This window comes from Pseudomonas sp. S9, from assembly GCF_000222125.1.
Lineage (GTDB): Bacteria > Pseudomonadota > Gammaproteobacteria > Pseudomonadales > Pseudomonadaceae > Aquipseudomonas > Aquipseudomonas segetis.
The window spans coordinates 115,344-206,905 of record NZ_AFFX01000008.1; the positions used below are offsets into that span (position 1 = coordinate 115,344).

Annotated in this window: 90 protein-coding genes, 2 tRNA genes and 1 pseudogene (1 of these 93 only partly in view); 56 read left to right on the plus strand and 37 right to left on the minus strand. The window is 55.6% G+C overall.

The genetic code is table 11. The annotated features are described in order from the left end of the window. The 9 genes from argS to PSES9_RS0115800 all read left to right on the plus strand — a co-directional run. Nucleotides 1-396: the final stretch of an arginine--tRNA ligase gene (gene argS / locus PSES9_RS0115760; RefSeq protein WP_010488529.1), read on the plus strand. Its footprint begins 1,344 nt before the window's first position; the window shows 396 of its 1,740 coding nt (coding positions 1,345-1,740); the start codon falls outside the window, past its left edge; it ends in the stop codon at nt 394-396. Continuing rightward, nucleotides 397-1,065, plus strand: a complete 669-nt coding sequence (locus PSES9_RS0115765; protein ID WP_010488531.1) for an SPOR domain-containing protein — start codon at nt 397-399, stop codon at nt 1,063-1,065. 173 nt (nt 1,066-1,238) lie between these two features. Further along, a complete protein-coding gene (gene hslV, locus PSES9_RS0115770) occupies nt 1,239-1,772 on the plus strand; it encodes an ATP-dependent protease subunit HslV (protein ID WP_010488533.1) in 534 nt (177 codons plus the stop codon). 32 nt (nt 1,773-1,804) lie between these two features. Further along, nucleotides 1,805-3,145 (plus strand): ATP-dependent protease ATPase subunit HslU, encoded by a 1,341-nt coding sequence (hslU, locus tag PSES9_RS0115775; protein WP_010488535.1) that lies wholly within the window; start codon nt 1,805-1,807, stop codon nt 3,143-3,145. Nucleotides 3,146-3,340: 195 nt separating this feature from the next. Continuing rightward, nucleotides 3,341-3,715 carry a gamma-butyrobetaine hydroxylase-like domain-containing protein gene (locus PSES9_RS0115780; protein ID WP_010488537.1) on the plus strand — a complete coding sequence of 125 codons (375 nt, stop codon included), beginning with the start codon at nt 3,341-3,343 and terminating at the stop codon, nt 3,713-3,715. A gap of 316 nt (nt 3,716-4,031) precedes the next feature. Continuing rightward, nucleotides 4,032-5,711, plus strand: coding sequence for a class II poly(R)-hydroxyalkanoic acid synthase (phaC, locus tag PSES9_RS0115785; protein ID WP_010488539.1), 1,680 nt, complete (start codon nt 4,032-4,034; stop codon nt 5,709-5,711). Between the two features lie 255 nt (nt 5,712-5,966). Continuing rightward, a complete protein-coding gene (gene phaZ / locus PSES9_RS0115790; RefSeq protein ID WP_010488540.1) occupies nt 5,967-6,824 on the plus strand; it encodes a poly(3-hydroxyalkanoate) depolymerase in 858 nt (285 codons plus the stop codon). Between the two features lie 326 nt (nt 6,825-7,150). After that, nucleotides 7,151-8,785, plus strand: coding sequence for a class II poly(R)-hydroxyalkanoic acid synthase (gene phaC, locus PSES9_RS0115795; protein WP_010488543.1), 1,635 nt, complete (start codon nt 7,151-7,153; stop codon nt 8,783-8,785). Nucleotides 8,786-8,912: 127 nt separating this feature from the next. Beyond that, nucleotides 8,913-9,527 carry a TetR/AcrR family transcriptional regulator gene (locus PSES9_RS0115800; protein WP_010488544.1) on the plus strand — a complete coding sequence of 205 codons (615 nt, stop codon included), beginning with the start codon at nt 8,913-8,915 and terminating at the stop codon, nt 9,525-9,527. Nucleotides 9,528-9,586: 59 nt separating this feature from the next. Here the strand turns inward: PSES9_RS0115800 and PSES9_RS0115805 are convergent, their stop codons facing one another. The 3 genes from PSES9_RS0115805 to PSES9_RS0115815 form a co-directional block, all read right to left on the minus strand. Continuing rightward, nucleotides 9,587-10,441, minus strand: a complete 855-nt coding sequence (locus PSES9_RS0115805; protein ID WP_010488545.1) for a phasin family protein — start codon at nt 10,439-10,441, stop codon at nt 9,587-9,589. Between the two features lie 10 nt (nt 10,442-10,451). Next, nucleotides 10,452-10,892, minus strand: a complete 441-nt coding sequence (locus tag PSES9_RS0115810; RefSeq protein WP_010488546.1) for a phasin family protein — start codon at nt 10,890-10,892, stop codon at nt 10,452-10,454. Between the two features lie 174 nt (nt 10,893-11,066). After that, nucleotides 11,067-11,345, minus strand: coding sequence for a polyhydroxyalkanoic acid system family protein (locus PSES9_RS0115815; protein WP_010488547.1), 279 nt, complete (start codon nt 11,343-11,345; stop codon nt 11,067-11,069). Nucleotides 11,346-11,489: 144 nt separating this feature from the next. Between PSES9_RS0115815 and ubiE the strand changes: the two genes are divergently transcribed. The 9 genes from ubiE (at nt 11,490) to PSES9_RS0115860 (ending at nt 17,584) form a co-directional block, all read left to right on the plus strand. Beyond that, nucleotides 11,490-12,260 carry a bifunctional demethylmenaquinone methyltransferase/2-methoxy-6-polyprenyl-1,4-benzoquinol methylase UbiE gene (ubiE, locus tag PSES9_RS0115820; protein WP_010488548.1) on the plus strand — a complete coding sequence of 257 codons (771 nt, stop codon included), beginning with the start codon at nt 11,490-11,492 and terminating at the stop codon, nt 12,258-12,260. Next, nucleotides 12,260-12,877, plus strand: coding sequence for a ubiquinone biosynthesis accessory factor UbiJ (locus tag PSES9_RS0115825; protein ID WP_010488549.1), 618 nt, complete (start codon nt 12,260-12,262; stop codon nt 12,875-12,877). Before ubiE ends, PSES9_RS0115825 begins: the two co-directional genes overlap by 1 nt. Next, nucleotides 12,874-14,463 carry a ubiquinone biosynthesis regulatory protein kinase UbiB gene (ubiB, locus tag PSES9_RS0115830; RefSeq protein ID WP_010488550.1) on the plus strand — a complete coding sequence of 530 codons (1,590 nt, stop codon included), beginning with the start codon at nt 12,874-12,876 and terminating at the stop codon, nt 14,461-14,463. Before PSES9_RS0115825 ends, ubiB begins: the two co-directional genes overlap by 4 nt. A 62-nt stretch (nt 14,464-14,525) precedes the next feature. Beyond that, nucleotides 14,526-14,927: a phosphoribosyl-AMP cyclohydrolase gene (gene hisI, locus PSES9_RS0115835; protein ID WP_010488551.1), complete on the plus strand. Its 402-nt coding sequence runs from the start codon at nt 14,526-14,528 to the stop codon at nt 14,925-14,927. After that, nucleotides 14,920-15,252 (plus strand): phosphoribosyl-ATP diphosphatase, encoded by a 333-nt coding sequence (locus PSES9_RS0115840; RefSeq protein ID WP_010488552.1) that lies wholly within the window; start codon nt 14,920-14,922, stop codon nt 15,250-15,252. Before hisI ends, PSES9_RS0115840 begins: the two co-directional genes overlap by 8 nt. A gap of 26 nt (nt 15,253-15,278) precedes the next feature. Continuing rightward, on the plus strand, nt 15,279-15,512 hold the full coding sequence (gene tatA / locus PSES9_RS0115845; protein WP_010488553.1) for a twin-arginine translocase TatA/TatE family subunit: 234 nt from the start codon (nt 15,279-15,281) through the stop codon (nt 15,510-15,512). Nucleotides 15,513-15,639: 127 nt separating this feature from the next. Beyond that, nucleotides 15,640-16,086, plus strand: coding sequence for a Sec-independent protein translocase protein TatB (tatB, locus tag PSES9_RS0115850; protein WP_010488555.1), 447 nt, complete (start codon nt 15,640-15,642; stop codon nt 16,084-16,086). Then, nucleotides 16,083-16,880 carry a twin-arginine translocase subunit TatC gene (gene tatC / locus PSES9_RS0115855; RefSeq protein WP_010488558.1) on the plus strand — a complete coding sequence of 266 codons (798 nt, stop codon included), beginning with the start codon at nt 16,083-16,085 and terminating at the stop codon, nt 16,878-16,880. The genes tatB and tatC overlap by 4 nt, the downstream gene beginning before the upstream one ends. After that, on the plus strand, nt 16,877-17,584 hold the full coding sequence (locus tag PSES9_RS0115860) for a 16S rRNA (uracil(1498)-N(3))-methyltransferase (RefSeq protein ID WP_010488560.1): 708 nt from the start codon (nt 16,877-16,879) through the stop codon (nt 17,582-17,584). Before tatC ends, PSES9_RS0115860 begins: the two co-directional genes overlap by 4 nt. Before the next feature lie 6 nt (nt 17,585-17,590). Here PSES9_RS0115860 and PSES9_RS0115865 read toward each other — a convergent pair whose 3' ends face one another. Further along, a complete protein-coding gene (locus tag PSES9_RS0115865; protein ID WP_010488561.1) occupies nt 17,591-18,088 on the minus strand; it encodes a winged helix-turn-helix transcriptional regulator in 498 nt (165 codons plus the stop codon). Between the two features lie 103 nt (nt 18,089-18,191). Between PSES9_RS0115865 and PSES9_RS0115870 the strand changes: the two genes are divergently transcribed. After that, entirely contained in the window at nt 18,192-18,923 is a 732-nt protein-coding gene (locus tag PSES9_RS0115870) for an SDR family oxidoreductase (protein WP_010488562.1), read from the plus strand. Between the two features lie 32 nt (nt 18,924-18,955). Further along, on the plus strand, nt 18,956-19,543 hold the full coding sequence (locus PSES9_RS0115875) for a 2-hydroxychromene-2-carboxylate isomerase (RefSeq protein WP_010488563.1): 588 nt from the start codon (nt 18,956-18,958) through the stop codon (nt 19,541-19,543). Between the two features lie 118 nt (nt 19,544-19,661). On the opposite strand, the gene dtd is transcribed toward PSES9_RS0115875, so the two are convergent. Together dtd and pip are read right to left on the minus strand one after the other, a co-directional pair. Then, nucleotides 19,662-20,099: a D-aminoacyl-tRNA deacylase gene (dtd, locus tag PSES9_RS0115880; protein WP_010488564.1), complete on the minus strand. Its 438-nt coding sequence runs from the start codon at nt 20,097-20,099 to the stop codon at nt 19,662-19,664. After that, nucleotides 20,096-21,067 carry a prolyl aminopeptidase gene (gene pip, locus PSES9_RS0115885; protein ID WP_010488565.1) on the minus strand — a complete coding sequence of 324 codons (972 nt, stop codon included), beginning with the start codon at nt 21,065-21,067 and terminating at the stop codon, nt 20,096-20,098. Before pip ends, dtd begins: the two co-directional genes overlap by 4 nt. 69 nt (nt 21,068-21,136) lie before the next feature. On the opposite strand from pip, the gene PSES9_RS0115890 reads away from it, so the two are divergent. Continuing rightward, a complete protein-coding gene (locus tag PSES9_RS0115890; RefSeq protein ID WP_010488566.1) occupies nt 21,137-21,571 on the plus strand; it encodes a hypothetical protein in 435 nt (144 codons plus the stop codon). Nucleotides 21,572-21,608: 37 nt separating this feature from the next. Here PSES9_RS0115890 and PSES9_RS0115895 read toward each other — a convergent pair whose 3' ends face one another. The 6 genes from PSES9_RS0115895 to PSES9_RS0115920 all read right to left on the minus strand — a co-directional run bounded on the left by PSES9_RS0115895 (nt 21,609) and on the right by PSES9_RS0115920 (nt 28,019). Continuing rightward, nucleotides 21,609-22,172, minus strand: coding sequence for a lipocalin family protein (locus PSES9_RS0115895; RefSeq protein ID WP_029529590.1), 564 nt, complete (start codon nt 22,170-22,172; stop codon nt 21,609-21,611). Between the two features lie 7 nt (nt 22,173-22,179). Continuing rightward, on the minus strand, nt 22,180-22,434 hold the full coding sequence (bamE, locus tag PSES9_RS0115900; RefSeq protein ID WP_010488568.1) for an outer membrane protein assembly factor BamE domain-containing protein: 255 nt from the start codon (nt 22,432-22,434) through the stop codon (nt 22,180-22,182). A 65-nt stretch (nt 22,435-22,499) separates the two neighbouring features. After that, a complete protein-coding gene (locus PSES9_RS23770; protein ID WP_036988294.1) occupies nt 22,500-23,093 on the minus strand; it encodes a DUF924 family protein in 594 nt (197 codons plus the stop codon). A 159-nt stretch (nt 23,094-23,252) separates the two neighbouring features. Next, a complete protein-coding gene (locus tag PSES9_RS0115910; protein ID WP_010488572.1) occupies nt 23,253-24,260 on the minus strand; it encodes a class 1 fructose-bisphosphatase in 1,008 nt (335 codons plus the stop codon). A gap of 80 nt (nt 24,261-24,340) precedes the next feature. After that, nucleotides 24,341-26,242 (minus strand): esterase EstP, encoded by a 1,902-nt coding sequence (estP, locus tag PSES9_RS0115915; protein WP_036988282.1) that lies wholly within the window; start codon nt 26,240-26,242, stop codon nt 24,341-24,343. Between the two features lie 121 nt (nt 26,243-26,363). Beyond that, complete coding sequence (locus PSES9_RS0115920; RefSeq protein WP_010488576.1) at nt 26,364-28,019, minus strand: histidine kinase N-terminal 7TM domain-containing diguanylate cyclase; 1,656 nt, start codon at nt 28,017-28,019, stop codon at nt 26,364-26,366. A gap of 347 nt (nt 28,020-28,366) precedes the next feature. Here PSES9_RS0115920 and PSES9_RS0115925 point away from each other — a divergent pair, with 347 nt between their 5' ends. Beyond that, complete coding sequence (locus tag PSES9_RS0115925) at nt 28,367-28,768, plus strand: YkgJ family cysteine cluster protein (RefSeq protein WP_010488578.1); 402 nt, start codon at nt 28,367-28,369, stop codon at nt 28,766-28,768. Nucleotides 28,769-28,837: 69 nt separating this feature from the next. On the opposite strand, the gene cptA is transcribed toward PSES9_RS0115925, so the two are convergent. The 3 genes from cptA to thiI form a co-directional block, all read right to left on the minus strand. Next, nucleotides 28,838-30,583 carry a phosphoethanolamine transferase CptA gene (cptA, locus tag PSES9_RS0115930; RefSeq protein ID WP_010488581.1) on the minus strand — a complete coding sequence of 582 codons (1,746 nt, stop codon included), beginning with the start codon at nt 30,581-30,583 and terminating at the stop codon, nt 28,838-28,840. Between the two features lie 221 nt (nt 30,584-30,804). Continuing rightward, nucleotides 30,805-32,616, minus strand: a complete 1,812-nt coding sequence (gene typA, locus PSES9_RS0115935; protein ID WP_010488582.1) for a translational GTPase TypA — start codon at nt 32,614-32,616, stop codon at nt 30,805-30,807. 171 nt (nt 32,617-32,787) lie between these two features. Further along, complete coding sequence (thiI, locus tag PSES9_RS0115940; RefSeq protein ID WP_010488584.1) at nt 32,788-34,242, minus strand: tRNA uracil 4-sulfurtransferase ThiI; 1,455 nt, start codon at nt 34,240-34,242, stop codon at nt 32,788-32,790. 327 nt (nt 34,243-34,569) lie between these two features. Between thiI and glnA the strand changes: the two genes are divergently transcribed. The 6 genes and pseudogenes from glnA to PSES9_RS0115970 all read left to right on the plus strand — a co-directional run bounded on the left by glnA (nt 34,570) and on the right by PSES9_RS0115970 (nt 40,630). Further along, a complete protein-coding gene (gene glnA, locus PSES9_RS0115945) occupies nt 34,570-35,976 on the plus strand; it encodes a glutamate--ammonia ligase (protein ID WP_010488586.1) in 1,407 nt (468 codons plus the stop codon). A gap of 165 nt (nt 35,977-36,141) precedes the next feature. After that, nucleotides 36,142-36,714: a DUF4124 domain-containing protein gene (locus tag PSES9_RS0115950; protein WP_010488588.1), complete on the plus strand. Its 573-nt coding sequence runs from the start codon at nt 36,142-36,144 to the stop codon at nt 36,712-36,714. Continuing rightward, nucleotides 36,714-37,328 (plus strand): DUF4124 domain-containing protein, encoded by a 615-nt coding sequence (locus PSES9_RS0115955; RefSeq protein WP_010488590.1) that lies wholly within the window; start codon nt 36,714-36,716, stop codon nt 37,326-37,328. The genes PSES9_RS0115950 and PSES9_RS0115955 overlap by 1 nt, the downstream gene beginning before the upstream one ends. A gap of 186 nt (nt 37,329-37,514) precedes the next feature. Then, a pseudogene (gene glnL, locus PSES9_RS23775) lies at nt 37,515-38,600 on the plus strand (nitrogen regulation protein NR(II)). Then, entirely contained in the window at nt 38,597-40,033 is a 1,437-nt protein-coding gene (ntrC, locus tag PSES9_RS0115965; protein WP_010488592.1) for a nitrogen regulation protein NR(I), read from the plus strand. Before glnL ends, ntrC begins: the two are co-directional and overlap by 4 nt. A gap of 138 nt (nt 40,034-40,171) precedes the next feature. Beyond that, complete coding sequence (locus tag PSES9_RS0115970) at nt 40,172-40,630, plus strand: SRPBCC family protein (protein ID WP_010488594.1); 459 nt, start codon at nt 40,172-40,174, stop codon at nt 40,628-40,630. An 87-nt stretch (nt 40,631-40,717) separates the two neighbouring features. Here PSES9_RS0115970 and PSES9_RS23780 read toward each other — a convergent pair whose 3' ends face one another. After that, complete coding sequence (locus PSES9_RS23780) at nt 40,718-41,353, minus strand: hypothetical protein (protein WP_010488596.1); 636 nt, start codon at nt 41,351-41,353, stop codon at nt 40,718-40,720. On the opposite strand from PSES9_RS23780, the gene trmL reads away from it, so the two are divergent. Next, nucleotides 41,352-41,825, plus strand: coding sequence for a tRNA (uridine(34)/cytosine(34)/5-carboxymethylaminomethyluridine(34)-2'-O)-methyltransferase TrmL (gene trmL, locus PSES9_RS0115980; RefSeq protein WP_010488598.1), 474 nt, complete (start codon nt 41,352-41,354; stop codon nt 41,823-41,825). The two genes, PSES9_RS23780 and trmL, sit on opposite strands and share 2 nt — an antisense overlap. An 81-nt stretch (nt 41,826-41,906) precedes the next feature. Here the strand turns inward: trmL and secB are convergent, their stop codons facing one another. The 3 genes from secB to PSES9_RS0115995 all read right to left on the minus strand — a co-directional run bounded on the left by secB (nt 41,907) and on the right by PSES9_RS0115995 (nt 43,173). Beyond that, nucleotides 41,907-42,395 (minus strand): protein-export chaperone SecB, encoded by a 489-nt coding sequence (secB, locus tag PSES9_RS0115985; RefSeq protein WP_010488600.1) that lies wholly within the window; start codon nt 42,393-42,395, stop codon nt 41,907-41,909. A 111-nt stretch (nt 42,396-42,506) separates the two neighbouring features. After that, nucleotides 42,507-42,758: a glutaredoxin 3 gene (gene grxC / locus PSES9_RS0115990; RefSeq protein ID WP_010488602.1), complete on the minus strand. Its 252-nt coding sequence runs from the start codon at nt 42,756-42,758 to the stop codon at nt 42,507-42,509. A 1-nt stretch (nt 42,759) separates the two neighbouring features. After that, nucleotides 42,760-43,173, minus strand: a complete 414-nt coding sequence (locus PSES9_RS0115995; protein ID WP_010488603.1) for a rhodanese-like domain-containing protein — start codon at nt 43,171-43,173, stop codon at nt 42,760-42,762. Nucleotides 43,174-43,313: 140 nt separating this feature from the next. Between PSES9_RS0115995 and gpmI the strand changes: the two genes are divergently transcribed. From gpmI to PSES9_RS0116010, 3 genes are all read left to right on the plus strand, one after another. After that, on the plus strand, nt 43,314-44,852 hold the full coding sequence (gpmI, locus tag PSES9_RS0116000) for a 2,3-bisphosphoglycerate-independent phosphoglycerate mutase (protein ID WP_010488605.1): 1,539 nt from the start codon (nt 43,314-43,316) through the stop codon (nt 44,850-44,852). 112 nt (nt 44,853-44,964) lie between these two features. Beyond that, the gene (locus tag PSES9_RS0116005) at nt 44,965-46,212 is read left to right on the plus strand and encodes a murein hydrolase activator EnvC family protein (protein ID WP_010488608.1); all 1,248 of its coding nucleotides are present in this window, start codon (nt 44,965-44,967) and stop codon (nt 46,210-46,212) included. Nucleotides 46,213-46,307: 95 nt separating this feature from the next. After that, nucleotides 46,308-47,561, plus strand: coding sequence for a S41 family peptidase (locus tag PSES9_RS0116010; RefSeq protein WP_425439598.1), 1,254 nt, complete (start codon nt 46,308-46,310; stop codon nt 47,559-47,561). A 110-nt stretch (nt 47,562-47,671) separates the two neighbouring features. Here PSES9_RS0116010 and PSES9_RS0116015 read toward each other — a convergent pair whose 3' ends face one another. The 7 genes from PSES9_RS0116015 to hisB all read right to left on the minus strand — a co-directional run bounded on the left by PSES9_RS0116015 (nt 47,672) and on the right by hisB (nt 52,583). After that, entirely contained in the window at nt 47,672-48,427 is a 756-nt protein-coding gene (locus tag PSES9_RS0116015; RefSeq protein WP_010488612.1) for a substrate-binding periplasmic protein, read from the minus strand. A 122-nt stretch (nt 48,428-48,549) separates the two neighbouring features. Then, entirely contained in the window at nt 48,550-49,302 is a 753-nt protein-coding gene (locus tag PSES9_RS0116020) for a substrate-binding periplasmic protein (RefSeq protein ID WP_029529592.1), read from the minus strand. 138 nt (nt 49,303-49,440) lie between these two features. Further along, complete coding sequence (hisF, locus tag PSES9_RS0116025; protein WP_010488616.1) at nt 49,441-50,211, minus strand: imidazole glycerol phosphate synthase subunit HisF; 771 nt, start codon at nt 50,209-50,211, stop codon at nt 49,441-49,443. Nucleotides 50,212-50,270: 59 nt separating this feature from the next. After that, a complete protein-coding gene (gene hisA, locus PSES9_RS0116030) occupies nt 50,271-51,008 on the minus strand; it encodes a 1-(5-phosphoribosyl)-5-[(5-phosphoribosylamino)methylideneamino]imidazole-4-carboxamide isomerase (RefSeq protein WP_010488618.1) in 738 nt (245 codons plus the stop codon). A gap of 82 nt (nt 51,009-51,090) precedes the next feature. After that, nucleotides 51,091-51,351, minus strand: a complete 261-nt coding sequence (locus PSES9_RS0116035; protein WP_010488619.1) for a DUF2164 domain-containing protein — start codon at nt 51,349-51,351, stop codon at nt 51,091-51,093. Next, nucleotides 51,352-51,990 (minus strand): imidazole glycerol phosphate synthase subunit HisH, encoded by a 639-nt coding sequence (hisH, locus tag PSES9_RS0116040; RefSeq protein WP_010488621.1) that lies wholly within the window; start codon nt 51,988-51,990, stop codon nt 51,352-51,354. It abuts the gene before it with no gap. Further along, on the minus strand, nt 51,990-52,583 hold the full coding sequence (gene hisB / locus PSES9_RS0116045; RefSeq protein ID WP_010488624.1) for an imidazoleglycerol-phosphate dehydratase HisB: 594 nt from the start codon (nt 52,581-52,583) through the stop codon (nt 51,990-51,992). The genes hisH and hisB overlap by 1 nt, the downstream gene beginning before the upstream one ends. Before the next feature lie 266 nt (nt 52,584-52,849). On the opposite strand from hisB, the gene PSES9_RS0116050 reads away from it, so the two are divergent. From PSES9_RS0116050 to PSES9_RS0116105, 12 genes are all read left to right on the plus strand, one after another. Continuing rightward, nucleotides 52,850-53,959: an NAD(P)/FAD-dependent oxidoreductase gene (locus PSES9_RS0116050; protein ID WP_010488625.1), complete on the plus strand. Its 1,110-nt coding sequence runs from the start codon at nt 52,850-52,852 to the stop codon at nt 53,957-53,959. 59 nt (nt 53,960-54,018) lie between these two features. Next, nucleotides 54,019-56,232 carry an AsmA family protein gene (locus tag PSES9_RS0116055; protein ID WP_010488628.1) on the plus strand — a complete coding sequence of 738 codons (2,214 nt, stop codon included), beginning with the start codon at nt 54,019-54,021 and terminating at the stop codon, nt 56,230-56,232. Next, complete coding sequence (mutY, locus tag PSES9_RS0116060; protein WP_010488630.1) at nt 56,229-57,296, plus strand: A/G-specific adenine glycosylase; 1,068 nt, start codon at nt 56,229-56,231, stop codon at nt 57,294-57,296. The genes PSES9_RS0116055 and mutY overlap by 4 nt, the downstream gene beginning before the upstream one ends. Beyond that, nucleotides 57,293-57,565, plus strand: coding sequence for an oxidative damage protection protein (locus PSES9_RS0116065; RefSeq protein WP_010488632.1), 273 nt, complete (start codon nt 57,293-57,295; stop codon nt 57,563-57,565). Before mutY ends, PSES9_RS0116065 begins: the two co-directional genes overlap by 4 nt. A gap of 133 nt (nt 57,566-57,698) precedes the next feature. After that, a tRNA-Phe gene (locus tag PSES9_RS0116070) sits at nt 57,699-57,774 on the plus strand. Between the two features lie 340 nt (nt 57,775-58,114). Further along, entirely contained in the window at nt 58,115-59,269 is a 1,155-nt protein-coding gene (locus PSES9_RS0116075) for a Fic family protein (RefSeq protein ID WP_010488634.1), read from the plus strand. Nucleotides 59,270-59,653: 384 nt separating this feature from the next. Continuing rightward, nucleotides 59,654-60,427, plus strand: a complete 774-nt coding sequence (locus PSES9_RS0116080; protein ID WP_010488637.1) for an ABC transporter ATP-binding protein — start codon at nt 59,654-59,656, stop codon at nt 60,425-60,427. 16 nt (nt 60,428-60,443) lie between these two features. After that, the gene (locus PSES9_RS0116085) at nt 60,444-61,196 is read left to right on the plus strand and encodes an ABC transporter substrate-binding protein (RefSeq protein ID WP_010488638.1); all 753 of its coding nucleotides are present in this window, start codon (nt 60,444-60,446) and stop codon (nt 61,194-61,196) included. A gap of 52 nt (nt 61,197-61,248) precedes the next feature. Beyond that, entirely contained in the window at nt 61,249-61,944 is a 696-nt protein-coding gene (locus tag PSES9_RS0116090) for an ABC transporter permease (RefSeq protein ID WP_010488641.1), read from the plus strand. Continuing rightward, nucleotides 61,941-62,630 carry an ABC transporter permease gene (locus tag PSES9_RS0116095; protein ID WP_010488643.1) on the plus strand — a complete coding sequence of 230 codons (690 nt, stop codon included), beginning with the start codon at nt 61,941-61,943 and terminating at the stop codon, nt 62,628-62,630. The genes PSES9_RS0116090 and PSES9_RS0116095 overlap by 4 nt, the downstream gene beginning before the upstream one ends. Before the next feature lie 45 nt (nt 62,631-62,675). Further along, nucleotides 62,676-63,890 carry a methyltransferase gene (locus PSES9_RS0116100; protein WP_010488645.1) on the plus strand — a complete coding sequence of 405 codons (1,215 nt, stop codon included), beginning with the start codon at nt 62,676-62,678 and terminating at the stop codon, nt 63,888-63,890. Between the two features lie 278 nt (nt 63,891-64,168). Then, nucleotides 64,169-64,244 (plus strand) — tRNA-Thr (locus tag PSES9_RS0116105). Nucleotides 64,245-64,786: 542 nt separating this feature from the next. Here PSES9_RS0116105 and PSES9_RS0116115 read toward each other — a convergent pair. Together PSES9_RS0116115 and PSES9_RS0116120 are read right to left on the minus strand one after the other, a co-directional pair. Next, nucleotides 64,787-66,055 carry a tannase/feruloyl esterase family alpha/beta hydrolase gene (locus PSES9_RS0116115; RefSeq protein ID WP_083840283.1) on the minus strand — a complete coding sequence of 423 codons (1,269 nt, stop codon included), beginning with the start codon at nt 66,053-66,055 and terminating at the stop codon, nt 64,787-64,789. An 804-nt stretch (nt 66,056-66,859) separates the two neighbouring features. After that, entirely contained in the window at nt 66,860-67,537 is a 678-nt protein-coding gene (locus PSES9_RS0116120) for a nitroreductase (protein WP_029529593.1), read from the minus strand. 202 nt (nt 67,538-67,739) lie between these two features. Between PSES9_RS0116120 and PSES9_RS0116125 the strand changes: the two genes are divergently transcribed. Beyond that, a complete protein-coding gene (locus tag PSES9_RS0116125) occupies nt 67,740-68,609 on the plus strand; it encodes a LysR family transcriptional regulator (protein WP_010488655.1) in 870 nt (289 codons plus the stop codon). 212 nt (nt 68,610-68,821) lie between these two features. On the opposite strand, the gene PSES9_RS0116130 is transcribed toward PSES9_RS0116125, so the two are convergent. From PSES9_RS0116130 to PSES9_RS0116140, 3 genes are all read right to left on the minus strand, one after another. After that, a complete protein-coding gene (locus tag PSES9_RS0116130) occupies nt 68,822-70,252 on the minus strand; it encodes an amidase (RefSeq protein WP_010488657.1) in 1,431 nt (476 codons plus the stop codon). Between the two features lie 224 nt (nt 70,253-70,476). Continuing rightward, the gene (locus PSES9_RS0116135) at nt 70,477-71,655 is read right to left on the minus strand and encodes an MFS transporter (protein ID WP_010488660.1); all 1,179 of its coding nucleotides are present in this window, start codon (nt 71,653-71,655) and stop codon (nt 70,477-70,479) included. Between the two features lie 41 nt (nt 71,656-71,696). After that, nucleotides 71,697-73,031, minus strand: a complete 1,335-nt coding sequence (locus PSES9_RS0116140) for an alginate export family protein (RefSeq protein ID WP_010488662.1) — start codon at nt 73,029-73,031, stop codon at nt 71,697-71,699. 278 nt (nt 73,032-73,309) lie between these two features. Here PSES9_RS0116140 and PSES9_RS23785 point away from each other — a divergent pair, with 278 nt between their 5' ends. Continuing rightward, nucleotides 73,310-73,960, plus strand: a complete 651-nt coding sequence (locus PSES9_RS23785; RefSeq protein ID WP_010488665.1) for a TetR/AcrR family transcriptional regulator — start codon at nt 73,310-73,312, stop codon at nt 73,958-73,960. A 335-nt stretch (nt 73,961-74,295) separates the two neighbouring features. After that, nucleotides 74,296-74,505 carry a hypothetical protein gene (locus PSES9_RS25580; protein ID WP_338000646.1) on the plus strand — a complete coding sequence of 70 codons (210 nt, stop codon included), beginning with the start codon at nt 74,296-74,298 and terminating at the stop codon, nt 74,503-74,505. 352 nt (nt 74,506-74,857) lie between these two features. On the opposite strand, the gene PSES9_RS25585 is transcribed toward PSES9_RS25580, so the two are convergent. After that, nucleotides 74,858-75,001 carry a sigma factor-like helix-turn-helix DNA-binding protein gene (locus PSES9_RS25585; RefSeq protein WP_443216058.1) on the minus strand — a complete coding sequence of 48 codons (144 nt, stop codon included), beginning with the start codon at nt 74,999-75,001 and terminating at the stop codon, nt 74,858-74,860. A 521-nt stretch (nt 75,002-75,522) separates the two neighbouring features. Between PSES9_RS25585 and PSES9_RS0116160 the strand changes: the two genes are divergently transcribed. The 3 genes from PSES9_RS0116160 (at nt 75,523) to PSES9_RS0116170 (ending at nt 76,867) form a co-directional block, all read left to right on the plus strand. Beyond that, nucleotides 75,523-76,203 carry a DUF899 domain-containing protein gene (locus PSES9_RS0116160; protein WP_010488668.1) on the plus strand — a complete coding sequence of 227 codons (681 nt, stop codon included), beginning with the start codon at nt 75,523-75,525 and terminating at the stop codon, nt 76,201-76,203. Nucleotides 76,204-76,289: 86 nt separating this feature from the next. Beyond that, the gene (locus PSES9_RS0116165; RefSeq protein ID WP_010488670.1) at nt 76,290-76,664 is read left to right on the plus strand and encodes a hypothetical protein; all 375 of its coding nucleotides are present in this window, start codon (nt 76,290-76,292) and stop codon (nt 76,662-76,664) included. Further along, a complete protein-coding gene (locus PSES9_RS0116170; RefSeq protein WP_010488672.1) occupies nt 76,661-76,867 on the plus strand; it encodes a helix-turn-helix transcriptional regulator in 207 nt (68 codons plus the stop codon). The genes PSES9_RS0116165 and PSES9_RS0116170 overlap by 4 nt, the downstream gene beginning before the upstream one ends. A gap of 76 nt (nt 76,868-76,943) precedes the next feature. On the opposite strand, the gene PSES9_RS0116175 is transcribed toward PSES9_RS0116170, so the two are convergent. Both PSES9_RS0116175 and PSES9_RS0116180 read right to left on the minus strand, forming a co-directional pair. Then, complete coding sequence (locus PSES9_RS0116175; protein WP_010488674.1) at nt 76,944-78,572, minus strand: methyl-accepting chemotaxis protein; 1,629 nt, start codon at nt 78,570-78,572, stop codon at nt 76,944-76,946. Nucleotides 78,573-78,729: 157 nt separating this feature from the next. Then, nucleotides 78,730-79,674 carry a LysR substrate-binding domain-containing protein gene (locus tag PSES9_RS0116180; protein ID WP_010488677.1) on the minus strand — a complete coding sequence of 315 codons (945 nt, stop codon included), beginning with the start codon at nt 79,672-79,674 and terminating at the stop codon, nt 78,730-78,732. Between the two features lie 124 nt (nt 79,675-79,798). Between PSES9_RS0116180 and PSES9_RS0116185 the strand changes: the two genes are divergently transcribed. Then, nucleotides 79,799-81,010 carry a cation:dicarboxylate symporter family transporter gene (locus PSES9_RS0116185; RefSeq protein WP_010488678.1) on the plus strand — a complete coding sequence of 404 codons (1,212 nt, stop codon included), beginning with the start codon at nt 79,799-79,801 and terminating at the stop codon, nt 81,008-81,010. Between the two features lie 103 nt (nt 81,011-81,113). On the opposite strand, the gene PSES9_RS0116190 is transcribed toward PSES9_RS0116185, so the two are convergent. The 3 genes from PSES9_RS0116190 to PSES9_RS0116200 form a co-directional block, all read right to left on the minus strand. Then, nucleotides 81,114-82,712 (minus strand): argininosuccinate lyase, encoded by a 1,599-nt coding sequence (locus PSES9_RS0116190; RefSeq protein WP_010488680.1) that lies wholly within the window; start codon nt 82,710-82,712, stop codon nt 81,114-81,116. An 83-nt stretch (nt 82,713-82,795) separates the two neighbouring features. Next, complete coding sequence (locus tag PSES9_RS0116195) at nt 82,796-84,037, minus strand: OprD family porin (protein WP_029529596.1); 1,242 nt, start codon at nt 84,035-84,037, stop codon at nt 82,796-82,798. Between the two features lie 205 nt (nt 84,038-84,242). Continuing rightward, nucleotides 84,243-84,839, minus strand: a complete 597-nt coding sequence (locus PSES9_RS0116200; protein WP_010488683.1) for a TetR/AcrR family transcriptional regulator — start codon at nt 84,837-84,839, stop codon at nt 84,243-84,245. A gap of 133 nt (nt 84,840-84,972) precedes the next feature. On the opposite strand from PSES9_RS0116200, the gene PSES9_RS0116205 reads away from it, so the two are divergent. The 5 genes from PSES9_RS0116205 to dctP all read left to right on the plus strand — a co-directional run bounded on the left by PSES9_RS0116205 (nt 84,973) and on the right by dctP (nt 91,393). Then, nucleotides 84,973-85,680 (plus strand): haloacid dehalogenase type II, encoded by a 708-nt coding sequence (locus tag PSES9_RS0116205; RefSeq protein ID WP_010488685.1) that lies wholly within the window; start codon nt 84,973-84,975, stop codon nt 85,678-85,680. 44 nt (nt 85,681-85,724) lie between these two features. After that, nucleotides 85,725-86,576, plus strand: coding sequence for a glutathione-dependent disulfide-bond oxidoreductase (yghU, locus tag PSES9_RS0116210; RefSeq protein ID WP_010488687.1), 852 nt, complete (start codon nt 85,725-85,727; stop codon nt 86,574-86,576). A gap of 98 nt (nt 86,577-86,674) precedes the next feature. Beyond that, on the plus strand, nt 86,675-88,492 hold the full coding sequence (locus PSES9_RS0116215) for a sensor histidine kinase (RefSeq protein ID WP_010488689.1): 1,818 nt from the start codon (nt 86,675-86,677) through the stop codon (nt 88,490-88,492). A 190-nt stretch (nt 88,493-88,682) separates the two neighbouring features. Beyond that, nucleotides 88,683-90,068, plus strand: coding sequence for a sigma-54-dependent transcriptional regulator (locus PSES9_RS0116220; protein ID WP_010488692.1), 1,386 nt, complete (start codon nt 88,683-88,685; stop codon nt 90,066-90,068). Between the two features lie 335 nt (nt 90,069-90,403). Next, nucleotides 90,404-91,393: a C4-dicarboxylate TRAP substrate-binding protein DctP gene (gene dctP / locus PSES9_RS0116225; RefSeq protein ID WP_010488693.1), complete on the plus strand. Its 990-nt coding sequence runs from the start codon at nt 90,404-90,406 to the stop codon at nt 91,391-91,393. Nucleotides 91,394-91,562: the final 169 nt, after the last annotated feature.

Below are 91,562 nucleotides of genomic sequence, written 5' to 3' on the forward strand. Positions count from 1 at the left end.
TTCGAGCTGATGCTCAGTTTTGAAGGCAACACCGCGCCCTATCTGCTCTACGCCTATACCCGTGTCGCCAGCGTGCTGCGCAAGCTCGGCAAGTCATTTGACGAGATCAACGGCCCGCTCGACCTGCAGGCCCCGCAAGAAATCGACCTGGCAGGAAAGCTTGCCCAGTTCGGCGAAGTACTCAACAGTGTCGCCGACAAAGGCACGCCGCATATCCTGTGCAGCTACCTTTACGATGTGGCTGGCTTGTTCTCAAGCTTCTACGAGCACTGCCCGATCATCACCGCCGAAAGTCCGGAAACTCAACAAAGCCGCCTGCGCCTTGCAGCACTGAGCGGCCGAACACTCAAACAAGGTCTGCAATTACTCGGCCTGGAAACCTTGGAGCGCATGTAAGTGGCAGCCCGCAAAAAACCGGCCCCCAAGCGCGGGGCCAGTCGCTATAAAGCACCCGCAAAGAAACCCATTCCCGGGTGGATCTGGCTCGCCTGTGGCTTGGCTATCGGCGTGTTTGTCATGCTCCTGATGAACCTCAAGCCTGGCAGCGGCGAGGTGCAACGCGATCGCACGGAACATGCGCGCAACGCAAAACCGGCCAAACCTGTGGCCAAGCCTGAAGCAAGCAAGCCCAAGTATGACTTCTATACCTTGTTGCCCGAGTCGGAAGTCATAGTGCCGCCTGAAGCGGTTCCGCCAAGCAAGCCAGCGCAGAAACCGGTAACCCCTGCGGAAGCCGCAAAGATCGATGCTGCACGGGCTGAAGCTGCGCTCAAGGGTGAAACGCCACCACCCCCACCGGTTATCGCCCAGGTCGCACCGGTGACGACCCAGTTTTTCCTGCAGGCCGGTTCGTTCCGGCGCAAGGACGACGCCGAAAGCGTGCGTGCGCAAATCACCCTGCTCGGGCAAAACGTACGAGTGGAAGCCGGCACCGTAAAAGACGAAACCTGGCACCGCGTTTTAGTCGGGCCGTTCTCGTCGCGCGAGCAACTGTCGCAGTCGCAAAAAACCTTGGCCGCCAACGGTTTCAGCAATCTGTTACTGCAACAGCGCCAGGCCAACTAGGCAACGGCAAGCCCTGTATATGACCGGCTGATCACAGCCGGTCAGCAATTTTCTGTTACGCCCTCAAGCTCCGTTCAAGCAAAAATCCCCCCACCCTGGTTGAAAAGCCGCCATCGCCCCCCCATTTGTTTCTACATTGGGCATTTTCGCCCCGCAGCGTGGAGACTCTCCCCTTGACCACAATCGTATCAGTGCGCCGCCACGGCAAAGTCGTGATGGGCGGCGACGGCCAGGTTTCCTTGGGTAATACCGTGATGAAAGGCAACGCGAAAAAAGTTCGCCGCCTTTACCACGGCCAGGTCCTTGCAGGTTTCGCAGGCGCAACTGCAGACGCCTTCACCTTGTTTGAACGTTTTGAAGGCAAGCTGGAAAAACATCAGGGGCATTTGATCCGTGCCGCTGTCGAGCTGGCAAAGGACTGGCGAACCGACCGTTCACTGAGCCGCCTCGAGGCCATGCTCGCGGTCGCCAACAAGGACGCATCGCTGATCATCACCGGCAATGGCGATGTGGTTGAACCTGAACACGGCTTGATCGCCATGGGCTCTGGCGGCGGATTCGCCCAGGCCGCGGCAATCGCCCTGCTGCAAAATACCGAAGATATGTCGGCGCGCGAAGTGGCTGAAAGCGCCCTCAAAATTGCCGCTTCTATTTGTGTGTTCACCAATCAGAATCTGACTATCGAGGAACTGGACTCGGCGGTTTAACCCGCCTGAGCGCCGTTTGGAGCCTATTACCCATGTCCATGACACCCCGTGAAATTGTCCACGAACTCAACCGTCACATCATTGGCCAGGATGATGCCAAGCGTGCCGTCGCGATTGCCCTGCGCAATCGCTGGAGACGCATGCAGCTGCCCGCCGAATTGCGCGCGGAAGTCACCCCCAAGAACATCCTGATGATTGGCCCGACAGGGGTCGGTAAAACCGAAATCGCCCGACGTCTTGCCAAGCTTGCCAATGCGCCTTTCCTCAAAGTTGAAGCGACCAAATTCACCGAGGTCGGTTATGTCGGCCGCGATGTCGAGTCGATCATTCGCGACCTGGCCGATGCGGCACTGAAAATGCTCCGCGAGCAAGAAATCATCCGCGTGCGTCACCGCGCCGAAGATGCCGCGGAAGATCGCATCCTCGACGCCCTCTTGCCGCCTGCACGCACTGGCTTCCAGGAAGAAGCAGCGCCGAGCACCGACTCCAACACCCGCCAGCTGTTCCGCAAGCGCTTGCGTGAAGGCGAGCTGGATGACAAGGAAATCGAAATCGAAGTCGCCGACAGCCCAGCCGGTATTGAAATCATGACCCCGCCGGGCATGGAAGAAATGACCAGCCAGCTGCAAAACCTGTTCTCGAACATGGGCAAGGGCAAGACCAAGAGCCGCAAGCTCAAGGTCAAGGACGCCCTGAAGATGGTCCGCGACGAGGAAGCTGCGCGCCTGGTCAATGAGGAAGAACTCAAGACCCGTGCCCTAGAAGCCGTTGAGCAGCACGGCATTGTCTTTATCGACGAAATCGACAAGGTCGCCAAGCGCGGTAACACCGGCGGCGCCGATGTATCGCGCGAAGGTGTCCAGCGCGACCTGCTGCCACTGATCGAAGGCTGCACAGTCAATACCAAGCTGGGCATGGTCAAGACCGACCATATCCTGTTTATTGCCTCTGGTGCCTTCCATCTCAGCAAACCAAGCGACCTGGTGCCGGAACTGCAGGGCCGCCTGCCGATCCGGGTCGAACTCAAGGCCCTGAGCCCGGAAGATTTCGAGCGCATCCTCACCGAGCCCCACGCCTCGCTCACCGAGCAATATGCAGCGCTGCTCAACACCGAAGGGCTGGGTATAGAGTTTCTCGGTGACGGCATCAAGCGCATCGCCGAGATTGCCTGGCAGGTCAACGAAAAGACCGAGAACATCGGTGCGCGACGCCTGCACACCCTGCTTGAACGCCTGCTCGAGGAAGTATCCTTCAGCGCTGGCGACCTGGCAGCCGAACACACTGGCAAGCCGATCCAGATCGACGCAGCCTACGTTAACAGCCACCTGGGTGACCTGGCTGAAGACGAAGACCTGTCGCGCTACATTCTCTAGTCGAGCGCTTGCCTTTGGCGTAGCGTAGGGTGGATGACGCTTTTGTCATCCACCCTCGCACCTACAGACAGCTAAGCTATTTGCTAACTATTGAAAGTTTTGGTGTATGCACAATGGTGGGCAAGCTTCGCGTTGCCACACCCTACGCAAGACCAACGACTGTTTTTAATCATCAGCACGGCGTAAGCACTCTCCATGGCGAAGATCCCCAGCGCAATCGAACTGCATAAAGCTTCAAAGACCCTGACGCTGAAATACGCCGAGGACAGCTATACCTTGTCCGCCGAGTTCTTGCGCGTGCACTCCCCCTCTGCCGAGGTCCAGGGCCATGGCAACCCAATACTGCAAACCGGCAAGATCAACGTTGGCTTGAGTCGCATCGAACCCGCTGGCAATTACGCACTAAAACTGTGCTTCGACGACGGCCATGACAGCGGCCTGTACAGCTGGGACTACCTGTACCAGCTAGCCACTCGTCAGGAACAGCTCTGGGCAGACTACCTTGCCGAACTGCGGGCCGCCGGAAAGTCGCGCGATCCCAACGAGTCAATTGTCCGGCTCATGCAGTAACAACCGCAGCCCGCCGCGCAGAACGACGCGCACCAAAGCGGCCATTTCAGCGCTCGCGATCAAGACCAGGCGCACAGTTAGAACGCATTTTCTAATATCTGAAGGCATACTGCTGCCAAGCAGAAACTGCGCACGCCTTGCGTAAAGTTAAAAACTCGGGTAACCAAGTAACTGGCAAGTTACCTGCATCTGGTGCTCCGGATGCATGCAGTAGTGATATTAATTACACAGGGTAACCCGAGTCATACCGAGCCTTGCATTATGTCCATGCGCATAATGCATTTGCGGTAGCTGTCTCTGGACAATGGAGCGTCAAATGGCTGATAAAAATAATGATGCTCTGAAGCAACAAGCTTCAGAACACACCCTAGGCCTTAATCCCGTTGTTGGGATCCGCGGCAAAGACCTGCTCACAACGGCGCGGATGGTTCTGTCCCTCGCGCTGAAACAACCTTTGCACAGTGCCAAGCACGCCGCTCATTTTGGCCTTGAGCTCAAGAACGTCATGTTTGGCCAGTCTGACCTGGAGGTTGACCCGACTGACCGGCGTTTCAGTGACCCGGCCTGGAGCCAGAACCCGCTCTATCGACGCTACCTGCAAACCTACCTGGCCTGGCGCAAGGAACTGCACCAGTGGATCGACGAAAGCACCTTGTCACCCCAGGACGCCAGCCGTGGCCATTTCGTGGTCAACCTCATGACCGAAGCCATGGCGCCAAGCAACTCCCTGGCCAACCCCATGGCGGTCAAGCGGTTCTTTGAAACGGGCGGCAAAAGCCTGCTCGACGGCCTCTCCCACCTTGCCAAGGACCTCGTCAACAACGGCGGCATGCCAAGCCAGGTCAATATGTCGGCCTTCGAGGTTGGCAAGAACCTGGCGACCACCGAAGGCGCCGTGGTCTTTCGCAATGACCTGCTCGAACTGATTCAGTACGCCCCGGTCACCGAGCAAGTGCACCAGCGGCCACTGCTGGTGGTGCCACCGCAGATCAACAAATTCTATGTATTCGACTTGTCGGCGGAAAAAAGCGTCGCCCGCTTTCTCCTGCGCAGCAGCATACAGACCTTTGTCGTCAGTTGGCGCAACCCGACCAAAGCCCAGCGCGAGTGGGGCCTGAGCACTTACATCGAAGCCCTTAAAGAGGCAATTGATGTGGTCTGCGCCATCACCGGCAGCAAAGATGTCAACATGCTCGGCGCCTGTTCCGGCGGTTTGACCACAACATCCTTGCTTGGCCATTACGCTGCGCTGGGCGAGCAGAAAGTCCATGCATTGACCCTGCTGGTGAGTGTGCTCGATACCCAGATGGATACCCAGGTCGCACTGTTTGCCGATGAGAAAACCCTTGAAGCGGCCAAGCGCCGCTCCTATCAAGCGGGCGTGCTCGAAGGCAGCGACATGGCCAAGGTATTTGCCTGGATGCGACCCAATGACCTGATCTGGAATTACTGGGTCAACAACTATCTGTTGGGTAACGAGCCACCTGTTTTCGATATCCTGTACTGGAACAACGACACCACGCGCTTGCCGGCGGCCTTGCATGGCGAGTTCATTGACATGTTCGTGACCAACCCATTGACACGCTCGGGCGCGCTGGAAGTCTGCGGCACCCCGATCGACCTTAAGCAGGTTAAAAGCGATCTGTTCTGCGTCGCGGGCAATACCGACCACATCACGCCCTGGGAATCCTGCTACAAGTCAGCGAAGTTATTTGGTGGCGAATGTGAGTTTGTTCTGTCCAACAGCGGTCATATCCAGAGCATTCTCAATCCGCCGGGCAACCCAAAGTCACGCTACATGACCAATAGCGAAATGCCCGATGACGCCAAAGACTGGCAGGCAAGCGCTACCAAACACACCGATTCCTGGTGGCTGCACTGGCAACAGTGGCTCGCGCAGCGCTCAGGTGAAACCAAACCGGCGAAAGCCCAGCTTGGAAATAAGAAATACCCGGCCGGTGAAGCCGCACCGGGCACTTATGTACACGAACGTTAACACTGGGAACTCTGGAGAATGTAGCGCGCGACGATAGAGCAAGGTGAAACGGCCAGCGGGAGTAGCCGAAGGGCGAACGCAACCTCCCTCACATTATCGAGCGCAGTAGTTTTCAATGGTTGCCTAATTGCGCACTGCGCACCCATGCCTGCAGCGCTACCAAGCGCTGCTCGCTGAAACTCAGCGGAACAGGATTCTCTGGTGGCTATAGCCGGGACCGTCCACTCCAACGGTTTAACTGATAGGGTTATGCGTATGTCGCTACCATTTGTATTTCGCACCATCGAGCTGGATGGCCAGACAATCCGGACTGCGGTTCGGCCCGGAAACAGCAAGATAGCGCCGCTGCTGATCTTCAATGGCATAGGCGCCAACCTTGAGCTGGTCATGCCGTTCGTTAAAGCACTCGACCCCGAGCTTGAAGTCATTGCCTTCGATGTGCCCGGGGTGGGCGGCTCATCCACGCCCAGTACGCCGTATCGTTTCCCCGGGTTGGCCAAGCTCGCGGCGCGGATGCTCGACTACCTCGACTACGGCCAGGTCAATGTAATCGGCGTATCCTGGGGCGGAGCACTGGCCCAGCAATTCGCCTACGACTACCCTGAACGCTGTAAAAAGCTGGTATTGGCGGCAACCTCAGCCGGTGCATTTATGGTTCCGGGAAAACCCAAGGTCTTGCTGCGTATGGCCAGCCCGCGGCGCTATATCCAGCCGTCCTATGGGGTGCAAATCGCGCCAACCATCTATGGCGGTGCCTTCCGTCGTGATCCAAAGCTGGCCATGGCCCATGCCAGTAAAGTGCGCTCATCCGGTAAAGTCGGCTACTACTGGCAGCTGTTCGCAGGGCTTGGCTGGACCAGCATCCATTGGCTGCACAAGATTCACCAACCCACCTTGGTGCTGGCCGGCGATGACGACCCGATCATCCCCTTGATCAACATGCGCATGCTGGCCTGGCGTATTCCCAATGCTGAACTGCATGTGATCGATGACGGCCATCTGTTTCTCGTAACCCGGGCTGAAACGGTTGCGCCACTGATCATGAAGTTCCTCGATGAAGAACGCCAACGGGCGGTCATGCACCCAGTTCCCGTTGCCGCCTCGGCCCACTAGCCGTATCGGACCGTCTGCAGAGTGCGCCGTCATCTGACTGTCGCACTCTTGTAGTGCTTGCCCCCTATAGTTGACTCATTTAAGGGCCCGGCATTTTCTGCCTCAAAGCCCCGCAGGCTCTGCAACGCAGCTTTGCCTACATTGGTACAAGCCTTGCTGCTCAAACAAAACAACGAGTCCTGGCACCCTGGTATGCATTCGCCTTTTGCTTGACGCTGTTGATCGCCAAGGAGATGCATACAAGGATTCGCAGCGTAATAACGACGGAGTGTTATTTCATGCCTGATAAAATTAACAAAAGCGTCTTGCCACGTTAAGCAAGAGCCATGAATGCTCAAAACGCCATTTCCGGCCTTCGCGGGCGCGATGTCATTTCCACATTCCGCGTCCTGGCGCTACAGGGACTCAAGCAGCCAGTGCACAGCGCCAAGCACCTGCTGGCTTTTGGCAGTCAACTAGGCCGCGTGCTGGTTGGCGACACTCCGCACAAGGTCAACCCGCAAGACAGTCGCTTCAGCGATCCGACCTGGCATCACAATCCCTTCTACCGTCGCAGCCTGCAAGCCTATCTGGCATGGCAAAAACAGCTCAACAGCTGGATAGATGAAAGCACCTTGTCAGCCGATGACCGCACGCGCGCGCGTTTTGTTTCGTCGTTGTTGAGCGATGCGCTGTCACCGTCCAACAGCCTGCTCAATCCACTGGCCTTGAAAGAACTTTTCAACAGTGGCGGCAGCAGCGTATTCAAGGGGCTTAACCACTTGCTGGATGACCTGCTGAACAACGGCGGCATGCCCAGCCAGGTCAGCAAGCATGCATTCGAGGTCGGCAGGAACCTGGCGACAACACCCGGCTCGGTGGTGTTTCGCAATGAAATGCGGGAACTGATCCAATACAAGCCGATGAGCGAAAAGCAATACGCCAAACCGCTATTGATCGTGCCGCCGCAAATCAACAAGTACTACATTTTCGACCTCTCGCCCGAGAAAAGCTTTATCCAGTACGCCCTGAAAAACAACCTGCAAACCTTTGTTGTCAGTTGGCGCAACCCAGACCCGCAGCATCGCGAATGGGGCCTTTCCAGCTATGTACAAGCCCTTGAAGAGGCGCTCGACACCTGCCGCGCCATTACCGGCAGCAAAGACGTCAACCTGCTCGGTGCCTGTGCTGGCGGACTGACCATTGCAGCACTACAAGGCCACCTGCAGGCCAAGCGACAACTGCGCAAAGTTTCCAGCGCGACCTACATGGTCAGCCTGCTCGACAGCCAGATCGAAAGCCCGGCCATGTTATTCGCCGACGAGAAAACACTTGAAGCCGCCAAGCGGCGCTCCTATCAACAAGGCGTGCTCGATGGGCGCGATATGGCCAAGGTGTTTGCCTGGATGCGGCCCAACGACTTGATCTGGAACTACTGGGTCAACAACTACCTGATGGGCAAGCTACCGCCAGCATTCGACATCCTGTACTGGAATAACGACAACACGCGCCTGCCGGCAGCGTTGCATGGCGACCTGATCGAGTTTTTCAAGTACAACCCCCTGACCCGTGCTGGCGCCCTGGAAATTTGCGGCACGCCGATAGACATGCAGAAGGTCAATGTCGACAGTTTCAACATCGCTGGGATCAATGACCACATCACACCCTGGGATGCGGTCTATCGCTCAACCCTGCTCCTGGGCGGCAACCGGCGCTTTATCTTGTCCAACAGCGGGCATATTCAAAGTATTCTCAACCCACCGGGCAACCCCAAGGCCAACTTCTTCGAAAACCCCAAGCTCACCTCTGACCCACGCGCCTGGTACCACGACGCGAAGAATCAGCAAGGCAGTTGGTGGCCGCAATGGCTGGAATGGATCCAGGCACGCTCGGGCACTGAACGCGAAACCATCATGGCCATCGGCGACCAAAACCATCCGCAGCTGACTGATGCGCCCGGTAACTATGTGCATGTGCGCTAAGCCCATCAATTGCCGGCATTGCAGGCGCTAAACGCTTGCCAATACAGCGCGGACACAATTCGCTACTGTTCCAAATCCCGTGGCACGGTTATCTTCAAGCCATGAGCATCAACCATAAGAAATCAGCATGAAAACTCGTGAACGGATTCTCGAATGTGCCCTGATGTTGTTCAATCAGGAGGGTGAGCCTAACGTCTCAACCCTTGAAATTGCCAACGAGCTGGGCATCAGCCCGGGCAATCTCTATTACCACTTCCATGGCAAGGAGCCCTTGATCACTGGACTGTTTGAGCGTTTTCAAGCCGAGCTTGCGCCCTTGCTCGACCCGCCTGAAGACGCGCAGCTGGATGTTGAAGATTACTGGCTGTTCCTGCACCTGATTGCCGAACGAATGGCCCACTACCGCTTTCTCTTTCAGGACCTGTCGAACCTGACTGGGCGCCTGCCCAAGATTGCCCGGGGCATGCGCCACTGGTTGAATGCGCTAAAGCGTACACTGGCTGCTCTGCTGGCGCGGCTCAAGGCCGAAAACCAGCTGCTTAGTGATACCCAGTCACTTGGCCAGCTCGTTGAGCAGATAACCCTGACGCTGCTGTTCTCGCTCGACTATCAGCGCATTATTGGCAGTGAAGGCGAAAGCCGCTTGGTGGTTTATCAGGTCATGATGCTGGTCGCGCCACACCTGAGCGCCGAATCGCGCTTTGCCGCCGAGCATCTGGCTCAACGCTACCTCGAAAGCTAATTCACAGAAGACAAAAAGCCCGGCACTGATGCCGGGCTTTTTGTTTTACCGCCAAACGCTTACGACTGGGTAGGCGTTACTGGCGTTGCCGTTGGTGTAGCTGCTGGTGCAGCCGGTGTAGACGGTGTAGCCGGGGCCGCTGGCGTGGCTGAAGCGGCAGGCTTGGCCACAGCGGGCTTGGCTGCAGGTTTAGCCGCTGGTTTTCGCACTGCCGGTTTCTTTGCCGCCGGTTTGGCAGCTGGCTTAGCCGCAGTTTTCACCGCTGGTTTTGCAGCCGCCTTGGATGCAGGTTTAGCTGCGGGTTTGGCGGCAGGCTTGGCTGCGGCCTTGGGCGCTGCTTTTGCTGCTGGTTTTGCGGCAGGCTTGGCGGCTGGTTTAGACGCGGCCTTGGCCACCGGCTTTTTCGCTGCTGGCTTGGCCGCAGGCTTGGCCGCCGCCTTCGGTGCTGGCTTGGCTGCAGCTTTAGGGGCCGGCTTGACTGACTTAACCGAGACGCCAGTGAGCTTCTCGATTTGTTTGGTCAGGCTTTCAACTTTGGCGTTCAGCGCTTTGACTTCGTTGCGGCTTGGAACACCAAGACGCGAAATCGCATTGTTCAAACGCTTGTCAAAAGCTTCTTCGAGCTCGCCCCACTTGCCGATTGCCTTGCCACGTACTTCTTCGACTCGCGACCTGGCAGAGCCCACGCGTGCGTCAACCGATGATTTAGCTGCGCCAACCTGTTTATCAACTTCAGCCTTGGCTTGCTTCTCAGCTTTCTCGCCATCCTTGACCAGCGTATCGAACAGCTTGGTGCCATCCTTGCTGACTTTGGAGTAGGCGCCCAAACCGGCAAGCCAAATTTGGCGTGAATATTTTTCTACGCCGCCGACCCACGAACTAGCTTCTTTTTCGACTTTCTTCTTAACAGCCATCCGACTCTCCTTATTTGGTACGCGAGACGTGATCAAGCAATGCACTCAACTCATCCAGCTTAGCAGAGAGAACATCGATATCCTGCTTCGACGGAATACCAATACGGTTCAGAGCAGAGGCAACACGAGTGTCGAATGCCTTCTCGATTTTGTCGAGTTGCAATTCGACTTTGCCTTTGACGCTGCTGACATTACTGCGCACGCTGCTCTTGGCGCTGTCGATCTGGCTATTGGCCGCATCGACTTGTTGATCAACGATTTTCTTGCCTTTTTGCTCAACGCTCTCGCCGGCCTTGATCAGGTCCTTGAGGTACTCGGCGCCTTCCTGACCGGCTTTGGCATATGCGCCCAAACCTGCCAGCCAGATTTTCCGCGCATAGACTTTTGCGTCGCTCAGTACTGAGGCTTTGTCTTCGACCACAACTTTCTTTTTGATAGCAACTTTGGACATGGTGCACCTCACTCAGAAATTAAGAGGAAACGCCCACAAAGTGCAGGCTTGAGACACACCATATCGATGAAAATTAGAAACCACATACTAAGCACGAAAAATGCGATGTTTTTGCCGCGCCACCTAAAATGGATCTGCCGGACCAACCCGGTAAAAAGCGCCAGCCAGCGGGTGCTATGCCTTGAGGTGCTTATCCAGGACCTGCTCGATCTCACGCTTGATAGTCCCCCTCAATGCCGAAAGCATTAACCCAAGGTTTAGCTGAACACGAACCTGGTCCTCGCCCACCTCAATTCGACCATCCGCGCCGCTGCGCTTGAACTCAAGCACATCATCCTGCCACTGATAACGCACGCCATACTCATTGGCCAGGCGCTGTGCCAGATACTCAGCTTTCTCGCGGGCGGCTTCACGGCCCAGTGAATGGGGGCGTTGAATGTCAATTTTGGCCATTGGATTCCTCGGGGCTGCGACCTTGTTTGGCCAGACTATAGCAGGCCTGTTGGTCGCTCTGCTCGCGGCCATGCAGCGCATGCCAAGACATAAGCCTCGTCGCAGGTTTAGAATGTAGCCCACTATGATTCAAGTGAGCGCAACATGAACGATCCGCGCAAGAACAGCGACAGCGAACCGACCACACACTTTGGCTTTAAAGACGTACCGGAAAGCCAAAAAGCTGAAAAAGTCGCAGAAGTGTTCCACTCGGTGGCTGCAAAATACGATGTCATGAATGACCTGCTTTCCGGCGGTATGCACCGTCTGTGGAAGCGTTTCACCATTGAACTGTCCGGCGTTCGGGTCGGTAACAAGGTGCTCGACATCGCCGGCCGAACTGGCGACCCCACTCGCCAGTTCTCACGCCTGGTGGGGCCTACCGGCGAAGTGGTGCTGGCTGACATCAATGACTCCATGCTCAAGGTCGGCCGCGACCGCCTGCTTGATCGCGGAGTTGCCAATAACGTCCAGTTTGTCCAGGCAGATGCTGAAAAGCTGCCATTCCCGGACAATCACTTTGACTGCGTGACCATCGCCTTTGGCCTGCGCAACGTGACCCACAAAGAAGATGCAATCCGCTCCATGCTGCGGGTACTCAAGCCCGGCGGGCGCCTGCTGATTCTTGAGTTTTCCAAGCCATCTAGCGCCCTGCTGTCGAAAATTTACGACCGCTACTCGTTCACCGTCATGCCGCTGATGGGCAAGCTGATCACCAATGACTCAGAAAGCTACCGCTATCTGGCCGAGTCAATCCGCATGCATCCCGATCAGGACACGCTCAAGGCGATGATGGTCGATGCGGGCTTTGAGCGCACCACCTACCACAACATGACGGGCGGTATCGTCGCACTGCACCGGGGTATCAAGCCCTGATGCTGCTGAGCGGGCTACTGGCCGGGGTTGAAACCGGCCTCAACCAGGTGTTGAAACTGGACAGCACAGCCTTGCCACGCCTTGAGCATTTGGCAGGCAAGGTGATTGCCGTGGACTGCCAGTCGCCGGCAACAAGCCTGTTTATCATGCCCGATGGCGAAGGCCTGATGCTCGCCGCACGCTGGGAAGGCGAGGTTGACTGCCGTCTGCGCGCCCCCGCATCCAGCTTGATTCGCCTGGCCACCAGCCGCGACAAGACTGCAGTGCTGCACAGCCCAGATGTCGAGCTTGAGGGTGACAGCGCCGTATTGCTCGACCTTGCCGCCGTACTCCAGGACCTGGAGCTGGACTGGGAATACGAACTGTCGCGCTGGCTGGGTCCGGTCGGCAGCCAATTGCTCGGCAGCCACCTGCGCAGCCGCGTCAACTGGACTACCCAAACACTCGACACCTTGCGCTTGAACCTCGCCGACTATCTCAGCGAGGAGTCACGCACCTTGGTTGGCCAGCGTGAAGCCAATGCGCGCTTCGCCGAACTGGATGACCTGAAGTTAGCCCTCGACCGTCTCGATGCCCGCATCGAACGTCTCGCCCAACGTAATAAGCCCAACGAATGAAGCTGCTCGCCGCACGTCGCTTGTTCCGAATCCTGCGTGTAATCATCCGCTATCAACTGGATGACTTACTCTTTGCCTTGCCGTTGCCGCTGTGGCTGCGCATCCTCAGCTATGCCCTGCCGTGGCGCTGGCTGCCGCGCCGGGACCTGGGCCTGAGTCGCGGCGAACGATTGCGCCTGGCCCTTGAAGAACTCGGGCCAATTTTCATCAAGTTTGGCCAACTGCTCTCAACCCTCCGCGATTTAATGCCGCTCGACGTCGCCGATGAGCTGAGAAAGCTGAAAGATCAGGTGCCGCCGTTCGATCCTGCCCACTCACTGGCGCTTATCGAAGAGCAGCTCGGCGCCAAGGTCGCGGACACCTTTGCCCGTTTTGATCCACAACCTCTGGCCTCCGCGTCGGTTGCCCAGGTTCATGCAGCCCGGCTGAAAACTGGCGAAGAAGTGGTGATCAAAGTCATCCGCCCCGGCCTCAAGCCGGTAATTCGCCAGGATATCGCCTGGCTGTTCATCATCGCCAAGGTTGCTGAAAGAGCCTCGGCAGATGCCCGGCGCCTGCGACCTGTCGAAGTGGTAAGCGACTACGAGAAGACCATTTACGACGAACTGGACCTGCTACGCGAAGCGGCCAATGCCAGTCAGCTGCGGCGCAACTTCGAAGGCTCGCCACTGCTCTACGTACCGCAAATCTACTGGGATTATTGCCGCCCTAAAGTGCTGGTCATGGAGCGCATCTACGGCATTCCGGTAACTGACCTTGCGACCCTGGCGGATCAGCGCACCGACATGAAGTTGCTGGCCGAGCGCGGCGTCGAGATTTTCTTTACCCAGGTCTTCGACCACAGCTTTTTCCACGCCGACATGCACCCCGGCAATATCTTCGTCAGTACCAGTCAACCCTGGAACCCGAAGTACATTGCCATCGATTGCGGCATCATCGGCAGCCTGACGCCAGAGGATCAGGATTATCTGGCGCGTAACCTGCTGGCATTCTTCAAGCGCGACTACCGCCGCGTCGCCCAACTGCACATCGACTCCGGCTGGGTGCCAGCGCAAACCAAGGTCAATGATTTCGAGGCAGCGATTCGTACTGTTTGCGAGCCTATCTTCGAGCGTCCACTCAAGGATATCTCCTTCGGCCAATTGCTGATGCGCCTGTTCCAGACAGCGCGACGCTTCAATATGGAGGTCCAGCCGCAGTTGGTGCTGCTGCAAAAGACCTTGCTCAATATTGAAGGCCTGGGCCGCCAGCTTTATCCCGACCTTGACCTGTGGAGCACAGCCCAGCCATTTCTGGAACGCTGGATGCGCGAGCGTATCAGCCCGCTGCATTTGCTACGCAACCTGCAGCAACAGGCCGAGCAGGTACCGCATCTGTCGCAAATTGCCCGCGACACCCTGGAAAAGCTCAATCAGCAGCAGCTAACGGTCAAGACCGTTGAGCAAAGTTACTCTATCTGGCCGGCTCGCCTGCTCGGCGGAGCCTTGATCGCAGGCGCGGTCAGCCAGGGGCTATCGCTTGAACTAATGGCCTGGCCGAGCTGGACAATGCTCGTCGCGGGCATTTATCTGGTACTGCGCCGATAGCCACACCCGAGCCGTACTGGCAAACTAGAGACTCGAAGAGCCCGGACTGGGCGGAACCCGTAATGAACGATTGGCTTGATGAAATAAACTGGGACAGCGATGGCTTGGTTCCAGCAATTGCCCAGGACCACCAAACTGGCCGTGTGCTGATGATGGCGTGGATGAACCGGGATGCACTGGCGTTGACGGCCAGTGAAAACCGCGCAATCTACTGGTCGCGCTCGCGCGGCAAGCTGTGGCGCAAAGGCGAAGAATCCGGTCATGTGCAAAAGCTCCATGAACTGCGCCTGGATTGCGACGCCGACGTGATCATTCTCAAAGTCGAGCAACTGGGTGGAATCGCTTGCCACACCGGACGTGAAAGCTGCTTCTATCGCGTCTTCGAAAACGGCGCCTGGAAAACAGTAGACGCGGTGATCAAGGACCCAAAAGCAATATATGCCGAAGGACACAGCCATGACTGATACCCTGACCCGCCTGGCTGAAGTACTTGAAGCACGCAAAGGCGCAGCGGCAGATTCCTCCTACGTGGCAAGCCTGTATCATAAGGGCTTGAACAAGATTCTGGAGAAAGTCGGTGAAGAATCGGTTGAAACCATCATCGCCGCGAAGGATGCTGCAACCAGTGGTGATTGCAGCAACGTGATTTATGAAACAGCCGACCTGTGGTTTCACAGCATGGTTATGCTGGCCGCCCTTGGGCAACATCCCCAAGCCGTGCTGGACGAGCTGGATCGACGCTTTGGACTGTCCGGGCATGCAGAAAAAGCTGCACGTCCTGAGTCCTGAACCTTATTTAAATCGGAGAACACATCATGGGTTTCGGTGGAATTAGCATTTGGCAGCTTTTGATCATCCTGCTGATCGTGATCATGTTATTTGGCACCAAGCGTTTGAAAGGTGTCGGTTCCGACCTCGGCGACGCGATCAAGGGTTTCCGCAAGTCGATGGGTAACGAAGACGCAGAAAAGCCGCCAGTCGAAGACGAAAAAGGCCAGACCTTTGACGCCCAGGCGCGCAAGGTCGAAGACCCGGCAAAGAAAGACTAGGCCAGCGCCAGACGCTCGCTTCAGCCAAATGGCCGCCTGATGCTACGCTCGCTCAACGCGTAGCACTTGCTGGCTGTTTACCCGTTTTTCAGCAGGTCCTGTTGTACAGGTCCAAAGAGTCGGCCTCATGTTTGATATCGGTTTCACTGAACTGCTTTTGTGCGGGCTTGTGGCGCTCGTGGTGCTCGGTCCTGAGCGCTTGCCGGGCGCAGTACGGACAGCGGGCTTATGGATTGGCCGGATTAAACGTAGCTTCAACGCGATCAAGGCTGATGTCGAGCGTGAGATTGGCGCAGATGAAATTCGTCGCCAATTGCACAACGAGCAGATTCTCGACCTTGAGCGCGAAATGAAGTCAATGCGCAACGACATTCTCGCCCCAGGCAAAAGCGCAGAAAAACCGGCAGCAGCAACGCCGCCAGCAGTACCAGGCGTAGAGCCAGACAACGTGGCCCAAGCCCCATTTGGTGAGTCGCCCGCTGCAAACTCGCCAGACGAAACGGCACCTGCTGCAACAACGCCAGCCCCAGAGCCCAGCACCGCTGCCAGCCAGGATAAAACCCGACAACCATGAGCCGTTTACCTGAACACGACGACGAAATGCCGCTCGTCTCGCACCTGACCGAACTGCGCACTCGCCTGTTGCGTTGTGTGTTGGCCATATTTGTCCTGTTTGCCGGGCTGTTTTACTTCTCGCAAGACATCTACGCGCTGGTAGCGGCGCCACTTCGCACCTATTTGCCAGCGGGCGCGACAATGATCGCGACAGGCGTGGCGTCGCCGTTCCTGACGCCCTTCAAACTGACCATGATGGTGGCGCTGTTCCTGGCGATTCCGGTGATCCTGCATCAGATCTGGGGCTTTATCGCACCTGGCCTGTACAAGCACGAAAAACGCATTGCCGTGCCCCTGCTGATCTCCAGCATCCTGCTGTTCTACGGCGGCATGGCGTTCGCCTACTTCGTGGTCTTCCCGATCATGTTCGGCTTCTTCGCCAGCGTCACCCCGGAAGGGGTCGAGATGATGACGGACATCGGCCAATACCTCGACTTTGTATTGACCCTGTTCTTCGCCTTCGGCGTAGCCTTCGAGATTCCGGTGGCCACCTTCCTGCTGATCTGGGTCGGTATCGTGGACGTGCAGACCCTGCGCAAAGGTCGCCCCTATGTCGTGGTCGGCTGCTTTGCCATTGGCATGGTGCTGACACCACCCGATATTTTCTCGCAAACCCTGCTCGCCGTGCCTATGTGGATGCTGTTTGAAGCAGGCCTGCTCTGCGGGGCCATGGTCAAGCGCCGCGAAGAACAGGAAGCCGAGACAGCTGAAACCGGCGATAAAACCGATCAGCCGCCTGCTACCAAACCGTGAACCTGCTGCTGCTCGAAGACAGCGATTGCATTAGCGCCGACAAAGCCATAGTCAGTGGACGGCGCCTAAAGCACATGCAGGACGGGCATCGCGCAGAGGCCGGAGACAGCCTGCGTGTCGGTCGCATCAACGGACTAATGGGCAACGCTCAGATCCTGCACATGGACGCACAGCAGGCACATATTCGCTTCGAGCTTGATCAAGGACCGCCAGCCAAACTACCGCTAACCTTGCTGCTGGCACTGCCCCGCCCGAAAATGCTCCGTCGCGTTCTGCAAAGCATCAGCTCAATGGGCGTTGCCCGCGTGGTGCTGCTCAACAGCTACCGGGTTGAAAAAAGCTTCTGGCAGACTCCCTTCCTGCAACCAGAGGCCATTCGTGAGCAACTGATCCTGGGGCTGGAACAGGCTCGCGATACGGTACTGCCTGAGATCAGTATCGAAAAACGCTTCAAGCCCTTCGTTGAAGATCATCTGGGGCAGATAGTTGGCGATAGCCTGGGCCTGATCGCTCACCCTGGAGACTATCCATCTTGCCCTCGTGCAGTGGAGCGCCCGGTGACACTCGCCATCGGTCCGGAAGGCGGCTGGATTCCTTATGAAGTGGAAAAACTGCAGCAAGCCGGTCTAGATCCGATTCAACTCGGCGATCGTATCCTGCGCGTCGAAACGGCGGTTACCGCCCTGCTCGCCCGCCTCTTTTAACAACGCTTAATCGCCAAGCGCACGCACCGACCAATGCGCAGGTAGCAGCTTGCCGCGATACTGTGGCGACTCCTCCAATTGCACCTCTTGCGGCACCAATGGCTCGGCACAGTGAGAACAAACCATTAGCCCGTGCATCTGCTCGCCGCATGTCAAATGACGATGGCGAATTGCCCCCTCGCCCGCCTCGCTCATATGCACATCCCCCCAATGCACCAGCGCCATGATTGCTGGATACAGATCGCGCCCCTTGGCGGTGAGGCGATACTCCTCGCGAACCGGTCGCTGTTGATAGGCCTGCTTGCTCAACACCTGCGTCTCGACCAGCTTCTTCAAACGATCAGACAACAGGTGCCGGGTCACGCCGAGGCGCTGTTCGAAGTCATCGAACCGGCGAATCCCCATGAAACACTCGCGCAGTACCAGCAATGTCCAGCGATCGCCGACCACCGATAAGGTGCGCGCCAAGGAACAAGGCTGTTGATCAAGTTCTTCCCAGCGCATAGGCCGCCTCCACAAATTCCCGGACAAGAATAGCTTGACAGGTTCCAAAATGAAATTGACTATTGATATTAGTTCAAAAAAAGACCCTAAAATCGGAGCAGCCATGACAACTCAACGCAAAGCAGTCTTAGTAGTAGGCGCGGGTGACGCAACCGGTGGCGAGATCGCCAAACGGTTTGCCCGTGAGGGTTTTGTTGCCTGCGTAGCCCGGCGCAATGCGGAAAAACTGCAGCCTCTGGTCGATAGCATTGAACAAGCTGGCGGCAGCGCCCGGGCCTTTGGTTGTGACGCCCGTATTGAAGAACAGGTGATTGAGATGTTCGCCACCATTGAGCGCGAAGTCGGCCCCTTGCATGCGGTGATCTTCAATATTGGCGCCAACGTGAACTTCTCCATCACCGAAACCACCGAGCGGGTATACCGCAAGGTGTGGGAAATGGCGACGCTGGCCGGTTTCCTCACCGGCCGCGAAGCTGCCAAAGTGATGCTGCCACGCGGCCAGGGCACCATCATCTTTACTGGCGCAACGGCGTCACTGCGCGGCGGCAAAGGTTTTAGCGCCTTTGCCGGGGCCAAGTTTGCCTTGCGCGCACTGGCCCAAAGCATGGCCCGCGAACTAGGCCCGCAGGGCATCCATGTGGCCCACCCGATCATCGACGGCGCCATCGACACTGCCTTTATCCGCGACAACTTCCCGGAGCGTTACGCCCAGAAAGAGCAAGACGGTATTCTCAATCCGGAACACATCGCCGACAGCTACTGGCAATTGCATTGCCAGCCGCGCGACAGCTGGACCCATGAGCTGGACCTGCGTCCCTGGATGGAAACCTTTTAAAGCCGCGCGCCCTAAATACCAGGAGTTACCCAATGAGCAAACAGGTCGAGTTTTTCTTTGATTTCGGCAGCCCAGCCAGCTACCTGGCTTGGACCCAATTGCCAAAGATTGCAGCCAATGCGGGCGCACAAATCAACTGGCGCCCCATGTTGCTGGGCGGCGTATTCAAAGCCACTGGCAACAGCTCTCCCGTGCAAGTCCCAGCCAAGGGTCGTTACATGCTGCATGACCTTGATCGCTTCGCCAAACGCTACAAGGTGCCCTTGCGGTTCAACCCAAACTTCCCGATCAACACCCTGACCTTGATGCGCGGCGCAGCCGGATATCTCGATGACGAGCGCTTCGAGTTGTTTGTCAGAACCATATTCCAGGCGATGTGGGTAGACGGCAAGAACCTGGCCGACCCACAGCAGATTGCACAGGTGCTTACAGCAGCTGGCTTCGAGCCCGAAGAATTCGTACGACTGGTCGCGGACGAGACGGTCAAGGAACGCTTGAAAGCCAATACCGAGGAAGCCATCGGGCGCGGTGTATTTGGGGCGCCAAGCTTTTTTGTCGACGGCGAACTGCACTTTGGCCAGGACCGCCTCGACTTTGTCGCCGAGGCGCTGGCCCGCTAGCCGCTTAAACAGCGTTGCTCGAGGCTGGGCAACGCAGCGCTTTTACACCCGCAAGCAGGGCAGTCTTTTGGGTATTCGTTGGACAAGCTATGCGCTGTGATACCCGAGTCGCTATCACTCAGGTCTCAAGCAGGAAGGTTACGGGTCCATCGTTGGTCAACTGTACCTGCATGTCCGCGGCAAAACGGCCCGTCGCAACAACCGGGTGCTGACTGCGCGCTTGCTGCACCAGCAAGTCAAACAACTCAGTGGCCAGTGCAGGTGGTGCGGCCGTCGAGAAGCTTGGCCGCAGCCCGCTTTTGGTATCCGCCGCCAAAGTGAACTGCGACACCAGCAACAAGCCGCCAGCGACATCGGTCAATGAACAGTTCATCTTGCCGTCGGCATCACTGAACACGCGGTGCTTGAGCAGCTTGTGCAACATCTCGCTGACACTGGCCGGGGTATCGTGCGGCTGGACGCCGACAAGCGCCAGCAAGCCTTGTTCAATCGCACCAACCACTTCGCTTTCAACTGTGACTTGCGCGCTGCTCACGCGCTGGATCAGTGCCTTCATGCTTCATCCGGCGCCAAATTGAGGATACGCCGGGCGATTTGATCCGCTGCACGCACCAGGGCATCGGTAATGCCGACTTCAGCCGCCGCGTGGCCAGCATCGCGAATAATCTGCAGTTCACTGTTTGGCCAGTTCTGATGCAGCTCCCAGGCATTGTCCAGCGGACAGATCACATCATAGCGGCCATGCACGATAATACCGGGCAGATGGGCAATCTTGTGCATGTCGCGAATGAGCTGGTCGGGTTCAAGGAAACCATTGTTGACAAAGTAATGGCTCCCCATTCGCGCAATGGACAAGGCCCGGTGCGAATAAGAAAAGCGGTCAACCACCTGCGGATTGGGTCGAAGTGTCGCGGTGCGCCCCTCCCAGGTAGACCATGCCTTGGCGGCATGCATCTGGGCAATCTGGTCGCTTCCGGTCAGGCGCTTGTGAAACGCGCGCATAAGGTCGCCACGCTCTTCCTGCGGAATCGGCGCAATGTAGTCTTGCCAGTAATCAGGAAACAGGCGGCTGGCACCTTCTTGATAAAACCACTGCAGTTCTTGTGGCCGACAGAGGAATATCCCGCGCAAGATCAAGCCGTGGACCCGTTCGGGATGCGCCTGGGCGTAGGCCAGGCCAAGGGTCGAGCCCCAGGAGCCGCCGAACACCACCCACTTGTCGATCCCCAGGTGCTGGCGAATGGTCTCAAGGTCTGCGACCAGATCCTGGGTGGTGTTGTTCTCAACGCTTGCATGGGGGATCGAGCGCCCACAACCGCGCTGGTCAAAAGTGACAATGCGATACAGGTTCGGATCAAAAAAACGCCTGCTCAGCGCATCACAGCCAGCCCCAGGGCCACCATGGATAAACACCACGGGCAAACCATCCGGCGATCCGCTTTCGTCCACATAAAGCACATGCGGCGCCTCTACTGCCAGCTCATGGCGGGCGTAGGGCTTAATCTCCGGATACAAGCTTTGCATGGTCAGCTCCTTTAATTTTTTTATACAGTGTCGCGCATTGTGCCGGCCACCATGGAGTAGGATTCGAGTATGCCTGTAAAACCAATCGCCTTGACGCTATTGATGAGTTTCACCCTACTCTGCGGCTGCGGTGCCAAGGAATCTCCACAGGCTGCACTAGACAGAGCGGTACAGCAACTCCAGGACAACCTTGAAGCGAAAAAGACCAACGCGGTGCTCGAACAGTTGCACCCGGACTTCGCAGCGCAGCAGCAGTTTGACTCTGATTGGGCCAGGCGCACCATGACCTTAATGTTCTTAGGTTACAAAAAGGTCAACATCATCGCCTTGAGTAAAGACAGTCGAATCGACTCAACCTACAACAGCAAAGCCTATACCGATGCCCAGGTTGCCCTCACCGGAGGAGAGGGCCTGATCCCCGATAGCGCCCGGCACTATTCGGTCAAGCTTGAGTGGTGGCTTGAAGATGATACCTGGAAGCTCGCACGGCTCGGCTGGCAATAATACGCCCGGCAGTGCATTGAATGCCGGGCGCATCCGGTTATTGCTTAGGCATTTCTGCGTCCGGCGTACGCCAGATCAGGTCTTCGGTGTCATAACCGCGGTCATGGGCTACTTCAAGCAATTTAGCGCGCTGCTCCGGGTTTAACTCAGTGCTACGCGACAGCACCCACAGGTACTTGTGGTTAGGGCTGCCGACCAGCGCATGCTGGTAGTCGTCATCCAGGTACAGCACCCAGTAATCACCCTTGGCCACACCGGGCAACAGATCGCTAAACCAGTTGTCGAAGCTCACCCAGAGCTTGTCGGTCTTGCCCTCGACCTGGGGCACTGCCTGGCCCACGGCCTCCTGCCATTTTCCTTCAGCGTCCCGGCACTTGTTGACCACGCTGATGCTGCCGTCAGCCTGCAGCGCGTAATGCGCCTCGGACTGCTTACAGTTGCGCTGGAAGAACATCGGCAAGCGTGCCTGTTCGTACCAAGTGCCCTGGTAACGTTCCAGGTCAACCTTGTCTACCGTTTTTGGCGGCACGGCTCCGGTGCCGGAATTGGCGCAGCCAGCCAGCATTGCAGCCGCGCATACCCCTAAAAGAATGCGTTTCATAGTTTCCTCAGTTCAGGCCTTCACCCGAAAACATCATGACTTTGTCGCCGGCGTATTGAACGCTGATAAATTGCTTTTTATCGCCCCAGGTACAGCTCGACAGACCCATGGCGCCCGCGCAATCAGTTGGATCACCGAGCAATGCTTCCACCTCGGCTTTAGTCATTCCGGTTTTGAGTTTGGAATAGTTTTCCTGTGTGACTTTGCTGCATGCAGCCAGCACAACACAAAAACATAGCAACGCGAAATTACGCAGCGACATAACTAAAGCTCCCTGTTTATTAGTTAATCTAGCTTGGCATAGTCCATCATCTGCCGCATAGGACGTCAGAAACCCGAGCCGGGTTCCTGCAAAAATAACTGTTCTTGTTCAGTCGAGGGACGACCTAGAACCTTGTTGCGATGCGGGAAGCGTTGAAAGCGCGCGATAATTCGATGATGGCGCTCGGCGTAATCCAGGTAGTCCGCAAACAGTGCTTGTTCAGCCTGTGGGGCTTGGTCAAGAAGCCCGACGAAGGCAGCAACCGCCTGATCCTGCAGGCGCAGGTCTTCGGCGTGTTCCAGCACCAAATAGATAAACACCCGCTGGATAGGTGCCAGTCGCAGGTCGAGGCCTTGCGCGACTCCTGCTTGAACATACTGCTGGGCCAAGGCATCGCCGCTATAGCCACGTGGATCATCACGGTAGATCATGCGTGGCAACTGATCGAGCAAGAGCGTCAGTGGGAGCCAGCCCTCAGGGTGCTCGCGCCACCCAAGCAATTGCCCCGCAAACGCCTGCTCGACCCAGCCACCGAAGCGCCCGCGCGCCTCGGCATCCTGGCTGTGACGCCTTCCAAAACAGAGTTTTTTGCGTGCTCCAGCAGCCTCGACAGCAATTTTCGATGGACCAAACCACCACTCAAGCAATTCCCCCGCCAACGCCTGCTCGACCCAGCCACCGAAGCGCTCGCGCGCCTCGGCATCCTGGCTGTCACGCTTGCCAAACCAGAGTTTGGAGCGTGCTCCAGCAGCCTCGACAGCAATTGTCGATGGAGCAAACCACCACTCAAGCAATTCGTGCCAAGGCTGGCTCACGGCTTACTTCTTATGGTAAGAGGTAACGCGCTCGACTTCTTCCTTGGAACCCAGGTACACCGCGACACGCTGGTGCAAAGAAGTCGGCTGGATATCCATGATGCGCTGTTCGCCGTTGGTCGAAGCACCGCCAGCCTGCTCGATGATGAAGGACATCGGGTTCGCTTCGTACATCAAGCGCAGCTTGCCTGGCTTTTCGGGTTCACGGCCATCACGCGGATACATGAACAAGCCACCACGGGTGAGAATACCATGCACGTCGGCCACCATGGCGGCGAACCAGCGCATGTTGTAGTTCTTCTTCAGCGGGCCTTCTTCACCGGCCAGCAATTCGCCCACGTAGCGCTTGACCGGCTCTTCCCAGTGGCGCTGGTTGGACATGTTGATAGCAAATTCCTGGGTCGTTTCAGGCACTTTGATATTGTCGTGGGTCAGCACAAAGCTACCCAGCTCGCGGTCCAGGGTGAAGCCTTTGACGCCGTTACCCAGCGTCAGCATCAACATGGTCTGCGGACCGTAGATTGCATAACCGGCGGCAACCTGCTCGGTGCCTGGCTGAAGGAAGGCGTCTTCGCCCAAATCACCTTCGTCACCCTTGCGGTCAGGACAACGCAGAACCGAGAAAATGGTTCCCACAGAAACGTTTACATCGATATTCGAGCTGCCATCAAGCGGGTCAAAAACCAGCAGGTATGCGCCTTTTGGGTAACGACCCGGGATCTGGTAGGCGTTGTCCATTTCTTCTGACGCCATGCCAGCCAGGTGTCCGCCCCACTCGTTGGCTTCAAGCAGAATCTCGTTGGAAATAACATCGAGCTTCTTTTGCACTTCACCCTGAACGTTCTCGGTTTCCATGCTGCCTAGCACGCCGCCAAGCGCACCCTTGGACACTTGATGGCTGATCGCCTTACAGGCCCGTGCAACAACTTCAATCAGGAAGCGAAGATCAGCCGGGGTGTTGTGGCTGGGGGGTTGCTCGATCAGATAGCGACTCAGGGTAACGCGGGACATGTGAGGCTCCGGAGATAAGAAATCGCGCGCAGTTTAACCGGTTATGGGCGCCAGCGTCTTGTGCTGCCGCCCATCGGTACTTACCAGTCCCAGGCCAGCGACAGCGCAACACCTTGCTGCTTGTTGTCGTCACTCTTACTCAAGCTGTAAACCCCACGCAATGCAAGGTCGCTAGCCAGTTGCTGGCTAAAGCCGAGACTGGCGCGGTCGAGGTTGTCATCCGGGGTGTAGCCATCCAGCTTGTAGTCAATACCCGGCAGGCTATTGAGCGAAACCCGAACGTCGGTGCTGTCGTCATCGTATTCGGTTTCATGGGCGACTTCGGCGAAAACCTGAGTGGCCTGGGTGATAGCCCAACGCCCTTGCATACCAATACCAAGGCGCTTCGAGGTGCGATCCTGATCACCGAAATTGAGGGCCGTTGAACTTGCACCGCTTTCATCGTAGCCATCGACCTCGACTTTCGCGTAGTCGGCGCTGACAAACGGGCTCAGGTGCCATTCGCTGCCAGGTTGCGCGATGTCGTAGCCAACCCGCCCGGAAAATGCCCACAAGGTACCATCAGTATCGCCTTTCTCCGAGCGGGTGACCCGACCGAGCTCGAGCTTGCGCTTGAGGTCATGGTAGTCAAGATAGCCAGCAGTCACGGACGCATCCGCCCACCAGCGATTGTGTTGATACTGGGCGAATGCGCTGCCCAGATAGCTACGCATGTCGTAGTCTGAGTCCGCACTGCCGACTTCAAGGTTTTGCTCGTATAGCCCCATCACCACGCCAAAGCGCCAGCTGTCATCGACACGATAGCTGCCGCCCACATTGAGGCTGTAGCCATCGCCATCACCACTTGGCGATGCAGCCTGGCTGTCAAAGTCCAAGTGCTGAACGGCGCCCGATACTATTGCTCGCCATTGGCCAACAGGCTGCCAGGATTCCCAGTCGGCAACATACTGGTTACGCAGTTGGTCCTGATGCGCGCGCAAGGTGCCATGGGCCATTTCAGGCAACAGGCTAGCTTCCCAAGGCGCCGCCAGCAGCGAGTAGGCGTAATCGGCGAAAATCTCTTGCACGGCGGTGGTTGGGTGCACGCTGTCGTTATAAATCAGCTTGCTTGGGTCCGGCGTCGCACTATTGATGCCCCAGGTCGCGTTGACGTCGCCGCAATCGGCAAAGCAACTGCCGGTCAGGTTTTGCGTGGTGTCAAAGCAAAAAGCCGCCGCATTTTCAAGCACTTCACTGAACAGTACCGGAACGTTGAGCGGGATGATTTGCGCATCGATCTGCGACAACTGGCTAACCAGCTCAGTATTGAAATCTCGGCCAATCGAGGTAATGGTCGGCGCTAAGGCAGTGCCTGAAATTGCGGGTGTGGTACCGACATCCGGCAGCAGCGAGACCATGATGTAGCGAGCACCCGCACCCTGCAGCGCGCGCACGCTATCGGCCAGTTGCGTTGCCGCCGCTTGTGGGCCCGAGCTGAAGATGGTGCCTTGCAGGAAGTCGTTACCGCCGCCATTGACATAGAACAGCGCATCGCGGTCGAGACTCAAACCACGATTTGCCAGATCGACCAGGTAGCCGTCGCGCGTGCGCGTACCTGCAACCGAACCGCCGGCCTGGGTGATTGAGTCGTAGACTTGATCAGTGCGGTAACCGCCGACTGCCCAGTTATTGCCATCAGGCAAGCCCTGGTCGGCATATACCTGCGAAGTCGAAGGCGCTTGCGGCCCCAATCCAAGCGCCTCACCAAGCAGCATGGGTGAGGTTGAACCGTAGATTTCACCGCTGCCATTCTGATAGGTCGGACCGACTCGGTTGGTAAAGCGGCGCGTTGCACCAGCGGGACCGTCTGCATCGGCAAACTGTCCGGCGTCACTTAGGCTATCGCCAAAGACAATCAGGCTACTGAAGGGACCAGCACTGGAAAAAGTCGAATAGCTGGCAAGCATGCACGCCAAGGCGAGCGGAGTTAGGGTGCGTTTCACTGGGTCGTCCTTATTTTATTGTTATAGGCAGTACCAACAGCCCAAATCTAGCCAGTTTGTCGCTTGATTGCACGAGCTTATCTGACTCAATAGCCCACAGCAGTCATTACCGGGACGTTACTCAGCCAAATGTGACCACTTGGTTACGCCCCGCGCGCTTGGCCTGGTAGAGCGCGGCATCGGCAACATCAAGCAGCTCGTCCAGGTTGAGGCCTTGGGTTGGCCAGCAGGCGATACCAGCAGACAGGGTCACCTGGCGCAGGCCTCCACGGGTTTCCAATGGCTGCTGCGCAAGCTGTTTACAGATGATATTCAAGCGCTTAGATGCTTCCTCAAGATCCGCTCCCGGCAACACAAGGAGAAACTCCTCGCCACCAATGCGGAAGGCAGCATCGGAACTGCGCACATTGCGGCGCAACTTATCAGCCAGTGCCTTGAGCACATCGTCACCCTCGAGATGACCATGCTTGTCGTTGAGCAGCTTGAAGTGATCGAGGTCTATCAGAGCCAGTGATAGTGGTTTTTGCTCGCGTTGCACGCGGTCTATTTCCCGCGCGAAAAACTCTTCCAGATAACGCCGGTTATAGAGCCCGGTCAGGGGGTCGCAGAGCGCCTGCTCACGCAGTTGCTCATGCAGCTCAAGGATGGTCTGCAACCGTTGCTCGCTGACCGCCAGGGCATCAGCCAGCTGCAACTCGCTGATATGCCTTTGCGAGACATCCCGCAGATAAAGCATTTGCCCCAGCAGTGTCACCTCATGGCGCGTGGTGCGCTCAACCGCGCGGATATTCAACTCGAAGTACCGATCAAGGGAGGGTAATGACAGCAATTGGTTCGGCTCGCACCCATCCACTTGACTCATAAGCTCGTGGAGCTTTGCCCCCAGCACGGCCCAATCCTGCAGGCGCCGCCCCTGCCAGCCGCGCTCAAGCCCTGAAAGCTTCAGCGCTGAAGGGTTCACCTCGACCACTCGCATCTGCGAATCAACCACCAGGACCGGGTCAAACAGCGCCTCGAGCAATAGATTGCGGGCCACTGGCAACAAGTCGAACAGGCGCACCCCGACAATCAGCCAGGCAAAGGCCATCAGGGTGAATGCGAAACTGAACGGAGTCGGATCAAAACCAAAAAGCGACACGCCGAGGAACACATGGCTGGCGTTAACCGCCCAGGGCACCAGTGTGAGCAACAAAAAGACCAGGTAGTGGCGGCGATAAAGGCCGCTGCTTTGCAGCACCGCACGGATCACAATACCGGAGCAGAACAGCATGCAAATGTAGCCATAGGCTGTTGCGACGTAATAGGCACTGCCGTGGACATACTTGATCGGCGAGCCGTAGTCGCCACTCAGCGGCGCTGTTTGCTCGGTGTACATCAGGTGGTGCCAGGGATTGGTCAGCGCCAGGACCCAGCATAGTGCGGGCGCGAGCATCAGCATCGCCAGGACGGGACTGCTCAGGCGTTGATGCTTGCCATAGATATATTGCCAGAGAAACACCGCCCAGAATGTGGGCGTCAGGAGAATCCCGGGCCAGGCCATGCTCGCCCAGAACACTTTGCACTCGGCACCTTGCGCAGCCATTTCGACGCTCGCCGCGAGCATCCACCAAAGACAGGCCAGGTGCAGCCAGATAAAGTTGCTCTGCCCTGGAAAATAACGTTGCTGCGAAACCCAGCGCGATAACAGCAGCACCCCGAAACAAACCACCCCGGTGATCAACAGCTGTACCGGGAAGTCCCAGCCAGACTGACTGCAAGAACTGAGAAGACTCAACACACTGCACTCGAGCGCAGCGGCACGACACTCAGACACAGACAGGGACTGCGACTAAAACCCGAGTTTGACCACGCCCCACAAGCCACGATGTGCAAACGATCACCCTGATCTAAACCAGAAGAAAATGTAGGCCTAAATAGCCGTAAACTACTGCCTATCGCCTAGTTCAAAATCGCGCAACCAACCGCTGAAGCGCAATGCCTTGGCAGTTTACCACCTCGTATAAACACCAGCATCCCGCGCACTGCTAAACTTGCCGGCTACAACCGGTCGGCAGATATCTCTTCACAAAGCGCCCGACATCGCTATCATCGCCCGCCGCGCCCCCTCCTACACTTAGCAGACCCATGAAAAACAACCTGATTGCCGCCGCAGAAATCGACCGCCTGGACACCTGGGCAAAATTTACTCGAGACATGTGCCACAGCTGCAATTCCAGTTGCTGCCAGTTGCCTGTGGAAGTGGGCATCAGCGACCTGATTCGCATGGGCGTGGCCTTTGTTTTTGAAAGAGGCGACCCACCGAGAAATGTGGCCAAGCGCTTGCAAAAAGAAGGCATTATCGAGCGTTTCAACCAGAAGTCCGGCATCTTCACCCTGACACGCCTGTCGAATAATGACTGCATGTACCTGGATCGCAAATCACGCCTGTGCACCATCTACGACGTGCGCCCGGAAACCTGCCGCAACCACCCCAAGATCGGCCCGCGCCCCGGCTACTGCGCCTATATTCCCAAGCCGACCCGCTGAAGCGGAACTGGTACCTGTTGCAGAAATAAAAAGCCCCGCAAAATCTGCAGGGCTTTTTCTCTGGCCAGTTCAGGGTCGACTGGCCGCTAAGTCATCCTTGCTCAGCTGGATCTTCTTGGGTTTGATCAAACTGAAGTCAATCAACGACTTAGGCTCATAGGGATCACCAATGATCTGTGGGCGTACGATGAACCTGTTACTGACCAGGCTCTTGCTCCGGTCCAGTTCACTGAAGCTCAGCCCAGCCAAATCAGCCCAGGTATGAATCAGGTTCGAGCTGCTGTAAGGCCGCTCAAGCATGCTGCTGAAGTCAAAGGAAGCGTGGGCTTTCCACTTATCCGAGGCCCAGACTATAAATGGAATGGTGTACATCGGTGAGGTTGGCTTGCCTTCGTTACGCCCGATCACGCCACCTTTTGGGCTATCGAACACCGCCTCGCCATGGTCCGACAGGTACAACAGGAAACCATCCGGCTTGCTTGCCGAGAAACGCTTGATCAGGCTGGACACGACGAAATCGTTATACAGCACCGCGTTGTCATAGCTGTTGTAGGTCGCCAACTGGTCCTCGGTCACCCACTTGGGCGCGCCCTTGTTATCGGTGAATTTCTCGAAGCTTTCCGGATAACGGTACTTGTAGCGCATGTGCGTACCAAGCAGGTGCACCACAATCAGCTTGCGCGGGGCTTTGTCAGCCAGCACCTTGGCAAAGGGTTCAAGCACATCACCGTCGTATTGGCGTGCATTCTGATTCAGGTTGTTATTCAGGTAATACTGTTCATCGGCCTGTTCAGAAAAGGTGGTGAGCATGGTGTTGCGCTTGGTCATGGTCTGCTGGTTGGTGATCCAGAAGGTCTTGTAACCCGCCTGCTTCATCATGTTGACCAGTGACGGTGTGGTCAGGTAGCCGTCCGGGTTCTTCTCATCGGCAAAGGTCAGCACCTGCTGCAATGCCTCGATCGTGTAGGGCCGCGGAGTAACGACGTTGTCGAACACCTGCAGCTGATCACGCAGCTTGTCCAGCTCGGGCGTGGTCTCGCGCGGGTAGCCATACAGGCTCATGCGTTGACGGTTGGTTGACTCACCAATAACCAGCACCAAGGTTGTCGGCTTTCCGGCGCGAGAGTCCTTCATAGCATCGAGCGGCGCAAGCTTGGCGTTTTCAGCCAGGAGCTTCTCCATGCTATCGAGTTGCTGGCGATATTTACGAAAGCCCACGACCAGTTGCCAAGGTACTGCTGGCTCAATGCGCTCTTCAAACTTCTCCAGGGCCACGCCCAGCGTTGGACGCTTGCTGACTTCCCTGGCCAGCGGATAACCAATCAAGCCAAGCAACAGCACGACGCTCAGCACCCGCGCCTGGGTAACGCCGAACTCCAAGGGTCGAATCTTGCGCCACAGCAGCCAGGCGACAAAGGTATAGCCGAGGTAGACCGGAATCATCCACCACACAAAATAGTGGCCAAAATATTCCATGCTTTCGGCCATGTTCGATTCGAACATGATGAAAATAACGCTTTGTGAGAATTGCTGGCCGTAGATGCAGAAATAGCCCAGCCCGACCAAGGAGCACGCCCATAAAATCACGCCGACAACAGCGGCGATGGTTTTGGTGTGCCGGGGAAACAGCAAGACCGGAACCAGCCATATAGCACTGACCAGAAACGCCTGACGGAAACTGACGAAACCCGTGGTGTCAGTCAGTTGAATCAATAACTGGGTAACGCCGGAAAAATACCAGAAGAATAGAAATAACCAGCCAAGCCCTGCCCAATCCCAGCGTTTATGCCCCTTGGCCTGTGCCGATGCCTGCATACTGAACTCCCAACTCACTCTCGATACACTTAACCGCCCCGCATGACTGCGTTTAATACGGGGCCAAGCAATAAAGCCGGCCACCGTATCAGACACATTGTGAAAAGAATGTTGTTTGCCGGCGTGCTGGCCTGCGGTCGCTAAACCAAAAAGCAACAGGCACAAAAAAGCCCCTGGCAGCCAAGCTGCCAGGGGCTTTCAGATGCCGCGAAAACTAATGCTTAGCTCTTGCTGGCACGCTTACGGTCTGTCTCAAGCAGGAACTTCTTACGCAGACGGATCGACTTAGGCGTGATTTCAGCCAGCTCGTCGTCTTCGATGAACTCCAGGGCCTGCTCCAGGGTGTAACGGATTGGCGGAACCAAAGCGATGGTTTCGTCCTTGCCGGAAGCACGCATGTTATCGAGCTTCTTGCCCTTGGTTGGGTTAACAACCAGGTCGTTGTCACGGCTGTTGATACCAACCAACATACCTTCGTAAACGTCGTCACCGTGGCCCAGGAACAGCTTGCCGCGCGCCTGCAGGGTTTCCAGCGAGTAGGTCAAAGCCTTGCCAGTTGCACTGGAAACCAGAACGCCCTGAATACGACCGCCCATATCGCCCGACTTCATCGGACCATAGTGGCTGAAGATGCTGGTCAGGATGCCCGAGCCCGAAGTCAGGGTCAGGAACTGGTTACGGAAACCGATCAGGCCGCGCGCAGGAATGGTGTACTCAAGGCGTACACGGCCCTTGCCGTCTGGAACCATGTTGGTCAGGTCACCTTTACGGTTACCCATCTGCTCCATCATCGGGCCCTGATGTTGCTCTTCCAGGTCGATGGTGACGTTTTCGAATGGTTCGTGCTTAACGCCGTCAACCATGCGGATAATCACTTCAGGACGGCCTACAGCCAGTTCGAAGCCTTCGCGACGCATGGTCTCGATCAGTACCGAGAGGTGCAACTCACCACGGCCGGAAACCTTGAACTTGTCAGCGCTATCGCCTTCTTCAACGCGCAGGGCAACGTTGTACAGCAACTCTTTGTCGAGACGCTCTTTGATCTTACGGCTGGTGACGAACTTGCCTTCCTTGCCGCAGAACGGCGAGTCGTTGACCTGGAAGGTCATGCTCACGGTTGGCTCGTCAACGGTCAACGGCTCAAGGGCTTCAACATTCGTCGGATCGCAAAGGGTGTCGGAGATGAACAGCTCGTCCATACCGCTGACACAAACGATGTCGCCGGCTTGCGCTTCGTTGACTTCAACGCGCTGCAGACCCGAGTGCCCCATGATCTTGAGGATACGGCCGTTACGCTTCTTGCCGTCAGTGCCAATAGCGGTCACCGGGGTGTTGGTCTTGACCTTGCCGCGAGCGATACGACCGATGCCGATAACACCCAGGAAGCTGTTGTAGTCCAGTTGCGAGATTTGCATCTGGAACGGGCCATCGACGTCTACGGCTGGAGCCGGTACGTGGTCGATGATCGCCTGGAACAGCGGATCCATGTTTTCTTCGAGCTTATCGTGCTCAAGACCTGCAATACCGTTCAGGGCGCTGCAGTACACGATTGGGAAATCGAGCTGCTCTTCGGTTGCACCCAGGTTATCGAACAGGTCGAAAATCTGGTCGACAACCCAGTCAGGACGCGCGCCCGGACGGTCGATCTTGTTGATTACAACGATAGGACGCAGGCCAGCCTTGAACGCCTTCTGGGTTACGAAGCGAGTCTGTGGCATTGGGCCGTCTTGGGCGTCAACCACCAGCAGCACGGAGTCAACCATGCTCATTACGCGCTCTACTTCACCACCGAAGTCGGCGTGGCCGGGGGTGTCTACGATGTTGATGTCGTAGTCGTGCCATTTCAGAGCGGTGTTTTTCGCCAGGATGGTAATACCACGTTCTTTTTCCTGGTCGTTGCTGTCCATCACGCGCTCGTTTTCAAGCTCTTTACGGTCAAGCGTGCCGGACTGGCGCAGGAGTTTGTCTACCAGGGTGGTCTTACCATGGTCAACGTGGGCAATGATTGCGATGTTACGTAGATTATCGATCACTTGTGTATCTCGATCAGAGGATTCGGTTTGCCGCATAGTGTAGACGGCGAGTATTAAGGTTGTGCTAGACGACGTAAAAGCACATTGAGCCGCTCGCGACTCAGAAGCTTTTACGCCGCCTGTATGTCGGGAGGGCGATGGCGGATGCTGCCGCCATTCAACCCGGGTGTCTTATGTCGGACGATAAACGCGCACATTCGCATGCCCCTCGTTTAGCAGGTGGTGGGCATGCAGGCGACTCATGACACCCTTGTCGCAATACAGCAAATACTGGCGACTCGGATCCAACTCTTTAAAGCGACTGTTGAGTGCATAGAACGGCAGTTCCTGCACTTCGGTGCCAGGCAGCCGCAGCGGCTCGTCCTCGACACTATCCGGATGACGGATATCAATGATGACGTGACCGGCGAGGACTTCGCTGACTTCCTCAACCTGAATATCCTTGCCCAGCTCGTCGATAACCTTATCGATCGGCAACTGGGTTGCGCTCTGTACTGCTCGCTCAAGCACCGCCATGTCGAACTGCTTTTCTTCATAGGCAATCCGGTCGGGCTTGGCTTTGGTGGTCGGATTCACCGAAATCACACCGCAGTATTCGGGCATATGCTTGGCAAAGTCGGCAGTGCCGATCTGCGTCGCGGTATTGATGATGTCCTGCTTGTGGCTGGCCAGGAGCGGACGCAACACCAGCTTCTCAGTGGCGGCATCGATGACCGACAGGTTCGGCAGCGTTTGGCTCGACACCTGCGAAATAGCCTCGCCCGTCACCAATGCATCAATTTGCAGGCGGTCGCTGATCTGGGTGGCGGCGCGCAACATCATGCGCTTCAACACCACGCCCATCTGGCTGTTATCGACCTTGCCGAGGATCTCACCGAGTACTTCTTCAAAAGGCACGCTAATAAAGAGTACGCGCTGCGAGCTGCCGAACTTCTTCCACAAATAATGCGCGACTTCCATCACGCCCAGCTCATGGGCGCGGCCACCTAGATTGAAGAAGCAGAAGTGAGTCACCAAGCCGCGGCGCATCATCTGGTAGGCGGCGACGGTCGAATCAAAGCCACCCGACATCAATACCAGCGTCTGCTCCAGTGAGCCCAGTGGATAACCGCCGAGCCCGTCATGCTGGTTGTGAATGACAAACAGGCGCTGGTCACGGATTTCCATGCGCACAACAACATCCGGATCTTTAAGCGAGATTCCGGCAGCGCCGCACTGCTGGCGCAACTGGCTGCCCACATAACGCTCAACGTCCATCGAGCTGAACGGATGCTTGCCCGCACGCTTGCAGCGCACAGAGAAAATCTTGCCCGGTAATTGGTCGGCGAAATGCAGCTTGCACTTTTCCAGCACATCGTCGAAATCGCCCAGGGGATACTCATTCACTTCAAGGAAATGAGTAATGCCCGGCGTGCAGCGGAGACGCTCGGTCAGTTCGCCCAGCAGCTTGGCATCGGTCAGGGTTGTTTCAACTTCCAGATTATCCCAGACACCGGTAACCGAGAGCTGCGGATCAAGATCGCGCAACACCGAGCGGATATTCTTCGCCAACTGCCGGATAAAGTTCTTGCGAACAGGCCGACTCTTGATGGTGATTTCTGGGAAAACTTTTACGATCAGTTTCATGGAAGCAACGCGCGCCAAGCTCGCGAAAAAACAGGGGCGCGGATTATAGCGGAAATTGTGCAAGGTTTGATCAAAAACCTTAGTTAAACATTTCGTCGCACCATAATGGTGCCTTGTCGTTTTATTTGGCACCGGCTTGGTGCAGCAATATCAGCACAACTGGGAATAATCCCCCGGTGCGCCTGCGTTTGCGGGCTTTAGTCCATCACAGTGCACTGGCATGCAAATTGCTCCCTTGTGAGGCAGGTAGTACTGGCGGAGTATCCGCCGAGCTTTTCCGAATTTTGTGGGCTCAACAGATTGAGCCTTATCCGCCTGGAGGACAGCATGTCGAAGTCGATTCAACTTATTAAAGAACACGACGTGAAGTGGGTTGACCTGCGCTTCACTGATACCAAGGGTAAGCAGCACCACGTAACCATGCCAGCCCGCGACGCGCTGGACGAAGACTTCTTCGAGCACGGCAAGATGTTCGACGGCTCCTCCATTCATGGCTGGAAAGGCATCGAAGCTTCCGACATGATCCTGATGCCGGTTGACGAAACCGCCGTGCTGGATCCATTCACCGAAGAGCCAACCCTGATTCTGGTTTGCGACATCGTTGAGCCAAGCACCATGCAAGGCTACGACCGCGACCCACGCTCCATCGCCAAGCGCGCTGAAGAGTTCCTCAAGTCGACCGGCATTGGTGACACTGTATTTGTTGGCCCGGAGCCAGAATTCTTCATCTTCGACGAAGTGAAGTTCAAGTCGGACATCTCCGGCTCGATGTTCAAGATCTACTCCGAGCAAGGCTCCTGGAACACTGACGGCGACATCGAAGGCGGCAACAAGGGCCACCGTCCAGCCGTCAAAGGTGGTTACTTCCCAGTTCCGCCGTGCGACCACGACCACGAAATCCGTACTGCCATGTGTAATGCCATGGAAGATATGGGCCTGGTCATCGAAGTTCACCACCACGAAGTGGCGACTGCTGGCCAGAACGAAATCGGCGTCAAGTTCAACACCCTGGTAAACAAGGCTGACGAAGTTCAGACCCTGAAGTACTGCGTACACAACGTAGCCGATGCCTACGGTAAAACCGCTACCTTCATGCCTAAGCCACTGTACGGCGACAACGGCTCGGGCAAGCACGTTCACATGTCGATCTCCAAAGACGGCAAGAACACCTTCTCCGGCGAAGGCTATGCCGGCCTGTCTGACATCGCCCTGTACTTCATCGGCGGTATCATCAAGCACGGTAAGGCACTGAACGGCTTCACCAACCCATCGACCAACTCCTACAAGCGTCTGGTCCCTGGCTTCGAAGCTCCAGTAATGCTGGCCTACTCGGCTCGCAACCGTTCTGCCTCGATCCGTATTCCTTACGTTGCCAGCCCTAAAGCTCGTCGTATCGAAGCACGCTTCCCGGATCCAGCAGCCAACCCATACCTGGCTTTCGCAGCATTGCTGATGGCCGGTATCGACGGTATCCAGAACAAGATCCACCCTGGCGATGCAGCTGACAAGAACCTGTATGACCTGCCACCAGAAGAAGGCAAGTTGATCCCACAGGTTTGCGGCAGCCTGAAAGAAGCCCTGGAAGAGCTCGACAAAGGTCGTGCGTTCCTGACCAAGGGCGGCGTGTTCAGCGACGACTTCATCGATGCTTACCTTGAGCTCAAGCACGAAGAAGAAATCAAAGTTCGCACCTTCGTACACCCACTGGAATACGACCTGTACTACAGCGTCTAATCCAGCCGGTATGAAAAAAGGCCACCTTCGGGTGGCCTTTTGTTTTTGCCAATGCACCGCTCAGCCCATTGTTTTATGCGCCCGCACACACTGCAACATGCCGACACTTGCCAGTAACGCCGCGCAGTGCAATCTTAATCAACAAGCCACGTTGAGGGATCGCTCATGCGCACACTAGTTGCCTGCCTTATACTCGCCGCCGCCCTGCCGGCCAGCGCGCAAATCTATAAATACACCGACGCCAACGGCAATACCGTTTTCACTAACGAACCGCCACAGGGCGTAGACACCGAAACCATCGAGCTGCCTAAAACCAATACGGTGGAGATGAAAACCCCGAAACAACCGACAAGTGAAGCAAGCGATAATGCTCCCACGCAAGTCCAGGCCTCCTATCAAGTACTGGAGCTGACCGGCCTGCCAGATGAAGCCGCGCTGCGCGCCAACAACGGCACCTTCAGCGTCGGGGTTAACATTCAGCCACGCCTGTCACCGGCGCACCGCTTGCAGCTGCTGCTCGACGGCCAACCTTATGGCGAACCCAGCAACGTGCCGCGACTCCAGCTCAATAATGTTGATCGTGGCGAACACTCGCTCGCGGTGCAGGTAATCAGCACCAGCGGCACGGTGCAGCAAAGCGAGACCAGCACATTCACCGTACAAAGGGTCAACACCAATAACAGTCCCGCATTCACCCCTAAACCCAAACCCACCCCAAGACCTAAGCCAGCCCCTTGATGCGCGCACTTTTAACCTGTTTATTGCTACTGAGCAGCCTGTCCGCGTCGGCACAGGTCTACACCTATATAGATGCAGAAGGAAACCGGGTATTTACCGACCAACCCCGGGGGGGTAATGCCAAGCCGGTGCAGATAGCACCTACCAATCGCATCACTCCGACCATCAAGCTCAAGCCAGAAGTCGTAGACGAGCAACCCCTGGTGCTGTCCTACCAGATGCTACGCATCCTGGTGCCGCAACCTGATGCAACAATCCGCGATAACGCCGGTAACCTGATTGTCAGCGCCACCAGCGAACCCGAGCTGCTGCCCGGGCATCGCTTTCGCCTGATTCTCGACGGTAATGCCATTGGCGAGGCCGGTCGCAGCCCGGTTTTCCCGCTGGAAAATATCGACAGGGGAACGCACCAGTTGGCGGTTGAGATCATCGATGAGCATGAGCGCATCATTGAACGAACACCCAGCCAGCCATTTCACCTGCTGCGCACCTCGCTTGCGCAAAAACGCCAGGTCAATCCCTGCAAGCGGAAAGACTACGGCGTGCGCCCTGAATGCCCACTCAAAGACAAGCCTGAAGAAGAAAGAGACATCCCCTTCGTTCCCTTTATGTAGCAAACGCACCATTTAGGAGCACATAAAGGCAGTCACTTCTATACTCTCCCTGTTTTGGGTCGCCCTGCACGTGGCGGCCTACATCTATTTGTGGGCGTTGTCGCTATTTACACAGGGAAAACGCTACTTTTCAGGGCTTTGGTTTGCTTCTTGCATTTTTATAACCACTGCCGGAAGCCGATGCCTATGATCATTAACGACGCACTGCACCGCCTGCTACTCGACAACCTGACAACCGCCACATTATTGCTCGATGCGGAACTGCGCCTTGAGTACATGAACCCAGCCGCCGAAATGCTTTTGGCCATTAGCGGCCAACGCAGCCATGGGCAGTTCATCAGCGAGCTCTTTACTGAATCCGCTGAAGCCGTGAGTTCTTTGCGCCAAGCCGTTGAAGAAGCCCATCCGTTCAATAAGCGCGAAGCGGTATTGACCTCCATAACCGGGCAAAACCTGACCGTAGACTACGCCGTCACTCCAGTAATCAGCCGCGGCGCGACGCTGTTGCTTCTCGAAGTGTTCCCACGTGACCGCATGTTGCGCATCACCAAGGAAGAGGCCCAGCTGTCCAAGCAAGAGACCACCAAACTCCTGGTGCGCGGCCTGGCTCACGAAATCAAGAACCCTTTGGGCGGCATCCGTGGCGCCGCTCAGTTGCTGGCCCGTGAACTCCCCGAGGAAAACCTCAAGGACTACACCAACGTAATCATTGAAGAGGCTGATCGCTTGCGTAATCTGGTTGATCGCATGCTTGGTTAAAACAAGCTGCCACTGCTATCGATGACCAACGTACATGAAGTGCTCGAACGCGTCAGCAGCCTGGTTGAAGCCGAAAGCCAAGGTTGCATTACTTTGGTGCGCGACTACGACCCAAGCATCCCGGACGTGTTGATCGACCGCGAACAAATGATCCAGGCCGTGCTGAATATAGTGCGCAACGCCATGCAGGCGCTTTCCCCGCTCAGTGATATGCGCCTGGGCCGCATCACCCTGCGCACACGGGCGCTGCGCCAATTCACCATTGGCCATGTCCGTCATCGCCTGGTGACCAAAATTGAAATCATCGATAACGGCCCAGGCATTCCTCCGGACCTGCAAGAAACCATTTTCTTCCCCATGGTCAGTGGCCGCGCCGACGGCACCGGCCTTGGCCTTGCAATCACCCAGAACATTATTAGTCAGCACCAAGGGCTGATCGAATGCGAAAGCCATCCGGGCCATACCGTATTTACGATCTTCCTGCCGCTGGAACAAGGAGCAACTCAGCCATGAGCCGTAGTGAAACCGTCTGGATTGTCGACGACGACCGTTCTATCCGCTGGGTACTGGAAAAAGCCTTGCAGCAAGAAGGCATGGCCACGCAAACCTTCGACAATGCCGACGGCCTGCTTAACCGCCTGGCCCGGCAACAGCCCGATGTGATTATTTCCGACATCCGCATGCCTGGCGTCAGTGGGCTTGACTTGCTGGCGCGTATCCAAGAGCTGCACCCGCGCCTGCCCGTCATCATCATGACCGCACATTCGGACCTCGACAGCGCTGTTGCCTCTTATCAGGGAGGGGCATTCGAGTATTTGCCCAAGCCGTTTGACGTTGATGAAGCCGTGTCACTGGTCAAGCGTGCCAACCAGCACGCCCAGGAACAGCAAAACCTCAGCGTGCCCGTTGCTGAAGCGCAAACACCGGAAATCATCGGTGAAGCACCAGCAATGCAGGAAGTGTTTCGCGCCATCGGCCGCTTGTCACATTCCAACATCACGGTTTTGATCAATGGTGAATCGGGCACGGGCAAGGAACTGGTCGCCCACGCCCTGCATCGCCACAGCCCGCGCGCGGCCTCGCCCTTTATTGCCTTGAACATGGCGGCAATTCCAAAGGACTTGATGGAATCCGAGCTCTTTGGCCATGAAAAAGGCGCCTTTACCGGTGCAGCCAACCAGCGCCGCGGGCGCTTCGAGCAAGCCGATGGCGGCACCCTGTTTCTCGATGAAATCGGCGACATGCCGGCCGACACCCAGACTCGCCTGCTGCGGGTACTGGCTGATGGCGAATTCTACCGCGTGGGCGGTCATACACCGGTCAAGGTTGATGTGCGGATCATTGCCGCCACTCACCAAAACCTTGAGGGGCTGGTGCATGCCGGTAAATTCCGTGAAGACTTGTTCCATCGCCTCAACGTTATTCGTATTCATATTCCGCGCTTGTCAGACCGCCGCGAAGACATTCCAACACTGGCCCGCCATTTCCTCAGCCGCGCGGCGCTTGAGCTGTCGGTCGAGCCAAAGCTGCTGAAAAACGAAACCGAAGATTATCTTCAACAGCTGTCATGGCCGGGCAATGTGCGCCAGCTGGAGAACACCTGTCGCTGGATCACCGTCATGGCTTCTGGCCGCGAGGTGCACATCGACGACCTGCCGCCCGAACTGCTGTCGCAGCCGCAAGACAGTGCCCCGGTCAGTAATTGGGAGCAGGCGCTGCGCCAGTGGGCCGACCAGTCGCTGGCACGCGGTCAGTCAAACCTGCTCGATACAGCCGTACCGGCATTTGAGCGGATCATGATTGAAACGGCCCTCAAGCACACCGCAGGCCGACGCCGCGACGCCTCTATCCTGCTGGGCTGGGGCCGAAATACTCTGACCCGCAAGATCAAAGAACTGGGCATGAACATCGACGGTGGCGATGACGACGACAGCGATGAGAACTAAACCAGTCATCAACATTTAAGCAGCACAAAAACGGGCCTTGGCCCGTTTTTTTATGCACAGGGATCAATTCGATACATTGGATTTGGACTAGGCTGATGGGTGCTGCCTTTGACGGCGATCCAATCGCAGGAGAACCTCATGCCTGACAAGACCGGTACAGTCCGCTTACACCGCGTGCTTCGTGCACCGCCTGAATCCATCTACAAGGCCTTTACCGATAAGGGCGCCCTGGAACGCTGGCTGCCTCCCTATGGTTTTATCGGGACTGTCCATGAAATGGATGTCCGTGTGGGTGGAGGCTATCGAATGTCTTTCACCCACTTTGCCAGCGCAAGCAGCCATTCTTTTAGTGCTGAATATACCGAGCTTGTACCCCACGAGCGGATCCAGCATAGAGACCGCTTCGACAGCGAGCACCTACCCGGTGAAATGCTGGTATCGATCGACCTGAAAGCCGTTAGCTGCGGAACCGATGTTCATATTGTTCAAACAGGCATTCCCTCTGCCATCCCAGAGGAAATGTGCTATTTGGGCTGGCAAGAGTCCCTGAGCCAACTGGCACGGCTTGTGGAAGCGAATATTGCCGAGCATGACTGACAACAACGGGCCATGGCTCAGCAGCATTGGCAATAAACCAGCCGCCATCCATTACGCGGCCGACTAAGCGATGCCCAATAACAGCGCTCAAAACAGTGCGCATGCACTCATCAGAGACACTTTCAGTGACCAAAAGCGCGGATCAATAGGCGTTGAATGGCGAAAACAGCCTGTTTTTACTGACATCAAGCGACAATGCAAAAGTTGGCACACTGCCTGCATATACCTAAGTAACTCCAGTTTCGGGGGCCTTGGTACAGGCAGGCCGGGGATTCCCCTCTTTTTTTGTTCCGCTAGGCTGACATCCAGCCGCCATTGCCCGTCTACCTGATCAGCGCGCCATTCGCCGCGCAGGGGACGGGCCGCAATAACGGTCAACAGCATATCCCGTTCATCTCTTTGCAGCCGCCAGTTAACCGCTCGTCCATTGAGCTGCAACTGGCCTTGCTGCTCACGCCCCAGCGTTCGCAAACGCAGCACATAAGCGCCGTTGTATTCACCGCTTTGCGGGGTTGGTTGCTCGTTGAACCACAGCTGCAGCCCAGCATCGCGCACCTCGATTCGATCAAGGCGCAGTGCATCCGGGCGAAACAAATCACCAAACATCAAGCCGATCAAAAAGCCAAAAATGGCCAGAGAGCCAATCACTCGCAACCAAGGACGAGGCCGATCGCCTATATCAGGAGTAGAATATTGCCCGCCTTCACGCTCGGAGCCGCGCATGTTTCACGTCATCCTTTTTCAACCAGAAATACCACCCAATACCGGCAACATTATCAGGCTCTGTGCCAATAGCGGTTGCAACCTGCATTTGATCGAGCCAATTGGCTTTGAATTGGATGATAAACGCTTGCGTCGCGCAGGGCTGGACTACCACGAATACGCCACACTGCAGCGTCATGCAGACCTTCAGAGCTGCCTCGCCAGCATTGGCCAGCCTCGGGTGTTCGCCTTCACTACCAAGGGTACGCAAGGCTTTCACGAGGTGAGCTACCAACCCGGCGACGCCTTTCTATTTGGCCCGGAGAGCCGTGGACTGCCACAAGAGGTGCGTGATGCCCTGCCAGTTGAGCAATGCGTACGCCTGCCGATGCGCGAAGGCTGCCGCAGCCTGAACCTGTCGAATACCGTTGCAATAGCCGTTTACGAAGCATGGCGACAGCAGGACTTTGCCATGCCGCCAGCTAATCGCTAACACCAGGCAGCCGTTGATCTACAGCCACAAAAAAACGCCAGTGAAGGCGTTTTTTTGCAAGTCATCCCTGGCGGGAAGAGCTTAGTGGGTAGCGTTTTCCGGTGCAGCCTGCTGCAGACGTTGCAGCTCTTGTGCATAGAGCGCGTCGAAGTTCACCGGCGCGAGCATCAATGCTGGGAACGAGCCACGAACCACCAGGCTGTCGAGTGTTTCACGGGCATAGGGGAACAGGATGTTCGGGCAGAAAGCGCCAAGGGTGTGGCTCATCGACGCCGCATCCAGCCCCTTGATCAAGAAGATACCGGCCTGCTGAACTTCAGCGATGAAGGCCACTTCGTCACCGTTCTTGACCGTCACCGACAAGGTCAGCACGATTTCGTGGAAGTCACCATCCAGCGGTTTCTGACGGGTGTTGAGGTCCATCTCGACTGCTGGGGTCCATTCCTTGCGGAAAATCTCTGGGCTCTTGGGTGCTTCGAAAGAAAGGTCACGTACGTAGATACGCTGCAACGAGAATTGCGGGGTTTGCTCTTCAGTTGCGCCAGCGCCAGTGTTTGCTTGTTCAGTCATACCAAAGCCTTATTGTTAGTTAAACCAAGTTGAAGAGACCCCAGAGCAGCGGTTTGCAGCCTTGTGCGCCTGTCGCTCGCTGTTCTTGCTGAGATCCCGCGGATATCAGGATTATGCCTTGAGCAATGCGTCGAGCTTGCCGGCGCGCTCCAGGGCATAAAGTTCGTCGCAGCCACCCACATGGACTTCGCCGATCCAAATCTGTGGGACCGAGGTTCTTCCAGCCTTGCGGGTCATCTCTGCACGCAATGCAGCGTTGCCATCGACTCGCATTTCGGTGAATGCGACGCCTTTATGAGCGAGCAACTGCTTTGCCCGTATGCAGAAGGGGCAATAATCGCTTGAGTAGATCACGACCTCCATATCACTTCACCACCGGAAGGTTATCACCGCGCCAGGTAGCCATCCCACCTGAGAGCTTTGCAGCGCTGAAACCTGCTTTTTGCAGTTCACGAGCAGCGGTACCAGCGTGCTGGCCGGCGGCGTCCACCACCACAATGGTCTTGGCCTTGTGCTTATCCAGCTCTGCGATACGGGTCGCCAGTTTTTCATAAGGGATATGCAGCGAGCCAACAATGTGGCCGGCAGAAAAATCTTTTTGCGAACGCACATCCAATGCTACACCCTGCTCGCTATTAAGCAGCGCTGTCAGCTCACGGCTGCTCAAGCTCTTACCGCCTTTTTGCAACTCAGTGACCAGCAGCAGCACAAGCAGAATGACGAAAGCACCGGCTAGCAAATAGTGGTTAGTAACAAATTCAATCGCGTGAGCAAGCATCAGGGATATTCCAGGACGGTAAAATGCCGGCCAGTATACACAGCCCCACAAGTCGGCCAAACCCCGTCCGGCGGTGACTTGATAGCGTCTAGGCCTTAAAATGGTCAATCTTTATGCCTACAGCAGAGCGAGCCAGCTTTATGAGCGTCACGCCAAAACCTTTGGTTCTGATCATTCTTGATGGTTTCGGCCACAGCGAAAGCCCCGAATACAACGCCATTTTTGCCGCCAACACGCCGGTTTATGATCACCTGCGCGCCACGCAGCCCAATGGATTGATTTCGGGTAGTGGCATGGATGTCGGCCTGCCAGACGGCCAGATGGGCAACTCGGAAGTGGGCCATATGAACCTGGGCGCGGGTCGTGTGGTGTACCAAGACTTCACCCGCGTGACCAAGGCCATTCGCGATGGCGAGTTTTTCGACAACCCAGCCATCACCCAGGCGGTCGATAGTGCCGTGAGCAACGCCAAAGCCGTGCATATCCTCGGCCTGCTATCTGACGGCGGCGTGCACAGTCATCAGGATCACATTGCCGCCATGGTCGAACTCGCAGCCAGGCGTGGCGCTGAAAAAATTTACCTGCATGCGTTCCTGGATGGTCGCGATACGCCACCAAAAAGCGCGCAATCGTCGATCGACCTGCTGGACAATACCTTCGCCAAACTTGGCAAAGGCCGCATCGCCAGCCTGATTGGCCGCTACTTCGCCATGGACCGTGACAATCGCTGGGACCGTGTCGAGCAGGCCTACAACCTGATCGTCAATGGCCAGGGCCAATACAACGCAGCCAACGCCAGCGCCGGCCTGGAAGCTGCCTATGCGCGGGGCGAAAGCGATGAATTCGTGAAAGCCACCACCCTGGGTGACGCGGTGTCGGTCGCAGACGGTGACGCCGTGATCTTCATGAACTTCCGCGCCGACCGGGCTCGCGAACTGACGCGCAGCTTCGTCGAACCGGACTTCAATGAGTTCGAGCGCACGCGCTCACCGCAACTGGCTGGCTTCATCATGCTCACCCAATACGCCGCGAGCATTGATACGCCAAGCGCATTCAAGCCAACACCACTGACCAACGTACTTGGCGAGTACCTGGCCAACAACGGCAAGACCCAACTGCGCATTGCCGAAACCGAAAAATACGCCCACGTGACCTTCTTCTTCTCCGGCGGTCGCGAAGAACCATTCACAGGCGAGGAACGCATCCTGATCCCATCGCCCAACGTCGCCACCTATGACTTGCAGCCAGAAATGAGCGCGCCGCAAGTGACCGACAAGATAGTCGACGCCATCGAAAACCAGCGTTACGACGTGATTGTGGTCAACTACGCCAACGGCGACATGGTCGGCCACACCGGCGTTTTCGAGGCCGCAGTGGCTGCGGTTGAATGCCTGGACAGCTGTGTCGGCCGTATTGTCAGCGCGCTCGACAAAGTCGGTGGTGAGGCTCTGATTACCGCCGACCACGGCAACGTTGAGCAAATGGAAGATGAATGCACCGGGCAGGCACACACTGCCCACACCTGCGAGCCAGTGCCATTTATCTACGTTGGCAAGCGCGACGCCCAGGTCCGTGATGGCGCTGTACTGGCAGATATTGCCCCAACCATGCTCACGCTGCTGGGCCTGCCTGTGCCAGAAGAGATGACCGGCACCAGCATTCTCACCTTCAACAAGTGAGTATTGGTTAATAAAAAGCATAAATGCCTCAGCCCGCTGGTCTGGGGCATTTTTTTTGCTCCGGACCACGGGCATACTAGGGTCACTTTATGCACAGGTATGCCTTCGCCCAATGTTCCGCGCCCTAGTTCTGATATTGATGACGTGCTTGCTCTCCCCTGCGTTTGCAGATGAGAAAGCTGACGCGCAAAAACAGCTTAATGCCGCCCAGTCTGACGTTGTCGAGCTGAAAAAACTGCTGCAGAAAATCCAGCAGGAAAAATCTGGCGTACAGAAATCGCTGAAGCAGACCGAAACCGAGATGGGCCAGCTGGAAAAGCAGGTCAAGGACCTACAAGAGCAGCTCAACGACGGCGAAGAAGAGATCAAGCGCCTCGAAACAGAGAAAAAAAAACTCCAGAGCGCGCGAATTGAACAGCAACGCCTGATCGCCATTCAAGCCCGGGCTGCTTACCAAAGCGGGCGCCAGGAGTACATCAAGCTGCTGCTCAATCAGCAGAACCCCGAAAAATTCTCACGCACCATGACCTATTACGACTATGTAAGTAAGGCGCGCATGGAGCAATTGAACACCTTCAACGAAACACTGCGTCAACTGGCAAACGTCGAGAACGAGATCACCGCCCAGCAGCACCAGCTGCTTGAACGCAAAAGCACCCTCGACACCCAGACCGAAAAGCTGGCGCAAGTGCGCAAGCAACGCCAGCTTGCGCTGGCCAAGCTGAACAGCGACTATTCGGCACGAGACAAGAAGCTCAAAGCCCGCCAGCGCGATCAGGCGCAACTGGCCAAAGTCATTAAAACCATCGACGAAACCCTTGCAAGGCAAGCCCGCGAAGCTGCCGCAGCACGTCAACGGGCGCTCGCCGCGGCCAACCAGGCCAAACGTCAGAACGCTGCGTCCCCCTCCAGTAGCAGCGGGCCCATAGTCAGCTCTGGTGCGGTCTACGGTGGTCAATTCGCCAATGCACGGGGCAAGTTGCCTTGGCCAGTTAATGGCCGTCTGCCTGCACGTTATGGAACCCCGCGCGGCGAAGACGCTCGAACCAAGTGGGATGGCGTACTGATCAGTGCAGCCGCCGGCAGCCAGGTACGCGCAGTGCATGGTGGCCGGGTTGTTTTTGCCGACTGGTTGCGCGGCGCCGGACTTCTGGTCATTCTCGATCATGGCAATGGTTATTTGAGCCTGTATGGGCACAACCAGAGCCTGCTCAAGGACGCGGGCGACGTGGTTAAAGCTGGGGATCCAATCGCAACAGTGGGCACCAGCGGCGGGCAGAATACGCCTGCATTTTATTTTGCAATCCGCCAAAAGGGTCGCCCAAGCGATCCGGCACAATGGTGCCGCGCGCAAGGATAAGCGCTTATTTATTCCGTAGGAGTTTGTTCGACATGCCGCATTTGCCCCGCCTTACCTCTCTGGCTTTAGCGATCGCCCTGTTCAGTGGCGTGTCAATGATGTCCCATGCAGCAGAGATCATCGCACCAGCAGCCGCTCCAGCCAGTGACAAGGCGCCATTGCCACTTGATGAGCTACGCACCTTCGTTGAGGTGATGGATCGCATCAAGAGCTCGTACGTCGAGCCGGTTACCGATAAGGAACTGTTGGAGAATGCCATTAAAGGCATGATCAGCAATCTTGACCCCCACTCTGCTTACCTGGGGCCAGAGGACTTCGCTGACCTGCAAGAAAGCACCAGCGGCGAGTTCGGCGGCCTCGGCATTGAAGTAGGCATGGAGGATGGCTTCGTAAAAGTCGTCTCGCCGATTGATGACACCCCGGCTTCAAAGGCTGGTATTCAACCGGGTGACCTGATCATCAAGATTGACGACCAGCCAACCAAAGGCATGTCGATGCTCGACGCCGTCGACAAGATGCGCGGCAAGGCTGGCAGCAAGATCAAGTTGACCATAGTCCGCGACGGCGGCAAGCCTTTTGTAGTCAACCTGACTCGCGCCGCGATCAAGGTCAAGAGCGTCAAAAGCCAGATGCTCGAAGCGAACTACGGCTACATCCGCATCTCGCAGTTCCAGGTCAATACCGGCGAGGAAGTCGGAAAAGCCCTGAACACCCTGCGCAAAGAGAACGGCAAGAAGCTCAGCGGCCTGGTTCTCGACCTGCGCAACAATCCGGGCGGCGTGTTGCAGGCAGCAGTTGAGGTCACCGATCACTTCCTCAAGAAAGGCTTGATCGTCTACACCAAGGGCCGAATCGCCAACTCCGAGCTGCGCTTCTCGGCAGATCCGGCCGACGCCAGCGAAGGTGTACCGCTGGTGGTGTTGATCAACGGCGGCAGCGCTTCGGCCTCTGAAATTGTTGCCGGCGCCCTGCAAGACCACAAGCGCGGCGTGTTGATGGGCACTGACAGCTTTGGCAAGGGCTCGGTGCAAACCGTACTGCCACTGAGCAGCGACCGTGCGTTGAAACTGACCACAGCCCTTTACTTCACCCCCAATGGCCGTTCGATCCAGGCGCAGGGCATTGTCCCTGACATTGAAGTGACGCGCGCCAAGCTCACTCGCGAAGGTCCCGCGTCAAGCCTCAACTATAAAGAAGCTGACCTGCAAGGCCACCTGGGCAATGGCAATGGCGGCGCCGACAGGCCAACCAGCAGTGCCAAAGCCGCTCAGGCGCGCCCGCAGGATGATGACTACCAACTGAGCCAGGCCCTGAACCTGCTCAAAGGCCTGAATATCACTCGTAACTGAACACATCAACGCATTGCTGTTTGAAGCTTGGCGTTGTCTCACCGGCCTGAACGGCGCCCACAAAAAAACCGGTCTGGTGCTAAGCCAGACCGGTTTTTTATGCTGCGCTATTACAGGTAACTGTTGGTTATGTCGTCAATAAAGCCTTCTGCGCGCAGTTCATCCAGCGCTTTTTGCAGACGCTGCACCACTTCATCCGGGGTATCTTTGTTCAATGCCAAATACAGCTCGGCTTCCTTGAAGCGCAGCACTGTATTAAGGCCACTGACGCCCTCCTGCTTGGCGATATAACGCCCAACCGGATCAGTCGTTGCCCAGAGATCAATCTTGCCGGAGGTCAGCTTCTTGACGTTTTCCTGGTCACGCAAGGCGTTGATTGGTTTCAGGCCCTCACTTTCCAGGGCCTGGCTGACCGCGTCATTCTTGTAGGCACCAACGTTGTATTTCGCCGAGTCCTTGAGATTGGTAATCTTGATATCGCTACCTGGCGCCGCCAGCAATACCCAGCCGGTCTTGGCCAGTGGGCCGACCCACTTGAACAGCGGTTTACGCTCTTCGGTATAGGTGGTCGAGAATAGCGCGTAGCTAGGCTTATCCAGGGTCAGGCGATACAGGCGATCCCACGGGAAGCGCAGGGTCAGGGTGTACTTGATGCCAGCACGCTTGAACATCTCCCGTACGATGTCGGCACTGATACCGTCGATACCGTCATCGCGAGCGAAGTTCTTGTCGTCCACCGCCATGTTAAAGGGTGGAAAGTTCTCAGTCAGTAACACTACCTTGTAGTCTTCGGGTAACTCGGCATGCGCCACGCTCGCCATCAGCGCCAACCCCAGCAACAGACCACTCTTTACTTTCTTCAACATCTTGCTTACCCCGCCCGCATATATTGTGATTATTTGGTTAGCGACGTCCGTATCCGCGTGGCCTGTGGCTCACTTTCATAAACTCCTGTTAGACAAACGGGCCTGAAAAGGCCCGTTTGGTATCACAGATAGCTGTTGAGGGTGTCGTCGACAAAACCCTCTTTGCGCATCTTGTCCAACTCAGCCTGCAGCTTCTGTACCACCTCGTCCGGCACCTCCTTGTTGAGCGCCAGATAAAGCTCGGCAGTATCGAAACGCAGGATTGTCTTCAAACCAGAAATGCCTTCTTGTTTCGCCAGGTAACGCCCGGCTGGATCGCCGGTTGCCCAGAGATCGATTTGTCCAGACACCAACTTAGTGGCATTGAGCTGGTCGCGCAATGCGGTGATCGGCGTCAGGCCCTGCTGCTGGAGATGCTCGGCAATCGCATCCCCCTTATAAGCGCCAACCTTGTACTGCTTGGCGTCTTCAAGTTTGTTCAGGCTGATGTTGCTATCACTGCGCCCTAACAAAACCCAGTCGTCCGGACCTATTGGCCCTACCCACTTGAACAGTTCCTCACGCTCAGGCAGGCGCGCGGTCACGAAGACACCATAGTTCGGCTTCTCCAGGGCTAATTTATAGATGCGGTCCCACGGAAAGCGCAGTGTCAGGTTGTACTGAATCCCCGCCCGCTTGAACATTTCGCGCACGATATCCACGGCAATGCCGTCGAGGTTATCTTCCTGCGCAAAATTCTTGCCGTTGATTGCCATGTTGTATGGCGGGAAGTTTTCGGTCAGCAAGACCATACGGTAGTTTTCGTCGATTTCGGCTCGCGCCACCCCAGACATCAATAGCAGTGCCCCAGCACTTACCAACAACAGACGCTTCAACATCAATCACAACCCTAGTTCAGAACGCATATTTTTAATCGGGCAAGACTAGCCCTGTTTTTGTGCAGACAACAATCCGATATTCATAGCTGCGACCCAGATCACCCTCCATGACCCGAGTTGGAGCATTGACCAATGCTAACGCACAACAATGCCGCGACTGGCCATGTAGGCTTTGGCCTCGGGCACCGTGTATTCACCGAAGTGAAAAATGCTGGCAGCCAGGACCGCGGCCGCCTTGCCTTCGATAATGCCGTCAGCCAAGTGATCGAGATTGCCCACGCCACCGGATGCGATCACCGGGATACCCACGCTTTCGCTGATCGCTCGGGTAACGCCAAGATCAAAGCCGCTCTTCATGCCGTCTTGGTCCATGCTGGTCAGGAGAATTTCACCTGCTCCCAGGTCTTCCATCTTCTTCGCCCACAACACCGCATCCAGGCCGGTTGGCTTACGCCCGCCATGGGTGAAGATTTCCCAACGCGGCGTCTCGCCAGGCGCGGAAACCCGCTTGGCATCGATCGCCACGACAATGCATTGCGAACCGAAGCGTTGCGCTGCCTCGCCGACAAACTCGGGGTTGAACACCGCAGCGGTATTGATCGAGACTTTGTCGGCCCCCGCATTGAGCAGGTTGCGAATGTCCATCACCGTGCGTACACCGCCGCCAACAGTAAGCGGAATAAACACCTGGCTGGCCACGCGCTCGACGGTATGCAAGGTGGTGTCGCGGCCATCAACGCTTGCAGTGATATCGAGAAAGGTAATCTCGTCAGCACCTTGCTCGTCGTAGCGACGGGCAATTTCTACCGGGTCACCGGCATCGCGGATGTTCTCGAATTTGACGCCCTTGACCACGCGGCCATTGTCGACGTCGAGGCAGGGAATAATACGTTTAGCCAGTGCCATGATGGAGTCCTGTTTGGGGCGGGCAACCCAGGGATTGCCCACCTACTGAAGCAAGTCGATCAACCCGTGTAGCTGTCGCAAAATGCCTGGGCTTCAGCAACATCCAAGGTGCCTTCGTAAATCGCCCGGCCGGTGATTGCACCGATAATGCCCGGGGCCTTGGCGGCCAACAGGCTTTTGATATCACCCAGGTTATGGATACCGCCAGAGGCGATGACCGGAATCGAAGTCGCTGCGGCCAGTGCGGCGGTGAACGGCACATTGCAGCCTTGCATCATGCCGTCTTTGGCGATGTCGGTATAAACGATGGCCGAGACGCCGTCGGCTTCAAAGCGCTTGGCCAGGTCGATAACCTGCACGCTGCTGACTTCAGCCCAGCCGTCGGTGGCGACGAAACCGTCCTTGGCATCCAGACCGACAATGACCTTGCCCGGAAAAGCCTTGCAGGCCTCAGCCACGAACTCTGGCTGCTTGACCGCCTTGGTGCCGATAATCACGTAGCTTACGCCTGCCTTGACGTAATGCTCGATGGTTTCCAGCGAGCGAATACCGCCACCGATCTGGATCGGCAAATTTGGATAACGCTTGGCGATTGCAGTAACCACCTCGCCATTGACTGGCTGGGCCTCCAATGCACCAATTAGATCGACCCGATGCAGACGACGGCAGCCACCGTCAACCCACTTGGCAGCCATGCTCACCGGGTCATCGGAGAACACCGTGGAATCTTCCATGCGGCCCTGGCGCAGACGCACACAGGCGCCGTCTTTGAGGTCGATTGCGGGGATAATCAGCATCGGTTGAACCTATTCAAGTCTTAGCATTAATCACAGCGAGCCGTTGAAGCCTCCCACCTGCACGAGGCGATCCAGCGGTTCATTAACTTTTTTCCAGCGCCCACAAGTCGCTTTCGATGCTCTCGAACCTGTCTCTAAGCAGGCTTTGCACATCATCAACAGCCTTGTTGTAGTAAAGCGGCGCGATCTCGCGGTTGAACAGTTCGAGAATCTCCTGCACTTCAAACGAGCCCAGCTCAAATTCGAAACGCTGGTCGAGAAACTTCTGCAGGCTGGCAACCGCAGCCGCTTCCTGGGCCGGTTCGAGGCTCAGGACTGGGCTTTTATCCTTGCCCCGGGCCATTTACCAGCGACCGTCCCACGCAGCGAAGTTCTGCAGCAATTGCAGTCCATGGGTGTGGCTTTTTTCCGGATGGAACTGCACGGCAAAACGCGAACCGTCAGCCAGCGCTGCGGCAAAATCGTTGCCGTAATGCCCACGACCGACCACCTGCTTGGGGTTGCCCGCTTCGACGTAATAGCTGTGCACAAAGTAGAAACGCGCCATGTCCGGAATGTTGTGCCACAGCGGATGCTTGACCGTTTGCGCGACTTCATTCCAACCCATGTGCGGGACCTTCAGCGCCTCACCATCTTCAACCTGGCCCTTGCCAAAGAAACGCACGGAACCCGGGAACTGGCCGATGCACTCGACGCCGCCATTTTCTTCGCTGCGATCCATCAAGGCCTGCATACCCACGCAGATACCGAGGAACGGGCGGTCCTGACTGACCTCACGCACCAATTGGTCAAAGCCCAAACGGCGGATTTCGGCCATGCAATCGCGAATCGCACCGACACCCGGGAACACCACGCGATCAGCTTCGCGAATCACCTGGGCATCGCTGGTCACCAGAACACGGCCGGCGCCCACATGTTCGAGCGCCTTGGACACCGAGTGCAGGTTGCCCATGCCGTAGTCGATAACGGCTACCGTCTGCATCAGAGCACGCCCTTGGTCGATGGCATCTGCCCGGCCATGCGCGGATCAAGCTCAACCGCCATGCGCAGCGCGCGACCAAATGCCTTGAACACGGTTTCGATCTGGTGGTGGGTGTTGGTGCCACGCAGGTTGTCGATGTGCAGGCTCACCAGTGCATGGTTGACGAAGCCCTGGAAGAATTCCTGGAACAGGTCAACGTCAAAGCCACCCACCACCGCACGGGTGAAAGGCACATGCATCTGCAAGCCGGGGCGCCCCGAGAAGTCGATGACCACGCGCGACAGCGCCTCGTCCAACGGCACATAGGAGTGGCCGTAACGGGTCATGCCTTTCTTGTCGCCAATGGCTTTGGTGAAGGCCTGACCGAGGGTAATGCCAACATCTTCGACTGTGTGGTGGTCGTCGATGTGCAAGTCACCCTTACACTCGATATCAAGGTCAATCAGGCCGTGGCGAGCGATCTGGTCAAGCATGTGCTCAAGAAATGGCACGCCGATGTCGAATCGTGCCTTGCCAGTACCATCCAGGTTGATCGAGACCTTGATTTGGGTCTCCAGTGTGTTGCGCTCGACGAATGCCGTACGTTCGGCCATCACCTGCTCCACTCAATCGTTATGCAAAAGGGTAGCCATTATAGGCAGCCTTATCCTAGGCGGCTACCGGGGATAACCATTGCGCACGTCCAGCCAATTACCGTTAGTAGGAAATTGTCCGAAACCCAGTGTCTACGCAGGCATCGCAGCCCTTGCCTGTCGCGCGACACGGGACAGCAACAGGCGCTGCTAAAACAGCAATAGGCCCAAGCCATCGTTTTGCGGCACTATTTCTCCATGACCCCAGCAGACTTAGACGAATCAGCATGGACACAATTGACCGTTTGATCATCGGCGCCGGCGCACTCGGCCTGGCCTGCGCCGCCCGCCTTGCCAAGCCTGGCGAAAGCACCCTGATTGTCGAGCGTGAAAAACTCATCGGCAGCCACACTTCCAGCCGCAACTCCGAGGTCATTCACCCAGGCATTTATTACGCAGCCAATTCCCTCAAGGCGCAGTTGTGCCTTGAAGGTCGCGAACGGCTGTATGCCTGGTGTGCCGAGCATCAGGTGCCGCATCAACGCATCGGCAAGCTTTTGGTGGCGGTCAACGATGACGAACGCAGCCAGCTCACAGCCATCGCCGAGAATGCCAGCGCCTGCGGCGTTGATGAGCTGCAAGCCATAAGCCAGCAACAACTGCACGACCTCGAACCTGCAGTTCACGGGGTAGAGGCCTTGCTGTCGCCAAACACCGGGATCATCGACAGTCATGTCTATTTGCAATCGCTGCTCGCCACCGCTGAACGCAAGGACGCGCAACTGGTGCTCGACACACGCATTGAGCAACTCGAGCCCTCGGCCAGCGGCTGGATTGTCCAGGGTGTCAGCTGCGGCGAACCCTTTAGCCTCATGGCTCAGCAGGTAATAAACGCGGGCGGGCTGTTTGCCCAGCAACTGGCACAGAACACCGTTGGACTCAATGCGGGCTCGATACCTAAGCTGCACCTGTGCCAGGGTCGCTACTTCAGCTACAGCGCACGTTCGCCATTTAGTCACTTGATCTACCCCATGCCCGAGGCCAATGCGACTGGACTGGGTGTCCATGCCACGCTGGACTTGGGTGGCCAACTGCGTTTCGGCCCCGACACCCGCTACGTCGAACACATTGACTACAGCCTGGATGCCACTTTGCTCGAACCCTTCGCCCAGGCAATCCGCCGATATTTTCCGAAACTCGACAGCTCTCGCCTTGTGCCGGGTTACAGTGGCGTCCGTCCAAAGCTGTCAGGGCCAGGGGAACCGGCTGCCGACTTCGTCATCCAAACCCCTGCCGACCACGGTTTGGACGGGTTGATCAACCTGTTTGGCATAGAGTCGCCGGGCCTTACTGCCAGCCTGGCAATTGCCGAACGCGTTGCAGGCGTTAATTTGTAACCCACGCAACGCTATACTTATCCGTTTATATTCAAGCTAATGCATACAAGGAATCGGTCATGAAATCGCTCGGCAAAATCCTGGGCCTATTTTTCCTCGGACTGCTGCTGATCATTGTGGCACTGGGCTTTGCCCTGACCCACTTGTTCGATCCCAACGACTATAAAGACGAGATCCGCGACCTCGCCCGCGAAAAAGCCAACCTTGAACTGACCCTCAATGGCGATATCGGCTGGAGCCTGTTCCCCTGGCTGGGCCTTGAGTTGACCGACGCCACCCTGGCCAGCGCCGATACCCCGGACAAACCTTTTGCAGACTTGCGCCTGCTTGGCTTGTCCGTGCGTGTGTTGCCGCTGCTGCGCAAGGAAGTGCAGATGAGCGATATCCGCGTTGATGGCCTCAACCTGAATCTCGAAATCGACGACAAGGGCCACAGCAACTGGGAAAACGTCGGCCACCCAAGAAAGACCGCCAGCGCAACTGATGCCCCCGACTCCGCTGACAAAACCGCAGAAGCCGCCCCCCAGGCCCCAAGCAAACCCAGCGACCCGATCAAGCTGGATATCGACAGCCTGATCGTCAATAGCGCACGAGTTGACTACCGCAACGCCCAAAAGGGCCAGCAATTCAGCGCTGAAAGTATCCAGCTGACCACCGGCGCCATTCATGAAGGCGCCAGCGTACCGGTCAAGCTCAGCGCTTTCTTTGGCATCAACAAGCCGGTGATGCGCGCCCGTACCGAACTGCAAGGCGACCTGCGCTTTGACCGGGTACTGAAACGCTACGAACTTGAAAACGCCAAGGTTTCCGGTGAAGCATCCGGCGAGCCCCTTAACGGCCAAACCCTGACCTATGCCCTGCAAGGTCAATTGAGTGTCGATATGGCCGCCAATATTGCCCAATGGAGCAGCCTCAAACTGTCTGCCAACCAAATGCGGGCAATTGGCGAGCTCAAGGTTACCGACTTGCGCGACAAGCCAAAGCTCAGCGGTGGCTTCTCGGTTGCCGAAGTCAACCTGCGCCAGTTCCTCAAGGGCATTGGCCAGGAAATCCCGGCCATGGCCGACGAAAACACACTGAACAAGTTTGAACTGGTGACGCGCCTCAGCGGCAGCCCAAGCAGCATCAAATTCAATGAGATGACACTCAAGCTCGACGACAGCACGTTCAACGGCGAGTTGGCGGTGGACGATTTCTCCAGGCAGGCACTGCGCGTCAAGCTCAAGGGCGACAAGCTCGACCTTGATCGCTACCTGCCACCAAAGTCGAAAGAGGCCAGTGCTCGTGATGCCGAGGTCAAGCAAAGTGTGGCCAAGGCAGGCAAGGCCGGTACTTCAGAGCTACCAAATGCACCGACCCAGCAGGCATGGAGCTCCGCCCAGGTGCTGCCGATCGACCGCCTGCGCAAACTCGACATGCAGGTTGCGCTGAACCTTGATCAATTGACAGCAGACAAACAGAACTTCAGCAATGTCGACCTGCAAGCAAAAAGCGCAGGCGGCCTGCTCACGCTCGACAATGCCAGCGGTAGCCTTGGCAGCGGCAGTTTCGTCGCCAAGGCACGGGTGGATGTGCGTCCAGCGACCCCGGTGCTCAGCTTGCAAAGCACCCTCAAGCGCCTGCCAGTCGAACCCTTCCTGACCACCGCCGAAAACAAGGCACCGGTCAGGGGGCTGCTCGACCTGCAAGCGAACCTGACCACCAGCGGCAACAGTCAAAAAGCCTGGGTTGAAGCCCTCAACGGCACCAGCAGCTTTGCCCTGGAAAACGGCGTACTGGTCGGCGCCAATCTCGAGCAGCAAATCTGCCAGGGCATCGCCACACTCAATCGCAAGCAGCTGACCCCTGAAATCAACGGCAAGGACACGCCATTCAAAACCCTGAATGGCAACCTGACATTTCGCAATGGCGTGGCCAGCAATCCAGACTTGAAAGTCGAAGTACCGGGCCTGAATGTAACCGGCGATGGCGATCTCGACCTGCGCGTGCTGGGCCTGGACTACCGCATTGGCGTCACCCTGCTCGGCGACACCCGTGCAATGCCCGATCCGGCATGCCAGGTTAACGAACGCTATGTGGGCCTTGAGTGGCCGATTCGCTGCCGTGGCCCACTCGAACTTGGCGCCAAGGCTTGCCGCCTGGATAAAGACGGCCTAGGCAAGGTTGCGGCCAAGCTAGCGGGCGACAAGCTCACCGAGAAACTTGAGGAAAAACTCGGCGACAAAGTCAGCCCGGAACTGAAGGACGCGCTCAAGGGCCTGTTCAAGCGATGAGTCCCGAGCAGTTTTCAAGCGCGGTTCTGCAATGGTATGACCTGCATGGTCGCAAGGACCTGCCTTGGCAACAGGACATAACCCCCTATCGCGTCTGGGTTTCTGAAATCATGCTCCAGCAAACCCAGGTCAGCACTGTCCTGGGTTACTTCGACCGATTCATGGCTGCGCTGCCAACGGTGCGCGACCTGGCCGAAGCCCCGGAAGATGAGGTGCTGCATTTATGGACCGGGCTGGGCTACTACACCCGCGCCCGCAACCTGCAAAAAACCGCCAGGTTGATAATGAGCGAACACGCTGGCGAGTTTCCACGGGATCTCGAAGCACTGATCGCCCTGCCCGGCATTGGTCGCTCAACCGCAGGCGCCATTGCCAGCCTGAGCATGAACCTGCGCGCCCCAATTCTCGACGGCAACGTCAAGCGCGTACTGGCTCGTTATGTCGCGCAGGAGGGTTATCCCGGCGAGCCCAAAGTCGCCCAGCAGCTTTGGGACGTCGCGGAACGCTTCACCCCGCAGCAGCGGGTAAATAACTACACCCAGGCGATGATGGACCTTGGCGCCACCCTCTGTACGCGCAGCAAGCCAAGCTGCCTGTTGTGCCCGCTCAAGACTGGCTGCCAGGCCCACTTGCTGGGCCTGGAAATTCGCTACCCAGTCCCAAAGCCGCGCAAGACGCTGCCACAAAAGCGCACGCTGATGCCAATCTTGGCTAATCACGCAGGTGATATCCTGCTTTACCGCAGGCCTTCAAGCGGCCTTTGGGGCGGCTTATGGAGCCTGCCAGAGCTGACTGACCTGCAAGAACTGGAATCACTCGCCAACAGTCATCAACTGGATATCGGCCCGCGCCAGCAACTCGCCGAACTGACCCATACCTTCAGTCATTTCCAACTGGCCATCGATCCATGGCTGGTCAGGGTCACCACGGCCCCGGCTAGCGTGGCCGAAGCCGACTGGCTCTGGTATAACCTCGCCCAACCGCCGCGCCTGGGCCTGGCAGCCCCTGTCAAAAAGTTGCTCAAGCGCGCGGCAGATGCCTTGAATGCAGGAGAATTGTCATGACCCGCACCGTAATGTGCCGTAAGCACAAGCAAGAACTTCCAGGCCTTGAGCGCCCGCCGTACCCAGGCGCCAAAGGTGAAGACATCTTCAACAATGTCTCCAAGCAAGCCTGGGATGAGTGGCAGAAACACCAAACCCTGCTGATCAACGAGCGCCGCCTGAACATGATGAACGCCGAGGACCGCAAATTCCTCCAGGTTGAGATGGATAAATTCCTGTCTGGCGAAGATTACGCACAGGCTGAAGGTTACGTGCCGCCCAGCGAGTAAATTCGAGCAAGGGTGAAACTGATCAAAACTTGATCGATTTCACCCGAATTCATCGTAAGCGCCCGTTATCTTTAAATATTTTTCAAACCTTCGCTTGACATGCCTTCGTCAAATCCGTCTAATACGCCCCGTTGCCCAGATAGCTCAGTCGGTAGAGCAGGGGATTGAAAATCCCCGTGTCGGCGGTTCGATTCCGTCTCTGGGCACCACTAATTCATTTCAGGTGGTGCCAAAACCACCCGAAAGCCCACAAGAAACCCGCCTAGTGCGGGTTTTTTGTTGCCTGTAATTCCCTGCCCAGCCTTTGACTGCTCAAGTTATTTTGAGCAGAACCCATCTCAACATACCGAACAACGTAACCATCACCCGAAAAGTCATAGCCAACACCCTGGCTGCATCAAGCCCCGTAGTTTAAGTCCTGTGCTTTTCACTTAGCCGAATTCAATTTTCAAGATAATTTTCTTCATACGATAAAAGAAAGCCAGTAATATCAATAGATACGCGCAACAGATTGTAGATATCGGATTTACTAATCAGAGATATTTCCACATGCCTGATTTTTCACATTACGATCTCAAACTGCTAAATCCATCCTTCGACTCGCCCCTAGTCGATGTGCTCAGCGAGCTAGAACACCTTCGCCGCTTAAAACTGGAAGGCGACACCCCACCTTCTGTTTTTTTTCAACTCAAGGCCATTTTCCATACACTCGAGAGCTTGGGGTCGGCGCGAATCGAGGGCAATCATACGACCCTCGCCGACTACATCGAAAGCAAGGTAGAAGGTACAGAGCAAGACAGCGACCAATTGCGCGAAGTGGCTAATATTGAAAACGCCATGGACTACATAGAAGAGATCATCAAGCCAGGCCTACCAATATCAGAGCATACGATCAGAGAACTACATGCAATAACCGTGGACGGGTTAGCGCGGGAAGGCGATAAGACGCCCGGCGCATACCGCCAAAGCCCCGTGCAAATATCTCAGTCGAAACATCTCCCGCCTGACTTTGTTCAAGTGCCCGGCTACATGCAAGAGTTGGTGGCATTCGTAAACCGGGAAGACTCTCCCAAATATGACCTTATGAAGGTAGCCCTGGCTCATCACAGGTTTGGCTGGATACACCCCTTCACGAACGGAAACGGCCGGGCGGTACGACTACTCACCTATGCACTGTTGATTAAATACGGTTTCAACGTAAGCACTGGCGGGCGCGTTCTAAATCCAACCGCAGTATTTTGCATTGACCGCGAACGTTACTACACAATGCTTGCAACAGCAGACACAGGCACGAAAACAGGGCTGGAAAGCTGGTGCACATATGTGCTCGAAGGGATTCGTGATGAACTCGGGAAAGTAGATCGCCTCACGAATTACATTTATTTAACAAAATCAATCCTCAGTCCCGCCGTAGCTTTCGCACGCGAACGGGAATGGATCACAAACGCAGAGGAATCGGTACTAAACCTGGCCATAAAACTGAGAGTTGTGAAGTCTGCCGACCTCGCTGACGCACTGCCTGAATTATCAAGCCACCAACGAACCTACCAAATCAGAAAACTTGTAGACCAAGGCTTGCTTCTCCCCATCAACGAGGGAGCAAGGCAATACACCATCGGTTTTTCCAACAACCACCTGATACGCGGCGTTATCAAGTCACTTAGAGAGCAGGGCTTTATTCCTGAGCCGCTGGAAAAACCATGAAATCCAGGTGTCAGCTCACCTTACGCGCAACCTGACATCCCATCCTGTCGCTTCTCGCTGGCATTGAGCGCTATTGCTCGGGCATAATTTGCCGGATTTTGCTGCGTATTCAGCTCCTTAGCGCACATTTACGCGCAGTACCCAGCAAATTGATTTAGCCTAGACTCGAACACCCTGTTTTAACCAGGTGGATAAAATGCCGGGCATGCTTGGTGTTTTTGTATCTGCGCGACAGGCAACTGCAGTGATGCGACACCCTTGCACACTCAGCCCCGTTACCGGCTTCAGCCTGCTTGGCGCTCCACAAGACGCTGTGCTAGCTTGGCGCTTTACTAGGATGGCCAATTGATACTTGGCGCTAATCCAATAACAAGAGGACAACCCATGGCCGATGCAGCTGCCGCGCTGGAAATCCGCAACCTGCACAAGCGCTACGGCGACCTCGAAGTGCTCAAGGGCATTTCACTCACCGCCCACGATGGCGATGTGATCTCAATTCTTGGTTCTTCCGGCTCTGGCAAATCAACCTTCCTGCGCTGCATCAACCTGCTGGAAAACCCGCACCAGGGGCAAATTATCGTCTCCGGTGAAGAGCTCAAGCTCAAATCCGCAAAAAATGGCGAACTGGTTGCTGCCGATGGCAAGCAGATCAACCGCCTGCGCAGCGAAATCGGTTTTGTATTCCAGAATTTCAATTTGTGGCCGCACATGAGCGTGCTCGATAACATCATCGAAGCGCCGCGCCGCGTACTGGGTCAAAGCAAGGCCGAGGCGATTGAAACCGCCGAAGCATTGCTGGCAAAAGTGGGTATTGCCGACAAGCGCCACGTCTACCCCAACCAGCTTTCTGGCGGTCAGCAACAGCGTGCAGCCATTGCTCGCACACTGGCAATGCAGCCAAAAGTGATTCTTTTCGACGAACCTACTTCGGCGCTCGACCCGGAGATGGTACAAGAAGTGCTTAATGTGATCCGCGCACTCGCAGATGAAGGCCGCACCATGTTACTGGTCACCCACGAGATGAATTTTGCTCGTCAGGTTTCCAGTGAAGTGGTTTTCCTGCATCAGGGCCTGGTAGAAGAACAAGGAACGCCCGAGCAGGTGTTTAACAACCCTGACTCGGCGCGTTGCAAACAATTCATGTCAAGCAATCGCTAACACGGAGCAACATTGAATGCAGAACTACAAAAAAATCTTATTGGCTGGAGCCGCCACTCTGGCTTTTGGCACCAGCGCAGTCGCCGCTGACAAACTAAAACTCGGTACTGAAGGCGCTTACCCTCCCTTCAACCTGATTGACGCAAGCGGCAAAGTCGGCGGCTTCGACGTCGAAATCGGCCAGGCACTGTGCGCCAAGATGAAAACCGAATGCGAAGTCGTGACTTCCGACTGGGACGGCATCATCCCGGCCCTGAACGCCAAGAAGTTCGACTTCCTGATCGCATCCATGTCGATCACCGAAGAGCGTAAGCAAGCGGTCGACTTCACCGACCCGTACTACACCAACAAGCTGCAATTCATTGCACCAAAAGACAAAACCTTCACCACCGACAAAGCCAGCCTCAAGGGCAAGGTGATCGGTGCTCAGCGCGCAACCATCGCCGGCACCTGGCTGGAAGACAACATGCGCGATGTTGTCGACATCAAGCTGTACGACACCCAGGAAAACGCTTACCTGGACCTTGCCTCTGGCCGTCTTGATGGCGTACTGGCTGACACCTTCGTCAACTGGGAATGGCTCAAGAGCGATGCTGGCAAGAACTTCGAGTTCAAAGGCGACCCAGTATTCGACAACGACAAGATCGGTATTGCCGTGCGCAAGAACGACCCTCTGCGCGAGAAGCTCAACGCTGCTCTGAAAGAGATCGTCGCTGACGGCACCTACAAGAAGATCAACGACAAGTACTTCCCTTTCAGCATTTACTAAGCTGCTAGCTTTGCGCCGCCACTCACCTGGCGGCGCAAGCATCTGAGCCCCCATGAATTTTGACCTCTACGGATTCGGCCCCGCACTCGCTGCCGGTACCTTGATGACCATTAAGCTGGCGCTTTCTGCGCTGGTGTTGGGCCTGGTACTTGGACTGCTTGGCGCGCTGGCCAAAACATCGCCTTACAAGCCTGTGCAATGGTTGGGCGGTACTTATTCAACCATTGTGCGTGGCATACCCGAATTGCTTTGGGTGCTGCTGATTTACTTCGGCACCGTCAATATGATGCGCACCTTGGCCGACGTCCTTGGGCTTGAAAGCCTTGAACTCAGCCCTTTCGCTGCCGGTGTTATCGCCCTGGGCATTTGTTTTGGTGCCTATGCCACTGAAGTCTTTCGTGGCGCTATCCTGGCCATTCCCAAAGGCCACCGTGAAGCGGGCCAGGCGCTGGGCATGTCCAAGGCACGTATCTTCTGGCGCTTGATTCTGCCGCAAATGTGGCGCATCGCCCTGCCCGGCCTGGGCAACCTGTTTATGATCCTGATGAAAGACACAGCCCTGGTTTCGGTGATCGGCCTCAATGAAATCATGCGCCGCTCGCAAATCGCCGTCACCGCCAGCAAAGAACCCTTCACCTTCTTCCTGGTTGCAGCCTTTATCTATCTTGGCCTGACGATCATTGCCATGACAGGCATGTACTTCCTTGAGAAGCGCGCAGGTCGCGGGTTTAGCAGGAGCGCCGCATGAACTGGGAAGTGATCATCAAGTGGCTGCCACGCCTGGCAGAAGGCGCGGTACTGACCCTGGAACTGGTTGCAATCGCGGTCATTGCCGGGTTGATCCTGGCAATACCGATGGGCATCGCCCGCTCCTCAAAGAACCTGCTGGTCCGTGGCCTTCCCTACGGCTATATCTTTTTCTTTCGCGGTACACCGCTGCTGGTCCAGCTGTTCCTGGTCTATTACGGCCTGGCTCAATTCGATGCGGTGCGCAATGGTCCGTTCTGGCCTATCCTGCGCGACCCATTCTGGTGCGCCGTGATTACCATGACGTTGCACACCACCGCCTATATTGCCGAGATTCTGCGCGGTGCGATTCAGTCAGTCCCGCAGGGTGAAATCGAAGCAGCGCGAGCACTTGGCATGTCACGCAGCCAAGCCATGCTGCGCATTATCCTGCCACGCGCGGCCCGCATAGGCCTGCCCGCCTACAGCAACGAAGTCATCCTGATGCTCAAGGCCAGCGCCCTGGCCAGCACAGTGACCTTGCTCGAACTGACCGGCATGGCGCGCACCATCATCGCCAGAACCTACCTGCCCGTGGAGATATTCTTTGCAGCCGGCATGTTCTACCTGGTGATTGCCTACGTCCTCGTCCAGGCATTCAGGTTGCTTGAGCGTTGGCTACGGGGAGACGCCTGCCAAGGTCGCTAAAACACTGCAGGCCCCAACGGCCTGCAGCCTGACGAAGACACACCCATGCCAACCAAGGACCTAGCCGAGCACTTTGAGGCGCTAAACCGCTTCCTTGGCGATCACCAGGCGCTCTGGCGCCCGCGCCCATTCAGTGACCGGCCCATGGCCTGGGAGCACACCTACCCGCAATTGGCGAACTGGTTGAAATCGCGCAGCCTGGCCCAGGCCGAGCAGGCCCAGGCTGAACCGCACACGCTAGAAGCGCCTGAGCCCTTTGCGAGCCTGGCCGAGCAAGCCCGGGCACTGTGCCATATCGCCCCGCTGCCACAGGTTGACAGTCCTCGATGGCCTAATCGCCTGAGCACCGACATTCCTGGTCGTAAATGGCTGCAAATCCAGGCATTCGCCAGCAGCCTGAACTTTGACCAGCCAACACGGCACTGGCTCGACTGGTGCTCGGGCAAAGGCCACCTGGGACGATTGTTAGCCCGACAAGGCCAAGCCCTGAGCTGTTTGGAACATGATCCCGAGCTTGTGGATAAAGGTGCGCGGCTCAGTCTAAAACAGGGCATTAATGCCGAGCATATTGAACAGGATGTGCTGGCCCCAAACGCAATAGAACGACTCAAAAGCGAGCACACGGCAGTAGCATTGCACGCTTGTGGCGACCTGCACGTGCGGTTGATGAAACTGGCGAGCGAGGTCGGTTGCCAGCAACTGGCAATCGCGCCTTGCTGCTATAACCGGATCGGCTCCCGCCACTATCAACCGCTGTCCCAACCGGCCAAGGCAGCAGGGCTTGAACTGTCCATACAAGACCTCGGCTTGCCCTTGAGCGAAACGGTAACTGCCGGTGCTCGCGTGCAAAAGCAGCGCGATATTTCCATGGCCAGGCGCCTGGCCTTCGACTGTCTACAGCGCGAAATACGTGGGCTCGACGAATATTTGCCCACACCACCGCTTGCCTCAGCCTGGCTCAACAAACCCTTCGCCGAGTTCTGTACCGACCTCGCCAAGCTCAAAGATATTGCATCCCCGCCGGCCACCACCGACTGGGTAAAACTCGAAGCAAAAGGCTGGGAGTTACTGGCTCAGGTGCGCAATTTGGAGTTGCTGCGCAGTCTGTTTCGTCGACCGCTGGAAGTCTGGCTACTGCTTGACCGCGCCCTGTATTTACGCGAGCAAGGCTACGCCGTCCAGCTTGGTACCTTCTGCTCACGGGAGCTCACTCCGCGCAATCTGATGCTGGTCGCCGAGCGTATCGCTTTTGCCCGATAAAGCTGTGGATAACTTTGTTGATAGATTCTGCAAAAGTCGCCCCAAAGCCGCTGAAATCCACCTTGCAAAAAACCGACCCAGTTTGACCAATAGCGAATTAGTAACAAAAACATAAGCTTGCATAGCAATGTGATGGCAAGCACATTTACCCCATACCAATTGATTAAATACCTAGCCATTGTGCATAAGGATTTTGCTGCTCATAGCCAAGCGTACAAAAAAACGCGCCAAAAGCCCTTGTCAGCCAGAAACTTATCTATATAATGCGCCCCACAAATGCCGGTATAGCTCAGTTGGTAGAGCAACTGACTTGTAATCAGTAGGTCCCGAGTTCGACTCTTGGTGCCGGCACCATATACAGAAAGGCCCACAGTGATGTGGGCCTTTTTTGTGCCTGAAATCCGGGTTCGGGTAGGGATACGCCCTCCACATCTCGGTTGGCGAAATCGCGACAAGCGTCTTAGGGTGAATGCGCGGGGCAACATGCCTGGCTCAGGAGCACAACGCCAGCATGGGCAAGCGCACTCTTAATTGAGCCTGACCCAGAGCCAGGATCACCGTTTTACTACTTGCCATTACAACTAGCCGCAAGCTTCAGCGAAACTGACCCTTGACCCACTGGGTTCAGACGCCAGAGCAGGTGCCATGCGATGCAAAGATGCGGAAGCTAGCGCCAACAAGATTTCCAGGTTGAAACAGACCAATCCTCAAGTCTACGACGCATGGTTGCAATGGATGAATCTGATAAGACCACGCAAACTAGGCCTGCAGAACTGCGCTCGTCCAGCCCAGCAGGCATTTCCCAAGATTATTGCAGCGAACTACGATGACATCCAGAGCGCATAGCGCTAGCAAGCCAAGCTACGCCATCGGATATTTGCCAAGCGTAATCCAGCTTAACCCATTGCCTCGACCGAGCTTAGGGATCGAATGTATCTGACTTGCCCGCTCTGAGGATCGATCGCGCTTATTTGGATGCTATCAGGTGCCTCGCCCTCTTCCACCCATCGCATCAACGCCGTCATCCCTTCGGCAACATTGATGCCTGGCCCCTTTTCCAGGCTGGAATGATAATCCCCCGGAGACAGAAAGAAGCGTAGAAAGTCTTTCGTTGTATCTAAGCCTCCATTTTCCTGGACGAGCACCTTGTAATATTCGACAACTCCATCAGGGAAAATAGCGCCGTCAGCGGCGCCCTGGGTCAGAAGCAGCTTGTGAGACAGCGCTGAGAATGCGCTTAGATCTGTCTTGTTGGTGTCTATACGACTAGAGAACTCGCTGACACCTTTTTCGAAAAGATCGAGATATGTTTCCGTGTCCAGGGTTTTCCAATCCCAATTTGGGTCACGGAATATCCAGGTCTTAAAATAGGAAACGGCCATCACAAAAGGCTCTGGCTCCAAAACGCCATTGACCTCCTTAGTTGACGCAATGCCGAACTGCACAAGATTGTCCCCCCAACTTTCAGTTCCAGGGCGTAGGCCGAACCACAGCGACTTACCCACTCTATTGACGGGGCCGGTCCAGATCTTATTCATGACCTCTGCGTCACGTTCGGTAATGGGCCCTACATCTGTAACTGTACCGACGACTTTGTTCGCATCAAACTGAACTGGGTGCATAGGAGCCATGTGATGGTCGATGGAACCATCCAGCCAAGGAAAATCTTCCAAGACCGCCCTGCGAAATACACGGAGTTTCTCCGGAGGAAGCGGGTTTCCGCTTTCCTTCATCACCATGGCTGGCCACAAGTCGGCCGCGCAAAGTTTCGTCCAATTAATCGCAGGATCGGACGCCCAAATACCGTCAAAGTCCTCCGGATGCTGCTGTACTTGCGCCAGAGCGTCGCGCCCGCCTCCAGATGTTCCCTGGAAGTAGGAGTAAATCGGACTCTCTCCGTAAGCTGCCCCAATTACGGCCTTGGCGATCACCGCCATGTCATGCTTACTGCGATGCAGCCAGTTTTCAATCAAGGACCAGTCAAGTTGATTGGTCGCCTCGTCCAGCGGCCAATCTGCAAACCTGGGGTCATCGCCATAACCCGCATCGGTGGCAGCGGTCGCAAAGCCGTTTCGCAGCGCAATCGGCATCGTCATAATTCGCACTATCCCCTCGGGGTACGACCATTCGTGGTGCGATCGGTTGCCACCACCGCCGGTTCCCAAGAAGCGGCGGGGGGGGGGGAGTCATCGGCAGCCAGACTGTAAATGCCACTTGGTGACCTGCCGGGTCACGTTTCGTCAGCCGGACATCACAGAAATCAGGAAGGTTCGATATCAGCGGCGCAGGCGGAGTCCCATCTGTTGGCGGAAAATAAGCCGGTACCGGCGCCTGGTACTGTCCTGTCCGGTTAATTCGGACGGAGACAACCTCCACATCGAGATGAGCTACCGCAGCCTGAATATGTGAAAGCTCAAAAGATGCCTCGTTGGCTTCCAAAGTAACCGTGTTACCCACGTCAACCCACTGCGAAAAATCAGAAACTTTGAGTGCTATATCGGACATTCGGCTTTTCTCCATGCTGTTGCCTTTTGAAACTGACTCGAAACGGGCGTGATGCAAACAGGATAACGCCGGTATCTGGGATTTAGCTTTTAAGTCGCACCCAGTTCTGAAAGAAATGTACGCACATGCAGAACTGTCTGATCTACACCTGGGGTAGCTGCGATCACGGCCTTAAACCACCGCGCGCACCGGTAAGCGGCGCATGCTGTACGACTGTGCGGACAAGACTCCTTGTGACCGGATTACCAAGCTTTTTGGCAATATCTGTAGTAACAGGGTCGCCTTGTAGTGGCCTACTGATCCCGGAAACCATTCAGGACGAGAATGCTCGCCAGAGAGGTATGCCTGATGACCAAGCGACGTCGTTCCTGTACGCATTTACGCTGCTGGGCTGTTCCCTGGCCTGTTTTAACAAGCTCCAAGACAGATCTTGAAAGGAGTTCTATTTTTATAAAGCATTTAACTCACTGATGAAAAATAACACTTTCACCGAGGGGCGCTTTATTGATTCTGTACTGATTTCCAGGATGATCCCTGTCCGGGTAGCCCAAAGAAATACCAAACAGTAATTTTGACGACGGATCAATGCCCAATTCCTGGCGAATGGTTTCGGCATAAAATCCCAGCATCGTCTGCGGCACACCGCCTAAGCCATGAGCAGTGAGAGACAGCAGAAGTGTTTGGGCATACATTCCTATGTCACCAGCGACACGAACGTTATCACCCACTGACGGCATAAAAAGCAGCGCTACATGACGCGCACCGAAGAACTCCAGATTACGACGAGAGGCTTCGCGTCGCAGCTCACGGTCCTCACGTTTAACGCCGATGGCCTGATAATAAGCCCCACCTTGCTCCTTTGCGCGTTCACGGTAAACGCCATGGAAATCACTGGTATCAAAACTGAAATCTGGCGTCAGATGACCAGCGTCATCCGCCGCAAGAATGGCCTTACTCAGTGCGTCAAGTTTTGCTCCTGAAACAATATGCGTCTGCCACGGCTGAGTATTACAGTTGGAAGGTGCGCGCTGTGCATCTTCTAAAACTGAACGGAGGATGTCTTCTGGAACAGGTTGAGGGAGGAAATCGCGCACAGAATGGCGCTCACGCACGACATCACGGAACAGCGTTGATCTAGACATGGCTTACCTCTGGTAATTAGTGCCGCCTTAGTCCGAAAACACAAGTGCTCTGTATAAGCGGAGGGCGGAGGGTTAAACTTTTTAGTCACCCGATGATTCATTTTTGAATCGCGGATAGAAACATTCAGCCAAATTTTGCCCACTTGAAAAATGGAATAGAACCACCAAAAATCGAAGGCATGTTTCCAAATATGGAAAGAAAATGGATTACAACGCAGCACGACTGTTCATTTTGGTGGTGAATGCCGGAAGCTTTTCTGCAGCCAGTGACAGACTGGGTGTACCAATCTCCACCTTGAGTCGAAAAATTAATGAGCTTGAGCTAACCCTAAATGTGCAACTTCTGGAGCGATCACGGCTCGGGGTTAAACCCACTTATAAAGGGCAAAATTTTTTTGAGCAGGTGCGCCCCGCAATCGAGCTATTGGAAGACGCGCAAAAATCCGTCACCACAGCCCACACGCTACAGGGTAAATTGCGCCTGTCTATCCCACCTAATTTCTCCCTCTGGTGGGACTTGCTGATCGAATTTCAGCAGCGCTATCCGGATATCAAGGTATTTTGTCATTCCAGTGAACGAGTCGTTGACCTGTTTGAAGATGGCGTAGATGTGGCGCTTAGAGTGGGTGAACTGCATACAGATGATGTTATCGCTAAACCTCTTATGACTCTGGAAACGTTGTTTGTGGCGAGTCCCGAGTTTATAGCGCGCCACGGGACACCTGAGACACTGGCTGAAATGGCCCAGCTACCGATTATTGCCTGGGAGAAACTGAATCAAAGCAATTTTGAATGGGTCTCTGGTTCCGAAAAAATTAAATACGAGCCATTTTTTTCCACCAATAATTCACACGGCTTAATTCAATACGCACTAGGTGGTAAGGGTATTGTGCAACTGCTGAATTTCTCAGCCAGACCATGGCTGGAAAGCGGCAAGCTCATACAGCTTTTACCCGGTATAGCTACGCAGAACCTTCCACTACACCTTGTCTATGCCCGTTATAAACATCCTTCGGCGCTGGTGCGGGCGTATCTGGAATTTTGTACAGAGTGGGCGGAGAAACTGAGTTAAATGGCAGCAGCAACGTCTGCTTGTAGTGTTTGACCAATCCATGACCTGAGTGAAATAGCAGCCCTTAGGTATTCAACGCTGCTCGACTGTCGCTTTTTTAAATGGTGGCGCGCTCTTCAACGCTGAGTCCGGAATAGGACATGGGGGCAACGCCGTACCGGAAAGAGCAGGTTTTGCGGCCGCCCTACTCCAGGCCATCTCCAAGGAAGCTTTTAAACTAACGGAAACAAACCATTACTGAAGAGCTTATATGCTGACTCGTAGGATTTACCTATTCTAAATACCACATCATCCCTGTAAGTTGGGCCAACGACTTGAATGCCGGTTGGCACACTGTTTCGATCAAAACCAGATGGGAGATTAAGAACAGGGCATCGGCTGAGCATATTAAAGTAGTGAGCAAAACTCATATCGAACAGACCTGAATACATATTCCCGTTTATGGAAAGTGATTTTTTTGTAAAGTCCCAATCGGCTGGAATGCTTGCCATGGCGGTAGTTGGACATATCAAGGCATCGTAAGATTTAAATACTTCCCCCAAGGCTTGATACATTTCAAACTCAACCATTTTTGATTCAATAAAATCATCTATGGTTACCTTGCCTCCGTCATCAATAAACCGAGATATGTAGCTTGTGAGATTTGCCAACTGATCCTTGGCAAAGTTATTGTTAAGATTCAACCTCAGATTATTGCCAGCCAAAAAGTGTAAGTGAACCATTGCAGCCTCGTCACTTTTGGCTGTCCAGCCTAGATCAACCAGATCAACCTCAGCACCTAAAGATCGCAAACGCGATACAGCATCCAACGTATTTTTTTGCACATCGATATCAACATCTCTAAAACCAAAATCAATGGTATATGCGATCTTCATCCCTCGAATATCATCATAGCTATCTGGCAGTATCAATTTAGGGTAAATACTTGCTATATCGGATGAGTCTGGCCCGGCCATCACATTTTCAAGAAGAATTGTATCATCAACCGTTCTTGCCATAGGCCCCTGATGGGCATATGTATCCAAGTTGTAAAATGGTATTTCTGGCACCCTGCCATAGGGGGGTTTAAATCCAACTACGCCGCTCTGTGAGGCTGGAATTCGTATAGAACCACCAATATCACTCCCGATAGCGAGCGTTGTTGTACCTAGGGACAACGAAGCCCCAGCGCCACCCGAAGAGCCACCACTGGTAAACTCTTTGTTCCAGGGATTGCGTGTGACTCCAGAAACTTTATTCCATGTACATACATGAAGGCAGAATTCAGGCACTGACGTTCTAGCATGGACAATACCACCAGCATCAAGAGTACGCTTTACGACCACTGCGCTGGTCGTTGCAATATTATCCTTCATTAAAACAGAGCCGATGGTATTAGGCTTACCTTCGTGATCCAGCTCATCTTTGATTGCGACTGGGATGCCTTCTAAAGGGCGGGCAGTACCATTCTTATACCTAACTTCGGCATCCTTCGCCTGCTTGAGCGCATCGTCGAAAAATGTATGAGAGAAAGCTTTTACGTCGTCGTCATGCTTTTCTGCTTGCTCTATCACGGCTTTCATAACATCTACTGGTGAAAGTTCACCAGACTTATATTTTTGAATAGCGTCTGTCGCTGAAATATAACAAAGATTGTTTATCATTTTATCTCTCAATCGCTTTCGAGCATTACAACTAGGAACAGCCGCACAGCGCGCTGAAGTGCTGCTCACCTCGGGAGTTCAGACGCCTGGCTAAAGCCCCGATTTAACGGGGTGCCGGCGTCCGGTTTTATAGGGGTAACCAGCATTGCCTCAGCCCAAGGCTGATCCTGATTAACGGTCCAATTTTTTTGTGTTGTGATACAGGGTTTGCATAGCTACTCCTTTCAGATATCGGACGAAAGTTCAGGTAAAGCGCGTAACTGAGGCGTTCTGAGCACGTAAACAATCACGCCTGCAACTGCAGAGCAGATTGCACAGACCACGAATACGGGGGTAAGGCTGTCCTCGACAACAATGCTGGCGATTAGAGTCGGGGCAAGAGCTGCGGCTAAACATTGGACTACGCCCATGACCCTGACGTAGATCAGTTTTGGATCATTGGCGGCGATGTGAGCCATGTAGTAAGAAAGCGCGAGCATCCACCCTACGTTAATTACAAAAAGCAACGCCGTTAGCCCACTAACCGTGACAGTAGTAGCGGCCAGAACTACTGTCGGAAAAGCGATCATCATGCATCCGATCAGGATGAAAGGTTTCCTACCCCATCGATTACCAGCCAAGGCAGCGAATCCGGCCCCGGGCAGGCCTCCTAATAGACCGATACCAAATGCCCAACCGATGTCCACTTCGGATATTCCGTGGGCGACTCCAATGTTTCCCACGTATCCCCACATTGAGAATATGGCCATTTCCAGCAGCATCATTCCGACTAGGGCAACCCCGCCATCAAAATGCATACCGCCACCTGGTTTATCTGCAGATGAAGTCTTCTGTTTCAGGCTAAATAGATACCCACTTAAAAAAACGCCAGCAATGGTCACTGTTAGGAACCAGCCCCCAACGGAGTAAATTGCAATTTGAGAACTGTAATGCTCGGCTATTACTGGATAAACAATTGCGTATCCACAGAAGATTAATGTTTGCATCGCAAGCGTTACGCCATAGGATCGGTCCTGCCCTTTGAGCAACCCTAGGTAATAGATGGCTAGACTGTATGCCAGGCCAGCACCACAGCCGGCCATGAACCGTGACGCCAGGACTACTTGAAAGCCAGCAGCCTCAGCGGATAGGGAGTTGAATATAAGCGAGATTAATCCAGCACTAATGAATAACACCGAAGGTTTTATACGCCTGGCTAGTGAGGCGCAAAGTACAGTACCCACAAGCAAACCATATGATTCTGCGGATATTAACCAGCCCTGTTCGGCAAGGCCGAGATTTCGAATTGCAGCGAGCGAGCAAACAAACATCGGCAGAATACCGACGATAATTATTGAAATAGTTGCAATCCATATGAGCAGCAGGCGATCGCGATTTAAATTTTTTTCTTGATTATTGTGCATGGTACACCCGTGATGTCTTGGTGTTTAAAGAAATGGCCTGATCAGTATGTGTAAGCGACCCAAAACTCTAGAGCGCTAAAGGCCTCGTCACCCAATACTTGCTTCGCACCGGACAGCGGCTTTGCCCAGTTAAAAGAAACGAAGGAATAAATTGAAGACGTTGGTGTCCACTCAAGGTAGAGACCTGTCTCGTTGGCAAAATTCTTATTTGTCACAGGTGTACCGAAATAATTGTTTTCGGCTAATTCGAAATGATGGACTTGAGCGCCAACGGCAAATGCTTCGTTGAGCTTAATTCTTCCGCGAAACGTGTTGACCTTTGTATTGCTGTTGCTCAGCACATAATTTCCGATAACTTCACCGATCAACCACTGCCCCCAATCGGTGAACCCCTTAGAACCAGGATCAAAGCTTTTCCTGGTATTATCGGCGGGGTCATTATCGCCAGAAAAATATGCATAGCGATATCCTAGAGAAGGCTCTAATGGTGCTGCGAATGTATAGTCCAAGGACGCATACCAAGACTTGGCATCATATTTTATTCCGTCTCCATCACCTCGCTGTAATGCATACTCTGCGTTGTACGCTAGACCGGGAATACCGGATAATTGGCCTTTGAGCGCGCGAAGGTTATAAACATTTTGACCATCCCGCTGCATAGAAAAGGTTGATATCTCCGATTCCAAGGTATCGACGTTATAAAACATTGCCCCTAGCACGACACTTTCTAACTCCCAATCAACGTTCAGACCTTGCAGTCTAAAGTCACCGGTATGGTCGTCTGTGCGAAGAGAAAAAACTTGGGCACTGGCATTGCTACCTGTCCAACCGAGGACAGCAGAGTCCCGGTATGCAGTTCTGGGGGCACTGAAATAAGCGGCGTCACCAAACGCATCAATGTTTCCGTCACCGATAAGGAACATATTCCCTACTGCAAAATCTTGATTGCCTACGGTGAGTTTCCAGTCTCCGAACTGCACGCCTGCATATAGTTCTTCTAAAGCGGTATTTTTTGCGCCATCGCGGGTATAGCCACCTGGGTCAGATCCGCCCTGTGTGGTCGCCGCCACGACGGATCCTCCAGCCAATAGAGTGACGTCTGGGTTTAGGGTGTACTCGATAGTGGCACCTGGCTTTACCGAATACTCTTGCCAGGTATGACTTTGCCCCGTGGATTTTCCTGACCGGGCATCAAATGCCCCTAGGCCAAAATTGGCATTCCTTGAGGAAACAGAGGCGGCCAGCGCGCTTAGGCTGAAATCAGCTTTGAAATCGCCGTTTTCGATGGGATAGCCGGCTGAAGCGGCTCCAGAAAGCGTTAGACCAAGACCATACGACAGGTAAACGAACCCGCCAGTACTAAAGAACCTACGCATTTTTAGCTCCTGTGTATTTTATTTTTTATAAACAGAGCAGAGAAAAAGATCCGAGATTAGAGATCGTCCTGATCTCATATCGACTCGGTAAAGCGGTTTGTAATGGCGCTTGAAGCATTCCAGAGCTGTGAGACACGCAGGCCCACGCTAGGCTCACCCCTTTCCACATCAGGGGGCCATGGGTAATTTTTGCCATTAAAAAATATTTTTGTAAAGAAAATATTTTGAATGAAAAAATAGACCCTTAAGACTGCCGAAATCGAACCAGAGGACTTGCCATGACGGGATTGAGAGCGCGGCAGAAGGCACAGCGTCGTCAAGAAATTGCTGACTCTGCGCTAGCCGTTTTCAGTGAGCTGGGGTTTTCAGCTGCGACGCTTGATCAAATAGCCACCCGGGCCGGAGTGTCCTCCCCCACCGTAGTGAACTACTTTGGTGGTAAGCAGGAAATCTTGCTGGAGCTTCTGAGGGCGCCGGACACCGCCGCAATTGAACGCATCCGTTATCGGGCTGAAAGGGCCAGTAGTTTGGTTAACGCTCTATGCGAGATTGATACAGAAGTCGCGATGCTCCAGCTGGAAGCCTTCCCTCCCAAGCTATGGGCTGAAATCGCGCCAGCTCTTATCGCTGGAGACCTGCAGGATATTTTCAAACGCTGGAATGACGGTGTAGTTTTTGAACTCAAGCAGATTCTGCATAGCTACCAGCGCATCGGCATGCTCAAATTATCGGTCAGTGTCGACGCCACTGCGTGCATCGTTAGCGATCTGAGTAATATGGCGTTCGTACGGGTTGTTACCCAGCCTCAGCCTGATCTGCATAATCATGCTATCCAAATGCGCAAGACATTCGACGTTCTTTGCGCTGGAATTGAAACCACAGGTGAATCCGACTTATTACGGCCCCCCGCTGAAGTTAGTCAGAAATAGCCCTTATTTCTGACTAACTTCAGCGCTCATTGATTTTTGAAAACGGCTAAACGATCTCAAATACCCGCCCTTCGTTTTCCCAATATTTTTGCCACTGCGCAGTGGCTGTTTCCTGCATTACAGGGGCACCTCTCCTGCGATGGTCAGTAAAGGCCGGAGGGTCAATCAATGCGGAAAACCCTTGGCGGGCGCTGTCCGACAGCATTGGTGTTGGCGTGCACTTTGCTGCCCCTTACCAGAGGCCACTCGCCAGTTATAAGCCAGCCTTTCTATGCTGGCAGGGAAATAGTGGTCACGCTGGCTGTATCTATTCGGGTTTGAAAGACGGATCACTATTGCCCGCTCTAGATGTTGAACATCAGGTTTCGTGGGTCGCCGAAGCTATTGCTCCCATCTACGGCGGCGAAGCCTGGAAGATAGTAGCGCTTGTCGAACAGGTTGTTGGCATTGACGGCCAGATCGACTTCGCCGCTCAAACGATCACCTACGCGGGCATTCCAGACGGTGAAGCCGGGTACGTCGAACTCCCGGGCCTTGCGAGGTGAAGCCGCCGCCGAGGCTGACGTGGTCCTATTGACCTTCTAGGCGGTAGTCAGCCCACATGCGCAGCATGTGTTTGGGCGTCCACTGGCCGTGAGATTAATATCCACTGAACTGCCGGCATTGAGGTTGAACAGGCTGCCATCGTCGAGATCGTAACGCTTTCGTTCGCCCGTGCCCGTACTCAAGTCGACGAACATTGTCTGGCCAGGTCGAGTGCGCCCCAACAGTCACAATCCGCTGCCAAACAAGCCGAAGCTTGTCAAACCACGCAGTACCTTTCGCCGCGATACGGCAGGTTGCAGCAAGACCTCACGCGCCAAGACCGGAGTACGTCACTCGAAACTGCCCAAGGTTTCATAGTGACCACCAAGCCCTTGATGCAGATGCCCCCATGCGGCGACCGATTTCCTGGTAGCTGAAACCATCAAGATGACTGAGGAGAAAGGCTTTTTCACCGCATGGGGCAGGCCAGCAAGTGAGCGATCGGTTGCGCTCAATGCCTCGACCAGCAAGGCGAGTTTTTCCGGTGAAGGGGCCAAGGCTTCAGGTCATGCAGATAGCCGCTCAAGATAGCGCCGGCGATAGCGATCGGAAATCAGCCGACGAGCGATAGTCGGTAGATTGGCCCGCGGCTGTTCTATGCCGTCCGGATCAACGCTAGATACCAATATCTGGCAGAAGGTCGCTGAAGAAGAATCCCAGCTTGCTGGTCGTGAAGTGGGACACTGCCGGCCCCTGCAAATTTTAATTATTCGCATTTTGCTGTTCGAGTACTCCAGCTTACAAGTTTATAAACTCGCGACACTGTTTTCTCTGCTTGCGCACCATTGCCAGTTGGCAGGCATAGCGCGCCCTGACCCGCCAAGGCAACTGCGTTGTATTCGCTCCACGACCAAGCTAAACCAGTGCGCATTAATCACCTTTTGAACTAGGCTATGTAACTCGTCGTTATGCACTCAATAACCCGCAGTTGATTGTCATCGCCCGGCCCTCGACTGCATCAGGAGGGAGGTTGTGTCATGTCTCGACCACTGCCAAAGGTTGTGTCCCAGCAAGACTGGCAAGCAGCGCTCGACCAGCTGCTTGTAAAAGAAAAAGAGCTCACCCGCGCCCGCGATGCCCTGAATGCCGAGCGCAGAAAGCTGCCAATGGTAAAAGTTGAACAGCACTACTCGTTTGAAGGACCGAAGGGAACCGCATCCCTGCTCGATCTATTCCAAGGACGGCGCCAGCTCATTGTCTATCACTTCATGTTTGGCCCCGATTGGAATGCCGGGTGTGACGGCTGTTCATGGGTTGCGGATGCGATGACTCACCCGGCCCACCTGCTTGCCCGTGATACATCATTGGTGATGGTTTCTCGTGCGCCCCTGGAAAAGCTCGAAAAGTATAGAACCCGCATGGGCTGGTCCGATGCTATCCCTTGGTATTCGTCATACCGGAGCGAGTTCAACTACAACTTCGGCGCCACCACCCAGGCAGGTGAAAAGCATGGTGCCAGCGTATTTATCCGTGACGGCGACACTGTTTATCGAACCTATTACACGGGCGCACGCGGTGTTGAATACCTTGGCACGCACTGGAGCTACCTGGATTTGACTCCTTATGGGCGTCAGGAGAACTGGGAGCAGTCCCCGCCAGGCTGGCCGCAGACCGAACCCTATGGCTGGAATCGGCGCCACGACGAATACGAGCTGTAATAGCCGATCACGCAAAATGGAAAGCGTGCTTTATATGCAACACAGGCCAGGCTAATGTAAAGCACCCTTTCCACAGAGCAAACGGCATGACCAAGTACTATTACGAACTCGGTGGCGCAATCGCCCTCTACATGCTGGTTCTGGCAGTATCGCTCCTGTTACTTAGCCAGTACCAGGACGCCCCGTTGGCGTTACGCATATTGATCACCATGGCGCCGATGATTCCGGCTGGCTTGCTCTGCTGGGCTATTGTTCGACAACTGCATCGCCTTGATGAAATGCAGCTGCGCATTCAGTTTGAGGCGCTCGGTTTTGCATTCGCAGTGTCAGCTTTACTGACCTTCAGCTATGGCTTCCTGGAAAATGTAGGCGCCCCTCACCTGTCATGGCTTTGCGTGTGGCCGTTAATGGGGGCGACTTGGATAATTGGACTGATGATCGCCAAGCGCCGCTATCAATGAAAAACAGACTCAGGGCGCTTCGCGCCGAACGCAAATGGTCTCAGCAAGATCTGGCCTCAATGCTGGGCGTCTCGCGCCAGACAATCAATGCGATTGAAAACGGTCGATATGATCCCAGCTTGCCGTTGGCATTCCAGATTGGACGGGTTTTCCAGCAACCCATCGAAAGCATTTTCGATGATGAAGCGCCAACGTCTTGCTGAGTTGACTCGGACCAGATGGCCTCCCCACAACCACCGCCCAGCTCTAGACAGGGCCAAGCGGTGCGAGGATGCCATCTCAAATCTTGAATTGCTTGGTCAGTTGGTTCAGGCCCGTCGCCAGGGTCGATAGTTCGGCCGTTGCCAGCGCTGTCTGGCTGGCGCCCTCGGATGTCTCCCCGGAGAAATCACGAATACTGACCAGGTTCCGATCAACTTCACGGGCGACCTGAGCCTGTTCTTCCGCCGCCGTCGCTATCATAAAGTTGCGTTCGTTTATCTGAGTCAGGGATTCAGTGATATCAACAAGGGCCCTGCCTGCGCTATGCGCCATTTCAAGGGTTTTCTGAGCCTGGGCATTGGTTTGCGACATGGACAACACGGCATTTGAGGTTCCGGTCTGGATCGAACTCACCATCTGCTCGATTTCATGGGTCGATTGCTGGGTCCGGTGTGCAAGCGCCCTGACTTCATCTGCGACGACGGCAAAACCTCGACCGGCCTCGCCAGCTCTTGCCGCCTCAATCGCAGCATTCAGCGCCAGTAGATTGGTTTGCTCGGCAATGGCCCGTATCACATCCAGCACCTTGCTGATGTCGGTCGCCATCACCACCAGTGACTGCACCTCGCTGGAAGTTGCCTCGACATTGGAGACTACGAGGTTGATCGCACTAACCGTTTCATCGACCTGAGCCTTGCCCGCTGCAGCCGCATCACTCGATTGCGAAGTCATCTGCGATGTCGAGGACGCATTACTGGCAACTTCCTCGACAGCAGCACTCATCTCATTCACGGCGGTCGCTGCCATTTCAATTTCATGGCCTTGGCGTTGAATTGTCTGTGCAGCTCCTTCGGTGACTGCATGCATTTCCTCCGAGGTTGCTGCCAATTGGGTTGATGAGTCGCTAATCGTTGCCAGGGCCTCACGCAGCTTGGCCTGCATGGTGGCTAATGCTGCAATCAAACGCGCCGGTTCATCCGAGCCATCAACGGTGATCTGCTGGCTCAAATCATTGGCGGCAATACGTTCAGCGATTACCAAAGAGTAACCGATGGGCACCGTTAGGCTGCGGGTGTAGAGCAAGGCGAGAATCACAGTAGCGGCAAAACCAATGGCGATCGAGACCCAAACCATTATCTGGGCTTGCAGGTAAATGACATCGGCCTCGATACCTGCCTGCCTCGCCTTTTCTTGATTGACCTTGGTCAACCCATCCAGGGCAGACTGGACCTTCTGCGCGGCCTGCCGCATCTCGCTGCTTGATAGGTCGACAGCAGCCTCAAGCTGCCCAGCCTCGATTGTCGCCAAGTATCTATCTTGCACAACTGTGTAGGCGTCGCGTGTTTTGACAAACGCATCATATGCTTCGCGCCCGTCCGCAGTGGTCACGAATGGCAGTAGCGACTTCATAAGACCGCTTATCCGCACTCTGGCTTGCTTGATGTCATTGAGCGCCTTGGTGGTACGTGCTTTAGGTTCGATAGGGTTGCGCAGGCGAGCATTATTGGCTCGAATCCTCGCGAACTCTTCACCCACCTCGCCGACGGTTTTGATACTGCCCAGGACGTTGACCTCAACGTACGTTTCAAAGTCGTTAAGCTTGTTTGCCTGGTATAAGGACAGCAGTCCAATCGCCACGATAATCAGACAAAAAAAGCCAAAGCAAATAACCGAACGGGGAGCCAATTTCAGTCTTCGTAAAATCATCACAGTACCCTCCTTGGTTGGTAACCAACCTATCGTTACCCCCGGAGAAAAACTTTACTTAGATAACAACGAAGCCACTGACTGCTAGGCAAAAGTTCTGCATGATCGAATATCCAGGCCTCAGGAAGGCCCTCGGATTATTCGCTATCCAGCTTCATTAACGGCTCCTGGACATCGAGCGCTTGCGGTATTGGCTGCTTAACTGCTGGGCCAGTTCGATGAAATGGGTGATCGGCGGCGATTGATTAAAACTGCGGCACAGCAATGTGACAGGCGCGGTCAATCGAGGCTTGGCATCGCGTATACGACAATAGACGACGCTCCCCTCATGAAAGCCCTGCATGGAAGCCGGCACCACCGAGATGCCTGCACCCGCAGCCACCAAACTGACGTTGGTCAACATGCGTTCAACCTCAAAGGCAATCGTCGGTTCAAAACCGGCGTTGCGGCAAGCCTGCACGAGGTTGGCATACATGCCGGGTGCTCCAGGGCGACGAACTAGGATAAAGCGCTCATCCACCAGATCGGCCAACGACACACTCATTTCAATGGCGGACGATTGCCCTTTGAGCAACGAGTGACCTGAAGGCAGGACCAGCAATAATTCTTCATTCAACAAGTGCTGGTACTGAGAAGCCTTGGGGTGCGCGACAGGCGCGCGAAGAATGCCGATGTCGGTACGCTCGGCCATGACGTTTTCGGTCAGCTCGCTGGCATTGCCCTCATGCAAACTGATATCCACCCCTGCATAGCGCTCACGATAGTTGCGAATAATCTGCGGAATCAGCGGGTGTGAAGCTGCCGAACTGGTGAAGCCGACGCTCAATGTGCCTTCTATGCCCTGAGCGGCTCGCGCCGCCTTGAGTGAACCGAGTTCGACCCTACGCAGAATATCCTTGGCCTCGCCCAGGAACACCTTGCCACCCGCAGTCAGCACCACACCCTTGGGGTGGCGTACAAAGAGATCAAAACCAAGTTCCTGCTCCAATGCACGAACCTGTTGACTCAAGGGTGGCTGCTGCATGTTGAGCCGGGCAGCGGCACGGGTGAAATGTTGCTCCTCGGCGACCATGACGAAGTAACGAAGATGACGCAATTCCATGATCAGTTCACCATGTGTCGAATGAGTAACTGCGCTGCACGATACCGAATCCACGAGTGATGGGATAGGATGTCAGGCCCCAGTCTGCGCAGGGGGTCAAACCAATAATAATTAAGAACTGCTGATGTTCAGAGTTGTACGATCAGGCCTTGCTCAGTTAGTGCTGGCGGTAGTGCTTGGTAGCCTCCTGGGTGTCTGGAAGCCCTCGCTGGCGATCGAGATGAAAGCCTTCAGTGACCTGTTTATTGCAGTGGTGCGCTTGATCACACCGATTGTGATGTTCGTACTTATTGCTTCAAGCGTCGCCGGCTTGCGAGGTTACGGCGCGAGCTTGAAGCTTGGCCTGAGCACGGTTGGCTTTTGGCAATTAATGTCGCTGTTGTCCTTGCTTTGTGGCTTGTCGGTTACCTTGTTCCTGCAACCGGGTGTGGGTATGCCCATGGCTGAGCAAGGCTTCATATACAGGCCTGCAACTGTTGATCTTGTCTCTATCGAGCACATTCCCTCCTTGCTCGCCACTGCATTTGGCCACAGCATTATTTTCAAGGTGCTGCTCGCGGCGCTGGCTGCCGGGCTCTTGCTCGGCCTTTCAGGTAACAAGGGAATCCGACTCAGGCAGATGCTTGATGATTCTGTCGGGCTGGTGTTTCGGGTAATGCGATTTATTATTCGCTTCGCCCCGCTGGCGGCTTTTGGCGCCATCGCCTTTACCATCAGTGCATACGGCGCCGCCGCGACCATTCCCCTGGCCAAATTCATTGCCACCGCCTACACCGCCAGCCTGCTCTATATTCTTGTGGTGCTCGCATTTGCGCTGGGCTTGAGTGGCGTCAGCCTGTGGCGGCTGCTTGGCTACATCAAGGAAGAACTCTTCCTGGTCGCTTCCACTGGCTCATCGGTGGCTGCATTGCCTCGCCTGATCGACAAGCTGGAAGCCGCAGGCTGCAACAGCAAGCTTGCACGCCTGACGCTGACTACCGGCTATAGCTTCAACCTCAATGGTTCCAATATCTACTTGATGGTCGCGGTGATATTTCTCGCCCAGTCGGTTCATATCGAGCTCACCCCACAGTTGCTCCTGAGCATTTTCCTAGTCTGCTTGCTGACTTCGCTGAGTGCTACCTCTGTCGCCGGTTCGGCGTTTATTACCCTGACCGCGACCCTGAGCGTGCTGCAAATATTGCCGCTGGAAAGCATTGGCATCCTTATCGGCGTGGAACGCATGATGAAGTGCCGCTCACTGACCAATGTACTGGGCAACTGCGTTGCCTGCTTGACGCTCGCCAGTTGGAATAACGAACTGGATAGACAGAAGCTGGCCCAGGCACTGGGCTGAAGACTGGAGTCGGTCGCGGCTAGACCTTCCATATACCAGGCACAAGAAAACGACCGGCATTGTGCCGGTCGCTTGCTGGTCGCAGTGGCAGCCTGGGTAATCGCTAGTTAGCGGCCTTGACCAGTTTGCCAAATGCCTTGTCCAGTTCAGCATCGGCATCCAGCAAGTGCTGACGGTGCCTGGTCATCCAGTTGCGGTCAGATTTCAGGTTTTTCTGCGCTTCTGCCAGCATGCGTTTTACCTCTGCCGGCTGTGGACCGCCCGTGCCCTTGCGTGACTCCACCATGGCGCGCGGCGATAAAGTCGCCCGGAAAGCGGCCTCATCCAAAGGCAACTTCTCCAACTCCCACTTGTACTTCCTGGCCGCCTGGGTGAAGAGCTTTTGCGCATCGGCATAGGGGAAGTTTTTCGGGAAATAACCTTCCTTGCGCGCTTCGCTCACAATCAGCGAAGCAAAGTTTTGGCCAATACGAAACGGCACCTTGTATTCACGCTCCAAGGTATCGGCAAGCTCCATGGATGTGGTCCAGTCGGAATCCAGCTCCTCCATTGCACGCTCAGGGTTGATCACCAATGCGGCCAATACCTTGTCCAATCGCTTGAACATCTGGGTCGCCGAAGTGAACAGGCCAAGTGAATCGAAAGCGGCTTTATAGTCGGTCATGCCGGTGGTTACGTTGTGAGCACGAATAGTGGTTGCATTCGCCAACCCAACCACATCGGATGCAGATTCACGGGTGCGCATCAGCAAGCCAGGGTTACGCTTCTGGGGCATGGCGCTGCTGGTGTAGGTCGAACCTTCCTCTAGCAGCAACCAAGGGCGCGTCTGGTGATATTGGGTGTGGATATCACCAATCATGGCCCCCACCCGGATAGCGGAGGATGAAGCAATACCAGCCGCTTCCAACGGAATATCAAAGGTCGAAACCTGCCCCGCATCAAGGGAGTTTTCGCGCAGGCCATCAAAGCCCAATAACTCTGCCAGGCGCTCACGATTCAAGGGCCAGCCAGAATTAGCCAACACAGCAGTGCCCATCGGGCTTAGATTCAAGCGCGCATAAAGCTCGTGGATACGTTGTGCGTCCCGCTCGAATGAAGCTGAAAATGCCAGCAAGTAATGTGCATAGCTGATCGGCATGGCCTGCACGCCATTGGTGTACGCCGGGACCAGCGTATCGACATTTTTCTCAGCGATCTTGAGCATGCGTTCGCGCACCTTGTTCAAGGCATCGCTGTAATCCAGAACCTGGGCGCGCAGCACCGCCAGACGATAGGTTGCGTACATATCCTGGCGGCTGCGCCCTGAGTGAATCAGGGAGGCCTGCGGACCAATTTTATCGACCATGATTTTCTCAACCTGCAGCACATCGCTGGGCCGCTTGCCGCCAGGTTGCCTGGCCTGGTCGATCACATGCTGCACGCCACCGGCAATCAGATGGCCAAGTTTGGGCGTGACCACGCCCTCTTCGGTGAGCATTACGATAGAAGCCTTGTTGATGCGGTTCATCCAACTGAACTGTTCCTCGTAGGCGCCCCCCTTGCCGCTGTGCTTGTCCACTGTTGCGCCGATTTTCTCGGCTTTGGGGGCGCACTCAGCTGTGGTCCGGCAAGGCAGCTCTGCCGTGTTGGCAGCCTGGACACCATAGGAGAAAAAAATCGAGTAGGCGACAGCAAGGTGGATCAGGTTCTTTCTGAAGTTCATGTTGCGTTCCTTCCGTACAGTTCGGATTGGTCATGCCCAGCACTTGGGCGATGACTAAAAAAACAGGGGCAGTCCAACCGGGCCTAGAGCAGCGCGAGGCTATAGCTGAAGATCAAACGGTTCTGATCGATATCGTTGCCACCATTGCTGCGGTAGGTGCCGTTTCGCCACTTGATCCCGAAATCCTTGAACGGGCCACTCTGCACGACATAGGCAATATCGGTGTTGCGCTCCCACTCCTTGCCCTCGCGGCCAGGCGAACGGACAAAGTTGTCACCGCTGGTATAGCGAGTCATAAAGGTCAGGCCGGGCAGGCCAACCGCCGCAAAGTTATAGTCATAACGTGCCTGCCAGGAACGCTCCTCCGGGCTGGCAAAGTCAGCGGAAATCATTACGTAGTTGACCAGGTAAGAGTTGGTGCCTTCGATGTGCGGAAAGCCAGTCTTGCCATTCATTTCCTGGTAATTGACCCCGAAGGAGTGACCGCCAAGGTTGTAGATCAACTTGGCGCCAAAGGCCTTGTTGTCGATATTGGTCTTGCCGTCATTACTGGAGTAGGCATAGCGGATGTCCGTCTCGAAAGACTGCTCATCGCCCAGCGGATATTTGTATTTGATATTGGCGATGTGCTGGCGGTAGTTCTTGTCCAGATGGGCGTAGTTGTAGCCCGTCGTGAAGTTTTTATCCCACTTGTAATTGGCCCCGGCAAAGTTGAATTCATCACTCTCCTGCCCGCCCTGAATCCCCTTGCCAGCAACGGCCATGTCATCGTTCGAGCTAGAGTTACGCAGACTGTTCTGGGTCAGGCGACCAAGATCCACAGTCAGGTTGTCGATTTCCTTTGACTGCAACTGCGCGCCCTGGAATGTCTGCGGCAGCAGTCGCGAATCATTAGGTAGCACAGTTGGCAACTTGGGTATCAGAGTGCCAACACGCAACACGCTCTTGGATATACGCGCCTTGGCCGCTGCGCCTAATTGGCTGTACTCATCGGGCGCTTTGTCGTCACCCACTGGCAGCAAACCGGTGTTTTGCCGGTCGGGGCCGGAATCAAGCTTAACGCCGAGCAAACCTATGGCATCAACCCCGAAACCCAGCGTGCCTTCGGTAAATCCCGAGCGGTAGTCGAGGATGAAACCTTGCGCCCACTCGTCGCGCAGCGACTGCCTGGCACCTGGCTGGTGATAATCGCTGTTGAGATAAAAGTTACGTAGCTCGACTGAGGCTTTGCTGTCTTCAAAGAAAGCTGCATTGGCAGTAAAGGGAATAGCTAAGACCGAACTGGCGGCGAGCACAGTTTGGACACGCAAGTGGCATCTCGTCATGATTGTTGCCTCGTTTAATTGTTTTTATTTGAGCTGTCAGGCAAGTGGCAGCAAACGAGATGCTAGAGACAAAAAATCAAGATTAAAAATATATGTAAAGTATCTAATCGATACTTAAAAAATATTTATATAGCCAGGCACTTGCCTGGAAACGCCCATAGCGTCAGGCCTGCTGCTTGAATTGGACGAAGGCGGGAAGTAATACTCAGGCGTGCCTGTAGGCATCAATCATATTGACCATGTCATCGGCCAACGCCTCAATCTGAGCATTGGGGATATCGCGCTCGGAAAATCCCCGCAAGCCGATCATTTGCGCCTGAAGCAAACGTGCCAGCCTTGGGCAATCAACCTCTGGGCGCAATTCGCCCGCAAGCCGGGCCTGCTCCAGGGCCATGCAGATGCGTTGTTCTACCTGTGCCAGAACAGCGTCGGCCTTGGCCAGCAGTTGCGCATCTTCCGGATTGATTTCGAGCAGGGTCTTGACCAGCATGCAGGCTTGCGCCGGCGCCTGGGCATTGCGCACACAGGCGAATGAACGCAGGTAGCCCTTCAATCCGTCAATGACAGTGGGCGCCTGGTCGAGCATCAAACGGAAGTTCTCCCCCGTGCGTTCAACATAGGCATCCAGCGCTTCGATGAACAAGCCGCTCTTGCTGCCGAAAGTCGCATAGAGACTACCGGGACGCATATCCAGCGCCTGCTCGATATGCTTCATGGAGGATGCGTAATAACCCCTGGACCAAAACAGTTCGACAGCGCGTTCCAGCGCGACTTGGCGATCAAAGCGGGCGGCACGGGGCATGGCGATCCTTTGGGAGCAGTGACTTGTTTTTGAGTGATCGCTCAATTATAGCTTGATCGACCGCAAACTCTCAATTAACGTGGAGCCATATTTGAACGATCCTTCAAAAATGCCCCGGCAAGAGGATTTCCCGATGCCCACACGCAAGCCACTGCCAATCATAGTGTTTGATGTGAACGAAACCCTGCTCGACATCACCGCGCTAAACCCCGTGTTTGAACGCATATTTGCAGACTCAACGGTGCTGCGCGAGTGGTTCGCACAGCTGGTCCTTTACTCACAAACCATGACCCTGAGCGGTCTTTATCGCCCGTTCGGCGAGCTTGGCGCTGGCGCATTGGAGATGCTCGCCACGATTTACGGCAAAACCATCAGCCATGCAGATCTCGACGAACTCAAGCAGCGCATGAGCTCCATGCCCGCCCATGCCGACGCAGAGCCAGCACTGAGGCTATTGCGCGACGCGGGTTTTCGCCTGGTGACGCTGACCAACTCGGCCAGCAGCCCTGCCCCCACCGCACTTGAACGGGCTGGCTTAAGCGAGTTCTTTGAACGCTCATTCAGCGTGGAATCGGTAAAGAAGTTCAAACCCGCCCCACAAACCTACCAACTGGTGGCCGAGCACATGAAGGTGCAGCCAAGCGAGCTGATCATGGTTGCCTGCCATCTGTGGGACACCATTGGCGCACAAGCTGCCGGATGCAAGGGCGCCCTGCTGACACGACCACACAACGCAATACTGTCAGCAACCGGCGTGCCTGTACCTGACTATGTTGCGAGCCAATTCAGTGAGTTGGCGCAACTGATCATCGCCGACGCACACCCAGCTGGCACTCATTAAGCCGCTAGGCTCAGATCCACTATCGCTCAATAGAGGAACGCACAATGCAAGATGACTCCACCTACACCCCGCCCGCCGTCTGGACCTGGGATAAAGAAAGTGGCGGCAAGTTTGCGAGTATCAACCGCCCGATTGCCGGCCCGACTCACGAAAAAGCCCTGCCCGTCGGCAAGCACCCGCTGCAACTCTACTCACTGGCAACGCCCAACGGGGTCAAGGCCACTGTGATGCTTGAAGAGTTGCTGGAGCTGGGGCATTCAGGGGCGGAATACGATGCCTGGTTGATTGATATTTCAGAAGGTGACCAGTTCTCCAGCGGCTTTGTCGAGGTCAATCCCAACTCGAAGATTCCCGCGCTGATGGATCACAGTGGCGCCAGTCCGGTACGGCTGTTCGAGTCCGGTTCGATCCTGCTGCACCTGGCCGAGAAATTTGGTGTCTTGCTGCCAAGCGAGCCCAAAGCCCGGACTGAAGCCCTCAACTGGTTGTTCTGGCAGATGGGCAGCGCGCCATACCTGGGTGGCGGCTTTGGGCATTTCTATGCCTATGCGCCAAGCAAGTTCGAGTACCCGATCGACCGCTTCACCATGGAAACCAAACGCCAGCTCGACGTGCTGGATCGCCAACTGGCCAACAACCGCTACATCGCCGGCGATCAATACAGCATTGCGGACATCGCCATTTGGCCCTGGTACGGCGTGCTCGCCCTGGGCGGTTTGTACGATGCCGCCGAGTTCCTGCAAGTGCAAGGTTATGAGAATCTGCAGCGTTGGGCCAAGGACATTGCCAGTCGTCCTGCGGTAAAACGCGGGCGTATGGTCAATCGCACCTGGGGCGAGCCACACGAGCAACTGCGCGAACGCCATGATGCCAGCGACTTCGACAATATCGCCTAGCTGCGTGCGGAGTTAGTCTCACTCGGACAGGTTTTGCCCGAGTGAGAACTCAATGCTCAGGCAAGCGCTTTTATTACGCTCTGTGCATAATGCGCAGCATGAGTCGAGCAACCACCCATTCAACTGTCCCCCGTCGCCTGCGCTGGCGCAGCTTGCTGCTGCTAGGGCTTGTGCTCGCGCCACTGTTGTGGCCGCTGCAAATTGTTATCGAGCGTTACTACCGCGAACAGTTGGCTGAGCAGAGGCAGCAGATTCTCGACCTCTATGTTGCCAACCTGCTTGGCACCCTCAATCGCTATGAGGTTTTGCCGCCGATTCTGGGTCAACTGCCAACCTTGCGCCAACTATTGGGCCAACCCGACTCGGGAGCTAAGCGCGATAACGCAAACCGCTTGCTCAATGACTTAAAAGAGCAAACCGGTGCCGATGTTATTTACTTGATGGCGCCCAATGGACAAACCCTGGCAGCCTCCAACTGGCAGCAGGACGACTCCTTTGTCGGGCGCAACTTCTCTTACCGCCCCTATTTTCGCGAAGCGCTGCAGGGTCGTCCCGGCCGCTTCTTCGGACTGGGAACCACATCGGGCAAGCGCGGTTACTTCTTTGCCGCCGCCGTGCGCGACACAAGCGGGGTCATTGGCGTGCTGGTGGTCAAGGTCGATCTCGACCACACCGAAACCCTGTGGGGTGAACGCCCGGAACGTTTGCTGGTGACCGACAATTACGGCGTAGTGATTCTGACCTCGCATCCGGGCTGGCGCTTCCACGCAACCCGAGCGCTGGACAATGCCGAACGCGCAGCGATTACCGACACACAGCCCTATCAAATTCAATCACCGCCACCGTTGAAGCTTCAGCCCGATGCGTGGATGCAGCAATCGCGCAAACTCGACAACATCGGTTGGACGGTAAGCATCGTTGCGCCCCGTGCGCTGCTTGATCGCCCAGTGCGCAGCGCAGTCGCTGTCGGCGGCGCGGCCTTATTGATGCTGATACTGCTGCTCGGTTTGCTGATGCAGCGGCGGCGCCACTATCTTGAACGTATTGCCCTCGACGCCCAGGCACGCCTGCAACTTGAGCAGCGGGTACTGGAGCGCACCCAGGACCTTGAGCAACTCAACAGTCGCCTGCGCCTTGAAGTGCTTGAACGAGAAAACGCCCAGCAAGAGCTGGTTCGAGCACAGGATGAGCTAGTCCAGGCCAGCAAGTTGTCGGCGCTCGGCACCATGTCTGCAAGCATCAGCCACGAACTCAATCAACCGCTCGCGGCCATCCGCAGCTATGCAGAAAATGCCGGGGTGCTGCTCGACCACCAACGCAATGACGATGCCCGCCACAACCTCAAGCTGATCAGCCAGCTGACCGAACGCATGGCATCGATCATCTCGCATCTGCGCGCCTTCGCCCGCCGCGACCGGCATGCCCCGGAAACCGTCGCCCTGCAACCCGCCATTGATGATGCCCTGGCCCTGCTGGCCAAGCGTCGCCGCGCCATGGACGTAGAGTTGATTCGCGACCTTCCAGATGCAACCCTGTGGGTCCAGGCTGGCGAAACGCGCCTGCGCCAATTGCTCGGCAATTTATTGGCCAACGCGCTGGATGCACTCAGTGAAAGCCCGCAGCCGCGTCGGATCTGGATCAGCGCAGAACTGACCGAAACCACCCTGGACCTGCATCTGCGTGATAATGGCCCGGGTTTCAGCGCCGAAGCCCTGCAGCGCGCACTGGAACCCTTTTACACCACAAAAACCAGCGCCCAGGGCCTGGGCTTGGGTTTGGCCATTTGCGAAGCCTTGATGCGAGCCCTGGGCGGCGAACTGCGCTTTGCCAATCATAAAGATGGCGGCGCCGTGCTGACCCTGCACTTGCTGCGCAGCGACAACACCATGAACAAAGACCATTACAACGAAAGCTGAGCCGCCACTGGAAAAGCCTTGAACCAGATCAATTCCTGCACTGCTCAGACTGGCTTAATCTAGGTGGCTGCACCCGCTCCCTGGTGCCAGCCATCAGGTGAGTGGTTGCAAAGACTCTAAAATTGCCACAACCGACATTTACCTGCCCATTAACATGGAATGTTGATGCTCAACCCTGAGGTTTTGCTCCATGACCACCCTCGACGCCCGTACTCAGGTTTTGCTGATTGATGATGATCCTCACCTACGCCAGGCACTCAGCCAGACGCTTGACCTGGCAGGCTTGCAGGTCACCAGCCTGGCCAATGCCCAGGACATCGCCACGCATATTGCCCGCGATTGGCCAGGCGTGGTGGTCAGTGATATCCGCATGCCGGGCATTGATGGGCTGCAACTGCTCAAGCAATTGCAGGAACAAGACCCCGAGCTACCCATTCTGTTGATTACCGGCCATGGAGACGTACCGCTCGCCGTGCAAGCCATGCGCGCCGGGGCTTATGACTTCCTTGAGAAACCCTTTGCCAGCGAAGATCTGCTCGACAGTGTGCGCCGTGCGCTGGCCTTGCGCCGCCTGGTCCTGGACAATCGCAGCCTGCGCCTGGCCCTGACCGACCAGCACCAACTGACCGCGCGCCTGGTTGGTCAATCAATCCCCATGCAGCGCTTGCGTGAGCAAATCGGTGCGCTCGCCAGTATCAGCACCGATGTATTGATCTTGGGAGAAACCGGCTCCGGCAAAGAGGTGGTCGCACGTGCCTTGCATGACCTGTCCAGCCGCCGCGACGGGCCATTTGTTGCGATCAACGCCGGAGCACTGGCTGAGTCAGTGGTTGAAAGCGAGCTGTTCGGCCACGAGCCTGGCGCCTTTACGGGCGCGCAGAAGCGCCGCATCGGCAAGTTTGAGTTTGCCAATGGCGGCACGCTGTTTCTCGATGAAATCGAAAGCATGAGCCTGGACGTGCAGGTCAAGCTGCTGCGCCTGCTGCAAGAGCGGGTGGTCGAGCGCTTGGGTGGCAACCAATTGATACCTCTGGATATCCGTATCATTGCCGCAACCAAGGAGGACTTGCGCCAAGCGGCGGACCAAGGCCGTTTCCGGGGTGACCTTTATTACCGCCTGAATGTGGCGCCGCTCAGTATTCCATCGCTGCGCGAGCGCGGTGACGACATCCTGCTGCTGTTCCAGCACTTTGCCGACAATGCCAGTGCACGCCACTCGCTGGCCACTCGCGCCCTGCAACCTGCGCAATCGGCGCAATTGCTCCGTCATAGTTGGCCAGGCAACGTGCGCGAGCTGCAAAATGCCGCCGAGCGATTTGCATTGGGGCTTGGCCTGGGCCTTGAACAGGTGATTGATGAGCCGCCGGTACAGAACCCCCAAGGCGAATCACTGAGTGAGCAGGTTGAACGCTTTGAACGCTCGATCATCGCCGCCGAACTCAATCGCTCGCACAGTTCGATGCGCAGCCTGGCCGAAGCCTTGGGCGTGCCCCGCAAGACCCTGCACGACAAATTGCGCAAACATGGCCTGAGTTTCGCTGACACTGGCGAAAGCTCGCCAGATAGCGCGGACTAACTGGCGAAAAACCGCCACCTCTAATAGCCAATCAACTATTGCTATGCGAATCTCGCATAGCAATAAAATATCATCGTCAACCTCAACATAGATAAAAGCCAGCAACAACGGGAGCTATTGGAATTACCCACTGAAATTGCTAACTGTTTTTCGCACAAGCAATACACTGGCATGGCCGTTGCTCTACCCTTTGCAGGCGATACAACAAATACAAGCCAGGTAATCTCTGCCATGCGCCCGTCATTTTCTGACAAGCAGCCTAGACTTGTTGTTGTTCGCCCGGTTTTCGCGCTACGGCGCTCAACGCTATAAACACAACAAGAGGAAGTATTCGCATGTTCAAAATGACTGCCAAGGCACTCGCATGTGCCCTGTCGCTGAGCATCGCCGGTATGGCCCAGGCGGCCGACCCGATCGTGATCAAATTCTCCCACGTCGTAGCCGACAACACCCCTAAAGGCCAAGGCGCAAACCTGTTCAAGAAACTGGTTGAAGAACGCCTGCCAGGCAAAGTAAAGGTAGAGGTTTACCCGAACTCGTCGCTGTTCGGTGACGGTAAAGAAATGGAAGCCCTGCTGCTCGGCGACGTGCAACTGATCGCTCCATCGCTGGCCAAGTTCGAGCAATACACCAAAAAACTGCAGATTTTCGACCTGCCGTTCCTGTTCAACGATATTCACGCCGTCGACAAATTCCAGCAAAGCCCACAAGGCCAGGAACTGCTGACTTCGATGGAATCGAAGAACATCACAGGCCTCGGCTACTGGCACAACGGCATGAAGCAGCTGTCGGCCAACAAGCCACTGCACGAACCTAAAGACGCTCGCGGCTTGAAGTTCCGTGTACAGGCTTCTGCAGTACTTGAAGAGCAATTCAAGGCAGTGCGCGCCAACCCACGCAAGATGAGCTTTGCCGAGGTTTACCAAGGCCTGCAAACTGGCGTTGTAAACGGTGCGGAAAACCCGTACTCGAACATCTACAGCCAGAAGTTCAACGAAGTTCAGAAGTACATCACCGAATCCAACCACGGTGTACTGGACTACATGCTGATCACCAACACCAAGTTCTGGAACGGCCTGCCTGAAGATGTACGCACCGAACTGGACAAGATCCTGGTTGAAGTGACCGCTGAAGTGAACAAGCAAGCCGAGATCCTCAACGAAGGTGACAAGCAGCGCATCATCGACGCTAAAACCAGCGAGATCATCACCCTGACGCCAGAGCAGCGTGCTGAGTGGCGCGATGCCATGAAGCCAGTCTGGAAGAAGTTTGAAGGCGACATCGGTGCTGACCTGATCAAGGCCGCTGAAGCTTCGAACAACTAAGGTGACCTGGCCGCAATTGCGGCTCGAAACCCGCTAGCGCGCGCCTCCAGGGCACGCGCTACCGGGCCCCAAGCAAGATCGCGGGTTACCACGGTCTTCGCCCCTCACCTTTGGAGATCTTATTGATGAACGCCTTGCGGCGCGTTTGGGACCACTTCGAAGAAGGCTT

Bases quoted from the DNA above. Each gene is read 5' to 3' on its own strand.
- hslU (WP_010488535.1), top strand. From the start codon at position 1,805: ATGTCCATGACACCCCGTGAAATTGTCCACGAACTCAACCGTCACATC.
- PSES9_RS0115780 (WP_010488537.1), top strand. From the start codon at position 3,341: ATGGCGAAGATCCCCAGCGCAATCGAACTGCATAAAGCTTCAAAGACC.
- phaC (WP_010488539.1), top strand. From the start codon at position 4,032: ATGGCTGATAAAAATAATGATGCTCTGAAGCAACAAGCTTCAGAACAC.
- phaZ (WP_010488540.1), top strand. From the start codon at position 5,967: ATGTCGCTACCATTTGTATTTCGCACCATCGAGCTGGATGGCCAGACA.
- phaC (WP_010488543.1), top strand. From the start codon at position 7,151: ATGAATGCTCAAAACGCCATTTCCGGCCTTCGCGGGCGCGATGTCATT.
- PSES9_RS0115800 (WP_010488544.1), top strand. From the start codon at position 8,913: ATGAAAACTCGTGAACGGATTCTCGAATGTGCCCTGATGTTGTTCAAT.
- PSES9_RS0115805 (WP_010488545.1), bottom strand. From the start codon at position 10,441: ATGGCTGTTAAGAAGAAAGTCGAAAAAGAAGCTAGTTCGTGGGTCGGC.
- PSES9_RS0115810 (WP_010488546.1), bottom strand. From the start codon at position 10,892: ATGTCCAAAGTTGCTATCAAAAAGAAAGTTGTGGTCGAAGACAAAGCC.
- PSES9_RS0115815 (WP_010488547.1), bottom strand. From the start codon at position 11,345: ATGGCCAAAATTGACATTCAACGCCCCCATTCACTGGGCCGTGAAGCC.
- ubiE (WP_010488548.1), top strand. From the start codon at position 11,490: ATGAACGATCCGCGCAAGAACAGCGACAGCGAACCGACCACACACTTT.
- PSES9_RS0115825 (WP_010488549.1), top strand. From the start codon at position 12,260: ATGCTGCTGAGCGGGCTACTGGCCGGGGTTGAAACCGGCCTCAACCAG.
- ubiB (WP_010488550.1), top strand. From the start codon at position 12,874: ATGAAGCTGCTCGCCGCACGTCGCTTGTTCCGAATCCTGCGTGTAATC.
- hisI (WP_010488551.1), top strand. From the start codon at position 14,526: ATGAACGATTGGCTTGATGAAATAAACTGGGACAGCGATGGCTTGGTT.
- PSES9_RS0115840 (WP_010488552.1), top strand. From the start codon at position 14,920: ATGACTGATACCCTGACCCGCCTGGCTGAAGTACTTGAAGCACGCAAA.
- tatA (WP_010488553.1), top strand. From the start codon at position 15,279: ATGGGTTTCGGTGGAATTAGCATTTGGCAGCTTTTGATCATCCTGCTG.
- tatB (WP_010488555.1), top strand. From the start codon at position 15,640: ATGTTTGATATCGGTTTCACTGAACTGCTTTTGTGCGGGCTTGTGGCG.
- tatC (WP_010488558.1), top strand. From the start codon at position 16,083: ATGAGCCGTTTACCTGAACACGACGACGAAATGCCGCTCGTCTCGCAC.
- PSES9_RS0115865 (WP_010488561.1), bottom strand. From the start codon at position 18,088: ATGCGCTGGGAAGAACTTGATCAACAGCCTTGTTCCTTGGCGCGCACC.
- PSES9_RS0115870 (WP_010488562.1), top strand. From the start codon at position 18,192: ATGACAACTCAACGCAAAGCAGTCTTAGTAGTAGGCGCGGGTGACGCA.
- PSES9_RS0115875 (WP_010488563.1), top strand. From the start codon at position 18,956: ATGAGCAAACAGGTCGAGTTTTTCTTTGATTTCGGCAGCCCAGCCAGC.
- dtd (WP_010488564.1), bottom strand. From the start codon at position 20,099: ATGAAGGCACTGATCCAGCGCGTGAGCAGCGCGCAAGTCACAGTTGAA.
- pip (WP_010488565.1), bottom strand. From the start codon at position 21,067: ATGCAAAGCTTGTATCCGGAGATTAAGCCCTACGCCCGCCATGAGCTG.
- PSES9_RS0115890 (WP_010488566.1), top strand. From the start codon at position 21,137: ATGCCTGTAAAACCAATCGCCTTGACGCTATTGATGAGTTTCACCCTA.
- PSES9_RS0115895 (WP_029529590.1), bottom strand. From the start codon at position 22,172: ATGAAACGCATTCTTTTAGGGGTATGCGCGGCTGCAATGCTGGCTGGC.
- bamE (WP_010488568.1), bottom strand. From the start codon at position 22,434: ATGTCGCTGCGTAATTTCGCGTTGCTATGTTTTTGTGTTGTGCTGGCT.
- PSES9_RS0115910 (WP_010488572.1), bottom strand. From the start codon at position 24,260: ATGTCCCGCGTTACCCTGAGTCGCTATCTGATCGAGCAACCCCCCAGC.
- PSES9_RS0115925 (WP_010488578.1), top strand. From the start codon at position 28,367: ATGAAAAACAACCTGATTGCCGCCGCAGAAATCGACCGCCTGGACACC.
- cptA (WP_010488581.1), bottom strand. From the start codon at position 30,583: ATGCAGGCATCGGCACAGGCCAAGGGGCATAAACGCTGGGATTGGGCA.
- thiI (WP_010488584.1), bottom strand. From the start codon at position 34,242: ATGAAACTGATCGTAAAAGTTTTCCCAGAAATCACCATCAAGAGTCGG.
- glnA (WP_010488586.1), top strand. From the start codon at position 34,570: ATGTCGAAGTCGATTCAACTTATTAAAGAACACGACGTGAAGTGGGTT.
- PSES9_RS0115950 (WP_010488588.1), top strand. From the start codon at position 36,142: ATGCGCACACTAGTTGCCTGCCTTATACTCGCCGCCGCCCTGCCGGCC.
- PSES9_RS0115955 (WP_010488590.1), top strand. From the start codon at position 36,714: ATGCGCGCACTTTTAACCTGTTTATTGCTACTGAGCAGCCTGTCCGCG.
- ntrC (WP_010488592.1), top strand. From the start codon at position 38,597: ATGAGCCGTAGTGAAACCGTCTGGATTGTCGACGACGACCGTTCTATC.
- PSES9_RS0115970 (WP_010488594.1), top strand. From the start codon at position 40,172: ATGCCTGACAAGACCGGTACAGTCCGCTTACACCGCGTGCTTCGTGCA.
- trmL (WP_010488598.1), top strand. From the start codon at position 41,352: ATGTTTCACGTCATCCTTTTTCAACCAGAAATACCACCCAATACCGGC.
- PSES9_RS23780 (WP_010488596.1), bottom strand. From the start codon at position 41,353: ATGCGCGGCTCCGAGCGTGAAGGCGGGCAATATTCTACTCCTGATATA.
- secB (WP_010488600.1), bottom strand. From the start codon at position 42,395: ATGACTGAACAAGCAAACACTGGCGCTGGCGCAACTGAAGAGCAAACC.
- grxC (WP_010488602.1), bottom strand. From the start codon at position 42,758: ATGGAGGTCGTGATCTACTCAAGCGATTATTGCCCCTTCTGCATACGG.
- PSES9_RS0115995 (WP_010488603.1), bottom strand. From the start codon at position 43,173: ATGCTTGCTCACGCGATTGAATTTGTTACTAACCACTATTTGCTAGCC.
- gpmI (WP_010488605.1), top strand. From the start codon at position 43,314: ATGAGCGTCACGCCAAAACCTTTGGTTCTGATCATTCTTGATGGTTTC.
- PSES9_RS0116005 (WP_010488608.1), top strand. From the start codon at position 44,965: ATGTTCCGCGCCCTAGTTCTGATATTGATGACGTGCTTGCTCTCCCCT.
- PSES9_RS0116010 (WP_425439598.1), top strand. From the start codon at position 46,308: ATGATGTCCCATGCAGCAGAGATCATCGCACCAGCAGCCGCTCCAGCC.
- PSES9_RS0116015 (WP_010488612.1), bottom strand. From the start codon at position 48,427: ATGTTGAAGAAAGTAAAGAGTGGTCTGTTGCTGGGGTTGGCGCTGATG.
- hisF (WP_010488616.1), bottom strand. From the start codon at position 50,211: ATGGCACTGGCTAAACGTATTATTCCCTGCCTCGACGTCGACAATGGC.
- hisA (WP_010488618.1), bottom strand. From the start codon at position 51,008: ATGCTGATTATCCCCGCAATCGACCTCAAAGACGGCGCCTGTGTGCGT.
- PSES9_RS0116035 (WP_010488619.1), bottom strand. From the start codon at position 51,351: ATGGCCCGGGGCAAGGATAAAAGCCCAGTCCTGAGCCTCGAACCGGCC.
- hisH (WP_010488621.1), bottom strand. From the start codon at position 51,990: ATGCAGACGGTAGCCGTTATCGACTACGGCATGGGCAACCTGCACTCG.
- hisB (WP_010488624.1), bottom strand. From the start codon at position 52,583: ATGGCCGAACGTACGGCATTCGTCGAGCGCAACACACTGGAGACCCAA.
- PSES9_RS0116050 (WP_010488625.1), top strand. From the start codon at position 52,850: ATGGACACAATTGACCGTTTGATCATCGGCGCCGGCGCACTCGGCCTG.
- PSES9_RS0116055 (WP_010488628.1), top strand. From the start codon at position 54,019: ATGAAATCGCTCGGCAAAATCCTGGGCCTATTTTTCCTCGGACTGCTG.
- mutY (WP_010488630.1), top strand. From the start codon at position 56,229: ATGAGTCCCGAGCAGTTTTCAAGCGCGGTTCTGCAATGGTATGACCTG.
- PSES9_RS0116065 (WP_010488632.1), top strand. From the start codon at position 57,293: ATGACCCGCACCGTAATGTGCCGTAAGCACAAGCAAGAACTTCCAGGC.
- PSES9_RS0116075 (WP_010488634.1), top strand. From the start codon at position 58,115: ATGCCTGATTTTTCACATTACGATCTCAAACTGCTAAATCCATCCTTC.
- PSES9_RS0116080 (WP_010488637.1), top strand. From the start codon at position 59,654: ATGGCCGATGCAGCTGCCGCGCTGGAAATCCGCAACCTGCACAAGCGC.
- PSES9_RS0116085 (WP_010488638.1), top strand. From the start codon at position 60,444: ATGCAGAACTACAAAAAAATCTTATTGGCTGGAGCCGCCACTCTGGCT.
- PSES9_RS0116090 (WP_010488641.1), top strand. From the start codon at position 61,249: ATGAATTTTGACCTCTACGGATTCGGCCCCGCACTCGCTGCCGGTACC.
- PSES9_RS0116095 (WP_010488643.1), top strand. From the start codon at position 61,941: ATGAACTGGGAAGTGATCATCAAGTGGCTGCCACGCCTGGCAGAAGGC.
- PSES9_RS0116100 (WP_010488645.1), top strand. From the start codon at position 62,676: ATGCCAACCAAGGACCTAGCCGAGCACTTTGAGGCGCTAAACCGCTTC.
- PSES9_RS0116120 (WP_029529593.1), bottom strand. From the start codon at position 67,537: ATGTCTAGATCAACGCTGTTCCGTGATGTCGTGCGTGAGCGCCATTCT.
- PSES9_RS0116125 (WP_010488655.1), top strand. From the start codon at position 67,740: ATGGATTACAACGCAGCACGACTGTTCATTTTGGTGGTGAATGCCGGA.
- PSES9_RS0116130 (WP_010488657.1), bottom strand. From the start codon at position 70,252: ATGATAAACAATCTTTGTTATATTTCAGCGACAGACGCTATTCAAAAA.
- PSES9_RS0116135 (WP_010488660.1), bottom strand. From the start codon at position 71,655: ATGCACAATAATCAAGAAAAAAATTTAAATCGCGATCGCCTGCTGCTC.
- PSES9_RS0116140 (WP_010488662.1), bottom strand. From the start codon at position 73,031: ATGCGTAGGTTCTTTAGTACTGGCGGGTTCGTTTACCTGTCGTATGGT.
- PSES9_RS23785 (WP_010488665.1), top strand. From the start codon at position 73,310: ATGACGGGATTGAGAGCGCGGCAGAAGGCACAGCGTCGTCAAGAAATT.
- PSES9_RS0116160 (WP_010488668.1), top strand. From the start codon at position 75,523: ATGTCTCGACCACTGCCAAAGGTTGTGTCCCAGCAAGACTGGCAAGCA.
- PSES9_RS0116165 (WP_010488670.1), top strand. From the start codon at position 76,290: ATGACCAAGTACTATTACGAACTCGGTGGCGCAATCGCCCTCTACATG.
- PSES9_RS0116170 (WP_010488672.1), top strand. From the start codon at position 76,661: ATGAAAAACAGACTCAGGGCGCTTCGCGCCGAACGCAAATGGTCTCAG.
- PSES9_RS0116175 (WP_010488674.1), bottom strand. From the start codon at position 78,572: ATGATTTTACGAAGACTGAAATTGGCTCCCCGTTCGGTTATTTGCTTT.
- PSES9_RS0116180 (WP_010488677.1), bottom strand. From the start codon at position 79,674: ATGGAATTGCGTCATCTTCGTTACTTCGTCATGGTCGCCGAGGAGCAA.
- PSES9_RS0116185 (WP_010488678.1), top strand. From the start codon at position 79,799: ATGTTCAGAGTTGTACGATCAGGCCTTGCTCAGTTAGTGCTGGCGGTA.
- PSES9_RS0116190 (WP_010488680.1), bottom strand. From the start codon at position 82,712: ATGAACTTCAGAAAGAACCTGATCCACCTTGCTGTCGCCTACTCGATT.
- PSES9_RS0116195 (WP_029529596.1), bottom strand. From the start codon at position 84,037: ATGACGAGATGCCACTTGCGTGTCCAAACTGTGCTCGCCGCCAGTTCG.
- PSES9_RS0116200 (WP_010488683.1), bottom strand. From the start codon at position 84,839: ATGCCCCGTGCCGCCCGCTTTGATCGCCAAGTCGCGCTGGAACGCGCT.
- PSES9_RS0116205 (WP_010488685.1), top strand. From the start codon at position 84,973: ATGCCCACACGCAAGCCACTGCCAATCATAGTGTTTGATGTGAACGAA.
- yghU (WP_010488687.1), top strand. From the start codon at position 85,725: ATGCAAGATGACTCCACCTACACCCCGCCCGCCGTCTGGACCTGGGAT.
- PSES9_RS0116215 (WP_010488689.1), top strand. From the start codon at position 86,675: ATGAGTCGAGCAACCACCCATTCAACTGTCCCCCGTCGCCTGCGCTGG.
- PSES9_RS0116220 (WP_010488692.1), top strand. From the start codon at position 88,683: ATGACCACCCTCGACGCCCGTACTCAGGTTTTGCTGATTGATGATGAT.
- dctP (WP_010488693.1), top strand. From the start codon at position 90,404: ATGTTCAAAATGACTGCCAAGGCACTCGCATGTGCCCTGTCGCTGAGC.